Origin of the sequence: Streptomyces sp. NPDC015125 (assembly GCF_043080045.1) — a bacterium.
Taxonomy (GTDB): Bacteria; Actinomycetota; Actinomycetes; order Streptomycetales; family Streptomycetaceae; genus Streptomyces.
The window spans coordinates 1-110,360 of record NZ_JBIBVF010000017.1; the positions used below are offsets into that span (position 1 = coordinate 1).

The following is a 110,360-nucleotide window of genomic DNA, read 5'->3' on the forward strand; positions in this document are numbered from 1 at the left end:
GCCCGTCACGGCCCAGAGCGACGACGGCACCGCGGCCGCCACCGACCTGTCCGCCGCCGCGGAGGCCGCGCTCCAGAAGCAGATCGACGCCCTGGTGAAGGCCACCACCTCCGGCACCGCCGAACAGGTGAGCCCGGCCGTCAAGGACCTGATGACCGGCATCGTCAACGTCGTCGCCGCCACGATGCTCGGCAACGGGCTGCCCGCCGCGGACCTGGCCGGCCTGCCCGGCGTACCGACCGCGCCGGAGGCCACCATGTCTGAGGCCGCCACGCCGGAGGTCGCCGCGCCCGCGGACCCCTCCTGACACCGGGCCACCCCCACCCCGCGTGTTCCGGGCCGTGGGCCCCCCCCGCCGGGGGGGGGGCGCCACCACAGGACCGCCGGTCAGGAAACCGGCCGCGAATCCGCCCACATGCTCTCGAATTCCTCCCGGTAGGTCTCGAAGAGGCCGTGGTCACCGTCCCGGGCGTCCTGGCGGACGACCTCCCGGCCGCCGCCGCGGAGGACGAGGACGGGGGACTCCATGCCACGGCTCTTGCGGAGGTAGGGCTGGACGACGGCCACGCCGTCGGGGCCGTCCCCGTCGACGAGGTAGGCGGTGAAGCGCGGGGTCTCGTCGAAGACCTGGATCTCGAAGGCACCGGGGTCGCGCAGCCGGGCGCGTACCCGTCGCATATGGAGGATGTTCATCTCGATGGAGCGGCTCATCTCGCCCTTCTTCAGGCCGATTTCGCGCTCACGGCGGCGGACCGCGCTGCTGGCCGGGTTGAGGAAGAGCAGGCGGACCCGGCAGCCGGATTCGGCGAGCCGGACCAGTCGGCGGCCCGAATAGTTCTGGACCAGGAGGTTCAGTCCTATGCCGACGGCGTCGAGCCGGCGGGCATTGCCGAAGAGGTCCTCGACGGGGAGCTGGCGCTGCAGCCGCACCCGGTCGGAGTGCACCCCGATGACATCGGCGTAGCGGTCGCCGACCAGGTCCTCCACCGCGTCGATGGGCAGCCGTCCGGAGATCCGGGTGCCGACGCCGGAGCCGAGGATGTCCAGGAGGCGGGCGGAGGCGCGCTCGGCCTGGGCGAGGACCGTCTCGGACAGGGCGCGGTTGCGGGAGACGATGTTGCGGGCGACTTCCAGTTCGTCGAGGGCCAGCTCGACCTCGCGGCGGTCGTCGAAGTACGGCTCGAAGCAGGGCCAGTGCTGGACCATCAGTTCGCGCAGTTGCGGCAGCGTCAGAAAGCTGACGATGTTGTCGTCGGCGGGGTCGAGGAGGTAGCCCTTGCGGCGGCTGACCTCACGGACGGCGACCGCGCGCTGGACCCACTCCTGTCCGGCGGGTCCGGCCGCCGCGATGACCCATTCGTCGCCGTGCACCGGCTCGTAGATGGGCCGCAGCACGGCCGCGACGACGGCCCGCAGCCGTTGTTCGACGAGATTCAGCCAGATGTAGGCGCGGCCGGCCCGCCGGGCTCGCGTGCGCACCTCGCTCCAGGCGTCGGCGCCCCAGTCCAGCTCCGCCCCGATTTCCAGCGGGCGTGCCAGGGACACCGCGCCGGGCGGTGCGTCGACGGAGCCGCCCTCATGGCCCTCATGACTCTCGTCACCGGGGGGCAACTCCAGCCCGCCGCTCACCTGCCACCGCCTTCCGAACCCCCCGTGCCAACGATCAAGGCAGACTACTGCGGTGCGGGAGGCGGTGCAGCAGGATGGATGGAGTCGGTTACCAACTCCCCTTATCCATAGTGCCCGTTGTGCCCGGACAGTGCGGGTGGAGTGAGCGGATTCATAGCGGTGACGTCACGGGGAACCAGCTGGAAGCCCTGCCAGTGAACAGGCATGGGCTCCTGGTCCTCATCCCTGGCGATGTGGTGGAACCCGATGTTGACCCACGCGATGGGGTGTTTCAGCGGCTGACCGTTGACCCAGGTGTCGACGCTCTTGCCGGCCCGGGTGCCGCAGTTGGCCAGGTTGTTGCTGGCGAACTGCTCGCATTTGTTGTACTCGGTGAAGTAGATGTCGTGTGTGGTGTAACTGCGCCCGGTGTACTTGCTTGAGGGGCCCGGCACGATTTGGTACGAGCGCGGGTGGCCGTCCTGGTTCTTTCCGGTGGCGCTCACCACTCGCCACCAGCGCAGTGGGCCGGAGTCCCCGGCCAGCTCCTTGGTGATGGGGGTACGCGTGGTGCGGATGGTGGGGGTGCTGCCGCCGGGCCGGATCGTGGTGGCGGAGTCGAACTGCTCGACCTTGTTGGCGGCGCTGCCGTCCAGGCCGAAGTTCAGCCGCCAGAAGACATTGTGGCTATGGCTGGTGGCGTAGTCCTTGGCGCCCTTGCCGATCGGCGTGCCACGGCCGTCGCCGGCGTCGAAGTCGCTGGGTGAGAGGGTGCCGGTCGCACCGACCTGCAGGGTCATGGTGCCGTCGCCGGAGAACCGCCACTCGCTGATGTACTCGTACCAGCCGGTCTTGTTGACGGTGTAGAGCAGCAGGTCCTTGCCCTGGAGCTGGTAGGTCTTGGCGTGCTCGCCGGGGTAGGGGCCCACCCGGTAGGCGTGGCCGCGGGCACGGGTGGTGGCACACAGGCCGCTGACGTCGGGGTGCGCGGCGTCATAGGCGCCGGGCACCCTGACGGTCTTGATGGTGCCGCCGGGGCATTCGGCCGGGTCGAGCTTCATCAGGCCCTGGGCGAAGCCCTGACCGGTGAGGTCGTCGTATTCGTTGCCTCCGTCGTCGTAGGGGACGTGGATCTGGGCGAGTTTGGCGGTGGTGAGCACCTTGATCGGGGCGCGTTCGCCCTTGGGCTGGTAGGAGACGTCGTCCAGGACGAGGCCGGCATTGCCTTCGTAGTGCCAGCACATCCGCCAGACGGTGCCGCCCTCGAGCGTCTGGGTGATGCGGTAGGCGGCGCCGCAGCGGGGGGCGGGCGCGGCGGAGGCGGGGGCGGAAGCGGGGGCTTCGGGGGCGGCCTGGGCGGCAGGGCCGGTCAGCAGGGCGGTCGCCGTGAGCAGCACGGGGACTGCGGTGAGGGCCGCGGCACGGCGGCGCGGGCGGCGGGTACCGGCGGGGCGTCTTTGGGGCATACAAGGGCTCCCGGGAAAGGAGTGGTGGGGTCGGCGGTGCGCAGGGCGGTCAGCCGAGGCGGGCGACGGTGCGGGCACTGAGGTCGATCACCAAGCGGCGGGTGTCGATCCACGGGCCGTTCTGCACCTTGGTGAAGAGGCGGATGCAGCGGTGTTCCCCGCAGTCGCCCAGGGCGCCCGGCGCCTCGCCTTCCGCGCGGCCGCGGTAGACGAAGCCGGTCACGGCGAGCGGTTCAGGACCGGTGAGGTCGCGTCCGGTGGCCTCGCGATAGTCCTGGCGCAGCCCGGATCCCAGCGGGGCGGCGATCAGCAGCCGGGACGCCTCGACGGCCTCGGCGTGGCTGGGCGGCGGCTGGACGCCGTGCCGGGTGTCCGCCGACTCCACCTTCGAGGTCGTGAGGTTGACGGTCGTGGTGAGGTAGCTGTCGCTCTTGTAGTCGTAGAAGGAGACCAGTGCCCGGCGCGGCGGGTCGGCGAGCCCGGCCTCCGAGGGGGCGAGTTCGGCCAGGTCCGTGGTGAGGGGTTCGGGCCCGGGCCGTCCGGTGACATCGGCGGCGACGCCGCGCCGGGTGCGCGGCAGGGCCAGATCCCGGGCGCGCCTCAGTTCGTCGTCGGTGAGCGGATCCCGTCCCCGGCCGCGTTCCCCCTGCGGGCGGGTTCCCTCGACGACGCCGGGCGGCGGTGGCCCCGGATCCTGTCCCGGCGCGAACGGGCCGGCCGCACCGGACCGGCTCCGGCCGCCGGCTCCGTCGGCGGCGCCCGCGCCGGCGGGCAAGGTGATCGCGGCCATGACGGCGGTGCCCGTCAGCGCGAGGGCGGCCCCCGCGAGGACCTTGCCGAGATGGCGGTGCATCAGGTGGCGCACGGTTCCCCCCTGCTGTCACATTCCATGACATGCATGTCGGATCCCCCGTCCGTCCTCCAACAGGACGACCAGTAGGACGATCCGACATCGCGACAGGTTGCTCCACCATTGAGCGGAGATCCCGCGAAAAGCCCTCTGTGTGCGAGAAGTTGCGAAAAGTTGGGGAAGGATTTCGATCCGTTTCGCGGATGTGCGTCGTGGAGTCGCCGCTGCGCCCGAGAAGAAAGTGGAAGAGTCTACCCATGCAGGTCTGGCCGGGACAGATGTATCCGCTGGGTGCCACCTATGACGGGGCGGGCACCAACTTCGCGGTGTTCTCCGAAGCCGCGAAGCGCATCGAACTGTGTCTGCTGCACGACGACGGTTCGGAGACCGCCGTCGAGCTGCGCGAGAGCGACGCCAATGTGCGGCACGCGTATCTTCCGGGGGTGATGCCGGGGCAGCGTTACGGCTTCCGGGCCCACGGTCCGTACGAACCGGAACGGGGGCAGCGCTGCAACTCGGCAAAGCTGCTGCTCGATCCGTACGCACGGGCCATGAGCGGCCGGATCGACTGGGACGAGGCCGTCTACGGCTACCACTTCGGACGTCCCGAGGTGCGCAACGACCTGGACTCGGCGCCGCACACCATGGCGTCGGTGGTGGTCAACCCGTACTTCGACTGGGGCGACGACCGTCCGCCGCGCACCGCATATCACGAGACGGTGCTCTACGAGGCCCATGTGAAGGGTCTGACGATGCGCCATCCGGAGCTCCCCGAGGAGCTGCGCGGCACCTATGCGGCACTGGCGCATCCGGCGGTCATCGACCATCTGACCAAGCTCGGGGTGACCGCGCTGGAGCTGATGCCGGTGCACCAGTTCGTCCAGGACCACCGGCTGGTGGACGCGGGGCTGACGAACTACTGGGGCTACAACACCATCGGGTTCTTCGCCCCGCACAACGCCTATGCGTCCTGGGGCGACCGCGGGCAGCAGGTGCTGGAGTTCAAGACCGCGGTGCGGGCACTGCATCAGGCCGGTATCGAGGTGATCCTCGATGTCGTCTACAACCACACCGCCGAGGGCAGTCATCTGGGCCCGACGCTGTCGTTCCGGGGGCTGGACAACGCCTCGTACTACCGGCTGTCGGACGACAAGCAGTACTACATGGACACCACCGGCACCGGGAACTCGCTGCTGATGCGCAGCCCGCATGTGCTCCAGCTGGTGATGGACTCGCTGCGCTACTGGGTGCAGGAGATGCGGGTGGACGGCTTCCGCTTCGATCTGGCGGCGACGCTGGCCCGGCAGTTCCACGAGGTGGACCGGCTGTCGTCGTTCTTCGATCTGGTGCACCAGGACCCGGTCGTCAGCCAGGTGAAGCTGATCGCCGAGCCGTGGGACGTCGGCGAGGGCGGCTACCAGGTGGGGAACTTCCCGCCACTGTGGACCGAGTGGAACGGGAAGTACCGAGACACCGTGCGGGATCTGTGGCGGGGCGAACCGCGCACCCTGGCCGAGTTCGGGTCCCGGCTGACGGGTTCGTCGGACCTCTACCAGGAGGACGGGCGGCGTCCGCTGGCCTCGGTGAACTTCGTGACCTGCCACGACGGCTTCACGCTGCACGATCTGGTCGCGTACAACGAGAAGCACAACGAGGCCAACGGCGAGGACAACCGGGACGGTGAGCGCTTCAACCGGTCCTGGAACTGCGGCGCCGAGGGGCCGACCGACGATCCCGGGGTGCGCCGGCTGCGGGCGCGGCAGATGCGCAACTTCGTCGCCACGCTGATGCTGTCGCAGGGCGTGCCGATGCTCAGCCACGGGGACGAGTTCGGGCGCAGCCAGGACGGCAACAACAACGCGTACTGCCAGGACAACGAGCTGTCGTGGGTGCGCTGGCCGGAGCGGGGACCGGGCGGGGGCGCCGGCGCGCCGGAGAAGCCCGGGGCCACGGACGAGGTGTACCGGGCGGACGAGGCGTCGGGGGGAGACGGGGCGTCGGAGGGAGTCGAGGCGTCGGAGGAGGAGGCGGCGTCGGAGGGGGAGGCGGAGCAGTGGGCGATGCTGGAGTTCGTCCGGCAGCTGGTGGGGCTGCGGCGCGACCATCCGGTGTTCCGGCGCCGGCGGTTCTTCCAGGGACACCCGATGGAGGGCACCCACGACGAGCTGTCCGACATCGCGTGGTTCACGGCGGGCGGTGAGGAGATGGGGCCGCGCGACTGGCAGTCGGTGCATGCCAAGTCCCTGGCGGTGTTCCTCAACGGCAGCTCGATCTCCGAGCCGGGTCCGCGCGGCGAACCGGTCACCGACGACTCGTTCCTGCTGATGTTCAACGCCCATGACAGGGAGCAGGAGTTCATCGTCCCCGAGCACCTCGGCCGGCAGTGGCAGATCGTGGTGGACACCGACCGGCCGCAGGCGGTGGCGGACGGCGGCGGCGCCAAGGTCAAGGCCGGCGACCGGCTGACGCTCGTCGGCCGGAGCCTGCTGGTGCTGCAGCGGCCGGCGTAGTAGGAGCGGGGGGCGCCGGACCGGGGAGCCGGAGGCGAGGCCGCAGGCGAGGCCGCAGGCGAGGCCGAGGATCACTGCGGCGGCTCCGACGGCGACGGTGAAGGCTGCAAAAGCGGCAAAAAGGCGGCAAAGGGGCCGTGGGCCCGGCGAGACGGCCGACGCGTGGGGCATCCGGACGCGGGGCGTCCAGGCGCGGGCCGGGCGGACACCGCGTGCCCGGTCAGGCACCCCTCCGCCGCGCGGGGCGCGGCAGGCCCGCCCGAAGGGCCCGCGGCGCCCGCCTCGGCGCCTGCTCGGCGTCTGCCGCACCCCGGTCGGGACCCGCCTCGCCCTGCTCCGAAGATCTGAAGATCCATGGCCTTTCCACCCGCCCCGTTGGAGGAAGGGACGACACCAATGCCGGGCGGCGATGACACAACGGGCCGTCAGCGGGGTACGGGTGTTCCCATGACGCAGCCACCGAGTCCGTCGCCGACCGCCACCTACCGGCTGCAGCTCCAGCCGGACTTCCCGTTCGCCGCCGCCGAGCGGGCGGTCCCCCATCTGGCCGCGCTGGGCGTCTCCCATCTGCATCTCTCGCCGGTCCTGGAGGCGGTGCCGGGGTCCACGCACGGCTATGACGTGGTCGATCATGCGGCGGTACGGGCCGAGCTGGGCGGTGAGAGGGGGCTGCGGGCGCTGGCGGCGACGGCCCGGTCGCACGGCCTCGGACTGGTCGTGGATCTCGTGCCGAACCATATGGCCGTGCCCGGGCCGATGTCGCTGAACGGGCCGCTGTGGCAGGTGCTGCGCGACGGCCCGGCATCCCCGTACGCGCGGTGGTTCGACATCGACTGGGACGCCGGACACGGCGGCCGGCTGCTGCTGCCGGTGCTCGGCGGCCGGCTCGGCGAGGAGGCGCGGCACTTCCGCGTCGAGGGTGAGGTGCTGCGCTATCGGGAGCACGCCTTTCCGCTGCGCCCCGGTACGGAGGGCCTGGAACTGCCCCGCCTCCTTCAGGCCCAGTGGTACCGCCTCGCCTGGTGGCGGCTGGCCCGCAGCGAGCTCAACTACCGTCGCTTCTTCACCATTTCGGAGCTGATCGCGGTCCGCGCCGAGGACCCCGAGGTCTTCGAGGCGACCCATGGCACGGTACTGCGGCTGATCCGCGAGGGCGTCGTCGACGGGCTGCGCATCGACCATCCGGACGGCCTGGTGGACCCCGGCGGCTATCTGGCCCGCCTGCACGAGGGGACCGGCGGCCGCTGGACGGTGGTCGAGAAGATCCTCACCGGCGACGAACCGCTGCCGAAGAGCTGGGCCTGCGCGGGCACCACGGGCTATGACGCCCTGCGCCACATCGACGGTCTCTTCGTCTGCCCGCAGGGCGCCGGACGGCTCTTCTCCCACTACCGGGACTTCGTCACCCCGCTGGCCGACGAGGGCGGCGACTGGGAGGAGACGGTCCGCCGGGCCGCGTACGAGGTCATCACGCACGATCTGGCCGCGGAGGTCGAGCGGCTGGTGCGGACCGCGGGCCGGATCAGCGCACGCGTCCCCGGGCCGGGCGACCATGCGCCGTGGGCGCTGCGCCACGCCATCCGTGAGCTGATGGTGCGGCTGCCGGTCTACCGCCCGTACCCCGCGGATCAGGGGCAGGCCGAGCAGGATGCGGCGATGCTGGGCGCGGCCGCTGCGGGGGCGCGCACCGCCTTCCGGGTGCCCGAGGAGGCGCGGGCGGTGGATCTGATCCACGATCTGGCGCTCGGCCGGCTGATGGACCCCCCGGATCTCGGCCGGCTGACGGACCCCCCGGGCCACGACAGCAGGGACTGCGCCGACTTCGCCGCGCGGTTCGCCCAGACCGCGTCCGCGCTGCACGCCAAATCCGTGGAGGACACCGCCTTCTACCGCTATCCGGTGCTGCTGTCGGCCTGTGAGGTCGGCGGCACCCCCGGGGAACCGGCGCTCCCCCCGGAGGCGTTCCATGCGTACTGCGCACGGGTGCAGCGGGACCGGCCGGTGGCCGGCACGGTGCTCTCCACGCACGACACCAAGCGCAGCGCCGATGTCCGGGCCCGGATCGCGGTGCTGTCGGAGTGCCCGGACCGGTGGCGGGACGTCCTGGGCGCAATGGCCGAGGGGGCGGTGTGCGACGTCGGCGCCGGTGGACTGGACGGAGCCGGTCCGGCGGATCCGATGGTGTCGTGGCTGGCCTGGCAGACCGCGTTCGGCCTGGGTGCGCCCGGCGACGGAGCCGCGGCGGAGCGGGTGGCGCCCGCGGTCCTCAAGGCCGTACGGGAGGCCGGGCTGCGCACCTCGTGGACGGAGCCGGACACGGGCTACGAGGAGGCGGTCGAGGAGTTCGTACGCAACGGGCCCTGCGGTCCCACGGCCGCACCGCTCGCCGCGCTGGACGAGGAAGTCGCCCCCTTCATCCGCGCCAATGTGCTGGGCGCGACGCTGCTGCATCTCACCATGCCGGGCGTCCCCGACCTCTATCAGGGCACCGAACGCGCCTATGCCGCACTGGTCGACCCGGACAACCGGCGGCCGGCCCGCTTCTGTCCGGAGCTGCTCGCCGAGCTGGACGCCGGTGGCGCACCACGCGATCTGTCCGCCGAAAAGCTCCGGCTGACCACCACAGCGCTACGGCTGCGGCGTGCGTGTCCCCAGTGGTTCGGCGCCACGGCGTCGTATGAGCCGGTGTATGCGGAGGGCCCGGCGGCCGAGCACTGTGTGGCGTTCTGCCGCAGCGGCCGGGTGCTGACGGTGGTGACCCGTCTGTCGCTGCGCCTGGTGGAGACCGGGGGCTGGTGGGACACCCTGCTGCGGCTGCCACCGGGCGGCCCCTGGCGCGAGCTGCCGACCGGACGCGAGCTGCCGGGGGGCGCGGCGGTGGGGCTGAGCGAGCTGCTGGCGGTGTCACCGGTGGCGTTGTTCGTCGCCGAGTGAGGGGGCGTCGGGGCGTCGGTTCCCGGCGTCGCTCGTCGCCGAGCGAGGGGGTGTCGGCGATCAGTTCCCGGCGTCGCCGGTGTCTCCCGCCATGCGGAGGTACGCGGTGAACTCCGCTGCCGCGCCGGTCAGTTCGACCCGCGAGAAGACGGTGATGTCGCGGCGCCAGGGCGGGTCGGTGGGCACGAAGGCACAGTCCAGGCCGCGGAGTTCATGGGCCGCGGTCAGCAGCACGCCGACGCCCGCCGAGGCCATCCGGACGGCGGTCGAACTGTGCTGGGTGCGGACGGCGGTACGCGGCGTGAAGCCGGCCCGTTCGCACTCCAGGTCCAGCCAGCGCCGTCCGCCGACCACCGGCTCCAGGCTGCAGCGCACCCACGGGCGGTCCGCCAGCTCCGCGAGGCGTACCGACTCCCGGGCGGCGAGCGGGTCGCCGTGCGGGACGACCAGCACCATCCGTTCCTGTCCCACGGCCGTGACCGGGCCCGGCCAGTCCCGGGGAGGCGGGCCGAGCGCCATATCGGCGACGCCGCGGGCCATCTGCTCGGACAACTCCTCGGTGGTGGCGTACTCATGGAGCACCAGACGCACGCCCGGATGCTCGCGGGCCCAGCGGGCGCAGACCTCCGGAAGGACCCCGATCGCCTGTGCGTGCACCGTCGCGATATGCAGTTCGCCGCTCTGGGCGCCGCCCGCCGCGAGCGCGGCGCGGCGGGCCTGCCGGGCACTGCGGACGGCGAGTTCGGCGTGCGGGAAGTAGGCCCGCCCCATCGCGGTCAGCCGCACCCCGCGCGTCATCCGCTCCAGCAGCGCGCCGCCGACCTCCCGTTCCAGCGCCTTGATCTGATGCGAGAGCGCGGACTGGGTGACGTGCAGCGCCTCGGCGGCGCGGGTGAAGGACTCCCGCTCGACGACCTCGACGAGGTACTCCATCTGCCGCAGGCTCATGCCCGCCCCTCCCCGGTGCGCTCGGCCCGCCTCATGAAGCCGCACTCCCCCATGAAGCCTCTGCATCAACTCCATAGAAACATTGCCTTGGACTCATCGCCGCAGGTGGGCGGAGTCTGCTCACATGAGTCAGACAGACACGAACACGACGGACGTCCTTGTCATCGGCGGCGGCACCGGTGGCTACAGCACCGCGCTGCGCGCCGCGTCCCTGGGCCTGCGGGTGGTGCTGGCCGAGCGCGACCTGGTCGGCGGCACCTGTCTGCACCGTGGCTGCATCCCCAGCAAGGCCATGCTGCACGCCGCCGAGCTGGTGGACGGTATCGCGGAGGCCCGCGAGCGGTGGGGCGTCAAGGCCACCGTCGAGTCCCTGGACTGGCCGGCCCTGGTGGCCACCCGCGACACCCTCGTCAGCCGCAACCACCACGGTGTGGTGGGGAACCTGCGGACGGCGGGGGTGCGGGTCGTCCAGGGAACGGCGCGGCTGACCGGCCCCCGTACCGTCCACATCGAGGGCGCCGGGGAGTTCACCGCGCGGCGCGGCATCGTCCTTGCCACCGGCTCCCGGCCACGTCTGCTACCGGGCCTGGTGGCCGATGGCCGCCGCATCGTGACCAGCGACGACGCGCTCTTCGCCCCGGGACTCCCGGCGTCCGTAGTGGTCCTGGGCGGCGGCGCGATCGGGGTCGAGTACGCGTCCTTCCACCGCTCCATGGGGGCCGAGGTCACGCTCGTCGAGGCGGCGGAGCGGTTGCTTCCGCTGGAGGACGAGGACGTCGGCCGTCATCTCGTACGCGGGCTGAAGAAGCGCGGCATCGCGGTGCGTACCGGCTCGACGCTGACCGGCACCCAGCTGCTGCCGGACGGTGTACGGGCCACGGTGCGCACCCCTCGGGACGGGGAGTTGGTGATCGAGGCCGAGCGGCTGCTGGTGGCGGTGGGGCGGGTCCCGGTGACGGACGGGCTGGACCTGGCGGCCGCCGGGCTGTCGGCGGACGAGCGGGGGTTCGTGGCACCGGTGGACCGGTCGCGGCTGGAGACCGCCGTGCCGGGCATCCATGTGGTCGGTGATCTGCTGCCGCCGCCGTCCCTGGGCCTGGCCCATGCCTCGTTCGCGGAAGGCCTGTTGGTGGCCGAGACGCTGGCGGGCCTTCCTGGGCGTGCGGTGGACTACGCGACCGTGCCGCGGGTGACGTACTCCTCGCCGCAGACCGCCTCGGTCGGCCTGACCGAGGCCGAGGCGCGCGACCGCGGCCTGAAGGTCAGGGTCAACACCATGCCGCTGGCCGCCACCGCCAAGGGCATGGTGCACGGTCAGGGCGGCATGGTGAAGGTGATCGCCGCGGCGGGCGGGGCGGGCGGTGATCGGGGGCTCCCCTGCGCATGGGGGTCCCCCCGCTCGAACGAAGTGGAGAGTGGGGGAGAAGTGGAGAGCTCGGGGAGCACCGGCGCGGTGCTCGGCGTCCATCTCGTCGGGCCGCATGTCTCGGAGATGATCGCGGAGAGCCAGCTGATCGTGGCCTGGGACGCCGAGCCGGCCGATGTCGCCGCGCACCTCCATGCGCACCCGACGCTGTCGGAGGCGGTCGGCGAGGCGTTCTTGACGCTGGCGGGCCGGGGGCTGCACCAGCACGCCACGGCGGCCCGGGCCACCGCCCGTTAATTCGGTTGCGGCCCCGCGCACGGCTGGCACCATGATCCCGTACGCCCGTTTTTCCCCACACCAGGAGCACGGAATGCGCGGATTCCTCGGAACTACTCATCGCCCCGGCCGGACGACAGTTCTTGAGGAAACCCCTTTCCATGCTTGTTTCGCACACCCTGAACATCGGGATTCTCGCCCACGTCGACGCGGGTAAGACCAGCCTCACCGAGCGGCTGCTGTTCGACACCGGTGTCATCGACCGGCTCGGCAGCGTCGACGCGGGTGACACCGCTACGGACACCGGCGAGCTGGAGCGGCAGCGCGGCATCACCATCCGCTCGGCCGTCGCCTCCTTCACCGTCGGCGAGGTGCAGATCAATCTCATCGACACTCCCGGCCATGCCGACTTCATCGCCGAGGTCGAGCGCGCCGTGGGGGTGCTCGACGGTGCCGTGCTGCTGCTGTCGGCGGTGGAGGGCGTCCAGGCCAGGACGCGGGTGCTGATGAAGACGCTGCGGCGGCTGCGGCTGCCCACCCTGCTGTTCATCAACAAGATCGACCGGCCCGGCGCCCGGGACGAGGAGCTGCTCGCGGACATCCGCCGGCTGCTGACACCGGCCGCCGTCCCGATGACGTCCGTGACCGGCCTCGGCACCGCGCGGGCCGAGGCGGTGCCGTACTCCCTGGAGAACCCCCGAGTCCGCGAGCGGATCGCCGAACTGGTGGCCGAGGTGGACGAGCGTGTCCTGGCCCAGCTGGTGGGCCCTGGCCCCGAAGGGCCGGAAGGCGGCCAGGACGGCGCGCAGCCGAACGGGCCGGGGCCGACCGCGGACCGGCTCCGCGCGGCGCTCGCCGCCCGGACCGCCGACGGCTCACTGCACCCGGTGTACTTCGGCTCCGCGCTCGGCGGTCAGGGCGTCGGCGCGCTCATCGAGGGCATGGCCCGGCTGATTCCGCCGGCGCCCGCTGTCCCGGGCACCACTCCGCGGGGCACCGTCTTCGCCGTCCAGCAGCCGCCGAACGGCGAACGGACGGCCCATATCCGGCTCTACGGGGGCGAGTTGCGGCCTCGACAGCAGGTCGAGCTGCACCGGCCCGGGGCCGACGGCCCCGGCGGGCCCCTGACCGGACGGATCACCTCTCTCCAGGTCGTCGGCCGGCCGCCCGGTGACGGCGGGCCGCTCACCCCGGGCAATATCGGGGTGGTCCGGGGGCTGCCCGGCGTCCGGACCGGTGACCGTCTCGGGCCGGCCGCCGAGAGCCCCGCCGGCGGCGCCCTGTTCGCCTCCCCCACCCTCGAAACCCTGGTCCGCGCCCGGCGTCCGGCGCAGGCCGCGGCGCTGCGTGCCGCGCTGCTGGCGCTCGCCGACCAGGACCCGCTGCTGCGGGCCCGCCCCGCGCCGGACGGCGCGACCTCGGTGCTGCTGCACGGCGAGGTGCAGAAGGAGATCGTCGCCGCCACCTTGCGTCAGGAGCACGGCATCGAGGCGGAGTTCGCGCCCAGCCGGGTGGTGTGCGTCGAGCGGCCGTCCGGGGTCGGCGAGGCCTGCCATGAGATCGCCAAGCGCGGCCACACCGGTCCCTGGGCCACGGTCGGCCTCCGGGTCGAGCCGGGCGCCCGTGGATCCGGCCCGGTCTTCACCTACGAGACCGAACTGGGCGCCCTGCCGCACGGCTTCCACCAGGCCATCGAGGAGACCGCGCTGGCGTCCCTGCGATGCGGACCGCACGGCCTGGCGGTGACGGACTGCCGGGTGGTGCTGACGCGTTCCGGTTTCGTCGGCCCGCTCAGCACCGCGGGGGACTTTCGTGCGGTCACCGCCCCGGTGCTGGGGAAGGCGCTGCGGGCCGCCGGCACCCGGGTTCACGAGCCGTACCACGCCTTCGAGGCCGAGGTCCCGCTCACCGCGCTCGCCGCGGTGACCGCCCGTCTCGCGGCCCTGGGCGCCGAAATCACCGAGACCTCCGGCGGGCGGCATTCCTGGCTGGTCAGCGGTTCGCTCCCGGCCCGCCGGGTCCAGGAGTTCCAGGGGCTGTTGCCCGGCCTGACGCACGGTGAAGGGGTGTGGACGTCGTACCCGTCGGGCGACCGGCCGGTGCGGGGGGATGCGGCGCCGCGCGGTGCGTCCGGATGAGGCGGTGGCTGCTGCGCCCCCGGGGGGTGCGGCAGCGCGGCCCTCGGGGGGGGGCGGCGCGGCGCGGTCCGGCGCGGTCCGGCCGCGCCGCCCGTTCACCGCTGCGTCAGGACGTAATCCACCTGGCCGAAGGTGATGTGGTCACCGGGGCCGACCGGCACCTCGCCCACCACCCGGCGGCCGTTGACACAGGTCCCGTTGGTGGAGCCGAGGTCGCGCAGCAGCCACCCCTTGCCCACGCTGCGGAGTTCGGCGTGCGCACGGGAGACCGTGTCGTGGTTGAGGCGCAGGCCCACGCCCGGCGCCCGCCCTATGAGCAGCGGCAGCGGGCCCGGCTCGGGCAGCAGCAGCTTCGGCAGCCGCTCTCTGCGCCAGGCGCGGCGCACCCGGATGTGGAACGCCGAGGCCCGGCCCACCATCCGCAGGAGGGTGCCCTGGACCTTGCCCCGGTCGGCCAGGTCGGCAGTGACCAGTTCGATTTCGGACTGCTGCTGGGCGGTGAGGACGAGTTCCAGTCGTCGCAGGAAGGTGTCCTGGGACAACCGTCCCTGTGCCGCGCCGTCGCGCAGCAGGTCGAGAGCGCGTTCCCGGTCCGCATCCGACGGGCGCGCGGGGAACTCGAGCGAAGTCATAGCGTGATTCTCCGGCCACCGCGACCCGCTGTCCAGGCGGTGTTGGGCGCGGGGACGATGCAGGTGGGCGCGTCGGACGGTGCAGGTCGGCGCGGGCGACGGTGCAGGTCGGCCCGGGCGACGGTGCAGGTCGGCGCGGGGGACGGTGCCGCTGAGTGCGGGGGACGGTGCAGGTGGGCGCGGGCTCGCCGGCGGGGCGACCGGGCCGGATGACGCGAGGGCCCGTGTCGCCGCGAGGGGCTGCCGGGCGGCATGCGGGCATGCTTTCTCCGTCGGGACCGGAGCGAACGAAGGAGGACGGCCGTGCTGTTCGAGGTGTGGGCGCCGAAGGCCGGGCAGGTCGCTCTCCAGTGGGCGGGTGACCGGGCCGGTGAGCCGGACGTCCCGCTGGAGCGCGCTGCCGGACGTGCGGGCTGGTGGCGTACCGAGGCACCGGCCCGCGACGGGGACCGGTACGGCTTCCGGCTCGACGGCGGGCCGCCGCTGCCCGATCCGCGGGCCGCGCGGCTGCCGGACGGCCCCGGCGGGCCGGCCGCGGTCGTCGAGCACGACCGGTTCGGGTGGCGGCATCCGTGGCCCGGCCGCCCGCTGCCGGGCGCGGTCCTCTACGAGTTGCACATCGGGACGTACACCCCCGAGGGCACCTTCGACGCCGCAGCCGCGCGGCTGCGGCACCTCGCGGACCTGGGCATCACCCATGTCTCCCTGATGCCGGTCTGCCCGTTCCCCGGCAGCCGTGGATGGGGCTACGACGGGGTCGCGCCCTGGGCGGTGCACGAACCGTACGGCGGGCCCGACGGGCTCAAGCGGTTCGTGGACGCCGCGCACGGCCACGGGCTGGGGGTGGTGCTCGACGTGGTGCACAACCACCTCGGCCCGTCCGGCAACCATCTCCCGGAATTCGGGCCGTACTTCACCGACACCCATCACACGCCATGGGGCGCGGCGGTCAATCTCGACGCCCCCGGCAGCGACGAGGTGCGCGACTATCTCCTCGGCTGCGCGCTCTCCTGGCTGCGTGATTACCGGCTCGACGGGCTGCGGCTGGACGCCGTCCATGCGCTGCACGACGACGGCACCCCGCACTTCCTGGCCGCACTGTCCGCCGCCGTCGACGCGCTGGCCGGGCAGCTGCGGCGCCCGCTGTTCCTCGTCGCCGAATCCGATCTCAACGATCCGCGCACCACCGCACCACGGACGGACGGCGGGCACGGTCTGCACGCCCAGTGGAACGACGACTTCCATCACGCCCTGCACACCGCGCTCACCGGCGAATCCCAGGGCTATTACGCCGACTTCGCACATGCCCCGCTCGCCGCTCTCGCCAAGACGCTGACCGGCGGCTTCTTCCACGACGGGACATTCTCCAGCTTCCGCGGCAGGGCGCACGGCGCGCCCCTCGACCTACGGGTGACGCCCGCATACCGGCTGCTCGCCTACGCCCAGACGCACGATCAGATCGGCAACCGTGCGCTCGGCGACCGGCTCGCGGCCGGGCTCTCCCCGGGGCTGCTGGCCTGCGCCGCCACCCTGGTGCTGTGCGCGCCGTTCACGCCGATGCTGTTCATGGGCGAGGAGTGGGGCGCGAGTACCCCGTGGCAGTACTTCACCGCTCATACGGATCCGGAGCTGGCGGAGGCGGTACGCGCCGGGCGTCGTCGCGAGTTCGCCGCGTACGACTGGGCCGGTCACGCCGAGGACTGGCCGGATCCGCAGGACCCCGCGACCCGCGACCGCTGCGTCCTGGACTGGAGCGAACCCTCCGTGGAGCCGCACACCGCGCTGCTGGCCTGGCACCGTACGCTGCTGGCGCTGCGCCATGAGCTGCCGCCGTTGACCGACCCCGATCCACGCCACACCACCGTCCGCTATGACGAGCAGGCCCGCTGGCTCCTGCTGCGGCGCGGACCGCTCCGGGTGGCGGTCAATCTCGCGCGGGAGACCACGGCCGCCATTCCGCTCGGCGGCGAGGGCACGGACGGGGACGGTGCGGACGGGGACGGTGCGGACGGGGACGGTGCGGACGGGGGCCGTGCCGACGGGGGCGGGGACACGGACGGCCACGGCCCGGTCGGCACCACCGCGCTGCAGGCGCTGGCGGGCTGGCCCGGGGCACGGCTTCCCGGGGCGGACGGCGTACTCCGGCTGCCGCCGGAGTCGGCGGTGGTGCTCGGGCCGTAGGGAGCGGCCGCGGTGGGCCTCAGTGCGAGAACTCCGAGATGAACGCCGCGCAGAAGGCCTCCAGATCGGCCGGTTTCCGGCTGGTGATCAGGGTGTTCGGTCCACTGGTGCAGATCTGGAGCTGTTCGTCGACCCAGGTGGCACCCGCGTTGCGGAGGTCGGTGCGCAGGCTCGGCCAGGAGGTCAGCGTGCGGCCGCGCACCACATCGGCTTCGATGAGCGTCCACGGTGCATGGCAGATGGCGGCCACCGGCTTCCCGGCGTCGAAGAACGACTTGACGAGCGCCACGGCCCGCGCGTCGAGGCGCAGTGCGTCCGGGTTGGCCACCCCGCCGGGCAGCACCAGTCCGTCGAAGTCCGCCGCGGTCGCCTCGTCCACCGTCAGGTCGACGGGGAAGGTGTCCGCCTTGTCCAGGTGGTGGAACGCCTGCACCTTTCCCGCGCGGGTGGAGACCAGCGTCGGGCCGCCGCTCGCGTCGGTCACCGCCTGCCACGGCCGGGTCAGCTCGACCTGTTCGATGCCCTCGGTAGCCACCAGAAAAGCCGCCTGCATACTGCGCTCACGTCCCTCCGTCGATGGGGCCGGGAGGCGAGAGGAGCCCCGCTCGGAGCCCCGCTCCCCCCACCTCTCGACCATAACGGGCGAGAGCGCATGCACTCATCCGCAGAACCCGTCGGCCATCCGCAAGAACCCCTCGGCCATCCGCAGGGCCCTCCACCCACCCCGCTCGCCCGATCGTCCACTCTCCCGGCAGGTGATGGACACTGTGTCCATGCCCCTGCATCTCTCCGATCTGCTGGCCCGGCCCGATCTCCGCCTGTCGGTCACCTACGACGTGCCACCACGGCAGTTGGCCCGCACCATCGAAGCGGCGACGGTCTCGGATCTGCCGACGCCGGGGAAGTGGCTGCAGGGCGGCGAACTCCTCATGACCATCGGCCTGTTGCTGCCGATGGAGCCCGCTGCCTGCCGGGCGTACGTCCGGGACGCGGCCGAGGGCGGGGCGGCGTGTCTGGCGCTCGGGCTGGGGCAGGGACTGCCGTACCAGGAGGCGCCGGAGCCCTTGGTGCGGGCGGCCGAGGAGGCCGGTCTGCCGCTGCTGACGGTGCCCGACGAGGTGCCGTTCATCGCCGTCACCAAGGCGGTCTTCGACGCACGGGCCGACGAACAGCGCGAGCTGCTGCAACGGGCGTTCGCGACCCAGCGCCGGCTGACCGCCGCGGCGACCGGCGACGGGCTGCGGCCGATGCTGGCGGAGTGGACGGCCGCCACCGGCGTGGGCGCGGCGGTGCTCGACCCGCTCGGGCGGCTGCTCGCCACCAGCGAGCGCGAGCCGCGGACGCTGCCGGCGCAGGCGCCCGAGCTGCTGGACCGGGTCGCCGCGCGCGGACTGCGCGGCAGCGCGTCCAGCACGGCCGCGGGGCAGCAGCTGGAGGTGCAGCCGCTGGGCGCCCGGCGGCTGCGCGGACTGCTGCTGCTCACCGGCCGGCCGGACGACGCCGCCCGTTCGGTCGTACCGGGCCTGGTCTCGCTGCTCTCCCTGGAGCTGGAGCGCCGCCATCTCCGCGATGAGCCGGAGCGCCGCCGCCGGTCGGCGCTGCTGTCGGAGCTGCTGGCCGACGAGGATCCGTCCGCCGACCGGGCCCGGGACATGCTGCATTCCGTGGGGCTCACGGCCGAGCGGGTGCGGGGGGTCGTGGTGGCGGCGGAGGGCGCCCCGGACCATACGGCAGCGCGCGCCGCGGCGGCCGGAAACGGGTCGGCGACCGGAACCGGGTCGGCAGCCGGCACACCGTCCGTGGGCGGAACCGGGCCCGCGGACGGCGCCACGGACAGCGCCACGGACGGCGCCGCGCAGGAGATGGCCGCCGATCTGGCGCTGGCGGTGCCCGGCGGCCTGGTCAGGGTCGTGGACGGGGCAACGGGCGTGGTCATCGAGGCGGTGGTGGGTGAGGAGCTGGACATCCGCGAGGTGCTTGCCCGCTTCGCCCCGCGCTGCCCGGCCGGAATCGGGCCGGCCACCGCTCCCGAAGCGGTCCGGGTGTCGCTGCGCCAGGCTGCCGGACTGCTCGCCGTCAGCAGGGCGGGCAAGGAGCCCGCGGAGGCCCGGCAGAGCCAGACCAGCCGGCTGCTGCTCGACCTGGGCGACCGCAGTACGCTGCACGGCTACGCCGACACCGTGCTCGGCCCGCTCGACCTCGCGGACCACGGCGAGGAGCTGATCACCACCCTGGCGGCCTGGCTGGAAACCGGCGGCGCGTGGGACGCCACCAGCCGGCGGCTCGGCGTCCACCGGCACACCGTGCGCAACCGCCTCGACAAGGCCATGGACCTCACCGGCCGACGCCTCGACGACCCCGACGACCGCTTCGACCTCTGGCTGGCCACCCGCATCCGCCGCGGCGGCGCTCCGGCCGGCGGGTCCGGCGGGTCCGGCGGCTCCGGCGGCTCCGGCGGACGGCCCGCTCCCCCACCGCCAGGCCGGTGACGCGGAGCCCCGCCGCCCGGGCCGCCCTTCACTCTCTCCCCCGCACCGTCTTTACTTCAGGGGTGACCTACGAGACCCGTGCTCTCCCGCCCGGCGCCACCGGCCCCGCCCCCACGCCCGGCTCCCCACAAGTCGGCGGCCACCGCGGCACCCTGGTGGCCGTCAGCGATCTGCACGTCCGCTACCAGGAGAACCGCGACATCGTCGAGGGATTGAGACCGGAGTCCGACGACGACTGGCTGCTGGTCGCCGGCGACGTCGGCGAATACGTCTCCGACATCCGCTGGGCGCTCACCCTGCTCAGCAGCCGGTTCGCCAAGGTGATCTGGGTGCCCGGCAATCACGAGCTGTGGACGCCGGAGAACGACCCGGTGCAGCTGCGCGGTGTGGCCCGCTATGAGCATCTGGTGGAGATCTGCCGCGAGTTGGGCGTCCTCACCCCCGAGGACCCGTATCCGGTCTGGGAGGGCGCCGGCGGCCCGGCCGTCATCGCGCCGCTCTTCCTCCTCTACGACTACACCTTCCGGCAGCCCGGCACGGCGTCCAAGGAAGAGGCGCTCGCACAGGCGGAGAAGGCCGGAGTGATCTGCACCGACGAGCACTTTCTGCACCCCGACCCGTATCCGACGCGGGAGGCGTGGTGCCGGGCACGGGTGGCTGCCACCGAGGCCAGACTCGCCGCCCTCCCACCGGATGTGGCCACGGTGCTCGTCAACCACTGGCCGGTGGTGCGCGAGCCCACCGACCCGCTGTGGTACCCGGATTTCGCGCTGTGGTGCGGCACCGAGGCGACCGCCGACTGGCCGCGCCGGTTCCGTGCCGCCACGGTGGTCTACGGCCACCTCCACATCCCGCGGTTGCTGGTCTGCGACGGCGTACCCCATCAGGAGGTGTCGCTCGGCTATCCGCGGGAGTGGCAGCGCCGCTCCCGCGCACCGGGCCGGCCGGTCCGGATCCTGCCTGCGCCCGTCCCCGTAGCCGCCGGAACCACCGGGACCCCCGGCACCACCGGGACCCCCGGGACCACCACGTGATCGACAAACTGCTGCCGGCCCCGGTCGTGACCTCCGAGGCCTTTGACGACGCCCCGGTCTCCGCGATGTTTCCCGAGGAGTGGGCGCTGGTCTCCGGCGCCGTGCCCAAGCGGCAGAAGGAGTTCGGCACCGTACGCCGTTGCGCCCGCAGCGCGCTGTCCGAACTGGGCATCGCCCCCGCGCCGCTGCTCCCCGGCCCCGGCCGGGAGCCGCTGTGGCCGGCGGGCATCGTGGGCGCCATGACACATTGCGCCGGCTACCGCGCCGCCGCCGTGGCCCGCTCCGCGGACGTACGGACCCTCGGCCTGGACGCCGAGCCCCATCTGCCCGTGGACGATCCCGGCGTGATCGACCTCATCACCCTGCCCGAGGAACGCACCCAGCTGCGCCGGCTGGCCGGCGCACAGCCCGAAGTCTGCTGGGACCGCCTGGTGTTCAGCGCGAAGGAGTCCGTCTACAAGGCGTGGTATCCCCTCACCCACCGCTGGCTCGGCTTCGAGGACGCCCTCCTCACCCTCGACCCGTCGAACGCCACCTTCACCGCCCGCCTCCTCGTCCCGGGTCCCGTGGTCGACGGCAGGGAACTCACCGAATTCACCGGCCGGTGGCTCGTGGGGGCGGGGTTGGTGGTGACGGCGATCGTGGACACGGTGTGACGGGGCGGCCGCGGGGTGCGAGTCGCCCGCCGCCTCCGGTGCCGAACGACGCACCGGCCGCCGGATACCCGCCCTGCTTGCGGTATTTTTCATGGCCCGTCAGGACGTTGAAGGGTCATTAGCCCACTCATGCAAGAGCACTGCGACACCACCGGTGGGACAGCACCCTCCGATACCGAGCTGGTCCGGCGCATCCGTGCGGCAGCCCGGTCCGGCGGCCGGGCGGCGGACACTCCGTTCGGCACACCGGCTCCGGACGGCGCGGCCCGGACGGGCCAGGTAGCCCTCAACGAGTTCCACCAACGGCACTACGCGGCCGTGCTGGCCTACGCCCGTGACTGCTGCCGCTCGTCCCAGGCCGCGGCGGATCTGGCGAAGGAAGCCATCAACCACGTCCTGCACTCCCCCGGCCCGGAAGAGGGTGCCGATCCGCCCTGGCGGCCCGCCCTGCTCGCGGCGGTACGCCATACCGCCGCCGCCTGGCACCGCACTGCCCGGAACACCGAGCTGCGCGACGACTTCGCGTCCTGGCTGGCCGCCCAGACGGCGGAAGGCCCCGGCCCCGCTGACGGCGCGCAGCCGTCCGGCGCCGGCGGCGCGCCCACGGCCGGCATGAGCTTCTCGGGGACGGTCCTGCCCGACGCGCCGGACAAGCCCCGGCGGGCGCGGTTCTCACCGGCGCGGATCACCGTGCTCGCAGTCGCCGTGGCCGTCCTGGCCGGCGTCGCCATATCCGTCGGCCCACTGCTCGGCACGGAGCGCGACGATGCCGCGGCCGGGCACCGCGACCGGTCGGACCACTCTTCGGCCCCCACCACGGAGCAGCCGCCGTCTGACAGGAGCTCCGCGACCGCTTCCCGTTCGCCATCGGGCTCCCCGTCCCCCACGCACAGCAAGAAGCCGAAGCGCCCGAGCACCCGGCCCTCGTCGCCGGCGAAACCGTCGCACTCGCCCCGCCCCGGCCCCGGTCCCGCGGACAAACCGCCGGCCGGCCACACCACGCCACTGGGCAGCCGACCGTGGAGCTCCCAGAAGTACAGCTTCGCGCCGTTCAGGCAGGACAGCAGCATCGACGGGCACCCCCTCACCATCCAGGGAGCCACCTACTCCCAGGGGCTGGGCGCGCACGCCTACGACGAGGTCACCTACGACCTCGGTGGCAGCTGCTCCGCCCTCACCGTGGATGTCGGACTCGACGACGAGGTGGGCGCGAACGGCTCCGTGGTCTTCCAGATCTACCGGGACGGCACCAAGGTCGCCGACAGCGGGCTGATGACGGTCGACCAGCCCGCGAAACGCCTCACGGCAGATCTTTCCGGCGGCAGCCGGCTGCGGCTCGTGGTCACCGACGGCGGCAACGGGAACGACTCCGACCACGCCGACTGGGGCGGCCCCCAGATCACCTGCCGCTGATCAGGCCGCCCGGCAGCGGCCGGACCGGGACGGCCTGCCGCGGTCCGCCGGCTCAGCGCCCCGGGGCGGGTCCGCTACCTGCCGTCCGGCGCGCCGCTCACCGCTCGTCCGGGCTCAGCCGCAGCGAGATCGAGTTGATGCAGTACCGCTGGTCGGTGGGGGTCGGGTAGCCCTCGCCCTCGAAGACATGGCCCAGGTGGGAGCCGCAGCGGGCGCAGCGGACTTCCGTGCGGACCATGCCGTGGGTGCGGTCCTCGATGAGTTCGACGGCGTCGGTGTCCTTGGGGTCGTAGAAGGACGGCCAGCCGCAGTGGCTCGCGAATTTGGTGTCGGAGCGGAAGAGCTCGGCGCCGCAGGCGCGGCAGGAGTAGACGCCCTCGGTCTTGGTGTCGGTGTACTCACCGACGAAGGCGGGCTCGGTGCCGGCCTGGCGGAGTACCTGGTACTCGGCGGGGGTCAGCTCGGCGCGCCACTGCTCGTCGGGCTTGTCGATCTCGTACGGCATCTGGGTCCTCCTCAGCTCAGCTGCCCAGGCGGGACAGGATGGCGGGGCCGAGGTCGGTCACATCGCCCGCGCCCATGGTGAGAACAAGGTCACCGGGCTTCGCCATTCCTGCGATGACCTCCGGGACGGCGGCCTGGGCGCTCTCGGGGGTGACGTCGGCGCCGGCGGTGCGCGCGGCGTCGACGATCAGGGCGCTGGTGACGCCCGGGATCGGGTCCTCGCGGGCCGGGTAGATGTCCAGGACGACGGAGGCGTCGGCCAGGGCGAGCGCCTGGCCCATCTCGGTGCCCAGCTCCTGGGTGCGGGAGAAGAGGTGCGGCTGGAAGACGACCAGTACGCGGGCACCGTCGGCGGCGCCGCGGATGGCGTCCAGGTCGGCGGTCATCTCCGAGGGGTGGTGGGCGTAGGAGTCGATGACCTGGACGCCGCCCGCCTCGCCCTTGAGCTGGAGGCGGCGCTTGACGCCGGTGTACTTGCCGAGCGCGGAGGCGAGGTTGTGCGGCGGGAGATCCAGGGCGACGCCGGCGGCCAGGGCGGCGACGGCGTTGTGGGCGTAGTGCCGGCCGGGGACGGAGACGGTGAAGGTGAGGATCTTGCCGCTGGTGAGGGTGACGGTGACATCACTGGTCAGGCCGCGGGGGTTGACCTTGAGGACTCGGACGTCGGCATTCGGGGACTCGCCGTAGGTGACGACCTCGATGTCGTAGCGGCCGGAGATCCGGTCGGTCAGCTCGCGGGCGCCGGGGTGGTCGGCGGAGATGACCAGGGTGCCGCCGGGGCGGATGCGGCCGACGAAGGTCTCGAAGGACTCGTAGATCTCTTCCATCGAGGCGTAGTTGGCGTGGTGGTCGAGCTCCACGTTGAGGATGATCGCGACCTCGGGGGCGTACTTGTGGAAGCTGCGGTCGCTTTCGTCGGCCTCGGCGACGAAGATCCCGCCGGAGCCGTGCTCGGCGTTGGAGCCCGGGGCGTCGAGGTCGCCGCCGATGGCGTAGGACGGCTTGAGGCCGAGGGCGCCGAGGGAGACGGCGAGCATGGAGGTCGTGGTCGTCTTGCCGTGGGTGCCGGCGACGGCGATGGGGCGCAGGCCGTCCATGAGGGAGGCGAGCGCGTCGGAGCGGTGGACCACCGGGATGCCGCGCTCGTGGGCGGCGGCCAGCTCGGGGTTGTCCGGGCGGATCGCGGAGGAGACGACGACGCTGGTGGCGTCCGCGGCCAGATGCCCGGCGGCGTGGCCGATGTGGACGGTGGCGCCGAGGGAGCGCAGGGCCTGGGCGGTCGCGGAGTCCTTCGCGTCGCTGCCCGCCACCTGGGCGCCGCGCTGCGCGAGGATCTTGGCGATGCCCGACATGCCGGCTCCGCCGATGCCGATGAAGTGCGGCCGGTCCATCGAGGCTGGGATGGCGGGTGCCATGGGTGGGTCTCCCTGATCGTCGATCATCGCGAGCGGTGGTGCTGTCCATGATTCTCGCACCCGGCACCGACAGGCCCGGTCCGTGGACCCCGGCCGGGTGCCGGATCCCGACCCCGGCCGGGTGCCGGATGCCGCCCCTGCCCGGGTGCGGGATGCGGCCCGGCGCGCGGCGTTCAGCGGCGGATCAGGCCCTGTGCGGTGGCGGCGGCGACCGCGGAGGTGCGGGAGTCCACGCCCAGCTTGGCGTAGATGTGGACGAGATGGGACTTGACGGTCGCCTGGCTGAGGAAGAGCTGTTTGCTGATCGCCGCGTTCGACAGACCGTCGGCGACGAGCTGGAGGACCTCGGTCTCGCGTCGGGAGAGCGCGGTGGCGGGGGTCCGCATCCGGTCCATGAGGCGCAGCGCGACGGTGGGGGCGAGTGCGGACTTCCCGGCGGCGGCGGTGCGTACCGCGGCGGCCAGCTCCTCCGGAGGGGCGTCCTTGAGGAGGTAGCCGGTGGCGCCGGCCTCGATGGCGGCGAGGATGTCGACGTCGGTGTCGTACGTGGTCAGCACGAGGACGCGCGGGGCGCCGGGGCGGGCGGTGATCGCCGCGGTGGCCTGGGAGCCGAGCATCCGGCCGCCGAACTGGAGGTCCATGAGGACCACGTCGGCCGCGAGCCGCGCGGCGAGGTCGACGGCCTGCTCGGCGGTCGGGACGTCGGCGACGATCTCGAAGTCCTCCTCGGTCTCCAGGACGGCACGCAGCCCGGCGCGTACGACGGGGTGGTCGTCGGCGAGCAGCAGCCGGATGGGGGTGTCCGCCGCGGTCACGGGGCGGCCTCCACGGTGGCATCGGGCGCGGCGGCGGGACAGGGCAGGGTGACGGCGACCGCGGTGCCCTCTCCGGGGGCGGACTCGACGACCAGGGTGCCCTGGAGTGCGCGGGCCCGGGCGCGCATCGCGGCAAGGCCGAAGCCGGTGCCGTCCGCCGCCGCGGAGCCGGGGGCGGGCACCTCGGCGGGCACAAATCCCGCGCCGTCGTCGACGACGTCCAGCGCGACTTCGGTGCCCATGTAGCTGAGGGTCAGCTCGGCCCGTCCGGCACCGGCGTGCCGCACGGTGTTGGCGAGCGCGGACTGGGCGATGCGCAGCAGGGCGACCTCGTGCGTGGTGGGGAGCGCGGTGGGTACGCCGGAGACCTGGCAGTGCACGGTGAGCGCGGAGGTACGGGCCGTGCCGGCACAGAGCCGTTCCAGGGCGGCGGGCAGCGATCCGGCCTCCAGGTCGGGCGGGCTCAGCGCACGGACGAAGCGGCGCGCCTCGGCGAGGTCACCGGCGGCGGTGGTGCGGGCCTGCCGGACATGGCGGAGGGCGGTGCCGGGCTGCCGCGGCAGGGCGCGCTCGGCCGCCCGCAGCAGCAGTTGGATGCTGGACAGGCCTTGGGCGAGGGTGTCGTGGATCTCGCGGGCCAGCCGCTCGCGTTCGGCGAGCACCCCGGCGGCGTGTTCCGCGGCGGCCAGTTCACTGCGGGCCGCGGTGAGCTCCTCGATGAGACGGCGGCGCTGTTCGCTCTCCCGGTAGAGGGCCTGGTAGCCGAGGACGACGGCGATGGCGACGGCGGCGCCCAGGGCGGGGCCGAGCACCGTGCCGACGCTCAGGGTGTGGGTGTGCAGGGCGAATCCGGCGATGGCGGCGAGGGTGGTGGCCGCGACGGCGGACAGTGCCGCGCGCAGCGGCAGCAGGTGCAACTGGACGAAGAACAGCGGGAAGGCCAGCCAGACGCCGTCCTGGGTGAGGGCGAGCAGCGCGAGCCAGAGCAGGGACACGGCGGCGAGCCAGAGGGCGGCGGCGCCGGTGGAGCCGCGCAGCCGGGGCAGCCGGGGGCCGAGGGTGTACACGGCGCACAGCGCCGCCGCGGTGGCGGTCACGGCCGGGGCGTGCGGGGCGTGCCCGGCGAGGGCGCGTACGGCGGTGAGGGCGAGCAGCGCGGCCACCATCAGGTGCAGGCAGCTGCGCAGGACCCGCAGGACGGGGGTGAGGGAGTGGGCGGTCACGGCTTCTTCGGTCACGGCTCCCTCAGGCTAAGGGCCCTCGTGACCTGCGGCATCAACCAAAGGGTGGAGAGCGGGGCACGCCTTTCGATCCCCGCGGACCACTCCCCGGCGCGATGTCCGCGACCCGCCCGGGAGGCGACGGTGGGGGCCGGCGCCGGGCAGTGGAGTCCGGCGCCCGGATACGAGGAGGGCATCGCTGGTGTTCGTCGCCTGGAGGGACCTGACATTCGCCAAGGGCCGGTTCGCCCTGATGGGCTCCGTCATCGTGCTGATCACGGTGCTGGTGGGGCTGCTGTCGGGGCTGACGGCGGGTCTGGGCCGGGAGAACACCTCGGCGATCACCGCGTTGCCCGCCGACCACCTGGTGTTCTCTGCGCCCGCCGACGGCAGGGACGTCGCCTTCACCGATTCGCGGCTGACGGAGCGGACCGTACGGGCCTGGGCGCGGGTGCCGGGCGTACGCCACGCCGACCCGCTGGGGATCACGACGACGAAGGCCGAGTCGGGCCGCCGGACCGCCGCGGTGTCGGTGTTCGGGGTACGGCCGGGATCGGGGACGGCGCCCGCACGGGTGGGTGACGGTGCCGTGGTGCTGTCCTCGAAGGCCGCCGCCTCGCTGGGGGCGCGAACCGGGGACACGCTGACGCTCGGCGGCCGCACGGTCCGGGTGGCGGCGGTGTCGGGCGCGGCGATGTACAGCCATACGCCGGTGATCTGGACGTCGCTGGAGGACTGGCGGCGGCTGACGGGCGGTGCCGTGGCGGCCACCGGTGCCCGCCCCGCCTCCGGGGGGAACGGCGCATCCGGCGACGCCGTCGGAGCGACCGTCCTGGCCCTCTCCACCTCCGGCACGGCCGGTCTGCCCGCCGCCGACCGGGCGCTCGGCACGAGGACCGTCGCCGCCGGCGAAGCCCTGCAGGCCATCGGCTCGTTCGCCGCCGAGAACGGGTCGCTGCAACTGATGCGCGGCTTTCTGTTCGTCATCTCCGCGCTGGTCATCGGGGCGTTCTTCACGGTGTGGACGATCCAGCGCGGCGGCGATGTCGCCGTGCTGAAGGCGCTGGGCGCCTCGACCCGCTCGCTGCTGCGGGACGCGCTCGGCCAGGCCGTCGTGCTGCTGGTGGCCGGGACCGGCCTGGGCAGCGCGGTGGTGGCCGCGGTGGGCGCCGGCATCGGTGGCACGGTGCCCTTCGTGCTCGCCCCGGCCACCGTGCTGACGCCCGCCCTGATCATGATCGCGCTGGGTGCCGCAGGCGCCGCGCTGGCCATCCGCCGCATCACGTCCGTGGACCCGCTGACCGCCCTGGGAAGTGCCCGATGAGCCTCGAACTGACCGATGTCACCCTGACCTACCCCGACGGCGACGCCCGGCTGACCGCGCTGGACGAGGTCTCGCTGACCGTGCCCGCCGGGCGTCTGACCGCGGTGATCGGCCCGTCCGGATCCGGCAAGTCCAGCTTGCTCGCGGTCGCCGCCACACTGATCCGCCCGGACCGCGGACGGGTGGTGATCGACGGCACGGACACCGCGGGGCTCGGCCGGGCCGCGCTGACGACGCTGCGCCGCACCACCATCGGCACGGTCTTCCAGCAGCCCCATCTGCTGCCGTCGCTGACTGCCGCAGAACAGCTGCAGGTGGTGGCCCACCTGGACGGACGCTCGTCGCGTACGGCGCGGGCACGAACGCGGGCGCGGGCACGGGAGCTGCTGTCGGCGGTCGGCCTGGAGAGCCAGGCCGACCGGCGGCCGCACCAGCTGTCGGGCGGTCAGCGGCAGCGGATCAATATCGCCCGGGCGCTGATGAACGAGCCCGCGGTGCTGCTGGTGGACGAGCCGACCAGCGCCCTGGACCGCGAGCGGGGCGCCGCGGTGCTCGCGCTGCTGCGCACGCTCACCCGGCAGCGCGCCACCGCGACGGTGCTGGTCACCCACGACCCCGCCCATCTGGACGCGGCGGACACGGTCACCGAGGTACAGGACGGCCGGCTCCGGCCTCGGCACCTCGCCCGGCCGTGACGGGCCGGCAGGGCCCGGTGGACGGGGCCGGCGGGCAGGAGACCCAGCAGGGCCGCGCAGCCTCCGGAAGGAGCCGCTCAGCCGCCGGCGGTCCCCTGGGGCTGATCGTCCGCCGCATGGGAGAACAGCTTGAGGACCGGAACACCGACCTTGTGGCGGGCGCGGGAGGCCCAGTCTCGGTGGAAGAACTCCTCCACGAAGTGCGGGGTGGTCAGCACGATCACCTCGTCTGCGGCGGTCTCGTCGACGACGGACCGCAGCAGGTCCAGCGGATGGTCCTCGACCACCTGTCCGACGGCCTGGGCGCCGGTCTCGCGCAGTGCCTGCAGCGTGTGGGCCAGGGCGAGCTCGGCGGGGGCCTCCGCCCGGGCGCCGCCCGGTTCCTCGCCCTCCCGTACGGCGTCGTCGAACTCACCGAGGGCGACGTCGTCGATGGCCCGTAGCAGAACATCCTGCTTGCCGCGAGGCTGCATGAGCACGACGAACGAGATCCGGTCATCGCCGTGCAGGGTGGTCACAAACTCCACATCAGCGGGCGTCAGTGGCTTCTCGATCATCAATACGCTCGTGAACACGACGGACGCCCTTCTTCTCTTCGGGGCGCCGCATGGCACGGAGCCCGACAGACACCATCCTGCCCCGTCGCCGTGCGGGACTGTTGGCTTTTAGTGTGCCCAACGGAAGCTAAGCGGAACAGACAATTCCGACGATTGTCACGACCGACGGTAGCGAGTGAAGAGGAACCCGGCCTCCTCCAGTACGGACGCCAGGGCGAACCGCTCCGGTACCGGAACGGCGGGGCCGTTCATGATCCTCGGCGCGTCGCCCACGGCGACCACCGGAGCCAGCGACAGGCACAGCTCGTCCAGCGCGCCGGCCGCCGCGAACTGCCCCAGCAGCATCGGCCCGCCCTCCGTCAGCAGCCGGGTGTGGCCCCGTTCGGCCAGCACGCCGGTCACCCGGGCCGGATCGGCGCCCTGCCCCTCACCGGCGAACAGCACCTCGACGCCCGCGGCACGGGCCTTCGCCACCCGGTCCGCAGGCGCGCCCGCGCCGGTCAGCACCAGGGTGGGGGCCAGCGGCTCGGTGAACAGCGGCAGGGTGAAGTCCAGCCCGAGACCGGCGGTCACCACGGCGATGGCGGGGGCCGGGCCCTGACCGGCGGCGGCCCGGCGGGCGGCGAACGCCTCCCGGGCGCGGGCCGGCCGGTAGCCCTCCTGCCGCACCGTCTCCGCGCCCACCACCACCGCATCCGCCAGGCCCCGCAGCACCCCGAAGATCCGCATATCGGCATCACTGGAGAGCGGCTGCGAGCGGCCCTCGTGGTGGGCCGCGCCGTCCACGGAGGACACCATGTTCGCCCGCAGCCAGCCGGTGCGCCCCGAGCGCACCGGATCGTCCGCCGCCGGGTACGCATAGGCGTCGGCCAGCTCGTCCAACGTCCAGGCACGGTCCGCGGGGTCGATCGCCCCCACCTCGGTGTTCTCGGCGGCAGGGGCCGGTGCGGGAGGGGCGGGGAGAGGGAACAGGCGTCGCATGGCGGCAGTGTGACATGCCCCTCTCACCGGACCGGCGGCCACCGCACACGAGATAGGCTGGACGGCTGTGTCGCCTTCCCAGCACTCCTCCCCGCAGCCCGACCCGATAGCCGGACCGCCGGCCGACGGGGACGACGCGGCGCCCGCCGCGCTCACCGCCCGCGCCCCGCACGTCCCGGCCGACCACCTGGTGGCCGAGATGGTGCCGCCGCCGCGCTTCCAGGGCGCCCGCTTCGACACCTACATCCCGGACCCGAAGCAGCCCAGCCAGGCCGAGGCCGTCCAGGTCCTGAGCGACTTCGCCGAGACCATCGACGCCGGGCGGGCCGGCCCGGGCAAGCGGCGCTGGTTCGCCAAGAAGCCCGCGGCTCCCCGGGGCCCGCGCGGCGTCTATCTGGACGGCGGCTACGGCGTCGGCAAGACCCACCTGCTCGCCTCCCTGTGGCACGCCACCCCCGCCCCGGCCGAGCGCAAGGCCTTCGGCACCTTCGTCGAGCTGACCAACCTCGTCGGCGCGCTCGGCTTCCAGCAGACCGTACGCACCCTCGGCGAGCACAAACTGCTGTGCATCGACGAGTTCGAGCTGGACGATCCCGGTGACACGGTCCTGGTCTCCACCCTGCTCGGCAAGCTGGTCGACGCCGGGGTGGCGCTGGCCGCCACCTCCAACACGCTGCCCGGCAAGCTGGGCGAGGGCCGGTTCGCCGCGGTCGACTTCCTGCGGGAGATCCAGGGCCTGAGCGCTCACTTCCGTCCGCTGCGGATCGACGGCGAGGACTACCGCCACCGCGGCCTGCCCGAGGCGCCCGCCCCGTACGACGACGAGACGGTCACCCGTACGGCGTACCGCACGCCCGGTGCCTCCCTCGACGACTTCCCCTCCCTGCTGGAGCACCTGTCGAAGGTGCACCCCAGCCGCTACGGCGCGATGTGCGACGGCATCGAGGCGGTCTGCCTCACCGACGTCCAGGCGGTGCCCGACCAGTCCACGGCGCTGCGTCTGGTCGTCCTCGCGGACCGGCTCTACGACCGTGAGGTGCCGGTGCTGACCTCCGGCAAGGCCTTCGACGAGCTGTTCAGCGAGGAGATGCTGCGCGGCGGCTACCGCAAGAAGTACTTCCGGGCGATCTCCCGGCTGACGGCACTGGCGCGCGACGCGGGCACCCTGGTGGCCGACGGCTCCCGGTAGCCGCGGCCACGGCAACACCCGGGCCGCCGCCTGGTTCCCGGCGGCCCGGCCCCGTGGTACACACGAGCGGGTCACGTCACCTGTCCGCCAACAGGGAGTTGCCCATGTCCGCGACACGACGTCAGATCCTGGCGAGAACCGGAGCGCTGGGGGCGGGAATCGCCTTCTCCGGAAGCCTCACGGAGCTCTTCACGGGGACCGCGACCGCACAGAGCATGGGGCGGCGCGGCTACGGCCCGCTGGTCCCCGACCCGCACGGCCTGCTCGATCTCCCCCGGGGCTTCCGCTACCGGGTCCTGTCCCGGGAAGGCGACCCGCTGCTCTCCGGGGAGGGCAAGGTCCCCGGCAACTGCGACGGTATGGCGGCCTTTCCCGGTTCTCCCGGGCGCCGCGGCGGCACGGTCCTCGTCCGCAACCACGAGAACCGTACGGGCTCGCGCCGAGCCGTCCCCACGGTCCGTGATCTGACGTACGACCCCGGTGGTGAAGGCGGCTGTACGGCCCTGGAACTCGGCCGGGACCACACGGTCCGCTCGGAACGGGTCGCCATCGCCGGTACGTCCACCAACTGCGCGGGTGGCCCCACCCCTTGGAACACCTGGCTGACCTGCGAGGAGACCGAGCTCCGGGCCGGTGAGGAGAACTACACCAAGGACCACGGCTTCATCTTCGAGGTCGATCCGTACGACCCGCGGCGCACCGGCGCGGTCCCGCTGACCGCGATGGGCCGCTTCCAGCACGAGGCGATCGCCGTGGACCCCGGCACCGGCACCGTCTACGAGACCGAGGACGCCTTCGAGAAGCCGTTCGGCCTGTTCTACCGCTTCCTGCCCGAGAAGCCGAGGGGCGGCCGCGGTTCGCTCCGGGCCGGCGGCCGCCTCCAGGCACTGCGGGTCCCGGGTGTGCCGGACCTCTCCACCGTCCAACAACCGGGCACCACCTTCGACCGCGTCACCTGGGTGGATGTGCCCGACCCGCTCGCCCGGGAGACCCCGATCCGCTTCCAGGACTTCGGCCCCGGCGGCATCACCCACGCCCAGAAGCTGGAAGGCTGCTACTGGGGCGGCTCCTGCGTCTACTTCGTCTCCAGCTTTGCGCACCGCGAGGCCGGCTCGGCGGCCGACCACTACGGCCAGGTGTGGAAGTACGACCCGAAGAAGCGGCGGCTGACCCAGGTTGTCGTCTTCGGCCCGGACAGCGACCTCCAACTGCCCGGCGAGTCCCCCGACAACATCTGTCTGGCGCCCAGCGGCGGCCTGATGGTCTGTGAGGACGGCGAGGGCGCCCAGCACGTCTTCGGCCTCACCCGGCGCGGCGAGGTCTATGCGATGGCGCGCGGCCGGCAGAACATCGGCACCCCGGAGAAGCCGGAGTGGGGTGAGTTCGCGGGGGTGACGTTCTCGCCCGACCACCGGACGATGTACGTCAATTGCTATACGCCGGGGACCACGTTCGCGGTGACCGGGCCCTGGCACCACTGACGCTGCCGGTGCTGCGCTGACGCTGCTGATGCCATTGACCGGCAGGGGCTCCGCTGCCGCTCCTGACCGGCGGGGTGCCGCTGCCGCCACTGACCCGCGGGGCGCCGGTCAGCCGGAGCAGGCGGACCGCTGGGCCTCCTGCCCCCCCCCACCCCCGAACCCACCCCCGCCCCCTCCCCCGAAGGGGGAGAGGGGGGAGGGGGCGGGGGAGCAACCCGGGCCCGGTCCCAGCGCCGCGGCGCAACGCCCGGCGTCTCAGCCCAACCCGGCCCCGGTCGTTCGCTCCGGCGCTTCAGCCCATGCCGTTCACCCCGACGTGTTCACGCCCGGCCGTTTCGCCCCCGCGCTTCAACTCCGGCGGGAGCTGAGGGCGCAGGCGACGGCGGTGGCGGCGGCCGCGATCAGGGCGGTGGCGGCGAGCGGCAGCCATGGTGTGGCGATCGTGCCGTGGAGGGAGCCGGTGACCAGGGCCGAGACGGCGGCATTGGCGGGCGAGGCGTCCAGCACGAGCAGCAGCAGGGCGGCGAGCGTACCCACCGGGATGCTCCAGCCGGTGCTGCGCAGCACCGGCCGGTTGCTCAGCGCGCCGATCGCGGTACCCGTCAACAGGCACGCCAGTGCGGCGAGGAGCCCGGCGGCCGCCGCGGGTAGGACCGGGACGGCGACTTGGCGGTAGGTGGAGTGCGGGTCGGACAGCAGCACGACCAGTGCCGTACCGAGGAGCGCGAGCAGCACCGCGGTGCAGACCGCGGTCAGCACACCGGCGAGGTGGGCCCGGCCGGGCCCGGCGGCCGCCACGGTGCAATTGCGGGCAGCCGACGGCTCGTTGGTGACACAGACCCGGGTCAGCCATACAGCGGCCGGCAGCAGACCGCCGGCTGCCCAGCCGAACCCGTCGAGGATCGGGCCGCCGCTCTGGACGCCGATGGCCAGCCAGGCGGCGTAGAGGATCACCGGCGGCAGCCAGCGGTGCGAGCGGACGAGTAGCGCCGCCTGATAGCGGAGGAGAGCGATCACTGGAGGGGGGCCTCGTCGGGTGAGGGAGCGGTTTCGGGCGCGGATGCGGATGCGGGGGTGGACGCGGGGGTGGATGCGTGGGCGTCGCCGCCGGGACCGTCCCCCGGCCCCGCCCCGGCGCTGGTGACCGACCGGATGTGCCACGGCGGCCGTGCGGTGAGCAGGGCGCGCAGCAAGGCGTCGGAGTGGACGGCGGGGACCGTCAGCCGCGTCGTACCGTCCGGCCGCGGAACGATCTCCGGACCGCCGGGCAGCCGTGGCGCTCCGGCGGGCGTGCGCTCCGGCCCGCCGGGCAGCGGCGCTCCCGGTGCGCCCTCGGCCTCGATGACCACTCTGGGGCCGGCGGGCACGGGCGCCGCGCCGCCCGCCGGGCCGCTCTGCTCGTGGGCCAGCAGCCGACCGTCCGCGACGCGGTAGCGGGCGTCGGCCGCGCCCGCCAGCCGCTGCGGGTCATGGTCGACGAAGACGACGGTGCCGCCGTCCGCGACCCGCTCGGCGACCGCGCGGTTGAGCATCTCCCGGGCGCCCTGGTCCAGACCGGTCCAGGCCTCGTCCAGGACCAGGAGTTCGGGTTCGGCGAGCAGCGCCTGGGCGACCGCGACCTTCTGGCTCGTCCCCTTGGACAGCTCGGCCAGCCGGGTGCGTGCGTGCGCGGCCGCCCCGAACCGGGCGAGCCACTCGGTGGCGCGGCGACCGGCTTCGGGGCCGCGCAGACCGTGGATACGGCCGAGGTGGGTGAGGTAGCCGACTGCAGTGAAGGGCAGTGCGGGCGGGAACCGTTCGGGCACATAGGCGCTGCGCGGGCGGCCGGTGATACGTCCGGCGTTGGGCCGGTCGATCCCGGCCAACAGCCGCAGCAAGGTGGATTTCCCGCTGCCGTTGGTCCCCTCGATGCGCAGCAGCGCGCCTGCGGGCACGTCGAGCTGCACGTCCCGCAGCACCCACGGGCCCCGCACCCCGTAGCGCCGCCCTACCCCGTCCAGCTTCATGCGTTTGGGCACCTCCACCGCCGCCCGGCACTGCCACCCGGCGGCCGTGTCCGCTCCGCCGTTCCCGACAGTAGCCGGATCGACTTCCCGGTGCCCGCCCCACGGCGTGGTGCGCCGCGTCCGGCGGCAACGCGGTGCCGGGCAGGCGGCGTTGGCCTCCCCGCTTCTCTGCCCGCCGGCCGGCCGGCGGGCAGAGAAGCGGGGAGCAGGGAGAGCGCCGACGGCGACGGGGCACTGTCGGTGGCGGCTGGCAGACTGGACGGGTGACCAGCACAGAGAGCGCCGGCCGGCCCGGCAACGACTCCGGCAGCCTCGTGCGCCGCGAGGAACGCGAAGAACCCGAAGAGCCCGAAGAGCCCGACCGGGACGCGGCACCGCAGTTCGTGCTGCCGCTCGTCGCGCGGATCGAGCGGGCCGAGCCGCCGGCGCGTACGGACGCGCTGGAGACCGCGGCGAGGGCAGTGCTGGTGCTGCTGGCGGACGAGCGGTCGGCCGGGGACGGCGAGTGGGCGGCGGCGGTGCGGGACTGGCAGGACGCCCGGATCCGGAAGGTGGTGCGGCGGGCGCGCGGCGCGGAGTGGCGGCGGGCCGCGGCACTGCCAGGCATCACGGTCACCGGCCGGCGCGCCGAAGTACGGGTCTTCCCGCCGGTGCCGCTGGACGGCTGGCCGAAGGATCTGGCGCGGCTACAGGTCTCGGGCACGGAGCTGGACGACCCCCGGCCGCCCGGGGCACCCGCCGCCGGCGCCCCGGTGCTCTGGCTCAACTCCGAGTTGGAGATGTCGGCGGGCAAGGAGATGGCGCAGGCCGGGCACGGTGCCCAGCTGGCGTGGTGGGAGCTGTCCGGGGAAGAGCGGGCGGCCTGGCGCGCGGCGGGGTTCCCGCTGTCCGTACGGTCCGCCCGGGGCGAGGACTGGCAGGAGCTGACCCGCAGCGGTCTGCCCGTGGTGACCGATGCCGGGTTCACGGAGATCGCCCCCGGGAAAACCGTGGTGGTCGAAGGGGGCGATCGCTACTGCCCTCTCCCGCGCCTGCGCCAGCCGTAGCCGGCCGCACTCGCCGGACTGCGGAAAGACTTGCTGGTCGGCTCCTGATCCATAGGGGATGCTGCACGCGTGATGGAGCGAGAGGCCGCGGTTCGCATCGTTCGGGAAGAGCTGGATCGCGAGGACCGCAAGCGGTCGGCCTCGGGTGTGGACTCGGTGCGCACGACAGTGCTGCGTGTAGCGGAACACGAGCTGGTATGGAAGGTCTACTGGCAGTCCGAGGAGTACGCGCGTACGCGGAACCCCGCTGCCCTGCTGATCGGCCACGGGCCGTACCTGGTGGACCGCATCGACGGAGGGCTGCACCGGATCGGGATCGTCTCCGAGAGGAGCGGGGAGTGGGAGGCGGATTACCGCGCCCGTATCCGGGGGACGCGGGTCCGTACCGCGGTGGACGATCTGCACGAGGAGCTGTGCGAGATCGCCGCCACACGAGGGCGCATGCGGGCCGTGCGCGCCCTGCGACAGCGGCTGGCGATGCTCTCTCCCGGCCAAGCGCTCGACTACGTGAACGCCTTGCTGGGCGGCGAAGCCCCGCCCCGGCTCGTAGCCCTTGCGGTCGGGCAACTCGTCGAACCCATCGACCCGGTACTCGCCGTGCAGACCCTCCGCCGGGGAGGACTGCACCGAACTGCCCGACTCCCGAACTCGGCTTCTCCATCGGGAAGTTGATGAAGCGCGCCCTGCGCCGGTACCCTCCGGCCCCATGGAGGCGGAGGGCACCGGCAACGCGGGCCGGGCGGTGTATCGGAGGGTGTGTCGGGCGGTGTATCAGGTGCTGATGGTGGCGACGGGGTCGAGGCCGTACGTACGGGCGTAGCCGTTCTCGGCACCGACGAGGAGGTCGACGACCTCGAAGTAGCGGTCCCAGAACGGGGTTTCGCGCAGCGCGTCGATGAGGAGCTGGTAGGCGTGGTGGTCGTCGGCTTCCCAGACCCAGACGTCGGTGACGCGGGTGGAGTAGAACTCCGTGTCGTAGAAGCGTGACCGGACGCCGGTGGTCTTGGCCCGGATTGCGGGGACGACCTGGGTGGCGAAAGCGTTCACCCGTTCCTGGGGGGTCATGGCGAGCCACTCGGGTGTGGTCTTGACGAGCATGAACGCGGTGACCGGCGGTGCGGTTTCCTCGGCGGGCATGGCGGGCGCCTCCGGAGTGGCGGATCGGTTGGGTGCGGTGGGCATCTTGGGTGCGGTGGGCATCCTGGGTCCGGTGAGGGGTGGTGCCGGCTTCAGGAGAGGACGGCGGGCTTGAGGGTCCGGGCACACCACTGTTCGAAGGTGGTGCGGGAGGCGGTGTCCGCCGTGCGGGCGATGCCTGCGTCGAGGCCCTCGTCCTTGGCCCGCTTCATGTCGACGACGCCCTGGGCGAACGCCTCGTTGAGGCCGTAACCGACGAGGGTGGTGTACAGCTCGTCGAGCGGCTGGCGTTCGTAGCGGACGGGGCGGCCGAGCTGCTCGGTCATGATGCGGGCCAGATCGTCGGGGGAAAGGTCCTGCGGCCCGAGGACCGGGACGCTGTCGCTGCCGGTCCACGAGCGCTCCAGGAGCAGGCCGGCGGCGACGGCCGCGATGTCGGCGACGGCGACGAGGGGGGCGCCGCGGTCGGCGGCGACGGCGTCGGCGAAGACGCCCTTCTCGCGGATCGAGTCGGCCTCCTCCAGGAGGTTCTCGAAGAAGGAGGGGTTGGCCAGGGCCCGGTACGCGACGCCGGTGCCGGCGATGAGGTCGTCCATGGCGAGGGAAGCGGTGACGAGTCCCGCGCGGTCGGCGACCGGGGTGCCGCGGCCGAGCGCGGAGACGCCGACGACGTGGCCGACGCCGTGCGCGGCGAGGGCCTTCGCGGCGGGGCGGGTGAAGGCGCTGTAGGCGTCCTTGGGGGTCAGGGAGGCGTCCGGGGGGACGAGCCAGAACACGGCGTCCGCACCCTCGAAGGCCCGGTCGACGACCTCGGCGTCGCCGTGCGAGCCGGTGATCACCTCGACGCGTTCGCGCACCGCGGCGGGAAGCCGGGCGGGGTCGCGCACGACCACGCGCAACTCCTCGTCGTGGGCGGGGGCGGACTCCAGGAGCAGGGGCAGCAGGTGGCGGCCGATGTTCCCGGTGGGAGCAGTGATGACGATCATGAAAACCTCAGGGGTCGTGCCGGATCGGTACGTCCCTCATCCTGCGGAGGACCACCGTGTTGCCACAATGGGAACTTCAGCACGGGATCATTGCCTGAAATGGAATTATGCCAATGAGCAGCAGTTCAGAGCCTGTTATCGACGCCAATCTCGCCGTGGCGTTGGACGCCCTGCTGGCCGAGCAGAGCGTCACCCGCGCCGCCGCCCGCCTGCACACGTCCCCCGCCGCCATGAGCCGCACTCTCGCCCGCCTCCGGCGCATCCTCCAGGACCCCCTCCTGGTCCGGGCCGGCCAGACCATGGTCCCCACCCCCCGCGCCCATGCACTGCGCGATGAGGCCGCCGTGGTGGTGCGCCGCCTCGGAGCACTGCTCACTCCCGGCACCGGCGTCGACCCCGCCGCCCTGCGCAGCACCTTCACCCTCCAAGCGGCCGACCTGGTCTGCGCTGCACTGGCCCCCGGGCTGCGGCAGCTGACCCAGCAGGAGGCGCCCGGGGTTTCGCTGCGGTTCCGGGCCGAGGAGTGGGAGGCCGGGCCCGCCCTGCGCGAGGGCCGGATCGACCTGGAGATCGGATCCATCGACCACGTCGACCCCGAGACCCAGGTCGAAGAACTGGTCACCCTCCGGATGGCGGTGGCCGTCCGGCCCGGCCACCCCCTCACCGAAGGGACCCTGACCCCGGACCGGCTCGCGGCCGCCGAACACGTCGTGGTGAGCCGCCGCGGCCGGTTCACCGGACCCCTGGACACCGCCCTGGCCGAGCGGAACCTCCACCGGCGGGTCGCGGTCGTCCTGCCCAGCCACCTGGCCGCGATGACCCTCGCTGCCCGCAGCGATGTCGTCTGCCTCAGCCCCACCGCACCCCCCGGCGCCGCCTCCGCCCCCCTCACCGATGCCGCCACCACCCTCGGCCTGCGCCTCCTCGACATCCCCCTGCCCTTGCCACCGGTGACCATCGGCATGGCCTGGCACCCCCGCCACGCAGCCGACGGAGGCCACCACTGGCTCCGCAACGCCGTCCGCCGGACTCTTCACGTACCCGGGAGCTCGACGACGTGAGGCGGCAGGGGCTGCGTCGGCTGCGGGACGGCTGCGGGACCTGCGACCGGATGGCGGCGAAGGCCCCGGTGACCGCAGGGAACCATGCAGGGGGAGTACCCGCCCGGGGCCGGCTCCGGCCGGAACAAGCCACCGGGGGGGCACTTCAAGCCCCGGGTACAGCGGGCCCACGACCCACGCCGTACCCGGGCCGCACCCCGCGCCGCACCCCGGCCACGACCCGCGCCGTACCCGTCCCACGACCCGCGCCGTACCCGGCCCGCGACCCCGCTGCGCCAGGGCCACGACCGGCCCTGCACCCTCGTGGAGGAAGCTCAAATCAACCTCTGAACTCGTCCGCGGCAGGGTTCGCTCCGTCCTGCCGCGGCCATGAGTACCCACACCACGGAGCAAGAGGGGGAGCCATGGAGCGCCTGGGTACCGGAATCGGCTGGCGGCCGGAAATCGCCGCGGAGATCGCGGAGCTGCCCGGGGTGGACTGGGTCGAGGTGGTGGCGGAGAACCTCTGCCCGGGCCATCTGCCGTACGCCCTGGAGGAGTTGCGCGAGCGCGGCACCACCGTCATCCCGCACGGTGTCTCACTCGGCCTCGGCGGCGCCGACCGCCCGGACAACGGCCGGCTGACCGCGCTCGCCGAACGCGCCGAGGCGCTGGGCGCACCGATGGTCACCGAGCACATCGCCTTTGTGCGGGCCGGCGGTCCGCTCACCGCCTCCCCGCGTATGGAGGCCGGGCATCTGCTGCCCGTACCGCGCACCCGTGACGCGCTGGACGTGCTGTGCGAGAACGTACGCATCGCCCAGGACGCCCTGCCGGTGCCGCTGGCGCTGGAGAACATCGCCGCCCTCGTCAACTGGCCGGGCGAGGAGCTGACCGAGGGGCAGTTCCTGACCGGACTCGTCGAGCGGACCGGGGTGCGGCTGCTGATCGATGTCGCCAATCTCCACACGAACCACGTCAACCGGGGCGAGGACCCGGCGGTCGCCCTGGACGAGCTGCCGCTCGATGCCCTCGCCTACGTCCATGTCGCGGGTGGTGTGGAGCGGGACGGGGTGTGGCACGACAGCCATGCCCACCCGGTGACCCGTCCCGTGCTGGACGTCCTTGCCGAGCTGTGTGCCCGCACCACCCCGCCCGGTGTGCTGCTGGAGCGGGACGAGGACTTCCCCGAGGGCGCGGAACTGGCCGGTGAACTCGATGCGATACGCACCGTGCTGAAGGAGGCCCGCCATGCCCGGGCGGTTTGAGCCGGTACCGGAGACCGCGCCGGGCGGCGCCCGCACCCGGCCGGACGCGACGGCCGGCGCCGGCGCGGTGCCCGCCACGGGAGCGGGCGGCGGCGCGGGAGGCGGCACAGGCGGCGGCAGGGACAGCGACCGCGGCACGGGTACCGAAGCGGCGCGGCAGCGGCTGGCGCTGGCGCAGACCGCGCTGCTGTCCGCACTGGTCGCCGGGACGCCGGCCCCCGAGGGCTTCGACCGTGTGCGGCTGCAGGTGCAGAGCCGGGCGCTGACGGCCAAGCGGGCCGCGGTGGTCGCCAAGGTCGCGCCCGAGCTGCCGGAGATCCTCGGCGCGGACTACCGGGCCGCGTTCCTGGGCTATGCGCGGCACCGCCCCATGAGCGGCGGCTACCGCCAGGATGCCCTGGACTTCGCGGCGCATCTGCTGGCCCGGGAGCGTCCCGAAGACGGGGCCGCACGGCAGCAGTTGACGCGCTGGTGGCGGGACCGCGCGGGCCCGAAGCCGCCGTCCGCCCGGCCCGTGGCCCGGCTGGTGCGGGCCGTGCGGCGCGCCCTGGACCGGAGGGGACCGTGATGCCGTCCGCCTCTCGGGGCTTCCCGGAGATCGGTGCCGGGTCGCTGGTGGCGGGGGCACTCGGCGGTACGGCGCCGATCGCGGACGCGCTGCTGCGGCGGCAGCCCGAGGAGGCGCACCGCGGTGGCTCGTCGTGCGGGGGCGGCTATCTGGCCGCGGAGGCGGATCCAACTGCTGGGGCGGCTGCTGCGGCGGCAGTTGAGGGCCCCGGGACCTGCTGACGCCGCCCGCATGGTGAGAAATTTTGTGGCGGTATTTGTACTCATCACGTAGAACCTTCGGCCATGTGGCTCTTCTTCTTCCTTCTCGCCTCGGCCGCGGCGGCGCTGTCCTGTGCGCTGCTGTGCCGTGCCGCGGTCGCCGCCGCGCGCACCACCCGGCCGTCGCCCAAGACCGCCCCGGGGCCCTCGACAGCGGGCGACCGCGCCGGGCTGACCCTCTATGAGGTGGCCTACCTCTCCGGCGGCCCGCACCGGCTCGCCGACCTCGTCCTGGTGCTGATGGCCCAGCAGCGGCGGCTGCTGCTCACCGACACCGGCTGGGCCACCGTCGTCGACCCGGTCGGCAAGGACGCCGTCGAGCGCGCCACCCTGACCGCCATCGGCCCCGAAGGGCAGCGCCGCATACCGCAGATACGGGACAGTCTCGCCGGGGATGCCGCGGTGCGGGAGGTGGCCGACCGGCTGGTGACCGAGGGGCTGGCGCTGTCCGCCGCGGTCCGCCCGGGCATCGCCACCGCCGTCCGCCTGGTGCAGGGCGCCGCTCTCCTGGTGCCGCTGTTCGCCGGCGCCGCCACCTGGATGGCGCCGGCCGATGCGGACAACGGGCTGCTCCTGGGCTGGTTCGCGCTCCCGCTGATCCTCACCCTCGGCACCTGGGCCGTGGCCCGCTTCGAGCTCCACCCGTACAGCGACTGGGCCACCGAGGCGGGGGAACAGAAACTGCCCCGTACTTCCGGCTCCCCCGCCCCCCTTCCCCCTCTCACCTCGTTCGCCCTCCGAGGCCCCACCGCCCTCACCGACCCCACCTTGCGCGCCGCGCTCCACTCTTCCGGGGCATAGCTTCCGACACCGGTGCCAGGTGCTTTACATCGACAATCGCCGCCCCAACTATCCCTTTTGTATGCACACACGAAGGGACGGCCAGTGAGAGCACTTGCGTTGTACGGCACCATCGGGTCGCTGTTGGTGACCGCCCTCGCCACTGCCCCGGCAGGCGGCGCCACGGGGGCCACCGCCACGCCACCCGCGCCCGTTGCCCACCGCATCGGCTTCGGCCGCTGCGCACCGGTGGAGCACCTGCCGTCATCCGTCGAGTGCGGCACCCTCACCGTTCCCCTCGACTACGCGCGCCCCGACGGCAAGAAGATCCACCTCACCGTCAGCCGGGTCCGGGCCACCGCACACCGCGAACGGCAGGGCTCCATGGTCTTCAACCCCGGCGGCCCGGGCGCGTCCAGCATGGAGTTCCCGCTCTACGGCGGGCTCCCCAAGTGGAACAAGCTGGCCCGCGTCTACGACTTCGTGGGCTATGCGCCGCGGGGTGTGGGCCGCTCGGCGCCGCTGTCGTGCCAGGACCCCAAGGAGTTCGCCAAGGCGCCCACCGACAGCCGCCCGCACCCCGACGCGGCCTTCAAGCGCCGGAAGCTGGCCCAGGCCAGGGAGTACGCCCGTGGCTGCGTCCGCCGGGCCGGCGCCGACCTGCCGTACTACAACTCCGTCAACAACGCCCGCGACCTGGACATGCTGCGGGCCGCGCTCGGCGAGAAGAAGCTGAACTTCATGGGCGCCTCGTACGGGACGTACTTCGCGGCCGTCTACGCGACGCTCTTCCCCGGCCACGTCCGGCGGATGCTCTTCGACAGTGTCGTCAATCCCGCGCCCCGGCAGATCTGGTACCGCAACAACCTCGACCAGGACATCGCCTTCCAGCGCCGCTGGAGCGACTGGCTGCGCTGGACCGCCAAGCACCATGGCCGCTACCACCTCGGCACGACCCAGAGGGCGGTGCAGCACGCCTACGACTCGGCCGCGCACAAGCTGCGCAAGCATCCGCTGGGCGGGAAGATCGGCGCCGGCCAGTTGCAGTCGGCGTTCCTCAAGACCGGCTACAACGACGCCTTCTGGCCGCGGAGCGCCGAGGCGCTCTCGGGGTATCTGCACGGCGACTCCAAGCCGCTGATCGCCCAGGCCATGCCGCGGTCCGGCGACGTCAAGGCCGAGGAGAACGGCAACGCCGTCTACACCGCCGTGGAGTGCAATGACGCGCGCTGGCCGCACGACTGGCAGACCTGGGACCGGGACAACACCGAGGTCGCCCGGACCGCGCCGTTCGAGACCTGGGACAACGCCTGGATGAACCTGCCCTGCGCCTTCTGGCCCGACCGGTGGCGGACGGCCACCGCCGAGCTCGACGCCGCCGCGGAGCAGGCCGGGCACCACGCCGGCGGGCGGGACCTGGCCGACGCCGCCCGCCATGCGACCTCGACCGCGCTCGACGATGTGCTCCACGGGCAGCGCGGTCCGCTCGACGTCCACACGGAGCCCGGCGCGCTGCCGCCGGTGCTGCTGCTGGCGGCCGAGCGGGACGCGGCGACGCCGTACAAGGGTGCGCTGGAGCTGCAGCGGCGGCTGCCCGGCTCCTCGCTGGTCACCGAGAACGGGGCGGGCACCCACGGCATCGCGTTCGGTGAGAACGCCTGTGTGAACAAGTACGTCGAGGCCTATCTGCTGCACGGGAAGATCCCGGCGCGCAAGGTGTACTGCGCGATGCGCTCCGAGCCGGTGCCGGGCCAGCAGGTGACCCGGGCGCAGCAGCACGCCGTGCCGGGCAAGTAGCGGACCGCATACGCCAACGGGCCGTCCCCGAGGGGGGCGGCCCGTGGTGCTGTGTGCGGCCGCGTCGGCCCGGGCCACCGGCCCGGACGCGCCGCGTGCCCGGTTACGCCAGACCCGCGACCAGCTCGGAGACCGGCTTACGGCGCCCGGTGTAGAAGGGGATCTCCTCGCGGACGTGCATCCGCGCCTCGGAGCCGCGCAGATGGCGCATCAGGTCGACGATGCGGTAGAGCTCATCGGCCTCGAACGCGAGCACCCACTCGTAGTCGCCGAGCGAGAACGACGGCACGGTGTTGGCGCGCACGTCCGGGAAGCCCCGGGCCATCTTGCCGTGGTCGGCCAGCATCCGGCGGCGGTCCTCGTCGGGCAGGAGGTACCACTCGTAGGAGCGGACGAAGGGGTAGACGCTCACATAGGCGCGCGGCTGCTCGTCGGCCAGGAAGGCCGGGATGTGCGACTTGTTGAACTCGGCGGGGCGGTGCAGCGCCATGTTCGACCACACCGGCTCCAGCACCCGGCCCAGCCGCGTACGGCGGAAGAGGTTGTACGCCTCCTGGAGGGCGTCCGAGCTCTCCGAGTGCCACCAGATCATGACGTCGGCATCGGCACGCAGGCCGGACACGTCATAGGTACCGCGTACCACCACGTCCTTGGCCGCGAGCTGCGCGAACAGCTCCTCGACCTCTTCGGCGTAGCCGCTGCGGTCCTCCGGGAGGACCTCGCGCAGTTTGAACACCGACCAGAGGGTGTAGCGGATGATCTCGTTGAGGTCCTTGGCCTTCTTGCCGGCGTGCGGAACCTTCTCGGGCGCCGCGGGTGCCTGCGGCGCGGAAGCGGGAGTGGAAGCGTCTGTCATGCCGTCCATTCTCACTCGGCCGGGACGGAGTCCGGGCGCAGGGTGGTGAGGATGTCGTCGGCTGCCGTGCGGCCCGAGGCGATACAGGCCGGGATGCCGACGCCCCCGTAGAGCGCGCCGCACACCCGCAGGCCCGGCAGCTGCGCCACGGCGTCCTGGATGCGGGCCACCCGCTCCAGGTGGCCGACCGGGTACTGGGGCAGTCCGCCGTCCCAGCGGGTGACCCGCGAGGCGACCGGCGCGGCGGTCAGCCCGACCGCCTCGCGCAGGTCCGCCCGCGAGAAGCCGACCAGTTCGGAGTCGTCACGCGCCAGATCCTCCTCGTCGCCGTAGCGGCCGATCGAGGTGCGCAGCACGAAGAGGTCCGGGTCGAAGCTGCCGGACCAGCCCCACTTGTTGCCGGAGAAGGTGGACGCCTTGATCTTGCGGCCGTCCACGGGCGGGACGAGGAAGCCGCTGCCGGTCAGCCGCCCTTCGACGTCGGCGCGGCGGAAGGCCATGGTCACCAGGGCCATGGAGGCGTACTCGACGGAGCCCAGCTCGGCGGCGGCGGGCCGGCAGACGGGGGCCAGGAGGCGGGCCGTGGCCTGCGCGGGGGTGGCGAGGACGACGGCGTCGGCGGTGAGCGCGGCGCCGTCGAGGTCGAGCTGCCAGCCGTCAACGGTCCGCCGCAGCGCGGTGACGGGCGTGCCCGTACGGATCTCACCGCCCTTGGCCCGTACGGCATCGGCCACCGCGCCCGGCAGCGTCCCGATGCCGCCCTCGATGCCCATGAAGACGGGGCCGGCCGCGGCGGCCCCGGTCTGGTGGACGGTGGCGGCGGACCGCGCCTGGATGCCCCGCACGCCGTCGAGCAGCGAACGGTGCGTCCGCGCGGCCTCGAACAGCGGGGGTACGGCGGCGCGCATCGAGATCCGGTACGCATCACCCGCGTACACCCCGCCGAGGAGGGGCTCCACGAGCCGGTCGACGACCTCGCGGCCCAGGCGCCGGGCGACATAGGTGCCGACGGCGACGTCCTCGCCGACCTCGGTGCGCGGGAGCCGGGCATCCTCGTCGATACGGGCGAGCCCCTCCGGGGAGAGCACACCGGAGGCGGCGAGCGGACCGGGGTCCCCGGGGACGCCCATGACATGGCCCGTGGGCATCGGGCGCAGCGCGCCGCGCGTCCACAGGGACGCACCGGCCGTGGCGGGCGGCTGCAGCCGGTCGCCGATTCCGACGGCGCGCGCGAGATCCACCGCCTCCGGCCGCCTGGCCAGCATCGATTCGGCGCCCAGATCGACCGGGACGCCCGCGACCTCTCCTGCCTGCAGCTTGCCGCCGAGCCGGGCCGTCGCTTCCAGGACGGTCACCCGGGCGCCGCCTTCGAGCAGACGGTGCGCCGCCGCCAGCCCGGAGATGCCTCCGCCGATGACGACCACATGACCGGTGCCGGCGGGCCCCCGGCCCGTACGGGTGTGCGCTGCGCTCATGCCCCCACTCTCTCAGAGCGCGCCGACGGGGCCGGGGCAGGATCACGCGCCCGACAGCGTCCAAGGCGGCCGGGCACGGTGTCCTGGAGCCCCCGTTGACAGCGGGCAGCGGCGGGCAAAGACTCGTGGTCGGCGGCCGGCGATCTTCGTACCGTCCGCCGACCGTCGAGCCGGGACAGCGAGGACAGCGCCTGATGACCGACCCACGCGTACGGGATGTGTACATCGTCGATGCCGTACGGACCCCTGTCGGCAAGTACGGCGGCGCGCTGGCCGAGGTCCGGCCGGACGATCTCGCCGCCCATGTGGTCAAGGCCCTGGTGGACCGCACACCGGACCTCGACCCGGCGCGGATCGACGACGTCTGTTTCGGCGATGCGAACGGCGCGGGCGAGGACAACCGCAATGTGGCGCGGATGGCGGTGCTGCTGGCCGGGCTGCCGGTGACCGTCCCCGGGGTGACCGTGAACCGGCTGTGCGGGTCCGGTCTGGAGGCGGTCATCCAGGCGGCGCGGGCCATTGCGCACGGCGATGCGCATATCGCGGTGGCGGGTGGTGTGGAGTCGATGAGCCGTGCGCCCTATGTGCTGCGCAAGCCCGAACGCGCCTTCCCGGCGGGCCATCAGGAGATGTTCTCCTCGACCCTGGGCTGGCGGATGGTCAATCCGCGGATGGCCCCGGAGTGGACGGTGGCGCTGGGCGAGGGCGCCGAGCTGATCGCCGACCGGCACGGCATCACCCGCGAGCAGCAGGACGTCTTTGCGCTGGCCAGCCACCAAAAGGCGGTGCGGGCCTGGCGGGAGGGCGCCTACGACGGGGAGGTCGTGCCGCTGCCGGAGGTGGACCTGCTGCGGGACGAGACGATCCGGGAGGCGTCCTCCCTGGAGTCGCTGTCCAAGCTGAAGCCGGTGTTCCGTACGGCCGGGGGCACGGTCACCGCCGGGAATTCCTCGCCGCTCAACGACGGTGCGGCGGCCCTGCTGCTGGTGGACGAGGAGGGCCTGCGGGCCACCGGACGCGAACCGCTGGCCCGTATCCGTGCGAGCGCGGTGACCGGCATCGAGCCGCAGCTGTTCGGCCTGGGGCCGGTGGAGGCGGTACGGCGGGCGCTGGAGCGGTCCGGGCGCGGCTTCGCCGAGGTGGCGACGTTCGAGCTCAACGAGGCGTTCGCGGCCCAGGCGTTGGGCTGCATCGGGCAGTGGCCGGAACTGGACCCCGCCGTGGTCAATCCGCGCGGCGGCGCCATTGCCATCGGCCACCCGCTGGGTGCCTCCGGTGCCCGTCTCGCGGGGTCGGTGGCCCACCAACTCGCCGCTCTGGGGTCGGGTACGGGGCTCGCCGCGCTGTGCATCGGCGTGGGGCAGGGGCTCGCGCTGGTCCTGGAGCGCTGAGGACCGCGGCGCGGGCCGGCCCTTACCTGGCCGGCGGAAGCGGGCAGCACCGCGCGCAAGCGGCGCAGCGGTGCCGGCACTCGACGAAGGGGCACACGGCATGGCAGCGGAGCACCTGGTCATCGTCGGGGGCGATGCGGCGGGGATGGCCGCCGCATCGCAGGCACGCCGGCTGCGGAAGCCGGCCGAGCTGGCGATCACCGCGTTCGAGCGCAGCCATTTCACCTCGTACTCCGCCTGCGGTATCCCGTACTGGGTGGGCGGCGAGGTCGACGGCCCGGATGCGCTGATCGCCCGGACGGCCGAGGAGCACCGCGCCCGGGACATCGATCTGCGGATGCGCTGCGAGGTCACCGAACTCGACCTGGACCGCGGCCGGGTGCGTACCCGGGAGCTGGACCACGGCGGCCGGGAATCATGGACCGGCTTCGACAAGCTGGTGCTGGCGACCGGCGCGCGCCCGCGCCGGCCCGCTCTGCCGGGCATCGACGCGCCCGGCGTGCACGGCGTGCAGACACTGGACGACGGCAGGGCCCTGCTGGACACCCTGGACGCCTCCCCGGGCCGGCGGGCGGTCGTCGTCGGCGCCGGTTACATCGGTGTGGAGATGGCCGAGGCACTGATCCACCGCGGCTACCAGGTCACCGTCCTGGAGCAGAGCGCACAGCCGATGTCCACCCTCGACCCGGACATGGGCGCACTCGTCCATGAGGCGATGTGTGCGAGGGGCATCGAGACGGTGCGCGGGGCGACCGTCACCGGTGTGCTGACCGACGAGGGCGGTCCCTCCGGGCCAGGCCGGGGAGGCCCGGGAGGCCGGGCCCGCGCGGTCACCACCGAGGACGCCGAGTACCCGGCGGATGTGGTCGTGCTGGGCCTGGGCGTACGCCCCGAGACCACGCTCGCCGCCGCGGCCGATCTGCCGCTGGGCGCGTCCGGCGGACTGCTCACCGACCTCGCCATGCGGGTGCGGGGCCACGACCACATCTGGGCGGGCGGCGACTGCGTCGAGGTCCGGGACCTGGTCTCCGGGCAGCTGCGCCATATCGCGCTGGGCACCCACGCCAACAAGCACGGGCAGGTCATCGGCACCAATGCGGGCGGCGGCTATGCGACCTTCCCCGGTGTCGTCGGCACGGCCGTCAGCAAGGTCTGCGATCTGGAGATCGCCCGGACGGGGCTGCTGGAGCGCGAGGCGCGCGCCGCCGGTCTGCGCTTCGTCACGGTGACCGTCGAGGCCACCAACCGCGCCGGCTACTACCCCGGCGCCCGCCCGATGCACGTCAAGATGCTCGCCGAGCGCCGTACGGGCCGGCTGCTGGGGGTGCAGATCGTCGGCCGCGAAGGCGCCGGCAAGCGGGTGGACATCGCGGCGGTCGCGCTGACGGCCGGCATGACGGTGGAGCAGGTGACCGCGCTCGACCTCGGCTATGCCCCGCCGTTCTCCCCGGTCTGGGACCCCGTCCTGGTAGCGGCCCGCAAGGCCGTCGGTGCCGTACGGGACGCCGGGGCCTGACACCGCGGGCACCGACCCGCCGGCCCCGGCTCCGTCGCCGTCCTTCCGCGGTCCGCTCAGCGCGCCGTCTGCGTGTGGACGTACTCGACGAGGCGGGTCAGCGCGTCCGGGTCGGTGGAGGGCAGGACACCGTGGCCGAGGTTGAAGATGTGGCCGTCCAGGTCGGCGGCCGCGTCGAGGACCTCGCGGGCCTTGGTCTCGACGGCCTCACGGGGCGCGAAGAGCACGGCCGGATCGATATTGCCCTGCAGCGCCTTGCCGGTACCGACGCGGCGGGCCGCCTCGTCCATCGGGACCCGCCAGTCGACGCCGACGACATCCGCGCCCGCCTCGCCCATCAGCCCGAGGAGTTCGCCGGTGCCGACGCCGAAGTGGATACGCGGCACGCCGAGGCCCTCGACCGCCCGGAAGACCTTGGCGGAGGCGGGCATCACCGAGCGGCGGTAGTCGGCCGGCGAGAGCGCCCCGACCCAGGAGTCGAAGAGCTGGACGGCGCTCGCCCCGGCCTCGATCTGGACCTTGAGGAAGGCGGCGGTGATGTCGGCGAGCCGGTCCAGCAGGTCGGCCCACAGCTGCGGGTCGCCGTACATGAGGGCCTTGGTGCGCTCGTGGTTACGGGACGGACCGCCCTCGACGAGGTAGCTGGCGAGCGTGAAGGGCGCACCGGCGAAGCCGATCAGGGGCGTTGCGCCCAGCTCGCGGACGAGCATGCCGATGGCCTCGGTGACGTACGAGACGTCGCCGGGCTCCAGGGCGCGCAGCTGCGCCAGGTCGGCGCGGGTGCGGATCGGGTTCTCGACGACCGGGCCCACGCCGGGCTTGATGTCGAGGTCGATGCCGAGGGCCTTGAGGGGGACGACGATGTCGCTGAAGTAGATGGCGGCGTCGACGTTGTGGCGGCGCACGGGCTGCAGCGTGATCTCGGTGACGAGATCGGGCCGCATGCAGGAGTCCAGCATCGCGATGCCCTCGCGGACCTTGCGGTACTCGGGCAGTGAGCGCCCGGCCTGGCGCATGAACCACACCGGGGTGTGCGGCACCGGCTCACGCCGGCACGCCTTGAGGAAAGCCGAGTCGTGTGTACCGGTCTGCTGCTGGCCCGTGGGGCAATCGTTGGCGCTCACGCCCCAAATCTTCGCACGACCGGCGGCACGCCGAAGGGGCCAGGTGGCCGATATCTCCGCATGCGCCCGGGGGCGCCTCCGAATGGGCGACGCGCGCACCGGGTGTCCTCCCCGTATGCGGGCCCGGTTCCGCCTAATCTTCCGGGCATGGCTGCGGCTCACGAACACCTCGCGGACGGCGCGGACGAGGCCCCGATCCCCTTCCGTCAGGCGGTCGAAGCGCTCCGCGCGGCACGACTGCGGCCGGAGATCGAGATCGATCCGACGCCCGCTCCCAAACGGCTCGCCCCGTATGCGTATGCACTGGAGGCGGCGGTCGTCGAACGCGGCTCGGGTCCGGACGGCGAGGACAAGGATCTGGCGGACGGCCGGCTGGTGGTACTGCACAACCCGGCCGGGGACGACACCTGGCAGGGCACCTTCCGGGTGGTGACGCTGGCGCGTGCGGAGCTGGAGCCGGAGATGGGCGCCGATCCGCTGCTGCCGGAGGTGTCCTGGTCCTGGCTCACCGGTGCGCTGGATGCGCGCGGGGTGCGCTACGGCGCACCGAGCGGCACGGTGACCCGAGCCGGCTCGCACTACTTCGGCGGGCTCGCGGCGCGCGAGCCCGCCACGCAGATCGAGATCCGGGCGTCGTGGACACCGGCCGAGGGCCCCGGCGGGGTGCCGGAGCTGGCGGTGCATCTGTCGGCGTGGTGCGATCTGCTCTGCCAGGTGGCGGGCCTGCCGCCGGCCACGCCCGATATGGCGCCGCGCGGCGGGATCGTCCCGCTGCCGCAGCGCCGCGGCGCAAAGCCCCGCTGAGCTGCCCTTTTCCACTGTTTCCCGGCCTCGGTGAGCACGTATGCGCAGAGCCGGTCCCGGGGTGCGCCCCGCGCGCTGCCGGCGCCGTGATCACCGTGCCGCCCCGGGGTGCGCCCGCGCGCGGCCGGCGCCGTGATCACCGTGCCGCCGCCTCCTGCGGGAATCCGGGTGGCATTGCGTACGGCTTTGATCATCTCGATGCACACCCGGTGCCCACCTCTGATCGATCACCCATCCGATTTGCCCGAATTGCCCCTAACTAAATCGTGATCAAAGTCTAAAGTCCCGCCGGATTGCTGCCGAAGAGGTCAGTGACCCTTCAAACACGGATTATTCCGGCTTCCCCCAGCCGGCTTCCGTCCCCCGCCACTCCCCCCAGGAGGCCCGGTGTCTGTTCTCCTCGAGCAACCTTCGAGCCTGGTCGCCTACCGCCCGAACAAGCCGACGGCCATGGTCGTCGTGGCCGACCCTCGCGTCCGCTCCACCGTCACCCGCCATCTGTGGGCCCTCGGAGTACGTGACGTGATCGAGGCGTCGTCCATCGCGGAGGCCCGTCCCCGCGTCGGCAACCCGCGCGACATCTGCGTTGCCGACGTCCACCTTCCCGACGGCTCCGGCCTCACCCTGCTGTCCGAGACCCGGGCGGCGGGCTGGCCCAACGGCCTCGCGCTGTCCGCGGCCGACGACATCGGCGCCGTGCGCAACGCCCTGGCCGGCGGCGTCAAGGGCTATGTCGTCACCGGCACCCGCACCAACCTGGGCCTTCCCGGCCGTCCGGGCACCTCGCCCATCGGCGCCACCGCGGCCCGAATGCAGCGCCGCCCTCCGGGCGCCCCCGGCCACCCCGGCGGCTACCGCGAACTGTCGGGCCGCGAGGTCGAGGTGTTGCGGCTGGTGGCGGAGGGCCAGTCCAACAAGGCCATCGGCGTCTCGATGGGGCTGTCGGCGCTGACCGTGAAGAGCCACCTGGCCCGTATCGCCCGCAAGCTCGGTACCGGTGACCGGGCCGGAATGGTGGCGGTCGCACTGCGCACCGGCATCATTCACTGACCGTTCATCCGACCTGCTCGCCCGTCGAGGGAACGTTCCCTCGACGGGCGACGTGCATACACAGATACCCTTGACTGGTGACCGACGCCCAAAAGACCGCAGCAGACATGACACTGCGAGCACCCGGAGACTCGCCTCCGGATTCCCGACCGGCGCCGGTCCCTCTCCTGGAGCCCCGAGAGGGCATCCCCCCGGTGACCGCCACCGACGAGGCGCTCTCCGAGATCGTGGCAGCCTTCGCGGCCGGCACGGGCCCGGTGGCCGTCGACGCCGAGCGAGCCTCGGGCTACCGCTACGGCCAGCGCGCCTACCTCGTACAGCTGCGCCGCGAAGGCGCCGGCAGTGCGCTGATCGATCCGGTCGGCTGCCCCGACCTGTCGGCGCTGGGGGAGGCGATCGGCGACGCCGAGTGGGTGCTGCACGCAGCCACCCAGGACCTGCCGTGCCTGCGGGACATAGGGATGATCCCCACCCGGCTGTTCGACACCGAGCTGGCCGGACGGCTGGCCGGCTTCGCCCGGGTCGGCCTGGGGGCCATGGTCGAGAACGTTCTCGGCTTCGCTCTGGAGAAGGGGCATTCCGCCGTCGACTGGTCCACCCGCCCGCTGCCCGAGCCGTGGCTGCGCTATGCCGCGCTCGATGTCGAGCTGCTGGTGGATCTGCGCGACGCGCTGGAGGAAGAGCTGGAGCAGCAGGGGAAACTGGAGTGGGCCCGGCAGGAATTCGCGGCGATCGCCGCCGCTCCCCCGCCGCCGCCCCGCAAGGACCCCTGGCGCCGCACCTCCGGCATGCACAAGGTCCGGCGACGCCGTCAGATGGCGGTCGTACGGGAGCTGTGGACGGCCCGTGACCAGGTGGCCCAGCGCCGCGACGTCTCCCCCGGCAAGGTGCTCGGGGACGCCGCGATCGTGGAGGCGGCACTGAATCTGCCGCCGAACAGCCAGGCCCTGGCCGCGCTGCCCGGCTTCGGCCACCGTATGGGCCGCCGACAGCTGGAGCAGTGGCAGGCCGCCGTCGACCGCGCCCGCACCCTGGCCGAGAACGAGCTGCCGCAGCCCGGCCAGCCGCTCAACGGGCCGCCGCCGCCCCGCTCCTGGGCCGACAAGGACCCGGCCGCCGCGGCCCGGCTGTCGGCCGCCCGCGCGGCGGTCACCGCGCTCGCCGAGAACCTGAATCTCCCGCAGGAGAACCTGATCACGCCGGACACGGTGCGCCGGCTGTGCTGGGAGCCGCCGGGCGAGCCGAGCCAGGAGTCGGTCGCCGAGGTGCTGAAGGGCCATGGCGCCCGCCCCTGGCAGATCGAGCAGGTCGCACCGATCCTCACCGAGGCGCTGGCGACGGACGCCGACTGACCGCAGGCGGCACGGGCCTGGTGTGCGCCGCGCCGCCTGCCGTCATCCGTTCCGTGCGCCTCGTGCGCCGGAAGGGAGTGTGCCGGCATCCCCGAGGGGTGTCGGCACACTCCCGGGTCCCGCTAGTCGTTATTGGTGTGCGTCCACAGGACCTTGCGGTTGGTCGCGTCGATCCCGTAGGTCGTCTGGTTCCAGTCGGCGGGGGTCACGACGCCCACGGTCCAGGCCACCGCGTCGCTCCCGTTCTCGGCGTTGCCGAGTTCGATGGTGGTGACGGCTCCCTTCGTCTTTTCGGTGGCCGTCTGCGCAGCCTGCTGGGCCGTGACCTTGGCCTTGGACAGCTGGCCGGCGAGATGCTGTTTGTCGCCGGAGTCGTCCGACTCGGTGCGCGACTGCGTCAGCTTTCCGGAGACCGCATCGACGCGGCCGTCGTGCACCGTTCCGTCGGCGGTCGCGACCGCGGTGTTCCAGTAGGGGCTGGTGGGTGAGCCCTTGAGCTCCGCGGCGATCGGCTTCGAGGAGGGGACGGCCGCGACCGCCGCCTTCAGGGCCTGCTCGTACCCCACCTTGGCCTTGGGAATCAGGGCCTTTCGCTGGGCCTGGTCCGAGTTGAGCGAGCTGCTCGGGGAGGCGGGGGCGGAGGCGGGCACCGCCCGCGGGGGGCCGGCGTCCTTCTGGGGGGCCTTGTCGCTGTTCCCGCAGCCCGACAGCAGCGCGCCCGCGGCGGCGACGGCGCAGACCAGACCGATCGCGCGCGGCCCCGCCGGGCGCCCGCACCGGGTCACGACACCACTCATATTCGTCTCCATATGGGCACTTTAGGTGTGTGATGGGATGAATTGCGCCAAGACCCGACCGCATTCGGCCGTTTTCGATCATCCTGTTCCGCCACTTGCCATGCCGTCACCCGGCGAGCGCCCCCTCCGCCCGGTGTGACGTTCACCGCTCCGGGCGGTGGGGGTGTGCAGTCTGGTTACCCGTAAGTAGCATGTCGGTGTGAAGCGTCCCCCGGGGCGCCCCGCAGCAGTGCCATCCCGCACCTGGAGGAGAGCCAACGTGCCTCGTACCGCTAGGGACGTCGTCTTCGTCGACGGCGTCCGCACCCCGTTCGGCAAGGCGGGCCCGAAGGGCATCTACCACGAGACCCGCGCCGACGATCTCGTCGTGAAGGCCATCCGGGAGCTGCTGCGCCGCAACCCGGACCTGGACCCCGCGAAGATCGACGAGGTCGCCATCGCCGCCACCACCCAGATCGGTGACCAGGGGCTGACCCTCGGCCGGACCGCCGGCATCCTCGCCGGGCTCCCGCAGTCCGTGCCCGGTTACTCCATCGACCGCATGTGTGCCGGTGCGCTGACCGCCGTGACCGCCACCGCGGGTTCCATCGCCTTCGGTGCCTACGACGCCGTCATCGCCGGCGGTGTCGAGCACATGGGGCGCCACCCCATGGGCGAGGCCGTCGACCCCAACCCGCGGTTCGTGAGCGAGAAGCTCGTCGACCAGTCCGCGCTGTTCATGGGCATGACCGCGGAGAACCTCCACGACCGCTACCCGCACATCACCAAGCAGCGCGCCGACGAATACGCCGTGCGCTCGCAGGAGAAGGCGGCGAAGGCGTACGCGAACGGCAAGATCCAGCAGGACCTGGTGCCGGTCTCGGTGCGCAACACCAACGCGGAGATCGGCGAGACCGGCTGGGGCCTGGTGACCGCCGACGAGCCGATGCGCCCGGGGACGACCCTGGAGAACCTCGCCGGCCTGAAGACGCCGTTCCGTACGCACGGCCGCGTCACCGCCGGTAACGCCGCGGGGCTCAACGACGGCGCCACCGCCTCGATCCTCGCCTCCGAGGACTTCGCGCGGGAGCACGACCTCCCGGTCAAGATGCGCCTGGTCTCCTACGCCTTCGCGGGCGTCGAGCCCGAGGTCATGGGCTACGGCCCGATCCCGGCCACCGAGAAGGCGCTTGCCAAGGCGGGCCTGGGCATCGGTGACATCGGCCTGTTCGAGGTCAACGAGGCGTTCGCCGTGCAGGTGCTCGCCTTCCTCGACCACTACGGCATCGCCGACGACGACGCGCGCGTCAACCAGTACGGCGGCGCCATCGCCTTCGGCCACCCGCTGGCCTCCTCCGGCGTCCGGCTGATGACCCAGCTGGCCCGGCAGTTCGAGGAGCAGCCGGAGGTCCGCTACGGCCTGACCACCATGTGCGTCGGCTTCGGCATGGGCGCCACGGTCATCTGGGAGAACCCGAACCACAAGGACGCCGGAGGCAGCAAGTGAGCATCACCACCACCGAGCTTCTGAAGGGTGCGGCCGAGCTGTTCCCGGACGAGGTCGTCACGTCGGCGCACGTCCGCCACCTCGACCTGCCGTACGGCGCGGGCAAGTTCGCGCTGATCACGCTGGACAACGGCTTCGACCACACCAAGCCGACCACCTTCGGTCCCGGCTCGCTGGCGAACCTCAACGCCGCGATCGACCAGGTCGAGAAGGAGGCCGCGGACGGCGACATCGTCGGCGTCGGCGTCACCGGCAAGCCGTTCATCTTCGCCGTCGGCGCCGACCTCAAGGGCGTCGAGCTGCTGGGGCGGCACGAGGACGCGCTGGCCATCGGCAAGGGCGGCCACGAGGTCTTCAAGCGGCTCTCGAAGCTCGCCGTACCGACCTTCGCGTACTACAACGGTGCCGCGATGGGCGGTGGCGTCGAGGTCGGTCTGCACTGCTCCTACCGCACCGTCTCCAAGGCCCTGCCCGCCTTCTCGCTGCCCGAGGTCTTCCTCGGTCTCGTCCCGGGCTGGGGCGGCTGTGCGCTGCTGCCGAACCTCATCGGCGCCGACAAGGCCGTCTCGGTCATCATCGAGAACTCGCTCAACCAGAACAAGCAGCTCAAGGGCCAGCAGGTCTTCGACCTCGGCATCGCGGACGCGATCTTCGAGGGCGCGGACTTCCTGGAGCAGTCGCTGATCTGGACCGCGAACGTCCTCAAGGGCGACGTGGCCGTCGAGCGTGCCGAGGTCGACCGCGGTGAGGCCTGGGACCAGGCCGTCGCCAAGGGCAAGTTCATCGCCGACGGCAAGGTGCACGGCGCCGCCCCGGCCGCCTACCGCGCGCTGGACATCATCGCCGCCGCCAAGAGCGGTGACCTGCAGGCCGGTTTCGACGCCGAGGACCAGGCCCTGGCGGACCTGATCATGGGTGGCGAACTCCGCGCCGGCATCTACTCGTTCAACCTGGTGCAAAAGCGTGCCAAGCGGCCCGCCGGTGCACCGGACAAGAACCTGGCGCGTCCGGTCGGCAAGGTCGGTGTCGTCGGCGCCGGTCTGATGGCCTCGCAGCTGGCCCTGCTGTTCCTGCGCCGTCTGGAGGTGCCGGTCGTGCTGACCGACATCGACCAGGAGCGCGTCGACAAGGGTGTGGGCTACGTCCACGCCGAGATCGACAAGCTGCTCGGCAAGGGCCGGATCAACCAGGACAAGGCCAACCGCCTCAAGGCCCTGGTCTCCGGTGTCCTCGACAAGGCCGAGGGCTTCTCCGACGCCGACTTCATCATCGAGGCCGTCTTCGAGGAGATCGGCGTCAAGCAGCAGGTGTTCGCGGAGGTGGAGGCCGTCGCCCCGGCGCACGCCATCCTCGCCACCAACACCTCCTCGCTGTCCGTCTCCGAGATGGCGTCGAAGCTGAAGCACCCCGAGCGGGTCGTCGGCTTCCACTTCTTCAACCCGGTCGCGATCCTGCCGCTGCTGGAGATCGTCCGCGGCGAGAAGACCGATGACGCCTCGCTGGCCACGGCCTTCGGTGTCGCCAAGAAGCTGAAGAAGACCGCGGTGCTGGTGAAGGACGCCCCGGCGTTCGTCGTCAACCGCATCCTGACCCGCTTCATGGGTGAGATCCAGAACGTCATCGACGAGGGCACCCCGGTCGAGACGGCGGAGAAGGCGATCGAGCCGCTCGGTCTGCCGATGTCGCCGCTGGTGCTGCTGGAGCTGGTCGGCCCGGCGATCGGTCTGCACGTCTCCGAGACGCTCAACCGCTCCTTCCCGGAGCGCTTCACGGTCTCCCCCAACCTGAAGGCCGTCGTCGCGGCCGGCAAGCGCGGCTTCTACGTCTACGACTCCGGCAAGCCGGAGCTGGACCCCGAGGTCGCCGCGCTCCTCAAGCAGGGCGACTCGGTGCTGACGGAGGACCAGGTCCGCGACCGGGTCCTGGACGCGGTGGCACAGGAGATCGGCCTGATGCTGGACGAGGGCGTCGTCGCCGAGGCGCAGGACATCGACCTGTGCCTGATCACCGGTGCCGGCTGGCCCTTCCACCTGGGCGGCATCACGCCGTACCTGGACCGCGCGGGCGTCTCCGAGCGGGTGCGGGGCAAGAAGTTCCTGGCCCCCGGCATCGCGAGCGTTCCCGCGTAGGGACGCACTGATCACCAAGGCGCGGGCCGGCTCGGTGGAGCCGGCCCGCGCTTTCGTGTGCGGGGAGAGTCCGGCGCCGTCCGCCCGGACGGTCCGGACGGCCCGGACGGTCCGGACGGTCCGGACGGTCCGGGCAGTCCTTGCGGTCCGGGCGGCGGCACCGTGACGTGGGAGGGTGGCGGCATGGATTCCATGCTCATCGTCGATGCCGCCAATGTGGTCGGCTCGGTGCCGGACGGCTGGTGGCGGGACCGGCGCGGCGCGGCGGAGCGGCTGCGCGACGCGCTGTCCGAGTACGCCGGCAAGGGGCTGCCGGGGCTGGTTGCGCCCCCCGTGGAACTGGTCCTCGTCGTGGAGGGCGCGGCGCGCGGGGTCGAGTCCGCCGAGGGCGTACGGGTGGTGCCGGCGAGCGGCAGCGGCGATGACCGGATCGTGCAGCTGGTGGCGGAGGAGTGCGGCGACCGGGACTGTCTGGTGGTCACCGCGGACCGCGAGCTGCGCGCACGCGTCCAGGCGCTGGGGGCCCGGGTGACGGGCCCGCGGGCGGTGCGGGGCCGGGGGCGCGGCGAGGCATAGCCCCCGGCCCCCGGGGACAAGGACAGGCCCCGTACACCGCGACGAGCGGCATACGGGGCTGCCGGGGCCGGAGCTGCGGCCGGGCGCCGGCCCTTGGTGTGCGGTCGGCGTCAGCCCTTGAGGTACAGCCGGGTGACATCCCTTGGTCCGCGGCCGGGTGTCAGCCCTTGCCGGTCTGCCGGCTGCGGATGCCGAGGCGGCTGTGCGAGCGCCCGTACAGGAAGTAGACGCCGAACCCGACGACCATCCAGAGTGCGAACCGGACCCAGGTCTCCGCGGGCAGATTGAGCATCAGCCACAGCGACGCGACCACCGACAGCATCGGCACCACCGGCACCCACGGGGTACGGAAGGAGCGGTGCAGATCGGGCCGGGAACGGCGGAGCAGGACGACGCCGAGGGCGACCACGACGAAGGCGAAGAGGGTGCCGATGTTGACCAGTTCGGCGAGCTCGTCGATCGAGGTGAAGCCGGCGACGATGGCGACGATGACGCCCAGCGCGATGGTGGACCGGTAGGGCGTCCCGTAGCGGGGATGGGACCGGGAGAAGACCCGCGGCAGCAGCCCGTCCCGGCTCATCGCGAAGAACACCCGGCTCTGGCCGAGCAGCAGGATCATGCAGACCGAGGTCAGGCCGACGGCGGCGCCAAAACTGATCACGCCGGCGAAGAAGGGGTGCCCGAGGTCCTTGAAGGCGTCGGCGAGCGGGGCGTCGGTGGAGAGCTTGCTGTACTTCTCCATGCCGGTGACGACGACCGACACGGCCACGTAGAGGACCGTGCAGATGGCCAGTGAGCCGAGGATGCCGCGTGGTACGTCGCGCTGCGGGTTGCGGGTCTCCTCGGCGGCGGTGGCCACGATGTCGAAGCCGATGAAGGCGAAGAAGACCACGGCCGCCGCCGCGAAGATGCCCATGACCCCGAAGGTGGACGGGGTGAAGCCGAAGATCAGCTCTGCCAGCGGTGCGGCCAGTCCGCCGCCGGCCTCGCTGGGCTTGCTGGGCGGGATGAACGGCTCGTAGTGGGCACCGTCGATGAGGAAGGCTCCGGCGATGACGACCAGCAGGACCACGGTGACCTTGATCCCGACGACCACCGCCGTCACCCGTGAGGACAGCTTCATCCCCAGCACCAGGATGCCGGTCAGCACCAGCACGAGGATGGTGGCGAGCAGATCGAAGCCGAAGTGCCCCTCATGGGTGCCGGAGAGCCCGGCGGGCAGCTGCAGCCCGGCGGAATCCAGCAGTGAGCGCACATAGCCGGACCAGCCGACGGCGACCACCGCACAGCCCAGGGCGAGTTCCAGGATCAGGTCCCAGCCGATGATCCAGGCCGGCAGCTCGCCGAGCGAGGCGTACGAGAAGGTGTAGGCCGAGCCGGCGACCGGCACGGTGGAGGCGAACTCCGCGTAACACAGCGCCGCCAGCGCACAGACCACGCCCGCGACGACGAAGGACACGGCCACGGCAGGCCCGGCCTGCTCCTTGGCGATCTTTCCGGTGAGGACGAAGATGCCGGTGCCGATGACGACGCCGACGCCGAAGACGGTCAGATCGAGCGCCGACAGGGACTTTTTGAGCGAGTGCTCCGGCTCCTCGGTGTCCAGGATCGACTGCTCCACAGTCTTCGTCCGGAACATGCCGTGATTGCGGCGTGATTCATGTGGTGTGCCGTGCTGTGTGCTCATGGGCGAACCTCCGCCTGGACGACCCTCGCAACTCTCCTGAACTGCCCGAGTCTCCGCAATGTCCGGAAACAGTCAGGTTCGGCGGGCCTCCGGACGACGGGGATTCACCCGATGGGGTGTGGCCGCGTCCATGCCGATGGGCCGGGCGGAACATCCGTACGGATGACCGGCCGGCCCATCGGTGCCGTCTGGGGAATCAGTCGCGGGCGACCTCGGCCGGCTCGGCCGCGCCCTCGGGGCGGGCGGACTCGGTGTCGGCGGACTCGGTGTCCGCGGACTCGGTGTCGTAGCGACCGTCGATCTTGGAGACCAGACCGGTCACCTGGCGGGCGATGTCCGGTGCGGTGAGCCCGATCTCCGCCATGACCTCCTTGCGGGAGGCATGGTCGAGGAACCGCTCGGGGATGCCGAAGTCGCGCAGCGGCAGGTCGACACCGGCGTCCCGCAGGGACTGTGCGACAGCCGAACCGACGCCGCCGGAACGGACGTTGTCCTCGACGGTGACCACGACGCGGTGCTGCGCGGCGAGGCCCGGCAGCGCCTCGTCGACCGGCTTGACCCAGCGCGGGTCGACGACGGTGGTGGAGATGCCCTGCTTGTCGAGGAGGTCGGCGATCTCCAGGCACATCGGGGCGAGCGCGCCCACGGAGACCAGCAGGACGTCCGGGCGCTTGACGGCCTCGGCAGGCCTGCGCAGCACGTCCATGCCGCCCACCCGGCCGATCGCCTCGACGGCCGGGCCGACCGCGCCCTTGGAGTACCGCACCACGGTGGGCGCGTCATCGACCTCGACGGCCTCGCGCAGCTGGGCGCGGACCTGGTCGGCGTCGCGCGGCGCGGCGATCCGCAGACCGGGGACGACCTGCAGGATCGACATGTCCCACATGCCGTTGTGCGAGGCGCCGTCGGTGCCGGTGACACCGGCCCGGTCCAGCACGAAGGTGACCCCGCACTTGTGCAGCGCCACATCCATCAGCACCTGGTCGAAGGCGCGGTTGAGGAAGGTGGCGTAGACGGCGAAGACCGGGTGCAGGCCGCCGGTGGCCATGCCCGCCGCCGAGACCGCACCGTGCTGCTCGGCGATGCCGACGTCGTAGACGCGGTCGGGGAACGCCTTGGCGAACTTGTCCAGTCCGACGGGCTGGAGCATGGCCGCCGTGATGGCGACGATGTCCTTGCGTTCCTTGCCGAGCTCGACCATCTCGTCGCCGAAGACGGACGTCCAGTCCTTGCCGCCCGAAGAGATGGGCAGGCCGGTGTCGGGGTGGATCTTGCCGACGGCGTGGAAGCGGTCCGCCTCGTCCTGGAGGGCGGGCTGGTAGCCACGGCCCTTCTCGGTGAGGCAATGGACGATGACCGGACCGCCGAAGCGCTTGGCGCGCGTCAGGGCGGATTCCAGCGCCTCGATGTCATGGCCGTCGATCGGGCCGACGTACTTCAGGCCCAGGTCCTCGAACATGCCCTGCGGGGCGATGAAGTCCTTCAGGCCCTTCTTGGCGCCGTGCAGGGTCTCGTAGAGCGGCTTGCCGACGACCGGCGTGCGCTCCAGCAGGTCCTTGCCGCGGGCCAGGAAACGCTCGTAGCCGTCCGTGGTGCGCAGCGTCGCCAGGTGGTTGGCGAGGCCGCCGATGGTCGGGGCGTAGGAGCGCTCGTTGTCGTTGACGACGATGACGAGCGGGCGGTCCTTGGCGGCGGCGATGTTGTTGAGCGCCTCCCAGGCCATGCCACCGGTCAGCGCGCCGTCACCGATGACGGCGGCGACCCGGTCGTCCGACCCGAGTACCTCGTTGGCCTTCGCGATGCCCTCGGCCCAGCCCAGGACCGTGGAGGCGTGGCTGTTCTCGATGACGTCGTGCGCGGACTCCGCGCGGGAGGGGTAGCCGGACAGGCCGCCCTTCGCCTTGAGTTTGGAGAAGTCCTGACGGCCGGTGAGCAGCTTGTGGACGTAGGACTGGTGCCCGGTGTCGAAGAGCACCTTGTCCTTCGGCGAGTCGAAGACACGGTGCAGGGCGATGGTCAGCTCGACCACGCCGAGGTTCGGCCCGAGGTGTCCGCCGGTCTTGGACACCGCGTCGACAAGGAAGGTACGGATCTCCCCCGCCAGCTGCTCGAGCTGCTCCGGGCCCAGTCGGTCCAGATCGCGCGGTCCCCTGATACGGGAAAGCAACGCCACCCCTGCCTCCTTGCTGCTTGCTGCCGTGGATCGAGCTTGCCGATCAGATGAGTCTAATGTCGCGCCCGCCGCGCCGACGCCCGGGCCTTGCGATGTATGTCACTCGGGTGAAACACGCCGTGGCGCGCCGCACCGGGTACGCCGCCGCGCGCGAAGCGGCCCCCACCGGATCATGCCCGGTGGGGGCCGGTGCCGTAGGGCGACAGGCGCGGTCAGGTGCGTCCGGCTGTCTTCTGCGTCCGGCGGGAGACCGAGTCGATCACCACGGCGGCGAGCAGCACCGCACCGGTGATCATGTACTGGATCTCGCTCGCCATGCCGAGCAGGTTCAGGCCCTGCTGGATCGACTGGATGACCAGCATGCCCAGCAGCGCGGACCAGATCTTGCCCCGGCCGCCGAAGAGGCTGGTACCGCCGATGACGGCCGCGGCGATCACGTTCATCAGGGTGTTGCCGGAGCCCAGGTTCTTGGTCGCGCCACCGGAGAGGCTGGCGATGAACAGTCCGCCGAAGGCGGCGAGCATGCCGGAGATGGCGAAGACGCTGATCCGGATCTTGTTCACATTGATGCCGGCCCGGCGCGCCGCCTCGGCGTTGCCGCCGACCGCGAAGATCTGCCGTCCGTAGGCGGTGCGGCGCACCACGAAGTCGGCGAGGACCAGGACCGCGAGGAACAGCACCAGGGCCAGCGGCAGACCGCGGGCGCCGGCCGGCTCGTTCAGGACATAGGCGACGACGAAGGCGATCACGGCGACCACGCCGGTGCGCAGCAGGATTTCGCTGAGCGGCCGGGAGGGCAGCGCGGCGGCCTTGCGGCGCTTGCTGTCCAGCAGCAGCGATCCGGCGTAGGCGAGGACGGCTATCAGCGCCAGGCCGTAGCCGGCCGCCTTGTCCTCGAAGTAGTAGCCGGTGAGGCTCTCCACCACGCTGCCGCTCGGCGTGTTGATGGAGCCCTCGTTGCCCATCATCCAGATCTGCAGACCGCTCCAGCCGAGGAATCCGGCCAGGGTGACGACGAAGGCCGGCACACCGATCTTGGCGAAAAAGAAACCGTGCAGAGCGCCGATGACCACTCCGGCCACGATGGCGATCAGGACGGCGAGCCAGTCGTTGACGCCATGGGTGACGCTGAGCACGGCCCACACGGCCGCGCCGACGCCCGCCACCGAGCCGACGGACAGATCAATCTCGCCGAGCAGCAGCACGAAGACGATGCCGACGGCCATGATGCCGAGGCCGGAGGTGTAGACACCGATGTTCGCGAGGCTGTCGGCGGACAGGAAGCTGCTGTTCTTGAGCTGGAAGACGACCGCAATGACGAGCAGGCCGATGACGACCGGCAGCGAGCCCAGCTCACCACCGCGCACCCGGCGCTTGAAGTCGTTGAGGTAGCCGGCGAAGCCCTGTTCCCGGACGAGCAGGCGGGGGTCGACGGCGGCCGGCTGGGGGGTGTCGGCAACCGGGGCGGCCACGGCCGCCCCGTCCTCGTCCGCGGCGGGCTGCTTGGTGAGATCACTCATGCGCCGGCCTCCTTCTTCACCTGGTCCGTACGCGCCTTACGGCGGGTCACGGCGTTGTCCGAGGCGCCGGTGATGGCGGCGATGACCTCTTCGTGGGAGGTGCCCTCGACATCGAAGACACCGTTGTTGCGACCCAACCGCAGCACCGCGACCCGGTCCGCGACGGCCTGCACATCGGCCATGTTGTGGCTGATCAGGATGACGCCGAGCTCGCGCTCGCGCAGCCGCTCGACGAGGTCGAGGACCTGGGCGGTCTGCTCGACGCCGAGGGCGGCGGTGGGCTCGTCGAGGATGACGACCTTGGGGTCGCCGATCAGTGCGCGGGCGATCGCGACGACCTGGCGCTGACCGCCGGAGAGCGCGGCGACGGGGATACGGACGCTCGGGATGCGGATGGACAGGGTGTCCAGCAGCTCCTTGGCGCGCTTCTCCATCGCGATCTCGTCGAGGACACCCGCGGTGCGGATCTCGTTGCCGAGGTAGAGGTTGGCGACGACATCGAGGTTGTCGCAGAGCGCGAGGTCCTGGTAGACGGTGGCGACGCCGAGTTCCTGGGCGTCGTGCGGCTTGTTGATGCGTACCGCCTCGCCCTCCCATTCGATGGCGCCGTCGTCGACCGGGTGGACGCCCGAGATGGTCTTGACGAGGGTGGACTTGCCGGCGCCGTTGTCGCCGACAAGGGCGACCACCTCACCGGGGTGGATCTCCAGGGTGACGTCCGTGAGTGCTTGGACGGCGCCGAACCGCTTGGAGACTCCGCGCAACGCCAGCACAGGCGTAGCGGACACGTGAATCATCTCCTTCGCCGCCGTCACTACGGCGGGGATGGTGGTGCGTGGAGCTGGGGGGCTTGCAAGGAACGGTCCGGCTCGGGGAGGGGAGAGGGAAGGGGTACGGAGCGGGACCGGGAGGGTGCGGAGCGGGACCGGGACGAGGCCGGGTGGGGTAGGGCCGGGGTAGGGCCGGGTGCGTGGCCGGGGTGGGGCCGGGTGCGTGGCCGGGGTGGGGCCGGGGCGCGACCGGGGTGGGGCCGGGGCGCGACCGGTCGACCGGGGTAGGGGCCGCGGGAGGGGCCGCGCGGCCCCTCCCGACCGGGGCCCGGAGCCCGGGTCCCCCGGGAGCCCGGGGAAGAGACGTGTTGCCGGTGTGCCGGTGTGACCGTGGCCGGGAAACATGGCCGACGGGATCGGGGGCGGGGGCCGGGGGCCGACGGCCGGGGGCCGACGGCCGGGGGCCGACGGCCGGGGGCCGACGGGCCGAGGTCCTACTTGATGCCGGCCGCCGCGCAGGCCTTCTTGACGTCGCCGGTGCAGATCTGGCTCGCCTTGTAGACCTTGTCCTTGATGATCGTGGAGGCGATGTTGTCCTTGGTCACGATCTGCGCGTCGTACAGCTTGGCCGGGATGCCCTTGACCTCGCCGCTGAGGCTGTCGACCTTGGTGTCCGTCAGGGAGTCGATCTTCTCGCCCTTGAGCAGCTTGACGGCGATCTCGGCGGTGGAGTCGGCCTGCGGCTTGATCTGCTTGTAGATCGTGAAGGCCTGCTCGCCCTTGAGGATCCGCTGCAGACCCGCGAGTTCGGCGTCCTGGCCGCCGACCGGGACCTTGACGCCCTTCTGCTTGAGCGCGGTGATGATGCCGCCGGCCATGCCGTCGTTGCCGGAGTAGACGCCCTGGAAGCCGTCCTTGCCGAGCGAGTCGAGGGCGGCGCCCATCTTCCTGTTGGCCTCGTCGGGCGACCAGTCGGGGATGTCCTGCTCGTACGCGATCTTCTTGACCTGCTTGTCGAGGACGCTGTGGGCGCCCTTCTTGAAGAACGGCATGTTCGGGTCGGTCGGCGAGCCGTTGATCATGACGACATTGCTGTCCTTGGCCTTGTCGCCGAGCGCCTTGACCAGCGCCTGGCCCTGCAGGCGGCCGATCTTCTCGTTGTCGTAGGACACGTAGGCGGAGAGCTTGCCCTCGGCCAGCCGGTCGTAGGCGACGACCTTGACGCCCTTCTTGGCGGCCTGGTTCACCCAGGACTTGGTCGCCTTGTAGTCGACGGAGTCCAGAATGATCACCTTCACGCCCTGGGTGATCAGCGCATCGAACTGCTTCTTCTGGGTCTCGGTCTCCTGCGCCGCGTTGTTGTACTTGACCGTGCAGTCGCTGCACAGCTCCTTGATCTTCGCCTCCATCAGCGGACGGTCGAAGGTCTCGTAGCGCGTGGTCTTGTTCTCCGGCAGGAGCAGACCGATGGTCTTGTTGTCGCCACCGCCGCCCTTGGCGTTGTCACCGGCCTTACCACACGCGGCCACGGAGAGCGCCATCGAGACGGCGGCGGTGCCTATGACGACGCGACGCGTCCAAACGTTCATTGGGGTTGCCTCCCTGACGAGGCCGCGTCGTTGCGGCCGAGGTGGCTGGAAGTCAACTCGGCCGCCAGCCGACCGTCAAGGAGTAAATCCTTAACGAGATGACAACGGTGCCATGCGTTAGCTGCGTGAACTCAGAGCTTTCACGCCAGTGCCGGAGCGTCCGCGGGCTGCGCACCGTCGAGCAGGGTCGAATCGCCCATCTCGCTCAGCACCAGCGCCAGCGCGCCCAGTACCTCCGCACGGCCCCCGAGCGTGCCCGGGACGATCCCCAACTGCCGTGCCGCACTGGGGATCGCATACCGCGACACCGATTCCCGGATCGGCGCCAGGACCAGCTCACCGGCCTCGGCGAGATCACCGCCGAGCACCACCCTGCTGGGATTGAGCAGATTGCACAGGTTCGCCACACCGCTACCGATATGGCGGCCCACGTCCGCAATCACCCGCCGGCAGCCCGGGTCGCCCTCGCGGGCCAGCTGCACCACCCGCGCCATGGTCAGATCGGGCCCGTGGCTCGGCTGCAGCAGCGGGAGCACATAGCGGGCCGCGGTGAAGGTCTCCAGGCAGCCGCGGTTGCCGCAGCGGCACACCGGGCCGGACTCGTCCAGCGTGATGTGCCCGATCTCGCCCGCCGTGCCGCCCGGCCCCCGGTAGATCTGCCCGCTGATCACCAGGCCCGCGCCGACACCGCTGGCGACCTTGATGTACGCCAGATCGGCGGCCCCCCGGCCCCCGCCCCACACCAGCTCGCCCAGCGCGCCGAGGTTGGCGTCGTTGTCGACATGGACGGGCACTCCGAGGCGCCCGGACAGCTCCTGGCCGGGGTTGGTCCCCGACCAGCCCGGCAGGATCGCCGTCGAGCCCAGCGTCCCGGACTCGACGTCGATGGGTCCCGGTACGCCCAGACCGACGCCGATGACCTTGCCCGCGTCGAGTCCGGTGGCCGTGATCAGCCGGTTGACCAGCTCTTCCGCCCGGTCGAAGCCTTCGGCGGCGGAGGCGTCCACATCGATCGGCTCGGCCTCCTCCGCGAGCACCTGGTGGGCGAGGTTGCCGACCGCCACCCGCAGGTGGGAATGCCCGAAATCGACCCCTACGACGATGCCCGCATCGCCGGAGAGGGAGACACTGCGCGCCCGCCGCCCGCCGGCCGAGGTCGGGGTCACCTCAACGGTCCCGCCGTCCTTCAACTCACGAACGATGTTGGAAACGGTGGCCGCGGACAGCCCCGTGCTCCGGGCGATCTCCGCCTGCGTGAGGGAGCCCGCCATACGCACCGCACGTACGACCCGCTCCAGATTGGCCCGGTGCAGCGAGGACTGCGACCCCGGAGTCTCCATCGACTCATCCACTCCCGTCTGGGGCCGGGGGTGCCTCCCAGTGGTGACTGGGGGAGGCACAACGACCGCCCGCCGGCCGCACCCACACCCTTGTAGGACGGCCCTCGATTCAACATGTGAACTCTAAGCAGAACTCCAGCCGGGAAGTCTCGTCAAGGCGTTGAGCCCACACATGATCAGGAGAGGTCCCGCCGGGACGCCCGCGGGGGCGGCCCCGCCGCAGCGGAGCCGCCCCCGGGCACGCACCTGGCGCTCCCCAAAGCCGGCGCAAATACATCGCCCGCCGACGGCCGACAGCCGGCGTCGGCTTCCCGGCCCGCCCCCCTCTACGGCGCCCCGTCCCGCTCCCTTATTTGAGTGCGCCGGCGGTCAGACCGGCCACCACCTGCCGCTGGAAGATGATGTACGCGGCGAGCACCGGCAGCATCGCGATCGTCAGCCCCGCGAACAGACCGGACCAGTCCCCCTTGTAGCCCTGGCTCACCGCCAGCGCCACCAGCCCCTGGGTCAGCATCTTCTTGTCCGGGTCCCCGACGTTGAGCACCGTCGGCAGCAGGTACTGGTTCCACTGCCCGAGGAAGTTGAAGATCCCGACACTGATCAGGCCGGGCTTGGCCATCGGCAGCATCACCTGGAAGAAGGTGCGGGTGTGCGAGGCGCCGTCGATGAGCGCCGCCTCGGCCACCGACGTGGGCAGCGTCCTGAAGAACCCGCTGAGGAAGAAGACCGTGAACGGCAGCGAGTAGGCGATATAGACCAGGATCAGGCCGTGGTAGGTGTCCAGCAGCGCCATGTTCTTCATGACGAAGAACAGCGGGACGAGCGCCAGGATGACCGGGAAGCCCATCCCGCCCACGAACAGGAAGTACAGGAAGCGGTTGCCCGGGAAGTCGAAGCGGGCCAGCACATACGCCGCCATCGCGCCCAGCAGCATCGTGCCGATCAGTGAACCGCCCACGACGATCAGCGAGTTGAAGAAGTACTGGCCCATGTTCGCCTTGTCCCAGGCGCGTGACCAGTTGTCGAAGTGCAGGACCGAGGGCAGCCCCCAGGGCGAGCCGAAGATCTCGGTGTCGTCCTTGAAGGAGCTCACCACCGCCCACAGCAGCGGCATGGTGACCAAGAGGCCCCAGATCACCAGGACTCCGTGCGAGAAGACGTTGAGGACCTTGCCCTCGCTGCTTCCGCCATGGGAGCGGGCGCCGTCCTTACCGCCCTGTCCGCGGCGCTGCCCCGGCACGCGCGAGGCAGCCGGAGACGGCCCCTGCTCCTTCGTCACACCCGGGAGGTCCGCGGGATCCGTCTGCGCACTCATCAGAACTCCAGTCGCTCGCGTCGTCCCAGCCGCATCACGATGGCCGAGAAGACGAGGGTCACGATCAGCAGGGAAACGCCGATGGCCGTCGCGTATCCGGCCTGACCGTCGCGGAAGGTCTTCTGGTACACGTACAGCGGAAGGACCTCGGTCGAATAGTCGGGCCCGCCCGGGCCGACACTCATGATCTGCACGAATGCGAAGGCCGATACGTCCAGGGCGAGGATGCCCATATAGATCCAGCCGGTCTGGACGGTGTCCCACAGCAGCGGAAGGGTGATCCGGAAGAACGTGTTGAGCCGGTTCGCGCCGTCCAGCAGCGCGGCTTCGTAGAAGTCCTTGGGAATGGAGCTCATTCCGGCGGAGAAGAGCACGACATAGAAGCCGACATTGGCCCACACCATCGCGGCCATGACGCACCACAGCGCGATCTGCGGATCGCCCAGCCAGTCGGGCTGCACATTGTCGAGCCCGATCGCCGTGAAGAAGGCGTTGAGCGCACCGCTCTCCGGGTTGTAGGCGAACTGGAACAGCAGCGCGACGATCGGGACCGACAGCACCTGCGGGAAGAAGTAGAGAATTTTGTAGGTGCCCGAGCCGCGCACCCCGCCGATGACCGCCTTCTTCCGGCGGCGGCCACCGACGTTGAGCATAAAGGCGAAGAAGAGCCCGAGCGAGAGCGTCACCACCGGCAGGAGCAGCAACAACGTCACGCTGTTGCCCACGGCGGACCAGAAGACATCGTCCTTGAAGAGGCGCGCATAGTTGTCGAAGCCGACCATCTTCATGTCCGGACTCAGTCCGGTCCAGTCCGTGAAGGAGTAGTAAATGGCCTGCACGAACGGCGAGATCACGAAGATCGCGTAAATCGCCAGCGGGAGGACCAAGAACCCCGCAATGAAACGGTACTTACCGTGTTTCATGACTACCGATCCCGTTCTCTCCCTGCGTGTGCCACAGCCGGTGACGCTTCTCCAGCCGGCGCTGAGCGGTGTCTCACGAACTCGTCGGTCAGCGCTTGTACTTCTTGACGCTGGAGTCGTCGCGGGTGTCGTCCGCGTATTTCTGGATCTTCTTGATGGCCTCGTCGGGAGTCATCCGGCCGGCCATCATCTCGCCCAGCGCACCGACACCGATCCGCTCCTTCTGGAGCGCCACATACCAGTCCTGCAACCGCGGATTGACGATGTTCTGACCGGCCTTCTGCAGCGCCACCTGCGCCGATGCCAGACCGGGCGGGAGCGTCAGTCCCTCGGTTCCGCCGTTGAGCGAGGTGAGCGAGGAAACCTGCTTGATGAAGTTCTGCGAGGACTTCCTGCCGAGCATGATGCGCAGCAGTTCCATACCGCCCTCGGCGTTGTGGGCCTTCCTCGGCACGATGAACGGCTCGCCGCCCGAGGCCCAGAGGGTGCCGAACGGCATCTTGTCGGAGGTGGACAGGCTGGACGGGGCACCGACGGCGAGATCGAAGTGCGGGTTCTTCGCAATCTGCTTGGCCGACTCGTTCTCCACCCAGGAACCGTTGGGGATGAACAGCGCCTTGCCCTCGGCCCACGCCTTCTGCGACTGCAGGTGGTCCAGACCGGGCGAGCCCTTGAGGACATAGCCCTTCTTGTAGAGCTCGTAATAGGCCTCGAAGGCCGCCTTGACAGCCGGGTCCTTCCAGGCGCCAGGCTCCAGATTGTCGATCTTCCGCAGGACCTCTTCACCGCCGATCTTGGCAATGAACGGGTACAGGCTGAAGGGAAGGTAGTACGGGTACTTGCCCGGGTACGTCCAGCCGGCGACGCCCTTCTTCTTGGCCTTCGCGCACAGGGCCAGCATGTCGTCCCAGGTCTCCGGATATTCCGCGTCCAGCTTCTGCAGATTGCTCTTGGAGTACCAGACGCCGTAGACCGTGTATGCGTAGTAGAGGATCCAGGTTTCCTTGCCGCCGAACTGCCCCATCTCGACCACACCGGGGCGCAGCGTGTCGCGCACCTTCTTGTGCGGATCGTCGATGGAGGGGGCATCGAGGAGCGCGGTGAGGTCGGTCAGCTGCTCCTTGGCCACCAGCGTGCCGAAATCCATCTGTTCCGCACCGGAGTTGTCGACGAGGTCCGGAGGGTTTCCGCCGTTGAAGCGCGGCTGCAGCGTCGACTGGATCTTCTGGGTCGAAGAGAGCTTGACCTTGCCGTCGGCCTTCGGGAAGGACTTGCGGTACTCGCCCTGCGCGTCCTTGGCGTACTTGTCGCCGAATCCGCCGTCGAAGATGACCACATCGAGGCCGGCCGACTCATTGACCGCAAGCGGATTCTTGGCCGATTTCTTGCCTTTTTCGACCTTGTTGTCGCCGCTGTCGCCGCCGCCGGCACACGCCGACAGCACGCCCATGGCCGGTACGGCGACGATTCCCAGGGCCGCGGCTCGCTTGACCAGGTCGCGACGGTTGAATTCAGAGGTGGATCCCATGCTCAAGTCCTCGCCTTCTTCAGGACTCAGGCGGTGTACCGGAGCCACCCCGGCACCGCGGGTCAGATGAAGCTGAGTTGTACGGGATGTGCACCGGGCACGCTAGAGAAATGCGGGGCAATCATCCGTTCCCCGCCTTCCCCCCGGCTCCGCGGCCGTGGTCGTACGGCCGGTCGGACGCCGACAGGTATAGTCCACTTCCGACCCCAGGGGCAAGATCGAATGCAGGTTTGGGCGGCAGTCTTTCCCTAGTTGAGACCTCCCCGACATGCAGGAGATTGTCCGGGAGTCACCCTGAGATTGTCCGGACGTCACCCTGCCGGACCGCCCGGCGACGCCGCGGCCCACCGATCTCAGCGACACCCTTGACACCAAAGACCCCACGCACCTTACTTATCTCTGTTTATCTTGGCGTCATGTAACTGACAACGATGTCAATCTCCTTGAGAGGGCTCGCGTGCGGATCGGATACCAGCACCGTCCACTGCGGGGGATCGCCCGCCCCGCCGCCCTCCTGGCGGCCGCGCTACTCGTCATCACCGTGCCCGGCCCGGCACAGGCCGCGCCGCCCCTAAAGCCCCAGGGGGCAACGGAGTTCCGCTCCTCCTTCGAACCCGGCGAACCGCCGCCGGACTGGACCGACGGCGTCGACACCGGCCCCGACGGCACACCCCGGGCCTCGGGTGTCAGCCCGCAGACCACCCCCGCGGCGCCCGGTATGAACACCGGGACCGACACCGGACCGGGCGACTCCCCCACCGCCAAGGCGCACGCCGGCTTCAGCGGCACCCATGCGCTGCGCTACTCCGGCACCCACACCGCCGACGGCCGCGGCTACTCGTACAACAAGATCTTCGACGTCAACCTCCCCGTCACCGCGGCCACTTCGCTCTCGTACAAGATCTTCCCCGAGATGGCGAAGAGCGATCCGGACTATCCGGCGACCCACACCGCCGTGGACCTCGCCTTCACCGACGGCACCTACCTCAGCGAGCTGTCCGCCGTCGACCAGCACGGCGCGCCGCTGACACCGCAGGGCCAGGCCGCCTCCAAGACGCTCTACGCCAACCAGTGGAACAACCGGGAGTCGCGGATCGGCGCGGTCGCCGCCGGCAAGACCGTCGACCGGATCCTGGTCGCCTACGACGCGCCCCGGGCGCCGCGGACCGCACCGGCCTTCCGCGGCTGGGTCGACGACATCGTCCTCGGCCCCAAGGCCCCGGAGAAGCCGCTCGCGCACCTCTCCGACTACGCCGTCACCACCCGCGGCACGCTCTCCAGCGGCAGCTTCTCGCGCGGCAACACCTTCCCCGCCACCGCCGTCCCCAACGGATTCAACTTCTGGACCCCGGTCACCAACGCGGGCTCCGCCGACTGGCTCTACGAGTACGCGCGGAAGAACAACGCCGACAACCTCCCCACCCTCCAGGCCTTCAGCGCCAGCCATGAGCCGAGCCCGTGGATGGGAGACCGGCAGACGTTCCAGGTCATGCCGTCCGCCGTGGCCGGTACCCCGGACGCCTCGCGCACCGGCCGTGCGCTGCCGTTCCACCACGCCAACGAGACCGCGAAGCCGCACTACTACGGCGTGACCTTCGACAACGGCCTCAAGACAGAGATCACCCCGACCGACCACGCCGCGCTGATGCGCTTCACCTTCCCCGGCGACCAGGCGAGCCTGATCTTCGACAACGTCAACAACAAAGGCGGGCTGAGCCTGGACACCGAGCACGGGATCGTCACCGGCTTCTCGGACGTCAGGAGCGGACTGTCCGTCGGCGCCACCCGGCTCTTCGTCTACGGCTCCTTCGACGCCCCGGTCACCGGCGGCGGCAGGCTCGACGGCGGGGGTGGCAAGGACGTCACCGGCTATCTCCGCTTCAAGCCCGGGGCGGACCGCACCGTGACCATGCGGATCGCCACCTCCCTGATCAGCGTGGATCAGGCCAGGGCGAATCTGGCCCGGGAGATCCCGGCCGGCGCGAGCTTCGCCGGCGTCAGGGACCGGGCCCAGTCGCAGTGGGACGACCTCCTGGGCCGGATCGAGGTCCAGGGTGCGAGCCGCGACCGGCTCACCACCCTCTACTCCAACCTCTACCGCCTCTACCTCTACCCCAACTCCGGCTTCGAGAAGGTCGGTTCGCGCAGCCGCTATGCGTCCCCGTTCTCGCCGCAGACCGGGCAGGACACCCCGACCCGCACCGGCTCGAAGATCGTCGACGGTGAGGTGTACGTCAACAACGGGTTCTGGGACACCTACCGGACCACCTGGCCCGCCTATTCCCTGCTCACCCCGAAACGGGCCGGGAAAATGGTCGACGGCTTCGTCCAGCAGTACAAGGACGGCGGCTGGATCTCCCGCTGGTCCTCGCCCGGCTATGCGGATCTGATGACCGGGACGAGTTCCGATGTGGCGTTCGCCGACGCATACGCCAAGGGCGTGGAATTCGACGCCGAGGCGGCCTATGCCGCGGCCGTGAAGAACGCCACCGTCGCCCCGCCGAACCCCGGCGTCGGCCGTAAGGGCATGAACACCGCGCCCTTCCTCGGCTATACGAGCACCGATACCCGTGAGGGCATGTCCTGGGCGCTGGAGGGCTATCTCAACGACTTCGGCATCGCCCGTATGGGCAAGGCCCTGTACGAGAAGACCAAAAAGCCCCGCTACAAGGAAGAATCCGCCTATTTCCTGGGCCGTGCCCAGAACTACGTCAAGCTCTTCGACGACAAGGTCGGCTTCTTCCAGGGCAAGGACGCCCAGGGCCGCTGGCGGCTGCCCCCGGGCACCTTCGACCCCCGGGTCTGGGGCAACGACTACACCGAGACCAACGCCTGGACCTTCGCCTTCACCGCGCCGCAGGACACCCGGGGGCTGGCCAACCTCTACGGCGGCCGCTCCGGCCTGGCCAGGAAACTCGACGCCTACTTCACCACCCCGGAGACCGCGTCCAAGGAATTCGCCGGCTCCTACGGCGAGGTGATCCATGAAATGACCGAGGCCCGCGACACCCGCATGGGCATGTACGGACACGGCAATCAGCCCTCGCACCACATCAGCTATCTGTATGACGCGGCCGGCCAGCCCTGGAAGACCCAGGAAAAGGTCCGCGACGCGATGTCCCGGCTCTACCTCGGCAGTGAGATCGGCCAGGGATATCCGGGCGACGAGGACAACGGCGAGATGTCCGCGTGGTACGTCTTCAGCTCGCTCGGCTTCTATCCGCTGGTGATGGGCCAGGGCGAATACGCGGTGGGCTCCCCGCTGTTCACCAAAGCCACGGTCCACCTGGAAAACGGCCGCGATCTCACCATCAAGGCCCCGCGCAACAATGCGCGCAACGTCTATGTCCAAAGCCTCCGGGTGAACGGCAAGCCCTGGAATTCCACTGCTCTGCCGCACCGGCTCCTGGCCCGGGGCGGCACCCTGGACTTCACCATGGGCGACCGGCCCTCCGCCTGGGGCACCGCAGCGGACGCCGCCCCGACGTCGATCACCCAGGACGACACGGTGCCCTCCCCGCCCGCCGACCGCTCGGACCCCACGGCCGGTCCGCTGTTCGACAACACTTCGGAAACCGCCGCCACCTTCAGCACCGCCTCGGCCACGCTGACCGCGCCCGCCCGGATCACGTCGTACACCCTGACCTCGGCGGAGCGCGCCGCGGCGCCGTCGGGCTGGCGGCTGGAGGGCTCCACCGACGGCCAACACTGGCAGGTGGTCGACCACCGCGCCGGCGAGCACTTCACCTGGGACCGCCAGACGCGGGTGTTCGCCATCGAACGGCCCGGCGACTTCCGGCACTACCGGCTCCGCGCCGACGGTGCGGCCACCCTGGCGGAGGTGGAACTGCTGGGCTGAGGACCGGCGCCGGCGGCCCGGCCGGAGCCCGCCTCTGCGGAGCCGCGGGTCCGGCCGGCCCCGGGTACGCGGACGGGCCGCACTCCCCCGGCGAGGGAGTGCGGCCCGTCCCGTGCCGCCGGTCAGCTGCCGGCGGCCCTGCTCACTTGCGGATCAGCGAGCGCAGCACGTACTGCATGATGCCGCCGTTGCGGTAGTAGTCCGCCTCGCCGGGAGTGTCGATGCGGACGACCGCGTCGAACTCGACACCGGTGTCGGTGGTCACCTTGACCGTGCGCGGCGTGGTGCCGTCGTTCAGCTCGGTCACGCCGGAGAACGAGAAGGTCTCCTCGCCGGTCAGGCCGAGCGACTCGGCCGACGCGCCCTCCGGGAACTGCAGCGGCAGGACGCCCATGCCGATGAGGTTCGAGCGGTGGATGCGCTCGTAGGACTCGGCGATGACGGCCTTGACGCCGAGCAGCGCGGTGCCCTTGGCGGCCCAGTCGCGGGACGAGCCGGAGCCGTACTCCTTGCCGGCCAGGATGACCAGCGGGGTGCCGGCCGCCTGGTAGTTCTGCGAGGCGTCGTAGATGAAGGAGACCGGAGCGCCGTCCTGGGTGAAGTCGCGGGTGAACCCGCCCTCCGTGCCCGGCGCGATCTGGTTGCGCAGGCGGATGTTGGCGAAGGTGCCGCGGATCATGACCTCGTGGTTACCACGGCGCGAGCCGTAGGAGTTGAAGTCACGACGCTCGACGCCGTGCTCGGTGAGGTACTGGCCGGCGGGGGTGTCCGCCTTGATCGCACCGGCCGGGGAGATGTGGTCGGTGGTGACCGAGTCGCCCAGCTTCGCCAGCACCCGGGCGCCGGAGATGTCCGAGACCGGGGTGGTCTCCATCGTCATGCCCTCGAAGTACGGGGGCTTGCGCACGTAGGTGGACTGCGGGTCCCACTCGAAGGTGTTGCCGGTCGGGATCGGCAGCGCCTGCCACTGGGCGTCACCCGCGAAGACGTCCTGGTAGGACTTGTTGAACATGTCCTCGCCGATGGCGTTGGCCACCACGTCGTTGACCTCAGCCTCGGTCGGCCAGATGTCGGCCAGGTGGACCGGCTTGCCGTCCTGGTCCACGCCGAGCGCGTCCTTGGTGATGTCCACCTTCATGGAGCCCGCGAGGGCGTAGGCGACGACCAGCGGCGGGGAGGCCAGGTAGTTCATCTTGACGTCGGGGTTGATCCGGCCCTCGAAGTTGCGGTTGCCGGAGAGCACCGAGGTGACGGCCAGGTCGTGGTCGTTGACGGCCTTGGAGACCTCCTCCGGCAGCGGGCCGGAGTTGCCGATGCAGGTGGTGCAGCCGTAGCCGACGAGGTTGAAGCCGACCTTGTCGAGGTACGGGGTGAGCCCGGCCTTGTCGAAGTAGTCGGTGACGACCTTCGAGCCCGGCGCCAGGGTGGTCTTGACCCACGGCTTGCGGGTCAGGCCCTTCTCCACGGCCTTCTTCGCGACCAGCGCGGCGGCGACCATGACGTACGGGTTCGAGGTGTTGGTGCAGGAGGTGATGGCCGCGACCGTCACCGCACCGTGGTCGATCTCGTAGGTCGAGCCGTCGGGGGCGGTGACCGTGGTGGGACGGGTCGGCACGCCGTTGGTGGCGGCCGGGGCGTCGGAGGCCGGGAAGGACTCCTTGCCCGCCTCGTCGTCGTCCTCGACGTAGTTGCGCACGTCCTGCGCGAACTGCTGGGAGGCGTTGGCCAGGACGATGCGGTCCTGCGGGCGCTTCGGACCGGCGATCGACGGGACGACCGTCGACAGGTCCAGCTCCAGCTTCTCGGAGAAGTCGGGCTCGGCGGCCGGGTCGAGCCAGAGGCCCTGCTCCTTGGCGTACGCCTCGACGAGCGCGACCTGCTGCTCGTCGCGACCCGTCAGCTTCAGGTACTTCAGCGTCTCGTCGTCGATCGGGAAGATCGCGGCGGTCGAACCGAACTCCGGCGACATGTTGCCGATGGTGGCGCGGTTGGCCAGCGAGGTGGCGGCGACGCCCTCACCGTAGAACTCGACGAACTTGCCGACGACACCGTGCTTGCGCAGCATCTCGGTGATGGTCAGCACGAGGTCGGTGGCGGTCGTGCCGGCCGGCAGCTCGCCGGTCAGCTTGAAGCCGACGACGCGCGGGATGAGCATGGAGACCGGCTGGCCGAGCATCGCGGCCTCGGCCTCGATGCCGCCGACGCCCCAGCCCAGGACGCCCAGGCCGTTGACCATCGTGGTGTGCGAGTCGGTGCCGACGAGGGTGTCGGGGTAGGCCTGGCCGCCGCGGACCATGACCGTACGGGCCAGCTTCTCGATGTTGACCTGGTGGACGATGCCGGTGCCCGGGGGGACGACCTTGAACTCGTCGAAGGCGGTCTGGCCCCAGCGCAGGAACTGGTAGCGCTCCTTGTTGCGGCCGTACTCCAGCTCGACGTTCTGGCCGAAGGCGTCGGCGGTGCCGAACTTGTCGGCGATGACGGAGTGGTCGATGACCAGCTCGGCCGGCGCCAGCGGGTTGATCTTGTCGGCGTCGCCGCCGAGCTCCTTGACGGCCTCACGCATGGTGGCGAGGTCCACGACACAGGGCACGCCGGTGAAGTCCTGCATGATCACGCGGGCCGGCGTGAACTGGATTTCCTGGCTGGGCTGGGCCTGCGAGTCCCAGCCGCCGAGCGCCCGGATGTGGTCGGCGGTGATGTTCGCGCCGTCCTCGGTACGGAGCAGGTTCTCCAGCAGCACCTTCAGGCTGTAGGGAAGACGCGCGGCGCCTTCGACCTTGTCCAGCCGGAAGATCTCGTACGACTCGTCGCCCACCTGCAGCGTGCTGCGGGCGTCGAAGCTGTTCGCCGACACGACAGTCTCCTTCATGCATGAATTCGCGCGTACCACCGCAATGCTGCCGTCACAGCTCCTTGACCATCCGCTAAGGTATGCCTAAGTTAGGCACGCCTTACTGGCGCGGCAGCGGTACGCCTCTCGGCAGATATCTCGATGTCGAGATAACTCTAGTACATCGTCGCGGCCTGGTCATGCCCTGACCGGTGCCGACCGCTCGCATCCCATCGAGGCGCCTACTCAGCGCCCCCGTCGCTCGGCCTTCCGTCTCAGTGAACCCAGTCGTGAGCGTGGTCGCACTGTGGGTGCCGGGTGGCTGTACCGGCTGGGGTGGATCCTGCAGGGCCATACGTAGAGCTGTCGTACGTGGAGGCCGTACGCCACCAACGGCGCCGCCCGCTGCTGGACCGTATGACGGACCGCTTCGAGGACGTCGCGCCGGTACGACCGTTTCGGTGGTCGCGTGGTGAGCGTCACTTCCCGGGCCGGTACTGGGCGGCCACGACAGGGCAGCACGTCGGGAGTCGCGGCGGGAACGGGACCGGCTCCCGCTGAATGACCGACGCTGAACGTCCCGGGCAAGCGGCAGCCAGGCCCTACGCGCGGGCCCCTTCGACTGCCTCGTAGCAGGCTTCGATCAGGGCACGCAGCGCGGCCCGGGGTGGACCGTTCCGCACCGCAAGGTAGGTCTGCATGGCCGGCGCCGGCCCGGTCAGGGGACGGAACACCACACCGGGAACGGAAAGCTGATCGGCAAGTGGGGCGTAGAAGACCGTCCAGGACGGTTTGCCGTAGCCGATGGCGGCGAGGGTGTCCTGGTCGTTGGTGAACTCCGGGCCCAGGACGGGCGTGTAGCCGGCCACCCGGCAGGAGCGCATCACCAGGTCGTGAAGCGCGGGGTTGCGGGAGCGCGGGGAGAGCCGCAGGGGCAGATCCGCGAGCCGGGCCAGTTCGACGGTCTCCCGCGTGGCCAGCTCGTGGCCCGCGGGCAGCGCCGCCCTGAGCGCGTCCTGCCACAGCGGCAGGAACTCCAGCCCGGGGTCGGTCCGTTCACCGCGCAGCAGGGCGGCATCAAGGTCACCGGACCGCACCTGCGCCAGACGTTCCTCGGTACTGCTGGTGACGAGTTCCAACTGGGCGTGGCCGGTAGCAGAGGTGAACGCGGTGAGAACGGCGTCCAGCCGGACACCCAGCCCCGAGCTGGTGCCGAGGCGCACCGTCGCGGCCTGGTCGGCGCGCAGTTCGTCGATGGCCTCCCGGGCGCGTGCCCGGAGGGCGAGCATCTCCCTGGCGTAGGGGAGGAGCCGGTTGCCGGCCTCGGTGAGGCGGACGACGCGGGTGGAGCGAGCGAACAGTTCGGTACCCAGCTCGCGTTCGAGCCGCCGGAGCTGCTGGCTGACCGCGGACTGCACGATGTGCAACCGCTCGGCGGCACGGCCGAAGTGTAGTTCCTCCGCCACGGTGAGGAAGTAGCGCAGCTGACGCAGCTCCATGCCCCCGGCCCCTGTCCCCCGTGACCAGAATTGATCACCGTTCGCGATCAGTGTAGGCGGGGATCGCTCATTGGCCCGCGGAGCTGATCGCGGTTGGCTGGGGACCTCACGAACCGCGCGGCCCGCCAGGGCCCACGAGGCAGAGGAGAGCCATGCCCGGCCTGGACGTCAACGACACCACGCTCCACTACGAGGACGAAGGGACCGGCCCGGCACTGCTGTTCCTGCACGGCTGGGGCACCAGCGGCCGGACCTGGGGCGCCCAGCTGCCCGACTTCACCCGGGACCACCGGGTCGTCACCGTCGACTGGCGGGGCTGCGGACGGTCGGCCCGCCCCGCCCGCGGCAACACCACCGCCGGGGTGGTCAGCGACCTGGTGGCGCTGATCGGCGCGCTGCGACTGGACCGTCCGGTGGTCGTCGGCTCATCGATCGGCGGGTCCTTCGCCACTGAACTGGGAGTGCGGCGACCTGAGTTGATCGCAGGCGTGGTCCCGGTGGGCGCACCCGGGTACTGGCCGTCGACGCAGGCGCAGGCTCAGGCGGAGCTCGTGGCCGCCCTGCGCCGCGACCGGGCCGGTACGGTCGCCGGCTGGGTGCCGGGGTGGTACGCGCCGGGCACCGCGCCCGCGCTCATCGACTGGACGGTCCGCCAGATCCTGGACTCCGGCGTCTACATCGACGCGCACCAGGCCACCGCCGACGGCTACGACCCCCGCCCGACACTGCCCGGACTGCAGGTGCCGATCCACTACATCCACGGTGAGCTGGACACCGCGATCCCCCTGGAGGTGGCCCGGACCTGCGCCGCCCTCACCCCCACAGCCGCGGTCAGCGTGATCACCGGCGCCGCCCACATGCCACACCAGGAGCTCCCCGACCGGTTCAACACCGCACTGCGCGCCGTGCTTGCCCGGATGGCCCAGCTCGCCGGCGCCACCTCGTGACCCGCCCGGACGAGCCCACGCAGGCTGTCCCGGTCGGTCGGCGACCGCGACCGGATGCCGCATCACGGCGCGACCGGCCGCTCCCTCGACGACTTCCCTCGCTTCGCCGCCGACGGCCCGGAAGGGAGAGGTCAGGCCGCTCGCCCCGAAGCCACCTCACTCGAAAAGTCGCACGTACCCGACAGCTGAAGTGCTCGGCCCCGCCGACGCCAGCGCTCATCCGCCCACTGAAGCACTCGGTCACCTGATCTGGTCTCAGGGCGGAGCTGTGACCTGCGTCGACCAGTTCGGCCGAGACGACGGGCTGCCGGAACTCTCAGAGCAGGCGCTCACTTTCTCCCGGTTGGCCGCATTCGCCCGGCCGGTACTGATCAACGGTGCGCCGGGACTCGTCACGGCACGGGGCGGGCGGCCGTGCTCCGTCATGGGCTTCACGGTCGCGCACGGGAAGATCGTCGAGACCAATATCCTTGCCGACCCCGCACGGTTGAGCCGGCTGGAGCTGACGATCCTCGACGACTGCCGACTGCCGACTGCCGACTGGCGACTGGCGACTGGCGACTGGCGACTGGCGACTGGCGATGCGGCCACGTCATCGAGCTTGAGCCCGGCCCTCTTCTGAACCTTCCCCGGCCTTCCCCGGGCCGCCTCAGGACCCCGACAGCCCCGTACGGACCACCGTCACGATCTCCTCATCGGAGAGTCCCAGGTTGCGGGCCTCGGCGATCAGTCGCTGGGCGGCCTCGCCGAGGCGGGCGCGGGCCGGCGATGCGGCGCCGGTGACCACGGCACCGCGGCCGCGCCGGAGTTCAATCAGCCCCTCTTCCTTGAGGCGCTGATAGCCGCGCAGCACGGTATGGACGTTCACGCCGAGCGACGCGGCGAGGGCACGGGCGGCCGGCAGCCGCTCCCCGGCGTCCACCGTGCCGTCGGCGATGGCGCCGCGGACCGAGGCCGCGATCTGGTCGCCGAGCGGGACGGGCGAGCCGGGGTCGACCCGGAAGAGCATCTCAGCCCCCTTCCTTCCGCGAGCGTGCGCGGTCCAGGTACGTATTGAGCAGGGCAACGGCGGTCGCGGCATCGTCGACCGTCACCACGAACTCCTTGCCATTGGTCAGGCACACCACGATGCCCTCGCCCGAGCGCAGTACGAGGCCGCTACGACCGGCCCGGATGCGATAGCCCCAGCCGCCGAACTCCTGGAAGGCGCCTATCGGGCGGCTGGTGGCCTCCGTGATGCGGGCCAGGGGGAGGTGCCGGATGCGGAGGGGCGGCGGCAGCAGAGCCGACGAGACGGTCAGACCGCGGCGGTCGACGGTGACCCGCACGGCGGCACAGGGCAGGATCGCGATCGCGCCGGTCAGCAGGCTGATGCCCGTCAGCCAGTCGGCGAGCGCGAGGAAGAAGAGCCCGGCGCCGAGCAGCAGGGCGCCGAGCACGACTATCGGTGGCGAGCTGATGGTGCGTGACCAGCCCGCCGACATACCCGCCGGGAGGTCGAGCCGGGGCGCCTCACCCGCTGCCCGGTCGGACGGGAGGGGTGCCGGGCCGGCCAACAGACGTCCCAGCGCCCCGGCGAGCAGAGCGACGCCGAGTGCCACGGCCAGCTCCCACAGCGGCAGCTGGACCGCCGAGGGGGCGGTGGCGTCGGCGTTGCCGAACAGGGTCACGCAGGTGAGATAACCGATGGCGGCCGCGGTGGCATAGCCGCCGGCGATCAGCCAGGGCGTCTGCTCCGAGGGCTTCGGCAGCCGCACGAGGAGGCCGAAGACGGTACCGAAGACCAGCAACAGCGTGAGCGTGAGCGTCAGGAAGCCACGGGTGGAGGAGAAACCGTCGGCCCGGGCGCCGACGTCACTGAAATGGGTGGCGAGCGGCTCGGGCAATCGGGCGGAGATCGAGAAGTAGACGACGGCGACGGCCGCGGCGGCAGCGACGAACGGCAGCACGGCGATCAGGGGCCACGGACGGCCTGTTGAGGGCAAGGAAGAACGCGGGACACTCTTCATGGGCGTGGCAACCACCTCTCAGTTGTTCGCATAGTAGTAGAACAACTCACCCATCGACAATTGCATGCCCATCTCATATCTGAGATACGGTCCCCCCATGGCAGACGACTACCTCGAACGCATCGGCAGGCTCATCCGTGACGCCCGGCAGCACCGTGGCTGGACACAGACGCAGCTCGCCGAAGCTCTCGGCACCAGCCAGAGTGCGGTCAACCGCATCGAGCGCGGGAATCAGAACATCAGCCTTGAGATGATCGCCCGTATCGGCGAGGCACTCGACAGTGAAATCGTCTCGCTCGGCTATGCCGGGCCGATGCATCTGCGGGTGGTCGGCGGCCGCCGGCTGTCCGGCAGCATCGATGTGAAGACGAGCAAGAACGCCTGCGTTGCGCTGCTGTGCGCCACGCTGCTGAATGCGGGCCGTACAACTCTGCGCCGGGTGGCCCGTATTGAGGAGGTCTACCGCATCCTCGAAGTGCTGGGCAGCATCGGCGTACGCACCCGGTGGATCAACGACGGCAACGACCTGGAGATCATCCCGCCCGCGGAGCTCGACCTCGACTCGATGGACACCGAGGCCGCCCGCCGCACCCGCAGCGTCATCATGTTCCTCGGCCCGCTGCTGCACCGGATGGACCACTTCAAGCTGCCGTACGCGGGCGGTTGCGACCTCGGCACCCGGACCGTGACCCCGCACATGACGGCGCTGCGCCACTTCGGCCTGGAGATCACCGCCACCGACGGCACCTACATCGCCGAGGTGGACCGCAGCGTCGCCCCCAAGCGCGCGATCGTACTGACCGAGCGCGGCGACACCGTCACGGAGAACGCGCTGCTGGCCGCCGCCCGGCACGACGGCGTCACCGTCATCCGCAACGCCTCGTCCAACTACATGGTCCAGGATCTCTGCTTCTTCCTGGAGGAGCTGGGCGTCCGGGTCGACGGCATCGGCACCACCACACTGACCGTCCACGGCGCCGCGCACATCGAACGCGATGTGGACTTCGCACCGTCGGAGGACCCGGTCGAGGCAATGAGCCTGCTGGCGGCGGCAGTGGTCACCGAGTCGGAGCTGACCATCCGCCGGGTCCCGGTCGAGTTCCTGGAGATCGAACTGGCGGTCCTGGAGGAGATGGGCCTGGACCACGAGCGCAGCGCGGAGTACGCGGCCGACAACGGCCGTACCCGGCTGATCGATCTGACGGTCCGCCCCTCCAAGCTCCAGGCCCCGCTGGACAAGATCCACCCGATGCCCTTCCCGGGCCTCAACATCGACAACGTCCCCTTCTTCGCGGCCATCGCGGCCAGCGCCCAGGGCCAGACCCTCATCCACGACTGGGTCTACGACAACCGCGCCATCTACCTCACGGACCTCAACCGCCTCGGCGCCCAGGTCAAACTGCTCGACCCGCACCGGGTCCTGGTGGACGGCCCGACCCGCTGGCGCTCCTCGGAAATGATGTGCCCCCCGGCCCTGCGCCCGGCCGTCGTCGTCCTGCTGGCCATGATGGCCGCCGAGGGAACCTCCGTCCTGCGCAACGTCTATGTCATCAACCGGGGTTACGAAGACCTGGCCGAGCGGCTCAACTCGATCGGGGCGCAGATCGAGATCTTCCGGGATATCTGAGAACTCTGCGAAAAAGTGCCGCCGCCCCCTGTCTGACCTGCACGAATGTGAGGCAGGACGGGGTGCGGCAGCATCTGTGGGATTTCTCTGGGACTTTACGACTGGGGGCTTCCACCGTGATCGTGGACACGGTTGTCATACAGCGATGGGCAGCGTAGTTGATCTCTACTCGAAGGCGGCGGGCGCGAGGTAGCCAAGCGCCGAGCGCCTCCGCTTGTGGTTGTAGAAGCCGAGCCAGCGGAACACCGCTAGCTGAGTGGCCCGTTCGGTGTGCCAGCCGCGCGGACCGGACAGGATCTTCCGCTTGAGGGAGGCGAAGAACGACTCGGCGGCAGCATTTTCCGCGCTCGATCCGGCAGCCCCCATAGACCGGCGGACCCCAGCGGTGCGGCAGGCCTCGACGAACGCCTTCGAGCTGTACTGGGCTCCGTGATCACGCCCCCGGCTGCCGCACCGGTGCTGAGGGCTGCAACGCCGGATCCCGGGGGTCGCCGAGGTCGAGGTCATTGCCGATGATGACCTTGCCGAACAGCCACATCAACCGCACCGCGCGCGCCACCCCGAGGGCTGCCGCGCCCTCGGCCAGCCAGTGCGCTCCGACCGCATCGTGCTCCGTGTTGTCGAGGACCACAGCGAGCAGGCACAGTCCGGAGACCACCAGTGTCGCGCTGAGAATGCTCATCCAATTCCGCCGGAATTCCGGCCCCTTTTGAGGGTGTGTGCGCAAGACCCGCATACGGGGTCCTGTGGCCGCGGCGTACAGAGTCACGGCCGCAGTGATGAAGCTGCCGATGATCGCGACGACGGTCGCCGTCGTCGTATAGACCGCGATCCTCTGCTCCCTGTCGGGCCATCCCAGCACGTCGCCCGCGCCCGTGATCCGTACAGCCGCCATGTGCAGACCGACCGCTGCACCTGCGATCACCAGGTCCACCACTGGTCGACCCACCCAGCGCCGCCACAGCCAATTGAGCACGTCGCCCCCAACCTCAGCCCTGAACGCTGCTCAGGCTAGCGGCCGCTACTGACACGCTTCCTGTAGCGCCTGCTCATACGTACGGGCCGCCGCAAAGATCTCGTCGACGGCATAGCGCAGATCGACAGACCGTCCGTCGGTAAAAGCAAGCGGGACATCGCACTGGGCCGTGATGCGATGGGCGAGGAAGTCGAGCGGCTCGTACTCAAGGGACTGACGGTGCGGGTCCCGGACTGCGACCCTGCCGGTCACGGACCGGATCACTCCGGACTCGTCCACCCATTCGTCCAGATCCGGCATGAACTGGAGTACGTCAGTACGCAGTTCGGTCGCGGCCCGATTCCTGCGCATCACGGAGAGCCTGCTGCCACGCTGGGGAACCTTCAGCGAGAGCGTGACGGAGGTGTCGGGATGCCGTTGCCCGAAACTCCGGAGTGAATCAGCAAGGCCGCCGTGGGCGCTCAAGGCACTGACAGTATCCGCCGGAGCCCCCTCCAATTGCACGGTGAACTCGGTGACCGCCTCGATGCGGTTGAGCTTCTCTCGAGCCCGCGCGTGGATGACCGGCTTGAGCACCACCTCCCCCCAGGGCAGGCCAACGCCGTTCAGCCACTTGGTGATGGCACTCACCCGCGGCGCCGAGAAGCCGCCGGGCAGAACCCCAATGATGTTGGCGTACGGAAGGAAACAGATCGTCGTCACATGGACGACATCCTTGCCTGCCGCGACCTGAAGTGCCTCGATCGTTCCGTTGCTCCGGTCAAGCTGATGCGGCACCTCACCAGTGATCTTGGCGAGTTGCAAATGATCAACATGGACAGCTGAGTCGATCACCCCGACCAGCTGATCGTCCGCGCTGCGAACCACGCGCTCGTACGACTCTGAAGCCGCGACCCGGTCGAGGAAGCTCCGCCAGTCCTGGTGATCCATGCGCGACTGACCGCGCTTGGCCTCAACGACCTCGAAGAAGAGGACCGTTCGCTTGCGTACTGTCCGGGCCACGCCCGCCTCCCCCGCCCTCAGCTCCCGCGTTCCTACATGATCGTAAGTGGATTCGCCATGGCATGCGGTACAGCATTCACGGAATGGCTTGATAGCGACAGCCGCAATGCCAACTCCCCACACCCGTCGCCGGATTCTCCCAGCCTCCTGCAACACCACCTCCCACCTGGCAAGATGATCAGATCAGCGGTCTGACGATTTCAACATGCCGCGATTCGCCCCATACCGTTGCCGCCGACCACGCCGGCAACCAGGCGAGTCCGGTAGCGGAAAGGTGTGGTGAACGGCGGTGGCGGCAGCAGGAGGTCAGGCGCCCCCCAAGCCCGGCCAGCACCAGCCGAAGCGCTGGTACCAGACCCGGCCATCCCCCTTTCCCTGGGAGCAGACGGCCCTCGACTACATCAAGCAGCGGATGCCGGTGACGGCTCCGCACTATGCCTGGGCAACGTTCTCCTTCACCGCCATGAGCGGCCGCATCAACGAGTGCGACCTGTTCATCGCCACACCCCGTGGCCTCTATCTGGTCGAGTTGAAGGGGCATCCCGGCCGCGTCGTCAACAGCGGGGACACCTGGAGCTTCCACGCCCCCGACCGCCGGGTCCGTACGATCCGCAACCCCCTGCACCTCACCGATCTCAAGTCCAAAGAGCTGAAAGCCCGCCTCCAGGAGGCGGCCCGCGAGCTCTACCCGAGCGTGCGCGTTCCCCGGATCGACCCGCTCGTGTTCCTGTCCGACCCGCTGCTCCAGAGCGAGTTGGACACGGTGCAGCGCACTCATTTGTACGGGCGTGACGGCGCCCAGAGCGGCCTCCCGGGCATCTGGGACGACTTTCTCAACCTGCCGCCCGAGCGAGAGAGCTGGCGGATCAAGGAAGACGCCTTCGCACGGCACCTGCCCGAGCTGATGAAGAAGATCGGGGTACGGGCATCGACCGCCCACCTCGACTTCGGTGACGGCTGGCGGCTCTCCTCCCGCCCGTTGGACGCGGGACCCACCTGGGAGGACCGGCTCGCCAAGCGCAAGGAGGTGATCCACGAGGAGGGCCGGGTCCGGGTCTATCTCGTGGAGCAGCAGGCGAGCGAAGAGAGGCGTCGCTCCGCCACCCGCGCCGCCGAGCGCGAGTACCAGGTGCTCCAGGGCATCGCCCACCGCGGCATCTCCCAGGCCGTCGCCTTCCGCCAGCACCAGGGCGGCCCCGCGATCCTCTTCCGCCACCGGGAGAGCGACCTGCGGCTGGACAACTACCTTGCTGTACACGGCCGGAAACTGTCCGAAGCCGTACGCCGCGACATGGTGCGCCAGCTCGCCGAGGCCGTCCGCTACGCCCACCGCCGCTCGCTCTACCACCGCGCACTCGCGGCCCGTTCGGTGTATGTCAGCGCCCGCGAGAACGGCAACGACCCCGTCCTGCGGATCATCGACTGGCAGGCATCGGCCCGCGATTTCGACACCACCTCACTGCGCTCGCTCGGCGAGAGCTCCTTCACCGGAGAGCACATCGAGGACGCCGCACAGTGCTACCTCGCTCCCGAGACCGACGCCGACTATCCGGACCCCGTGGATCTCGATGTCTTCGGTCTGGGAGCCGTGGCGCACCACATCCTGACCGGGATGCCGCCTGCCGAGACCCGTACCGCCCTCAAGGCGCGACTCGCAGCCGACGGCGGACTGCACCTGTACGCGGTCAGCGACGCCATGGATGCCGGTCTCGACGAGCTGGTGTACGCCGCGACCCGCGCGTCCGTCGACGATCGCCTCGACTCTGCCGACGCCTTTCTCAGGCAGCTCGACGATGCCGAGCAGGCCAGCGCCGCACAGGCGGTCGCGGTGGAGGCCGACCCGCTCACCGCCACCCCCGGCCAGGCTGTCGACGGGGACTGGACCGTCGAGCGAGTGCTCGGCTCAGGTGCGACAGCGCGGGCTCTGTACGTGACGCGCGTCACCGAGGACGAGCGCGGTCGCCGCGTGGAGGAGGAGCGGGTCCTCAAAGTCGCGCTGGACGCGGAGAAGAACGAGCGCCTGGCCTCGGAGGCGGCGGCCCTCCAGCAGATCAGCAGCGGCCGCATCGTCAAGCTGCACGAAGGCCCACGCACGATCGGTGGCCGGACCGTCCTCGCCTTGGAGTACGCCGGTCCTGAAACCCTCGGCCAACGGCTGGCCGGCTACGGGCAGCTGGGCTACGAGGAATTGGCATCCTTCGGCGAGGACCTGCTCACCGCCCTCGACGACCTTGCGGCCAAGGGCCTGCGTCACCGCGACCTCAAGCCCGACAACCTCGGCATCAAGGTCCGGGACGACGGTGAGCAGCAGTTGATGCTCTTCGACTTCTCCCTGGCCAATGTCTCCGACCGTGACATCAAGGCCGGCACGCGCGGCTATCTCGATCCTTTCCTCGGAGATGCCCGGCGCCCCATCTACGACGACTACGCAGAGCGGTATGCCGCCGCGGTCGTTCTGCATGAGATGGCCGCCGCCGAGCGCCCCATGTGGGGCAACGGTACGGACGACCCCCAGACGGCCCTCAAGGACGACCTCCCCGTCCTCGCCACGGACGCCTTCGTGGCCATCCTGGGGCCAGGACTCGACAAGTTCTTCGAGCGGGCGCTGCACCGTGAAGCGAGCCGCCGGTTCGAGTCACTGCGGCAGATGCGGGACGCTTGGCGATCCATCTTCGTGGAGGCCGACCGCACCCAGCCGCCGCCCGCATCGGACCCGGTCTCGCTGCTGAGCGGCACGGGCCGGCAGGAGGGCCTCTCCGACGACGATATCCGGGACCTGTACGCGGAGAAGGCGAAGCTCGGCACGACGCTGCGGGACGCAGGGCTGACTGAGCGGGCGGCCGCGGTTGCCGAGGAACTCGGCGCGGTGACGGTTGGCGAGCTGCTGGACGTCCCATCGCATCGCTTCCGCGGGAAGCGCGGTATCGGCGCGGTGGTCAAGAAGGAGCTCAACCGGCGACACCGTCAGTGGACAGCCGCACTGCGGCCCAAGAAGCCCAAGGCCGCCGCTGTTCCAGTCCGGCCCGTGGTGCCTGTGGCGGCGGACGACAAGCTCGGTGCCGAGCACGAGGCCAGGCAGGACGTGGAGCGCTTGGCCGCGCTCCTCAACCCGGTGCCACCGGGCCGCAAAGACAACACGCGGCCGCACGTCGTCGCGGCCTGGCTTGGGCTCGACAGCAAGGCCGAGTTGGGTTCCTGGCCCACCAACCGCCAGGTCGCGGAAACGGTGAAGGTTTCCGAGTTCACCGTCTCGAAGCACCTCAGCGCGGCGATCACGGAGTGGGCCGATGCGGGTTGGATGAACGTCCTGCGGGGTGAATTAGTAGACGCCGTCCGGGACGCGGGCCGCGTGATGACCGCCAGGGAACTGTCCCGGGTGCTGGCCGCGAGCCACGGTTCCGAGAGCGAGTCCACGGAGGGCAAGGAGGCCGCCGCGCTCGCGGTCGTACGAGCCGCTGTTGCCGCCGAGACACTCCTCACCGGACGCGACGAGGACCATGAACCGCGGCTCGCGCAGATGCGGCGGCGGGGCCGGGTGATCGTGGCCCTGGAGTCGCTGGACGGCTCCGATGACCCGACGTCCGATGAACTCGCTGCCTACGCGATAGAGCTGGGCGAAGCGGCGGAGAAGATCGCCACCGCTGATCCCCTGCCGGACCGGTCCGGTGCACTCCGCGACCTACGGGCGGTGCGCACACCTGACGGCATGGACCCGCTACCGGACGCCCGGCTGGTCACGCTGGCTGCGGCAACTTCGTTGGGTGCCGCAGCCTCCCCTCGGCTTGAGCTGTACCCACGCACACTGGAGCTGTGGCGTGCCCTGCAGATCTCTCAAGCCGCGGCTGGTGTGCGGCGCGAGGTGGGCATCAGCCTGGAGGGGCTGCTCTCTCGTTTGCGCTCACGTTTCCCCGAGATGGCGATGGGCAGGCCCACGTACGTCGAGGTCGAGGACGCGCTGAAGAAGGCTGGGTTCCCGCTGACATACGAGACGGCGGAGGCGCGCTTCAAGCCCCCGGTGCCGGTGTCAGCGGTGGGCGGCAGCAGCTGGCCCACCTCGACGGGCACGGTGACCAGGGCCTCTCGCGCCCTGGTGGCGGGAGCCGCTGGGGGGCGCGAGCCGTCGGCGCTGCTCGCCGCGAAGTTCAACTCCGCGATACGGGAGGGCGGTTTCCTTGCACTGAACGTGCACGTCAAGCGGTTGCGGGGCGAGGCCGGCTCGGTTGCGGAAGCGCTTGCGGAGGCGTTCCCGGTGATTCCGGTGAACTTGGCGAGGGTCTTCCTGGAGGAGTTCCGCGCGCTGGCGGCCGAACACGGCACGGACTGGTCGAAGGTGCTGGGTGCGGACACCCGGTACACAAGGAGCAGTGAACTTCCGGGTGGGCTGCGGTCGTTCGTGGTCCGGGTGTGGCCGAGGGTCGCGGCGCGGCTGGAGGGAGCAGCCTCTCGGGAGCCCGGGGCGGTGTTGTTCGTTCACACCGCGGGCCTGCTCTCCCACTACTACGAGGCAGGCGGGCACGACCTGCTGGTGGAGCTGCAACGCGAGGCCCGCAAGCCTGGTGGGCGACCGCACGGGCTGTGGCTGCTCACGCCGTCGCACAACCCGCAGGGGGGACCGCAGTTGGACGGGCGCACGGTGGAGGTAACCGGTGGCGACGCGGAACGCGTGGTACTGACCGAGGACTTCCTCAAGAACTTGGCTGCACATCGAGAGGGTTTGGCACTGTGAGCGCGCGCAATGGTGGGCAGGACAGCTTACTGAAGGACCTCCGCAAGCAGGTCACGCTCCTGGAGGACGACCTGCGGGCGCGGAGCGAGTCGGTGGAGGAGTACCGGGGCCGGCTCACGGACGAGTACACGCGGGCGTATGCGGCGGAACGTACGGCGGCGACGTACGAGTCGTGGCGCGATGAGCGGGTCACGCAGGTCGCGGCGGCGTGGGTGCTCGGTTGCGTCTTCGTACGGTTCTGCGAGGACAACGGGCTGATCGAGCGTGCGTGGTTAGCGGGTGTTGGTGAGCGTCTGAAGGACGCGGAGGACCACGATGCGGCGTTCTTCGCGGCGAACCCGGAGAAGAACGACCGCGACTGGATCGTTGCGGCGTTCAACCACTTAGCGGGGACCAACCCGACGGTGGCGGGGCTTTTCGACCGCGCGCACAACCCCTTGTGGGAGATAGCTCCTTCGTATGAGGCGGCGACGGCGCTTCTGAAGTTCTGGCGGCGGGTTGATTCCGACGGCGAGCTCATCCACTCGTTCGTGGACGGCAACTTGGACACGCGCTTCCTAGGCGACCTGTACCAGGACCTGAGCGAGCACGCCCGGAAGACGTATGCACTGCTCCAGACCCCGAAGTTCGTGGAGGAGTTCATCCTTGACCTGACGCTGGAGCCGGCGGTTGAGGAGTTTGGGCTGGAGCCGGTCGCCAAGATCCGCGATGGGCACAATGTCGTACGGGAACTCCGGCCGGGCTTGCGGGCAATCGATCCGGCGTGCGGGTCGGGTCACTTCCTGCTAGGGATGTTCGAACGGCTATTGACGAAGTGGCGCGCGGTGGACAAGAGCGCGGACGACTGGATGCTGATCCGGCGGGCGCTGGATGCGGTGCATGGCTGCGACAAGAATCCGTTCGCGGTGGCAATCGCTCGGTTCCGGCTATTGGTGGCCGTACTGAAGGCGACAGAGCAGCGACGCCTGGCCACGCTAGGGGCCTTCCCAATTAATATCGCGGTGGGTGACTCGCTGCTGCACGGACGAGGGGCGCCGAGGCGGGAGAGCGAGGACTTGTTCTCCTCGCAGGAGATCTTCCATTACCGAACCGAGGACATCGAAGACTACGCGGAGCGGTGCGACCTGCTGACTCGAGACTCTTACCACGTGGTGGTGGGAAACCCCCCATACATCACGGTTAAGGACAACCAAGAAAAGCTAAACTACCGAGTTTACGATTCCTGCTCGCATCAATACGCACTTTCGATTCCTTTCGCAGAGCGGCTCTTCCAACTGGCAGTACGGACAGCGGGATCCGAGCGGGACGCCGGTTATGTCGGACAGATTACGGCGAACTCTTTCATGAAGCGAGAGTTCGGTGCGAAATTGATCGAAGGATTCTTTAACTCGAAAATCCACCTCACGCATGTAATCGATACATCAGGCGCACACATTCCTGGCCACGGCACACCTACGGTGATTCTGGTCGGGCGAAACCACTTCCCACGCCAGGCGGAAACGGTGCGGGCTGTGCTAGGAATTCGCGGTGAACCATCTCAACCACTCATCGCAGAGAATGGCTTAGTATGGGGCGCGATCACCGACCAAGTCAACAAACCTGGTAGCGAATCCGAATGGGTCTCTGTCACCGACGCCCAACGCAGACAGTTTGCAAAGCATCCGTGGTCCCTTAGCGGCGGTGGCGCATCCGACCTCACGACTCAAATCAGCTCTTCTGCTCGTAGCAAGCTAATGACAGAGACGGCGAACATTGGGTTCTGCGCCGTAACCCGCGAAGATGACGCCTACATGATCGGGCTTCCTGTAGCCACTCGAAAGGGAATCCCCGACACCGACATTCGCCCTATGGTCGGCGGTAGTTCAGTTCGCGACTGGTCGTTTGATACAGAAACTTACGCCGTCTTCCCGTATACAGGCGACGGTCAGACCGCCGCCATCAGTGCGAGTACAGAACGATTCCTCTGGCCGAATCGCCTCCTCCTCAAGCTGCGCCGCGCCCTGTCAGGTACACAGGAAGAGCAGGGTCTCACGTGGTTTGAGTACTCCAGCTTTTCTCCGACTCGCTATTCGGCAACGCACCTACTGTCCTTCGCCTTCGTGTCGACACACACACATTTCACACTACGTCGGGGCAATGAGGCGTTCATTCGATCCGCGCCAGTGATCAAGCTGCCGGAGGGAGCGAGTGCGGACGAGCACCTGGCGCTGCTGGGGCTGCTCAACTCGTCGACAGCCTGCTTCTGGCTCAAGCAGGTCAGTCAAGGAAAGGGCGGCAGCGGCCTCGGTCGTGGGCACCAGGACGAGGAGTGGGAAGAGCGTTACGAGTTCACTGGCACCAAGCTTCAGGAATTCCCTCTCCCCGCCCAACTTCCTCTCCCTCTCAGCCGATCCCTCGACAACCTCGCCCACGAGCTCGCCACCCACGAGCCGTACGCCATCTGCGACGCAGACGAAGCGCCCACCCGCACCCGCCTCGACGCCGCCCACGAAGACTGGGCGCGTACCCGCCAGCGCATGATCGCGCTTCAAGAGGAACTGGACTGGGAGGTCTACCACTCCTACGGGCTGCTCACCGACGCCGAGAAGACCCGCCTCACCACCTCCTCCCCCACACCCGACACCATCCCCCAAGTGAAGCTCGGGGAGCGCGCGTTCGAGATCGTGCTCGCCCGAAAGCGAGCCGCCGGGGAGATCGAGACCGCCTGGTTCGACCGCCACGGCTCCACCCCCATCACGGAGGTCCCCGCCCACTGGCCCGAGTGGTACCGGGACATCGTCCAGGCCCGCATCGACACCATCACCTCCCGCCGCGACATCGCCCTCATCGAGCGTCCCGAGTGCAAGCGGCGCTGGGCCACCGACCCTTGGGAGAAGCGGGAGAAGACCGCACTTCGTACCTGGTTGCTCGACAAGTGCGAGGACAAGTCGCTCTGGTTCCACGTGCTCAACGACTTCGAGCAGCCCCGCGCCCTCACCGTCGGCCAGCTCGCCGACGAGCTCGAGAATCGACCAGACGCCGAGGCGATCCTCAACACCGCGTCCCTCTACGCCGCCCACCTCGGCAAGCCGAACCTCTCCCTCGCCCAGGTCTTTCAGGACGTGGTCGACGCCGAGCACGTCCCCTACCTCGCCGCGTACCGCTACAAGGACACCGGCCTGCGCAAGCGTGCGCAGTGGGAGAGCGTCTGGGAGCAGCAGCGCGAGGAGGACCGGACCGGCGAGCGCCTCGACATCCCCGTACCGCCGAAGTACACCTCCGCGGACTTCCTGAAGCAGTCCTACTGGTCTAACCGCGGGAAGCTGGACGTGCCCAAGGAGCGGTTCGTCTCCTACCCGGACGCGAGTCCCGGCTCCGATCCGACCCTGCTCCTCGGCTGGGCCGGCTGGGACCAGCGTGATCAGGCCACCGCTCTGCTGAACATCGTCACCGAACGCCGCAAACAGCAGGACTGGTCCGGCGAACGGCTCGTACCGCTGCTCGCCGGGATCCACGAACTGATGCCGTGGCTGCGGCAGTGGTTCGGCGAGGTGGACGACGAGTGGGGCGAGGAGTCCGCCGCCGAGGAGTTCCAAAGCTTCCTGGACGGCGAGTTGGCGCGCGAGCAGCTCACCCCGGCGGCACACGCCGAATGGCGTCCGGCGAAGAGGACCCGGGCACGCAAGGCAACAGCAACGACAAAGACAGCCAAGAAGAAGGCGGCGGAAGACGATGAGTAGCGGCAACGGCGACCTCTACCTCCGGGACGTCCTCGACCTGCCCGAGTCCGTACTCGCCGGGTCGTTCAAGGTCGAGCTGTCCGGCGGGTTCGACGCGACCGCCGATCGCGTACGTGAGTACGTGGTCACCCCGCAGCTGGAGCAGTCCCTTCGCAGGGCGCTCAAGATCGTTGAGGCGTCCGTACGGGCGGGGTCGTCCGACGCCGCTTATCTGCACGGATCGTTCGGCTCCGGTAAGAGCCACTTCATGACCGTGCTGCACGCGATCCTGTCCAACGACCCAGCCGCTCGCACCAAGCCGACGCTCCAGCCGATCATCGCGGACCATGACGCGTGGCTGCGGGACCGGAAGTTCCTGATGGTCCCGTTCCACCTGGTCGGTGCGACCGACCTCGATTCGGCGATCCTCGGTGGGTACGTCCGCACGGTGCAACGCTTGCACCCGGACGCACCCGTCCCGCCGGTCTACCGAGCGGACGCGATGTTTGAAGACGCCCGCCGCCAGCGGGAGTTCTTCTCCGATGACAGGGAATTCGTCCGCTGGCTCGGCAACCCCTCGCTGCCGAAGGAGACGAGCACCGCCCCGCAGGCGGCCGCCGATGACGAGGACGATCTGGTGAACCTCGACGTCAAGGAGGCTCCTGAGGTCTGGACGCCGGAGCTCCTCGACGCGGCATTCGCCGCCGCCCCCGGCGAGAAGGTCCGCAACTCGCTGGCGTCCGCGCTGATTTCCGGCCCGTACTCCTCGTACTCGCTGAGTGCGATCGGCGCGAAGAACGCCTTCCTGCCGCTCGAGAACGGTCTCGACATCATCAGCCAGCATGCCAAGTCCCTTGGCTACAACGGACTGATCCTTTTCCTCGACGAGCTGATCCTCTGGCTCCAGGCGCACCTGCGTGAGCGGACCTTCGTCAATGACGAGGTGAACAAGCTCGTCAAGCTGATCGAGTCAGGTACGGGTGGCCGCGCCCTGCCGGTCATCTCGTTCATCTCCCGTCAGCGCGATCTCTCCGAGCTGATCGGCTCGGACGCGGTCGGCGCTGACGCCAAGAACCTGGAACAGCAGGTCAAGTACCTGGCGGGCCGCATCGACCCGATCAGCCTGGAGGACCGCAACCTCCCGGAGATCATCAAAGAGCGGGTCCTCAAGCCGAAGGACGACGCCGCCAAGGCCGCGCTCGAAGCCGCCTTCGCCCGGGTCGAGACGTCCAACCAGTCGGTGCGGGACGTGCTGCTCGACGCCAACGGCGCCACCCACGCGGACTGGGCCGACTTCAAGGCGCTGTACCCGGTTTCCCCTGTCCTCCTCAACGTCCTGGTCGCGCTCTCCGGTGCGCTCCAGCGCGAGCGCACCGGTCTCAAGCTGCTCCAGCAGATGCTCTACAAGCGGCGCGAGGACATGAAGGTCGGTGAGCTGATACCGCTGGGTGACCTGTGGGACGTGCTGGCCGAGGGAATGGGCGAGGCGTTCACCGACCGGCTGCGCAGCGAGGCCGATGCGGCAACTCGTTTCCACGGCAAGGTCAAGGACCACCTCCTCCAGAAGTACGGTTCGGCGGACGACGCCAAGTACAAGGCCGACGACCGTTTCATCAAGACGATGCTGCTCGCCTACCTCGCGCCCGAGGTGCCTGCTCTCACTCGCCTCACCGGGCCACGCCTCGCCGCTCTGAACCACGGATCGATCCGCTCCCGCACCGGACAGGAGGACCGGATCGTGGTCAAGCGGATGCAGGAGCTCCAGGCGGAGTTCCCCGGCGAGCTGCGCAGTGACGGCAACGACGCGGACCCGGTCTTCACGCTGCATCTGTCCGATCTGGACGTGGAGCCGATACTGGACAGTGTCGGCGAGAAGGACACGCACGGTGCCCGCAAGCGGTGGGTGCAGGAATGGCTGTGGCTAGAGCTGGGCGTCGTCGACACCGGTGGATTCGTCGCCGATCGCGAGATCGTCTGGCACGGCACACGGCGCATGGCCGAGTTCGTCTTCGAGAACGTGAGCGATCCCCAAATCCTGCCCGACGCGCAGTTCGAGCCGTCCTCGCCGGACCGGATCCGGTTCATCATCGACTACCCCTTCGACGAAAACGAAGACGGCCAGCCCAGTGCCGACGAGAACCGGGTCTTCCGTCTTCAGCGGGAGAAGCCCGATGCGGCGACCATCGTCTGGCTGCCGTCCTTCCTCTCCGCCCAGCGAGGTACCCAGCTCGGCCGGCTCCTGAAGATCAACTACCTGCTCGGCAGGGACCGGTTGAAGGACTTCGCGACCCACCTGTCATCCGACGACCAGGTCAGGGTCAGGCATCAGTTGGAGGCGCAGCACGAGACGCTCGTCTCGCAGCTGGGCCAGGTGCTGCACCAAGCATATGGAATCGCCAAGGCCAACGAGACCGACCTCGGCGCCCAGGTGACCGAGGGCAAGCATGTTCACTCGTTGTACGCCGGGCACACTCCACAGCTCCAGGGCGGCGGCCTCTTCGAGTACAACCTGTTGAAGCTCTCCGACGGCTTGCTGGACACGCTGTATCCCAAGCACCCGAACTTCGATCGTCAGGAGAGCCGCAAGCCGGTCACTGCCGCGAAGTTCAAGAAGGCATACGGCTGGATCGCCAAGGCCATGGATGACGGCTCACGCCGGGCCGTGGTCGACAGCGGTGACATCACGGACGTGGCGCGGATCGTGCATGCGTTGGAGTTGGGTGAGGTGCATGACGGACCGCTGAACGTCTCCACGGACTGGCGCCGCCACATCGACCAGCAGGCGGGCAAGCGCGGGGCCAAGGGCGACTTCTCGGTCGAGGACATCCGCGTCTGGATCGCCGAGCTCGGCTGGACGGGCCTCGACAAGCTGGTCTCCAACCTGGTGATCGCCACGTATGCATTGCTGTCGGACCGCTCCTGGATCTACAACGGGCAGGCGGAAGAGGCCCCCGCGCTGGACCAGATCGGCCCCGGCTGGGCGCTGCGGGCCCAGGAGCGACCCACCGAGGACGAGTTCACAGCGGCACACACCCGGGCCGCGGCACTGTTCGGCACGAGTGTCCCGCAGATGCTGTTCGCCCGGAACATCAACGCACTTGCCACGGATGTGCACGCGAAAGCGGCGGAGCGAGAGGCCGCTGTCAGCGGGGTGCGGCGGGCACTGACCCAGTTCAGAACCGCACTCGGTATCAGTGGCAAGGCCCTCAGCGCACGCGAACAGTCGGTGCGCGACGCGGCCGACCTGCTGGCTCGGATCAAGCAGACCCCGCAGCCGACCCCGCTGACCCGTGACCTTGCCGCGGCAACGTATGCGAGCACTGATGTCGTGCTGGCCAAGACCATGTCCTCGGCGCAGCGCGTGCTGGATGCTCTGGAGAGCACCGACTGGGACCTCATCGAGAGTCTTCGGCAGTACACCGAGCGCGGAGATGATCTCGCTGACCGGTCCAGGCTGTTGCTCGACGAAATCGCGAAGACAGCGGCAGCCGACGAGTTCGAAACCGAGCTCGCCCCGGTGCTGCGCAGTGCGCGCAGTCAGGCCGTGTCGGTGATCAACGAGGCGGCACGCCGCAGCGTCGTGGCGCCCGTCGCGCCCACGCCACCCCCGCCCGTGGAGCCGGTGGTCTTTCCCTCTGACGAGACGGACGACGAGGGCGACGAGCTGGTCGAGCAACCGGAGCCGGTGCCCCTTACCCCGGTCGCTCCGGTTGCCCCTCGCTGTACACGTCGGGTCTCGGCGGGGTCCACGAGTGCGCTGGAGACCGCGCTCAGTCAGGCCCTCAACGCGATACAGCACGAGATCCGCGACTACGCGGCCGCACACCCCGGCGCCGAGATCGAAATCCAGTGGCGGGTACCCCACGCCGGCCAGGGCGATGACGTGCCGGCGCACGGCGGCGAGGACTGATGGGAGCCACGGTGCCCGAACTCGACCAGAGGGTCATCACCGGACTTCTGACCACACGACTGGCCCATACCAAGGGTCGACGGCTGGTGCTGGTCCACGGTAGGTACATGGTGGGCGGGCCGCAGGAGTTCACCGTGCCGGTCGGCGAAGGTGAACGCCGCAAGGTCCGGGTGGCGCATACCACTTCGGTGCTTGGCATCACCGACGCCTGGCAGGCTCATCTGAGTACCGAGGCTTCGGACCTGCTGGTGGTCACCACCGATGTGTCCGGTGATCGGATCAGTCTCGACCTGGTGGGCGAAATGGTGCGCTCGCAGATCATCGCCGTCGACGAGGCAGACATCGTCAAGCAGCTCTTCGGCGCCGCTGACCTCGACCCTCGCATGCGGCGTGACCCATGGCTCTGGCTGCCAGGTGCGCTGATCACCGCCGAACCGGACGACGGCTGGCCCCAGCGTGGGGCCGTGCTCACCCTGGACGCAGCGATGCGTGCCCTCGTCGGAGTGCGGCTCGGGCTCGAGGGCGTCTTCGAGGGCGAGGCGTCGGTGGATGTCGATGCGCTGCTGGCTTGGTCGCGCACACCCGGCGGGCCACAGCGTTTCGCGGCGTTGCCGGAAGCCGAACAGCAGGGCATCGCCGAGTGGCTGGAGCAGAACGCGGGCGAGGCTGCCCCCGTGCTGCTGCGACTTGCGCTCAGCGGCCGCGGCCCCGAGGCCACTGCGCTCGGTGTGCTGGCCTCCGTCATGAACGGAGACGCCGCGTCGGCCGATGCGGCCGTTGCTTTGGGCTCCGTCTTCGGCATGGGTTCACGCCCGTCCGAACTGCGCGCCTACGCAAGGGCAGTGGAGGGCACACTCACCCGATGGATCGGTGAGGCGACGGGGCGGGGGGCCCAGAGCGAGGAGGCACGGCAGCGGGTTCTCGACGTACTGCGCCAGGCCGATCAGCTGGCCGCAGGGGCCCATCTCTCTGGCGCGCTCGCCGACAATCCTTTTCTCCCCTCAGGGTTCCAGGCGCGGCTGCGGCGGCTGGCCGAGGCTCTGGCCGGAGAGCCCCAAGCAGCGCAGACGGCCTGGGAACACGTACAAGAGCATCACCTTGCCGCTGTTCTCTATGCGCGGCGGATCGAGCTGGCGCGTATGGCCGTACGGCTGAAGCACTGGCTGGACGCGCCGGAGCCGGTGGTGTCCTCGGTCGACCAGGCTGTGCACGCGCATGTCGCCGACTGGGGGTGGGTGGACCGAGCACTGGCACAGCTGTGGGTGGGAGACGCCGACGCCGAGCCCGTTCTGGTTCATGCGTACCGCACCGTGCACGATGCGGCGCGGCGGCGACGGGCAACGCTCGACGAAGCCTTCGCGGCCGAGCTCGGGCCGTGGGCACAGCATGCCAGTACGACGCAGTCTGGTGGGACGCTGCTCATCGAAGACGTGCTGGAGAAGATCGCCGTGAAGCTGGCGACGAAGCGACCGCCGCTGCTCCTCGTACTGGACGGGATGAGCAGCGCGGTCGCGACGCAGCTCGGCGAAGAGTTGACCGGTGCGGGCCGGTGGAGCGAACTGTCCGGCGACGGGCGGCGGGCGGCTGCGGTCGCCATGATCCCGTCGGTGACTCTCGTCAGCCGGGCCGCCTTGCTCTGCGGACGCCCGGTATCGGGCGGGCAGGGTGTGGAGGAGGAGGGATTCGTCGATTTCTGGAAACAGCACCGGCGTGCGGCTGCTCTCTTCCACGAGAGCGAGATCGCCGGCCCTGCGGGACAGTTGCTCGACCAGCGGCTGGTCGAGGCCATCGCATCGGATGCCGTGGTCGGTGTCGTGCTGAACACCATCGACGACAGCCTCGACCACGGACAGCAGGACTCGCTGGCCGACTGGTCGGTGAGCCGAGTGAAGTACCTCACCGAATTGCTCAACTCCGCTCGGGGCCAAGGGCGTCCAGTGGTATTGGTATCCGGTCACGGACACGTACTGGATCGAACGAGGTCCGACGCAGGACCAGTGACCGCTGAGGGGGTGGAGGCGGCCCGCTGGCGTACGGGAACGGCTGCCGGTGAGGGAGAGATCGCGCTGGCAGGCCCCCGCGTGCTGGAAGACAGCGGTGGGGTCATAGCCCCCTGGTCGGAGGAGATCCGCTACACCCCGCGTAAGGCCGGCTACCACGGCGGCGCCGCACTCGCCGAGATGACGGTACCGGTACTGGTCCTGACTCCGTCGATCGACCTCGCGCCCGATGGATGGGCCGAGCTACCGCGAGAGTCAGTCCAGCCGCCATGGTGGGAAGCGCAAGTCTCCCTTGCACCGCTGAAGCCCCAAAGCACCACGAAGCCCGCGCGGAAGGCAGCACCCGCAAAGCCGAAGGCACGGCCCCAGGAGGGCGAGCTCTTCGCCGACGACGCAGTCGAAGCGCCTCCGACCAGGCCCGCACCCATCGAGCCGCCGACCCCGGTCACCCTCGGCCGGCAGGTCGTGGACACCAAGCTGTACGAGCATCAGGGGAAGTTCGTGCGCAGGGTCCCGGACCGCAAGGTGGTGGCCGCTGTCATCGACGCACTCGACGCATCGGGCGGCACACTCTCACTCGCAGCAGTCGCTGGTGCCGCCGTCGCTTCGGGGGGCCGCACCAACACCCGCCCGGAAGGTTTCGTCACCGTGCTGACCCGGCTTCTGAACATCGAAGGCTACGAAGTCATCAGCCTGATCGACTCCCGGACCCGGGTCCGGCTCAACCGCGACACACTGCGCGAGCAGTTCGAACTGCCCAGGGAGAACGCATGAGCGGCGCATCCGTCAGCGCGGCCCGCCGCCGCGAGGTCATCGACGCGCTGCGGCGCGGGACCGTGCCACAGTCAGGTCTCGATCTCTTCGCTGTCGGGCTGGACCGTTTCACGCCCGCGCTGGACGAGCGGATCGCCACGATCGCGACGGGCAGTGCGGCCTTCCATGCCATTCGCGGCGAGTACGGGTCCGGCAAGACCTTCTTTGCCCGCTGGCTCGCCGAACGGGCGAAACGGGCGGGGCTCGCCACCGCCGAGATTCAGATCTCGGAGACAGAGACACCACTGCACAAGCTGGAAACCGTCTACCGACGGCTCACCGAGCGGCTGACCACAGCGACCGAGCCTGCCAGCGCCCTGCGCTCGGTGATCGATGGTTGGTTCTACACCCTCGAAGAGGAGGTGACCGAGGCGCAACCCGAACTCGCTGAAGACAGTGAGGTGTTGGAGTCTGCGGTCGAAGCGCTGCTGGAGGAGCGGCTCCGTGGCGTCGCCCAGACTACTCCCGCCTTCTCCGCCGCCCTGCGCGGCTATCGCAAAGCCACGCTGGACGGGGACGCGGCCACCGCCGAAGCCGTCATCGCCTGGCTAGGCGGCCAGAAGTCGGTCGCCGCCTCCGCGCGCCGTACTGCAGGGGTGCGCGGAGATCTCGACCACTTCGCGGCACTGGGCTTCCTTCAGGGGTTGCTCACCGTCCTGAAGGACTGCGGGCATCCCGGACTCCTGCTGGTCCTCGATGAGATCGAGACCTTGCAACGGGTGCGGGGAGACGTGCGCGAGAAGGGGCTCAACGCCCTACGACAGCTCCTTGATGAAATCGACGCGGGCCGCTTTCCCGGGCTCTTCCTGGTCATCACCGGCACACCTGCCTTCTACGACGGACAGCAGGGGGTTCAACGCCTGCCTCCGCTGGCCCAGCGGCTGGCAACCGACTTCTCCACCGATCCGCGCTTCGACTCACCGCGGGCGGTCCAGCTGCGACTTACCGGTTTCGATCTCCAGCGGTTGGGCGAACTGGGCCGTGCCGTACGCGACTTGTATGCGGGATCGGCCCGGAATCCTGAGCGTATTGCTGCCCTTGTCGACGATACGTACGTGGCGGAGTTAGCCACTGCCATGACGGGAAGGCTCGGCGGGCGGGCCGGCATCGCACCGAGGCTCTTCCTGCGCAAACTCGTAGCAGACGTATTGGACCGGGTGGACGAGTTTGACGACTTCGACCCGCGTAAGCACTACGCGCTGACCGTCAGCAGCGACGAGCTGAGCGAAGTCGAGCGCAACGCCGCGGCTCACAGCGCCGACGAGATCGAGCTGGAGCTGCCGTGACAGGCGCACCCGAACCGCTGGACCGGCTGCACCCCGGGGTCGTACACCACGTCGTCAACACCCTGGGGTGGCCTGGCCTTCGCCCGCTCCAAGAAGAGGCAATCGAACCGCTGCTGGACGGTGCCGATGCAGTACTGCTCGCACCGACGGCGGGCGGCAAAACCGAAGCGGCGTCCTTCCCTCTGCTGTCCAGGATGGCAGCGGAGAACTGGACAGGGACCTCAGTCCTCTACGTATGCCCGCTCAAGGCACTGCTCAACAACCTCCTGCCCCGTCTGGAGACCTACACCTCATGGCTGGGCCGGACCGCGGCGCTGTGGCACGGGGACGTCTCGCAGCCGCGACGCAAACGGATCCTGCGGGATCGGCCGGACATCCTGCTGACTACGCCAGAATCGCTGGAGGCGATGCTGGTCAGCGCCAATGTCGACCATCGGGCCTTCTTCTCCGGGCTGCGGACCATCGTCGTCGATGAAGTGCATGCCTTCGCCGGTGACGACCGGGGCTGGCACCTGCTGGCCGTGCTCGAGCGGCTCGAGCGAGTCGTCGGTCGGTCAGTACAGCGGGTCGGGCTCTCCGCGACGGTGGGCAATCCTGAACAGCTGCTCACCTGGTTGCAGGGCTCGGGGCGCGACAAACGCGCGGCTCACGTTGTTGCTCCACATCTGCACGACGAGAATCCAGCCCTGCCGCCCCCCGGCGATATTCAGCTCGACTATGTGGGGTCCCTGGAGAATGCAGCGACGGTGATCACCTCCCTGCATCGCGGGGAGAAGCGGCTGGTGTTCTGTGAATCGCGTCGGCAGGTCGAGATGCTCGGCGAGAGCCTGCGGGCCAAGGGTGTGATTACATTCCTCTCGCATGCGTCTCTCTCAATGGCTGAGCGGAGGCGGGCGGAAGAGGCATTCGCCGATGCGCGAGACTGTGTGATCGTCTCCACCAGCACGCTGGAACTCGGCATCGATGTGGGCGACTTGGATCGCGTCATCCAGATTGACGCACCCCGCACCGTGGCCTCCTTGCTCCAGCGGCTGGGTCGTACCGGCCGGCGCTCGGGTTCCACTCGCAATTGCCTGTTCCTTGCCACCGACGAGAACGGTCTGCTCGGCGCAGCAGCCCTGCTCCTTCTGTGGTCCCGTGGCTGGGTCGAGCCGGTAGTGGCCCCACCAGAACCCCGGCACATCGTCGCCCAGCAGGTGCTGGCTCTCTGCCTGCAAGAACACCGGGTCGGAGACCGGCTCTGGCAGGAGTGGTGGGGCGGGCTCGGCCCCTTCGGTCCCTCCGCCGAACCCATCGTGCGCCATCTGATCGACGAGGGGTTCCTGGAGCGGGACGGCGGAATGCTGTTCATCGGCCCTGAGGCCGAACGTCGCTTCGGCTACCGGCACTTCATGGATCTCACAGCGGTCTTCACTGCCGCACCGGAGTTCACTGTGCTGGCGGGCCGCAACGAGATCGGCACCACCAACCCGGCGCTGCTGACGGAGGAAGTTGCCGGACCTAGGCGGCTGCTCCTCGCCGGACGGAGCTGGCAGGTGACGTACATCGACTGGTCCCGGCGGCGGTGCTTCGTCGAGCCGGTCGAGGGCGGCGGAAAGGCGCGGTGGGGCGGGGTCGGTTCCGGCCGTTCCGCCTCGTACGAGCTGACCCGCTCCGCCCGGGAGGTCCTGCTCGGCACCGATCCGCCAGTCGCTTTGACCCGTCGGGCTGAAACCGCCCTCGCTCAGGCTCGCGACAGCGGTGCGGAGTCGGTGCACCCTGCCGGAACAGTTGTTATCCGCGGTGGTCGGGACACGAACGTGCGCTGGTGGACCTGGGCCGGCTATCGGGCCAACGTCACCCTGGCTGCCACGCTCTCGGGCATTGCCGACCCTCTCCAGCGCCCTACAGACACATACATCCGGCTCCGCGAAGACTTGACTCTGGACGAGTGGAATCGGGCCAAGGCCTCGGCAATCGGTCAGCTCTGCCTCCCCGCCGTGGACACTCGCGCTATCCATGGGCTCAAGTTCAGCGCCGCGCTCCCTCAGCGGCTTGCAGAGGCCACACTCGCCGCGCGTCTCGCGGATCTCGATGGCGCATCGGCTGCACTCAAGGAAACCTCAAGGTTCGTGGCTGCGGGCGATTGAGCGACCCCGAAGGGCAGCACCGGTGAGTGGAACATCCTTCAAGTCGCGGGGCGGCGTGGGACGTGGCTTCTCCCCCTGGCTCAACCGGCCGCACTACACCCTGCGCGAGATCGGGGCGCGGATCGCGCCCCTGAACGCGTATCTGGACCTTCACGACGGTCCCCGCCTGCACGAGTACAACGCCGGAAGGCGGCTGACCTCGAACGTCGTGCTCGAATACGGCAGCGAAGCCAGCGCCTTCGGTGCGCTCAACTACCGGCTTGAGGCGGTCGACGGCCGGTCGCCGCGAATACCGCGAGCGTCAGGAGGAAGTCAGGCCCATCGTCCAGCGCCGGCTCCGCGAGGGTCTTCACGACCTCCCGCGACCGGTCCTGGGCACACCGCTTGACGGACACCCCGCGCTTCACCCTCACTCCGGTGGCCCTCGAAGCCACCACACCCGAGACCTACCTGGCGGTGGACGCCGACGGTCTGTTCCCACGTTGACCAACGCCGAGAACCACGCAGTACTGAGGAAGGGCGCACGTGAGCGCACACCATGCAGGCTCACGCTGCATGGGCCGCCACCGCTGGGAACGCCCTGGGACTTCTCTGGGACTTCCAGCTGCATCAACAGGCACGTGCGTGAAACAGCCGAAAGGCCGTTCATGCTGGTCAGCGCCCCACGACTGCCCATCGCCGCAGGTCACGGGCCTCTTCGGTCTCTTCCGGGACATCTGACGAGCCTGCACGAGAACGCCGCCGCACCCGGTACGACCTGCACGAATGCGGGTCTGGAAGGGGGGTGCGGCGGCATCTCCGGGAAGCGCAGCACAGCTTCGTCCGCAGCATCTTGACCTGGGGCCGGACGTGCACGACCTCCTCGTCGAAGTCGCTGTCCTCCATGACAGGCCAAGCGCCTCCCCCTGTCGGAGGCCGAGGCCCGCGCCGATCTCGACGAGGACGCGAGAGCGCTCCGAGAGAGCTGCTCGTACGGCCGCGGCACGTGTTCCGGCGGCCTTGCCTCGCCCCGGCCCGGTGCGGCTGCCGACGGGCGGACCGTAAGCGTTCCGGCGACGCGGCGTGGGGCGCCTCCCGGAGTGAGCCGGGGGGAGTGCCGTAGCGGTCGTCGTACGCCCGCCAGGGATTACGGGACAGCCCTTAGCGGAATTCGTCCGCATGCTCTTCCGCCCATGAGCGGAAGGTGCGCGCCGGGATTCCGGTGATCTCTTCCACCGTGGAGGTGATCAGGTTCGACTCGGGCCGCGTTTCAGCGCCGGCCAGCAGCGCCTCAACGAGAGCAGGCGGCCTGCCGTCGGCGAGCATCTGCCGGCGTGCGGCTTGTAGGGGGACCCTTTCGAAGGTCACCAGGCGGCCGATCGCTTCCCCGATCGTCTGTACCTGCTCGGCTCTGCTCAGTACCTGCGGACCGGTCAGGACGTGCTTCGCGCCCACATGCCCGTCCTCGGTCAGCACATGTACCGCCACAGCCGCGATATCGCGCTCATGGATCACCGCTGTAGCGGCGATGTCGGGGCCTCGAACGGCGCGCGTGGTGCGGATCTGCTGGGCCCACCCGCGCCCGTTGGAGGCGATCGTGTTCGACCGCAGGATGGTCCACTCCAGGCCGGATTCTTCGATCAGGCGCTCCATATCGGCGTGGAGCTGGGTGATCGGATCGGTCTGCCGTACGGCGTTCTCGTTCACACCTGACGAGGAGAGGTAGACGATGCGGCGGGTATGTCGTGCGATCGCCTCCAGCACGGCGGGCGCGCCCTTGGTCGTAAGGAATGGCCAGATCAGGAACACTGTGCCGGTCCCCGTCAGTGCCCCCTCCAGCGTGTCCGGCTCGGACAGGTCCCCGCCTGCGACCTTGACTCCATCCGGTAGCCCGGCTGTTGCGGGCTCACGCGCCAATGCACGCACAGCGGTGCCCGTGGCCAGGAGCTGAACCACAACTTGTCGGCCGACATTGCCGGTCGCGCCCGTTACCAGAATCTCACTCATGATCACGTCAGCCTCGGCCGTGCTCGGAGTATTCCGCCTGCCGGCCCCGGTGCACCGAGGCCGAGGCCGCCCGCACATCCGGCGCATGCCTGGGAAAGAGACCATCCCGTGGGCTGCCCACGACCCACCTGGCCGGCACCAGCAGCGTGATCAGAGGACGGCGCAGGCGTCGCCGATCGCCGTATCCAACATCGTCAAGCCGAGCGAGAGCTCGTCTTCGGTGGCGGTCAGCGGCGGCGCGATCCGGAAGACTCCGCCCATGCCGGGGAGCTGGACGATGTTCATGTGCAGGCCGAGTTCCAAGCAGCGCCGGGTGACGCGCGCGCCCAGTTCGTCCGAGGTCTGCTTCGTCTCGCGGTCGACGACGAGTTCGAGCCCGGCCAGCAGGCCCCGGCCGCGGATGTCGGCGACGACTTCGTGGCGCCTGGCGATGTCCGCCAGGCCGTGGCGGAGGAACGCGCCGAGCGAGTGCGCGCGCTCGTCGAGTTTGCCGTCGATCAGCACGTCGAGGACGGTGTTGCCGACCGCTGCCACCAGCGGGTCGGCGACATGTGTGGTGAAGAACAGGAACCCGCGCTCGTGCGCCTCCTGCTCGATCTCGGCGCTGGTCACCACGGCCGCGAGGGGCAGTCCGGCACCGAGCGTCTTGGACAGGGTGAGGATGTCGGGGACAACCCCGTCGCGTTCGAACGCGTACCAGGTCCCGGTGCGGCAGAGGCCGGTCTGGGCCTCGTCGAGGATCAACAGCATGCCGCGTTCCCGGCATTTGGCCTGCAGGGCCGCGAAATACCCGGCCGGTGGCTCGATGATTCCGCCCGAGCTGAGGATCGGTTCGACGAGGCACGCGGCCAGGCTGCCGGTCGACTGGGCGTCGATCAGGTCGAAGGCGAAGTCCAGCTGGCGTTGCCAGTCCAGCGAGCCATCGGCGGTGGTGAAGTCGGGCCGGTACGCGTTCGGCACCGGGATGGCGAAGTTGCCGGGCGCGCCCGGGCCGTAGCCCTTGCGCCCCGCGCTGTAGGTGGCGGACGCGGCGGCCTGCGTCATGCCGTGCCAGGACCGTGCGAACGAGACGATCTCGTGCCTGCCGGTGACGAGCTTGGCCATCCGGATTGCGGCTTCGTTCGACTCGGCGCCGGTCGTCAGCAGCAGCGCCTTCTCCAGCGGCGCGGGCAGTGTGTCGGCCAGCCGGCGGGCGAGGTCGACCACCGGGCGGCTGAGCATGCCGCTGTAGAGGTGGTCGAGGGTCGCGACCTGCCGCTGGACGGTCGCGACGATCTCCGGGTGCGAGTGGCCGAGGATCGCGCTCATCTGCCCGGAGGTGAAGTCGAGGATCTTCCGGCCGTCCGCGGTGTACAGGAAACTCCCGGCCGCGTGGTCGATGATCTCGCGGGTGAACTCGCCGCCGTAGCGTACGAGATGCCTCTCGGCATCGGCCCAGAAGGTTGCGGTGGACGGCGGGGTGGTGGTCGAAGCAGCCATGCCTCCGACGGTAGGTCGCCCCCGAGTGACACGTCCATCTCACCATTCCGGCTGTCCTGTTCGGCAAATCCGCACAACAATGAGGGCGTGATGAACCCCTGGAGGCTGCGGCTGCTGAGCCAGCTGGACACGCTGGGCACCGTCCGGGCAGTGGCCCAAGCTGCCAACCTGAGCCCGTCGAGCGTGTCTCAGCAGCTCGCCGTGCTCGAGGCCGAGACGCGCACTCAGCTCCTTGAACGGACGGGACGCCGGGTGCGGCTGACCTCGGCCGGGCTGATCCTCGCGCGGCGGGCGCGGGCGATCCTCGATCACATGGACACTGTCGAGGCGGAGCTGCGCGGGTTCGGCCAGGAACCGGCCGGGCTGGTGCGGCTGGGGGCATTCCAGAGCGCGATCCACACCATGGCCGTGCCGGCGGTGACCCGGCTGGCGCGCGAGCATCCACACCTGGACGTCGAGCTGCTTGAGCTGGAGCCGCACGCGAGCATGCCCGCGCTGCGGGTCGGTGACGCGGACGTCATCATCACCACCACGGACTTCGACGAACTGCCGTTGGGGCCGGACCTCGACCTCGTACCGCTGGCCACGGACTCGATCGTGCTGGTGGTCCCGGCCGAGCATCCCGCGGCCGGGCGCGGCGCCGTGGAGCTCGCGGCCTACGCGGACGAGCCGTGGGCATTCGACATGCCACAGTCGTACATGGCGAATCTCGCGCTACGGCTGTGCCGTCATTCGGGGTTCGAGCCGCGGGTGGTGTGCCGGTTCAGCAACTACATGATGACCCTGCAGCACGTCGAGGCCGGGCTGTCGATCGCGCTGCTGCCCGGCCTGGCGGTCGACCACCGCTATCGCGTCGCCACCCGGGAGCTCGCCGCCCCCGTGACGCGCACGATCACGGCGGCGATCCGCCGCGGCTCACCACCTCGCGCGGCGGTGCGCGTCGTGCTGGACGCGCTGCGGCACAATCCCGGCCTGCCGCTGCTGGGTCGTCGTGAGTGACAGATCGAGTCAGAACACTGATGTTCCCTGGCATGACGATGAGCACGGTGGCGCACCCGTCTCGGAGAGCGGCTCGCCCGCCGCCCGGCTCCCGGTGCCGCGGGCGGGATGGGCACCGGCCGCACGGGCCCGGGTCGTCTCCCAACTCGGCCGACCTGTAAGGCCCTTGTCGGGTCAGCCGCCAAGTATCTCCGTGTTCTGGCAGGCGACCAGGCGCCATTTCCCGTCTTCTTTCGCCATGACGTAGAGCGGAGTGCCCGGGTTCCCGATGGGCTGACCACCGAGCGTCAAGTACTGGGCGTGCACCTTGACGGCAGCCACGTCCGGGCGGATGAACAGCACATCCACCACCTCGTACGTGGCCGTCGATTCCTTCATCGCACCGGGGAGCACCTTGTGCGTGAAATCCGATATCTCATCGCGGCCTGTGAGGCGCTTGCCGTGGCCCGTCGTCCAGATCGCATCGTGCCGGAACAGACCGATGAACTCGCCGGGGAGCTCGTTCTGCTGGGAGTGCTCAAGGGTGGCGATCACCTGCTTGATCGCCTCGCTCTCGGCCTCCTGCACCTGGCCATCGCTCGCAGTCGTCTTCATGCGGATCAGCATGCAACCTCAACTGCACTTGAGATCAAGCACCTCTCTGGTAGTCGATTCCCACGTCGTTACGTCGCAGAGCAAGTCGCTGTCCGTGCTTGAGCTTGGGAGCCACATCACCCGGCACCGGCTCTGTCCGCAAGGAGGAGCAGCACTGCGACGCCGGTTCGGGAGGCTTGGCTCCAGCAAAGGCCCGTCGCACTCCACAGTGCGGCCCCGAGCCGGCAGGCCGGGATACGGGCCGCCTGTGTTTCGCGGTGGGCCAGCGAGCAAAGCGCAGCTGAGGTCGGCGACGGTATGTGCCTGCCCGCGCCCGGCGGGCCTTCTTGCACCACAACGCCGGTGCCGCTCTGCAGACGCCGTAGTACGCCACGCTGGGCCTCGTTGGCCGGTGGAGGGGAGAGCGGATCAGGCGCCCCAGAGCCGGCCGGATCTCGGTGCCTCCCGCTGCCCCAGGATTTTCGTTCGGAGGCAGGGGACTGGCTAGGCTGATCGAGAAGCGCCACGGAAGCTGTGCAGCCGGTAGGAGGTGACAGGTGGGGCCATCCGATCCCCCGGTCATACGTGTGCCGGTCGGGGAGGGCTCCGAGCGTTGGGTCAGTCGGGCGACCTGTCGCCGGGTTCTGTTCGTCGTGCACAACGTCACCTCGGCCGGACGCCTGCTCGACGTAGTACCGCTGTTCCGTGACGACTTCCGGGTCCAGCTACTGGTCACGTCAACAGGGTCATCCGCGTTCCAAGGCGGCATACGTGAGCTGTTCTCCGAGTGGGGTCTGCCCGTCCTGCCCTGGGAACAGGCGTTGGCGACGCCCGTGGACCTGGCTGTTTCTGCGAGCTTCGGCGGTCAACTTCAGCTACTTCATGGGAAGTTGAGCATTCTGTCGCATGGAGTTGGCTATACTAAGAGGCTGTCCGAGCCGGGAGCCGGGAGCCGGGAGCCGGGAGCCGGGAGCCGGGAGCCGGGAGCCGGGAGCCGGGAGCCGGGAGCCGGGAGCCGGGAGCCGGGAGCCGGGAGCC

The 110,360-nt window shown here is 70.6% G+C and carries 77 protein-coding genes and 2 pseudogenes; 40 read left to right on the top strand and 39 right to left on the bottom strand.

Going from position 1 to position 110,360, the window contains the following annotated elements; all coding sequences use genetic code 11:
• Positions 1–307 (top strand): annotated as a pseudogene (locus tag ACF088_RS28280) (hypothetical protein); the annotation flags it as partial.
• An 80-nt stretch (positions 308–387) separates the two neighbouring features.
• Here the strand turns inward: ACF088_RS28280 and ACF088_RS28285 are convergent.
• The 3 genes from ACF088_RS28285 to ACF088_RS28295 form a co-directional block, all read right to left on the bottom strand.
• Positions 388–1,629 carry an SAV2148 family HEPN domain-containing protein gene (locus ACF088_RS28285; protein ID WP_392378678.1) on the bottom strand — a complete coding sequence of 414 codons (1,242 nt, stop codon included), beginning with the start codon at positions 1,627–1,629 and terminating at the stop codon, positions 388–390.
• Between the two features lie 101 nt (positions 1,630–1,730).
• Entirely contained in the window at positions 1,731–3,074 is a 1,344-nt protein-coding gene (locus ACF088_RS28290) for a copper amine oxidase (RefSeq protein ID WP_392378679.1), read from the bottom strand.
• 49 nt (positions 3,075–3,123) lie between these two features.
• Positions 3,124–3,939: a Tat pathway signal sequence domain protein gene (locus ACF088_RS28295; protein ID WP_392378680.1), complete on the bottom strand. Its 816-nt coding sequence runs from the start codon at positions 3,937–3,939 to the stop codon at positions 3,124–3,126.
• Positions 3,940–4,181: 242 nt separating this feature from the next.
• On the opposite strand from ACF088_RS28295, the gene glgX reads away from it, so the two are divergent.
• Together glgX and treY are read left to right on the top strand one after the other, a co-directional pair.
• Positions 4,182–6,434 (top strand): glycogen debranching protein GlgX, encoded by a 2,253-nt coding sequence (glgX, locus tag ACF088_RS28300; protein ID WP_392378681.1) that lies wholly within the window; start codon positions 4,182–4,184, stop codon positions 6,432–6,434.
• A 447-nt stretch (positions 6,435–6,881) separates the two neighbouring features.
• Positions 6,882–9,368: a malto-oligosyltrehalose synthase gene (treY, locus tag ACF088_RS28305; RefSeq protein ID WP_392378682.1), complete on the top strand. Its 2,487-nt coding sequence runs from the start codon at positions 6,882–6,884 to the stop codon at positions 9,366–9,368.
• A gap of 60 nt (positions 9,369–9,428) precedes the next feature.
• Here the strand turns inward: treY and ACF088_RS28310 are convergent, their stop codons facing one another.
• On the bottom strand, positions 9,429–10,316 hold the full coding sequence (locus ACF088_RS28310) for a LysR family transcriptional regulator (RefSeq protein ID WP_392378683.1): 888 nt from the start codon (positions 10,314–10,316) through the stop codon (positions 9,429–9,431).
• Positions 10,317–10,440: 124 nt separating this feature from the next.
• On the opposite strand from ACF088_RS28310, the gene ACF088_RS28315 reads away from it, so the two are divergent.
• Positions 10,441–11,979 carry a dihydrolipoyl dehydrogenase family protein gene (locus ACF088_RS28315; protein WP_392378684.1) on the top strand — a complete coding sequence of 513 codons (1,539 nt, stop codon included), beginning with the start codon at positions 10,441–10,443 and terminating at the stop codon, positions 11,977–11,979.
• A 140-nt stretch (positions 11,980–12,119) separates the two neighbouring features.
• The gene (gene otr(A) / locus ACF088_RS28320; protein ID WP_392378685.1) at positions 12,120–14,096 is read left to right on the top strand and encodes a tetracycline resistance ribosomal protection protein Otr(A); all 1,977 of its coding nucleotides are present in this window, start codon (positions 12,120–12,122) and stop codon (positions 14,094–14,096) included.
• Between the two features lie 95 nt (positions 14,097–14,191).
• On the opposite strand, the gene ACF088_RS28325 is transcribed toward otr(A), so the two are convergent.
• A complete protein-coding gene (locus ACF088_RS28325; protein WP_392378817.1) occupies positions 14,192–14,668 on the bottom strand; it encodes an FHA domain-containing protein in 477 nt (158 codons plus the stop codon).
• A gap of 363 nt (positions 14,669–15,031) precedes the next feature.
• Here ACF088_RS28325 and treZ point away from each other — a divergent pair, with 363 nt between their 5' ends.
• A complete protein-coding gene (gene treZ, locus ACF088_RS28330) occupies positions 15,032–16,909 on the top strand; it encodes a malto-oligosyltrehalose trehalohydrolase (RefSeq protein ID WP_392378686.1) in 1,878 nt (625 codons plus the stop codon).
• A 19-nt stretch (positions 16,910–16,928) separates the two neighbouring features.
• On the opposite strand, the gene ACF088_RS28335 is transcribed toward treZ, so the two are convergent.
• Positions 16,929–17,462, bottom strand: a complete 534-nt coding sequence (locus ACF088_RS28335) for a type 1 glutamine amidotransferase domain-containing protein (RefSeq protein ID WP_392378687.1) — start codon at positions 17,460–17,462, stop codon at positions 16,929–16,931.
• 220 nt (positions 17,463–17,682) lie between these two features.
• On the opposite strand from ACF088_RS28335, the gene ACF088_RS28340 reads away from it, so the two are divergent.
• The 4 genes from ACF088_RS28340 (at position 17,683) to ACF088_RS28355 (ending at position 22,501) form a co-directional block, all read left to right on the top strand.
• Complete coding sequence (locus ACF088_RS28340) at positions 17,683–19,398, top strand: PucR family transcriptional regulator (RefSeq protein WP_392378688.1); 1,716 nt, start codon at positions 17,683–17,685, stop codon at positions 19,396–19,398.
• Between the two features lie 62 nt (positions 19,399–19,460).
• The gene (locus tag ACF088_RS28345; protein WP_392378689.1) at positions 19,461–20,432 is read left to right on the top strand and encodes a metallophosphoesterase family protein; all 972 of its coding nucleotides are present in this window, start codon (positions 19,461–19,463) and stop codon (positions 20,430–20,432) included.
• On the top strand, positions 20,429–21,088 hold the full coding sequence (locus ACF088_RS28350; protein WP_392378690.1) for a 4'-phosphopantetheinyl transferase: 660 nt from the start codon (positions 20,429–20,431) through the stop codon (positions 21,086–21,088). Before ACF088_RS28345 ends, ACF088_RS28350 begins: the two co-directional genes overlap by 4 nt.
• A gap of 129 nt (positions 21,089–21,217) precedes the next feature.
• Positions 21,218–22,501 (top strand): NPCBM/NEW2 domain-containing protein, encoded by a 1,284-nt coding sequence (locus ACF088_RS28355; protein WP_392378691.1) that lies wholly within the window; start codon positions 21,218–21,220, stop codon positions 22,499–22,501.
• A gap of 97 nt (positions 22,502–22,598) precedes the next feature.
• Here ACF088_RS28355 and msrB read toward each other — a convergent pair whose 3' ends face one another.
• The 4 genes from msrB to ACF088_RS28375 form a co-directional block, all read right to left on the bottom strand.
• Positions 22,599–23,006: a peptide-methionine (R)-S-oxide reductase MsrB gene (gene msrB / locus ACF088_RS28360; RefSeq protein WP_392378692.1), complete on the bottom strand. Its 408-nt coding sequence runs from the start codon at positions 23,004–23,006 to the stop codon at positions 22,599–22,601.
• A 16-nt stretch (positions 23,007–23,022) separates the two neighbouring features.
• On the bottom strand, positions 23,023–24,420 hold the full coding sequence (gene murC, locus ACF088_RS28365) for a UDP-N-acetylmuramate--L-alanine ligase (protein ID WP_392378693.1): 1,398 nt from the start codon (positions 24,418–24,420) through the stop codon (positions 23,023–23,025).
• Positions 24,421–24,593: 173 nt separating this feature from the next.
• The gene (locus tag ACF088_RS28370) at positions 24,594–25,235 is read right to left on the bottom strand and encodes a response regulator (RefSeq protein ID WP_392378694.1); all 642 of its coding nucleotides are present in this window, start codon (positions 25,233–25,235) and stop codon (positions 24,594–24,596) included.
• Entirely contained in the window at positions 25,232–26,473 is a 1,242-nt protein-coding gene (locus tag ACF088_RS28375) for a sensor histidine kinase (protein ID WP_392378695.1), read from the bottom strand. The genes ACF088_RS28370 and ACF088_RS28375 overlap by 4 nt, the downstream gene beginning before the upstream one ends.
• A gap of 184 nt (positions 26,474–26,657) precedes the next feature.
• On the opposite strand from ACF088_RS28375, the gene ACF088_RS28380 reads away from it, so the two are divergent.
• Positions 26,658–27,779: an ABC transporter permease gene (locus ACF088_RS28380; RefSeq protein ID WP_392378696.1), complete on the top strand. Its 1,122-nt coding sequence runs from the start codon at positions 26,658–26,660 to the stop codon at positions 27,777–27,779.
• A complete protein-coding gene (locus tag ACF088_RS28385) occupies positions 27,776–28,474 on the top strand; it encodes an ABC transporter ATP-binding protein (RefSeq protein ID WP_392378697.1) in 699 nt (232 codons plus the stop codon). Before ACF088_RS28380 ends, ACF088_RS28385 begins: the two co-directional genes overlap by 4 nt.
• Positions 28,475–28,551: 77 nt before the next feature.
• Here ACF088_RS28385 and ACF088_RS28390 read toward each other — a convergent pair whose 3' ends face one another.
• A complete protein-coding gene (locus tag ACF088_RS28390) occupies positions 28,552–29,049 on the bottom strand; it encodes an indole-3-glycerol phosphate synthase (RefSeq protein ID WP_392378698.1) in 498 nt (165 codons plus the stop codon).
• 138 nt (positions 29,050–29,187) lie between these two features.
• Entirely contained in the window at positions 29,188–30,012 is an 825-nt protein-coding gene (locus ACF088_RS28395) for a dihydrofolate reductase family protein (protein WP_392378699.1), read from the bottom strand.
• Positions 30,013–30,079: 67 nt separating this feature from the next.
• On the opposite strand from ACF088_RS28395, the gene zapE reads away from it, so the two are divergent.
• Together zapE and ACF088_RS28405 are read left to right on the top strand one after the other, a co-directional pair.
• Positions 30,080–31,201 (top strand): cell division protein ZapE, encoded by a 1,122-nt coding sequence (zapE, locus tag ACF088_RS28400; protein ID WP_392378700.1) that lies wholly within the window; start codon positions 30,080–30,082, stop codon positions 31,199–31,201.
• Between the two features lie 104 nt (positions 31,202–31,305).
• Positions 31,306–32,682: an alkaline phosphatase PhoX gene (locus ACF088_RS28405; RefSeq protein ID WP_392378701.1), complete on the top strand. Its 1,377-nt coding sequence runs from the start codon at positions 31,306–31,308 to the stop codon at positions 32,680–32,682.
• A 348-nt stretch (positions 32,683–33,030) separates the two neighbouring features.
• Here ACF088_RS28405 and ACF088_RS28410 read toward each other — a convergent pair whose 3' ends face one another.
• Complete coding sequence (locus ACF088_RS28410) at positions 33,031–33,699, bottom strand: ABC transporter (RefSeq protein WP_392378702.1); 669 nt, start codon at positions 33,697–33,699, stop codon at positions 33,031–33,033.
• Complete coding sequence (locus ACF088_RS28415; RefSeq protein WP_392378703.1) at positions 33,696–34,688, bottom strand: ATP-binding cassette domain-containing protein; 993 nt, start codon at positions 34,686–34,688, stop codon at positions 33,696–33,698. Before ACF088_RS28415 ends, ACF088_RS28410 begins: the two co-directional genes overlap by 4 nt.
• 314 nt (positions 34,689–35,002) lie before the next feature.
• Here ACF088_RS28415 and ACF088_RS28420 point away from each other — a divergent pair, with 314 nt between their 5' ends.
• Together ACF088_RS28420 and ACF088_RS28425 are read left to right on the top strand one after the other, a co-directional pair.
• Entirely contained in the window at positions 35,003–35,734 is a 732-nt protein-coding gene (locus ACF088_RS28420; protein ID WP_392378818.1) for a peptidyl-tRNA hydrolase, read from the top strand.
• A 72-nt stretch (positions 35,735–35,806) separates the two neighbouring features.
• Positions 35,807–36,406, top strand: a complete 600-nt coding sequence (locus tag ACF088_RS28425; protein ID WP_392378819.1) for a YrhB domain-containing protein — start codon at positions 35,807–35,809, stop codon at positions 36,404–36,406.
• 99 nt (positions 36,407–36,505) lie between these two features.
• On the opposite strand, the gene ACF088_RS28430 is transcribed toward ACF088_RS28425, so the two are convergent.
• Together ACF088_RS28430 and ACF088_RS28435 are read right to left on the bottom strand one after the other, a co-directional pair.
• The gene (locus ACF088_RS28430) at positions 36,506–36,871 is read right to left on the bottom strand and encodes a darcynin family protein (RefSeq protein ID WP_392378704.1); all 366 of its coding nucleotides are present in this window, start codon (positions 36,869–36,871) and stop codon (positions 36,506–36,508) included.
• A 92-nt stretch (positions 36,872–36,963) separates the two neighbouring features.
• The gene (locus tag ACF088_RS28435) at positions 36,964–37,857 is read right to left on the bottom strand and encodes an NAD(P)H-binding protein (RefSeq protein ID WP_392378705.1); all 894 of its coding nucleotides are present in this window, start codon (positions 37,855–37,857) and stop codon (positions 36,964–36,966) included.
• Between the two features lie 113 nt (positions 37,858–37,970).
• On the opposite strand from ACF088_RS28435, the gene ACF088_RS28440 reads away from it, so the two are divergent.
• The 5 genes and pseudogenes from ACF088_RS28440 to ACF088_RS28460 all read left to right on the top strand — a co-directional run bounded on the left by ACF088_RS28440 (position 37,971) and on the right by ACF088_RS28460 (position 43,570).
• The gene (locus ACF088_RS28440; protein ID WP_392378706.1) at positions 37,971–38,918 is read left to right on the top strand and encodes a LysR family transcriptional regulator; all 948 of its coding nucleotides are present in this window, start codon (positions 37,971–37,973) and stop codon (positions 38,916–38,918) included.
• 404 nt (positions 38,919–39,322) lie between these two features.
• Positions 39,323–40,733: pseudogene (locus ACF088_RS28445) on the top strand (DUF692 domain-containing protein).
• Entirely contained in the window at positions 40,733–40,954 is a 222-nt protein-coding gene (locus ACF088_RS28450; protein WP_392378707.1) for a hypothetical protein, read from the top strand. Before ACF088_RS28445 ends, ACF088_RS28450 begins: the two are co-directional and overlap by 1 nt.
• A gap of 63 nt (positions 40,955–41,017) precedes the next feature.
• Entirely contained in the window at positions 41,018–41,794 is a 777-nt protein-coding gene (locus ACF088_RS28455; RefSeq protein ID WP_392378708.1) for a TIGR04222 domain-containing membrane protein, read from the top strand.
• 84 nt (positions 41,795–41,878) lie between these two features.
• Positions 41,879–43,570 (top strand): alpha/beta hydrolase, encoded by a 1,692-nt coding sequence (locus ACF088_RS28460; protein ID WP_392378709.1) that lies wholly within the window; start codon positions 41,879–41,881, stop codon positions 43,568–43,570.
• A gap of 103 nt (positions 43,571–43,673) precedes the next feature.
• Here ACF088_RS28460 and hemQ read toward each other — a convergent pair whose 3' ends face one another.
• Together hemQ and hemG are read right to left on the bottom strand one after the other, a co-directional pair.
• Positions 43,674–44,426, bottom strand: a complete 753-nt coding sequence (hemQ, locus tag ACF088_RS28465) for a hydrogen peroxide-dependent heme synthase (protein ID WP_392378710.1) — start codon at positions 44,424–44,426, stop codon at positions 43,674–43,676.
• A gap of 11 nt (positions 44,427–44,437) precedes the next feature.
• On the bottom strand, positions 44,438–45,901 hold the full coding sequence (gene hemG, locus ACF088_RS28470) for a protoporphyrinogen oxidase (protein ID WP_392378711.1): 1,464 nt from the start codon (positions 45,899–45,901) through the stop codon (positions 44,438–44,440).
• Positions 45,902–46,095: 194 nt separating this feature from the next.
• Between hemG and ACF088_RS28475 the strand changes: the two genes are divergently transcribed.
• Positions 46,096–47,292, top strand: coding sequence for a thiolase family protein (locus ACF088_RS28475; RefSeq protein WP_392378712.1), 1,197 nt, complete (start codon positions 46,096–46,098; stop codon positions 47,290–47,292).
• A gap of 100 nt (positions 47,293–47,392) precedes the next feature.
• Positions 47,393–48,808 carry an FAD-dependent oxidoreductase gene (locus ACF088_RS28480; protein ID WP_392378713.1) on the top strand — a complete coding sequence of 472 codons (1,416 nt, stop codon included), beginning with the start codon at positions 47,393–47,395 and terminating at the stop codon, positions 48,806–48,808.
• 56 nt (positions 48,809–48,864) lie between these two features.
• On the opposite strand, the gene hemE is transcribed toward ACF088_RS28480, so the two are convergent.
• Complete coding sequence (hemE, locus tag ACF088_RS28485; RefSeq protein ID WP_392378714.1) at positions 48,865–49,932, bottom strand: uroporphyrinogen decarboxylase; 1,068 nt, start codon at positions 49,930–49,932, stop codon at positions 48,865–48,867.
• 147 nt (positions 49,933–50,079) lie between these two features.
• Between hemE and ACF088_RS28490 the strand changes: the two genes are divergently transcribed.
• The 3 genes from ACF088_RS28490 to ACF088_RS28500 all read left to right on the top strand — a co-directional run bounded on the left by ACF088_RS28490 (position 50,080) and on the right by ACF088_RS28500 (position 53,138).
• Positions 50,080–50,736 carry a DUF3000 domain-containing protein gene (locus ACF088_RS28490; RefSeq protein WP_392378715.1) on the top strand — a complete coding sequence of 219 codons (657 nt, stop codon included), beginning with the start codon at positions 50,080–50,082 and terminating at the stop codon, positions 50,734–50,736.
• A gap of 387 nt (positions 50,737–51,123) precedes the next feature.
• Positions 51,124–51,786, top strand: coding sequence for a response regulator transcription factor (locus ACF088_RS28495; RefSeq protein WP_088800537.1), 663 nt, complete (start codon positions 51,124–51,126; stop codon positions 51,784–51,786).
• Between the two features lie 77 nt (positions 51,787–51,863).
• Positions 51,864–53,138 (top strand): HRDC domain-containing protein, encoded by a 1,275-nt coding sequence (locus tag ACF088_RS28500; RefSeq protein ID WP_392378716.1) that lies wholly within the window; start codon positions 51,864–51,866, stop codon positions 53,136–53,138.
• A gap of 122 nt (positions 53,139–53,260) precedes the next feature.
• Here ACF088_RS28500 and ACF088_RS28505 read toward each other — a convergent pair whose 3' ends face one another.
• On the bottom strand, positions 53,261–53,947 hold the full coding sequence (locus tag ACF088_RS28505; protein WP_392378717.1) for a PepSY domain-containing protein: 687 nt from the start codon (positions 53,945–53,947) through the stop codon (positions 53,261–53,263).
• A 247-nt stretch (positions 53,948–54,194) separates the two neighbouring features.
• Here ACF088_RS28505 and ACF088_RS28510 point away from each other — a divergent pair, with 247 nt between their 5' ends.
• From ACF088_RS28510 to ACF088_RS28520, 3 genes are all read left to right on the top strand, one after another.
• On the top strand, positions 54,195–55,421 hold the full coding sequence (locus tag ACF088_RS28510) for a thiolase family protein (RefSeq protein WP_392378718.1): 1,227 nt from the start codon (positions 54,195–54,197) through the stop codon (positions 55,419–55,421).
• A gap of 2 nt (positions 55,422–55,423) precedes the next feature.
• Positions 55,424–57,550 (top strand): 3-hydroxyacyl-CoA dehydrogenase NAD-binding domain-containing protein, encoded by a 2,127-nt coding sequence (locus ACF088_RS28515; protein ID WP_392378820.1) that lies wholly within the window; start codon positions 55,424–55,426, stop codon positions 57,548–57,550.
• A 183-nt stretch (positions 57,551–57,733) separates the two neighbouring features.
• A complete protein-coding gene (locus ACF088_RS28520) occupies positions 57,734–58,126 on the top strand; it encodes an NTP pyrophosphohydrolase (protein ID WP_392378719.1) in 393 nt (130 codons plus the stop codon).
• Between the two features lie 160 nt (positions 58,127–58,286).
• On the opposite strand, the gene ACF088_RS28525 is transcribed toward ACF088_RS28520, so the two are convergent.
• The 9 genes from ACF088_RS28525 to ngcE all read right to left on the bottom strand — a co-directional run bounded on the left by ACF088_RS28525 (position 58,287) and on the right by ngcE (position 70,971).
• Complete coding sequence (locus ACF088_RS28525) at positions 58,287–59,813, bottom strand: amino acid permease (protein ID WP_392378720.1); 1,527 nt, start codon at positions 59,811–59,813, stop codon at positions 58,287–58,289.
• Positions 59,814–60,009: 196 nt separating this feature from the next.
• Positions 60,010–61,986, bottom strand: a complete 1,977-nt coding sequence (dxs, locus tag ACF088_RS28530) for a 1-deoxy-D-xylulose-5-phosphate synthase (protein WP_392378721.1) — start codon at positions 61,984–61,986, stop codon at positions 60,010–60,012.
• Positions 61,987–62,198: 212 nt separating this feature from the next.
• Positions 62,199–63,506: a sugar ABC transporter permease gene (locus ACF088_RS28535; protein ID WP_392378722.1), complete on the bottom strand. Its 1,308-nt coding sequence runs from the start codon at positions 63,504–63,506 to the stop codon at positions 62,199–62,201.
• Positions 63,503–64,303: an ATP-binding cassette domain-containing protein gene (locus tag ACF088_RS28540; protein ID WP_392378723.1), complete on the bottom strand. Its 801-nt coding sequence runs from the start codon at positions 64,301–64,303 to the stop codon at positions 63,503–63,505. Before ACF088_RS28540 ends, ACF088_RS28535 begins: the two co-directional genes overlap by 4 nt.
• A 467-nt stretch (positions 64,304–64,770) precedes the next feature.
• A complete protein-coding gene (locus ACF088_RS28545; RefSeq protein ID WP_392378724.1) occupies positions 64,771–65,865 on the bottom strand; it encodes a sugar ABC transporter substrate-binding protein in 1,095 nt (364 codons plus the stop codon).
• 140 nt (positions 65,866–66,005) lie between these two features.
• A complete protein-coding gene (locus ACF088_RS28550; protein ID WP_392378725.1) occupies positions 66,006–67,205 on the bottom strand; it encodes an ROK family protein in 1,200 nt (399 codons plus the stop codon).
• Positions 67,206–67,554: 349 nt separating this feature from the next.
• Positions 67,555–68,520: a carbohydrate ABC transporter permease gene (locus ACF088_RS28555; protein ID WP_392378726.1), complete on the bottom strand. Its 966-nt coding sequence runs from the start codon at positions 68,518–68,520 to the stop codon at positions 67,555–67,557.
• The gene (locus tag ACF088_RS28560; protein WP_392378727.1) at positions 68,520–69,443 is read right to left on the bottom strand and encodes a carbohydrate ABC transporter permease; all 924 of its coding nucleotides are present in this window, start codon (positions 69,441–69,443) and stop codon (positions 68,520–68,522) included. Before ACF088_RS28560 ends, ACF088_RS28555 begins: the two co-directional genes overlap by 1 nt.
• A gap of 88 nt (positions 69,444–69,531) precedes the next feature.
• A complete protein-coding gene (gene ngcE / locus ACF088_RS28565; RefSeq protein ID WP_392378728.1) occupies positions 69,532–70,971 on the bottom strand; it encodes an N-acetylglucosamine/diacetylchitobiose ABC transporter substrate-binding protein in 1,440 nt (479 codons plus the stop codon).
• Between the two features lie 457 nt (positions 70,972–71,428).
• Between ngcE and ACF088_RS28570 the strand changes: the two genes are divergently transcribed.
• A complete protein-coding gene (locus ACF088_RS28570) occupies positions 71,429–74,830 on the top strand; it encodes a GH92 family glycosyl hydrolase (RefSeq protein ID WP_392378729.1) in 3,402 nt (1,133 codons plus the stop codon).
• Between the two features lie 142 nt (positions 74,831–74,972).
• Here ACF088_RS28570 and acnA read toward each other — a convergent pair whose 3' ends face one another.
• Both acnA and ACF088_RS28580 read right to left on the bottom strand, forming a co-directional pair.
• Positions 74,973–77,687: an aconitate hydratase AcnA gene (gene acnA / locus ACF088_RS28575; RefSeq protein WP_392378730.1), complete on the bottom strand. Its 2,715-nt coding sequence runs from the start codon at positions 77,685–77,687 to the stop codon at positions 74,973–74,975.
• A gap of 578 nt (positions 77,688–78,265) precedes the next feature.
• Positions 78,266–79,162 carry a LysR family transcriptional regulator gene (locus ACF088_RS28580; RefSeq protein WP_392378731.1) on the bottom strand — a complete coding sequence of 299 codons (897 nt, stop codon included), beginning with the start codon at positions 79,160–79,162 and terminating at the stop codon, positions 78,266–78,268.
• Positions 79,163–79,314: 152 nt separating this feature from the next.
• Here ACF088_RS28580 and ACF088_RS28585 point away from each other — a divergent pair, with 152 nt between their 5' ends.
• A complete protein-coding gene (locus ACF088_RS28585) occupies positions 79,315–80,109 on the top strand; it encodes an alpha/beta fold hydrolase (protein WP_392378732.1) in 795 nt (264 codons plus the stop codon).
• Between the two features lie 268 nt (positions 80,110–80,377).
• A complete protein-coding gene (locus ACF088_RS28590; protein WP_392378733.1) occupies positions 80,378–80,731 on the top strand; it encodes a hypothetical protein in 354 nt (117 codons plus the stop codon).
• Positions 80,732–80,758: 27 nt separating this feature from the next.
• Here ACF088_RS28590 and ACF088_RS28595 read toward each other — a convergent pair whose 3' ends face one another.
• Together ACF088_RS28595 and ACF088_RS28600 are read right to left on the bottom strand one after the other, a co-directional pair.
• The gene (locus ACF088_RS28595) at positions 80,759–81,118 is read right to left on the bottom strand and encodes a GntR family transcriptional regulator (RefSeq protein WP_392378734.1); all 360 of its coding nucleotides are present in this window, start codon (positions 81,116–81,118) and stop codon (positions 80,759–80,761) included.
• Position 81,119: 1 nt separating this feature from the next.
• Entirely contained in the window at positions 81,120–82,118 is a 999-nt protein-coding gene (locus ACF088_RS28600; protein WP_392378735.1) for a DUF1648 domain-containing protein, read from the bottom strand.
• A gap of 97 nt (positions 82,119–82,215) precedes the next feature.
• On the opposite strand from ACF088_RS28600, the gene ACF088_RS28605 reads away from it, so the two are divergent.
• A complete protein-coding gene (locus tag ACF088_RS28605; protein WP_392378736.1) occupies positions 82,216–83,745 on the top strand; it encodes a helix-turn-helix domain-containing protein in 1,530 nt (509 codons plus the stop codon).
• A 165-nt stretch (positions 83,746–83,910) separates the two neighbouring features.
• Here the strand turns inward: ACF088_RS28605 and ACF088_RS28610 are convergent, their stop codons facing one another.
• The 3 genes from ACF088_RS28610 to ACF088_RS28620 all read right to left on the bottom strand — a co-directional run bounded on the left by ACF088_RS28610 (position 83,911) and on the right by ACF088_RS28620 (position 85,723).
• Complete coding sequence (locus ACF088_RS28610; RefSeq protein ID WP_392378737.1) at positions 83,911–84,252, bottom strand: integrase core domain-containing protein; 342 nt, start codon at positions 84,250–84,252, stop codon at positions 83,911–83,913.
• Positions 84,179–84,670 (bottom strand): hypothetical protein, encoded by a 492-nt coding sequence (locus ACF088_RS28615; RefSeq protein WP_392378738.1) that lies wholly within the window; start codon positions 84,668–84,670, stop codon positions 84,179–84,181. The genes ACF088_RS28610 and ACF088_RS28615 overlap by 74 nt, the downstream gene beginning before the upstream one ends.
• Before the next feature lie 96 nt (positions 84,671–84,766).
• On the bottom strand, positions 84,767–85,723 hold the full coding sequence (locus tag ACF088_RS28620) for a hypothetical protein (RefSeq protein WP_392378739.1): 957 nt from the start codon (positions 85,721–85,723) through the stop codon (positions 84,767–84,769).
• Between the two features lie 289 nt (positions 85,724–86,012).
• On the opposite strand from ACF088_RS28620, the gene pglW reads away from it, so the two are divergent.
• The 6 genes from pglW to ACF088_RS28650 are packed head-to-tail and all read left to right on the top strand — an operon-like array spanning position 86,013 to position 104,285.
• Positions 86,013–90,449: a BREX system serine/threonine kinase PglW gene (gene pglW, locus ACF088_RS28625; protein ID WP_392378740.1), complete on the top strand. Its 4,437-nt coding sequence runs from the start codon at positions 86,013–86,015 to the stop codon at positions 90,447–90,449.
• Entirely contained in the window at positions 90,446–94,168 is a 3,723-nt protein-coding gene (gene pglX / locus ACF088_RS28630; RefSeq protein WP_392378741.1) for a BREX-2 system adenine-specific DNA-methyltransferase PglX, read from the top strand. Before pglW ends, pglX begins: the two co-directional genes overlap by 4 nt.
• The gene (locus ACF088_RS28635) at positions 94,161–98,057 is read left to right on the top strand and encodes a PglY protein (RefSeq protein WP_392378742.1); all 3,897 of its coding nucleotides are present in this window, start codon (positions 94,161–94,163) and stop codon (positions 98,055–98,057) included. Before pglX ends, ACF088_RS28635 begins: the two co-directional genes overlap by 8 nt.
• A complete protein-coding gene (pglZ, locus tag ACF088_RS28640; RefSeq protein ID WP_392378743.1) occupies positions 98,057–100,831 on the top strand; it encodes a BREX-2 system phosphatase PglZ in 2,775 nt (924 codons plus the stop codon). Before ACF088_RS28635 ends, pglZ begins: the two co-directional genes overlap by 1 nt.
• A complete protein-coding gene (brxD, locus tag ACF088_RS28645) occupies positions 100,828–102,156 on the top strand; it encodes a BREX system ATP-binding protein BrxD (RefSeq protein ID WP_392378744.1) in 1,329 nt (442 codons plus the stop codon). The genes pglZ and brxD overlap by 4 nt, the downstream gene beginning before the upstream one ends.
• A complete protein-coding gene (locus ACF088_RS28650; protein WP_392378745.1) occupies positions 102,153–104,285 on the top strand; it encodes a DEAD/DEAH box helicase in 2,133 nt (710 codons plus the stop codon). Before brxD ends, ACF088_RS28650 begins: the two co-directional genes overlap by 4 nt.
• 1,140 nt (positions 104,286–105,425) lie before the next feature.
• Here ACF088_RS28650 and ACF088_RS28655 read toward each other — a convergent pair.
• Positions 105,426–106,271, bottom strand: coding sequence for an NAD(P)H-binding protein (locus tag ACF088_RS28655; protein WP_392378746.1), 846 nt, complete (start codon positions 106,269–106,271; stop codon positions 105,426–105,428).
• A gap of 150 nt (positions 106,272–106,421) precedes the next feature.
• Positions 106,422–107,750 (bottom strand): aspartate aminotransferase family protein, encoded by a 1,329-nt coding sequence (locus ACF088_RS28660; RefSeq protein ID WP_392378747.1) that lies wholly within the window; start codon positions 107,748–107,750, stop codon positions 106,422–106,424.
• A gap of 87 nt (positions 107,751–107,837) precedes the next feature.
• On the opposite strand from ACF088_RS28660, the gene ACF088_RS28665 reads away from it, so the two are divergent.
• Positions 107,838–108,749, top strand: coding sequence for a LysR substrate-binding domain-containing protein (locus ACF088_RS28665; RefSeq protein WP_392378748.1), 912 nt, complete (start codon positions 107,838–107,840; stop codon positions 108,747–108,749).
• 174 nt (positions 108,750–108,923) lie between these two features.
• Here the strand turns inward: ACF088_RS28665 and ACF088_RS28670 are convergent, their stop codons facing one another.
• Complete coding sequence (locus tag ACF088_RS28670) at positions 108,924–109,355, bottom strand: SgcJ/EcaC family oxidoreductase (protein ID WP_392378749.1); 432 nt, start codon at positions 109,353–109,355, stop codon at positions 108,924–108,926.
• Positions 109,356–110,360: the final 1,005 nt, after the last annotated feature.

Bases quoted from the DNA above. Each gene is read 5' to 3' on its own strand.
- ACF088_RS28340 (WP_392378688.1), top strand. From the start codon at position 17,683: ATGCCCCTGCATCTCTCCGATCTGCTGGCCCGGCCCGATCTCCGCCTG.
- ACF088_RS28520 (WP_392378719.1), top strand. From the start codon at position 57,734: ATGGATTCCATGCTCATCGTCGATGCCGCCAATGTGGTCGGCTCGGTG.
- ACF088_RS28405 (WP_392378701.1), top strand. From the start codon at position 31,306: ATGTCCGCGACACGACGTCAGATCCTGGCGAGAACCGGAGCGCTGGGG.
- glgX (WP_392378681.1), top strand. From the start codon at position 4,182: ATGCAGGTCTGGCCGGGACAGATGTATCCGCTGGGTGCCACCTATGAC.
- ACF088_RS28600 (WP_392378735.1), bottom strand. From the start codon at position 82,118: ATGAAGAGTGTCCCGCGTTCTTCCTTGCCCTCAACAGGCCGTCCGTGG.
- ACF088_RS28545 (WP_392378724.1), bottom strand. From the start codon at position 65,865: ATGAACGTTTGGACGCGTCGCGTCGTCATAGGCACCGCCGCCGTCTCG.
- ACF088_RS28505 (WP_392378717.1), bottom strand. From the start codon at position 53,947: ATGGAGACGAATATGAGTGGTGTCGTGACCCGGTGCGGGCGCCCGGCG.
- hemG (WP_392378711.1), bottom strand. From the start codon at position 45,901: ATGAGCGCAGCGCACACCCGTACGGGCCGGGGGCCCGCCGGCACCGGT.
- ACF088_RS28430 (WP_392378704.1), bottom strand. From the start codon at position 36,871: ATGCCCGCCGAGGAAACCGCACCGCCGGTCACCGCGTTCATGCTCGTC.
- ACF088_RS28595 (WP_392378734.1), bottom strand. From the start codon at position 81,118: ATGCTCTTCCGGGTCGACCCCGGCTCGCCCGTCCCGCTCGGCGACCAG.
- pglZ (WP_392378743.1), top strand. From the start codon at position 98,057: ATGGGAGCCACGGTGCCCGAACTCGACCAGAGGGTCATCACCGGACTT.
- ACF088_RS28670 (WP_392378749.1), bottom strand. From the start codon at position 109,355: ATGCTGATCCGCATGAAGACGACTGCGAGCGATGGCCAGGTGCAGGAG.
- ACF088_RS28635 (WP_392378742.1), top strand. From the start codon at position 94,161: ATGAGTAGCGGCAACGGCGACCTCTACCTCCGGGACGTCCTCGACCTG.
- ACF088_RS28660 (WP_392378747.1), bottom strand. From the start codon at position 107,750: ATGGCTGCTTCGACCACCACCCCGCCGTCCACCGCAACCTTCTGGGCC.
- ACF088_RS28440 (WP_392378706.1), top strand. From the start codon at position 37,971: ATGAGCAGCAGTTCAGAGCCTGTTATCGACGCCAATCTCGCCGTGGCG.
- ACF088_RS28415 (WP_392378703.1), bottom strand. From the start codon at position 34,688: ATGAAGCTGGACGGGGTAGGGCGGCGCTACGGGGTGCGGGGCCCGTGG.
- ACF088_RS28355 (WP_392378691.1), top strand. From the start codon at position 21,218: ATGCAAGAGCACTGCGACACCACCGGTGGGACAGCACCCTCCGATACC.
- ACF088_RS28550 (WP_392378725.1), bottom strand. From the start codon at position 67,205: ATGGAGACTCCGGGGTCGCAGTCCTCGCTGCACCGGGCCAATCTGGAG.
- ACF088_RS28560 (WP_392378727.1), bottom strand. From the start codon at position 69,443: ATGAAACACGGTAAGTACCGTTTCATTGCGGGGTTCTTGGTCCTCCCG.
- ACF088_RS28395 (WP_392378699.1), bottom strand. From the start codon at position 30,012: ATGCGACGCCTGTTCCCTCTCCCCGCCCCTCCCGCACCGGCCCCTGCC.
- ACF088_RS28555 (WP_392378726.1), bottom strand. From the start codon at position 68,520: ATGAGTGCGCAGACGGATCCCGCGGACCTCCCGGGTGTGACGAAGGAG.
- ACF088_RS28540 (WP_392378723.1), bottom strand. From the start codon at position 64,303: ATGATTCACGTGTCCGCTACGCCTGTGCTGGCGTTGCGCGGAGTCTCC.
- ACF088_RS28315 (WP_392378684.1), top strand. From the start codon at position 10,441: ATGAGTCAGACAGACACGAACACGACGGACGTCCTTGTCATCGGCGGC.
- ACF088_RS28525 (WP_392378720.1), bottom strand. From the start codon at position 59,813: ATGAGCACACAGCACGGCACACCACATGAATCACGCCGCAATCACGGC.
- ACF088_RS28455 (WP_392378708.1), top strand. From the start codon at position 41,018: ATGTGGCTCTTCTTCTTCCTTCTCGCCTCGGCCGCGGCGGCGCTGTCC.
- ACF088_RS28385 (WP_392378697.1), top strand. From the start codon at position 27,776: ATGAGCCTCGAACTGACCGATGTCACCCTGACCTACCCCGACGGCGAC.
- ACF088_RS28585 (WP_392378732.1), top strand. From the start codon at position 79,315: ATGCCCGGCCTGGACGTCAACGACACCACGCTCCACTACGAGGACGAA.
- ACF088_RS28290 (WP_392378679.1), bottom strand. From the start codon at position 3,074: ATGCCCCAAAGACGCCCCGCCGGTACCCGCCGCCCGCGCCGCCGTGCC.
- ACF088_RS28490 (WP_392378715.1), top strand. From the start codon at position 50,080: ATGGCTGCGGCTCACGAACACCTCGCGGACGGCGCGGACGAGGCCCCG.
- ACF088_RS28425 (WP_392378819.1), top strand. From the start codon at position 35,807: ATGGAGCGAGAGGCCGCGGTTCGCATCGTTCGGGAAGAGCTGGATCGC.
- msrB (WP_392378692.1), bottom strand. From the start codon at position 23,006: ATGCCGTACGAGATCGACAAGCCCGACGAGCAGTGGCGCGCCGAGCTG.
- ACF088_RS28535 (WP_392378722.1), bottom strand. From the start codon at position 63,506: ATGAGTGATCTCACCAAGCAGCCCGCCGCGGACGAGGACGGGGCGGCC.
- ACF088_RS28605 (WP_392378736.1), top strand. From the start codon at position 82,216: ATGGCAGACGACTACCTCGAACGCATCGGCAGGCTCATCCGTGACGCC.
- ACF088_RS28610 (WP_392378737.1), bottom strand. From the start codon at position 84,252: ATGACCTCGACCTCGGCGACCCCCGGGATCCGGCGTTGCAGCCCTCAG.
- ACF088_RS28580 (WP_392378731.1), bottom strand. From the start codon at position 79,162: ATGGAGCTGCGTCAGCTGCGCTACTTCCTCACCGTGGCGGAGGAACTA.
- ACF088_RS28655 (WP_392378746.1), bottom strand. From the start codon at position 106,271: ATGAGTGAGATTCTGGTAACGGGCGCGACCGGCAATGTCGGCCGACAA.
- brxD (WP_392378744.1), top strand. From the start codon at position 100,828: ATGAGCGGCGCATCCGTCAGCGCGGCCCGCCGCCGCGAGGTCATCGAC.
- ACF088_RS28475 (WP_392378712.1), top strand. From the start codon at position 46,096: ATGACCGACCCACGCGTACGGGATGTGTACATCGTCGATGCCGTACGG.
- murC (WP_392378693.1), bottom strand. From the start codon at position 24,420: ATGGCACCCGCCATCCCAGCCTCGATGGACCGGCCGCACTTCATCGGC.
- ACF088_RS28480 (WP_392378713.1), top strand. From the start codon at position 47,393: ATGGCAGCGGAGCACCTGGTCATCGTCGGGGGCGATGCGGCGGGGATG.
- ACF088_RS28335 (WP_392378687.1), bottom strand. From the start codon at position 17,462: ATGCAGGCGGCTTTTCTGGTGGCTACCGAGGGCATCGAACAGGTCGAG.
- hemQ (WP_392378710.1), bottom strand. From the start codon at position 44,426: ATGACAGACGCTTCCACTCCCGCTTCCGCGCCGCAGGCACCCGCGGCG.
- ACF088_RS28435 (WP_392378705.1), bottom strand. From the start codon at position 37,857: ATGATCGTCATCACTGCTCCCACCGGGAACATCGGCCGCCACCTGCTG.
- ACF088_RS28450 (WP_392378707.1), top strand. From the start codon at position 40,733: ATGCCGTCCGCCTCTCGGGGCTTCCCGGAGATCGGTGCCGGGTCGCTG.
- treY (WP_392378682.1), top strand. From the start codon at position 6,882: ATGACGCAGCCACCGAGTCCGTCGCCGACCGCCACCTACCGGCTGCAG.
- ACF088_RS28310 (WP_392378683.1), bottom strand. From the start codon at position 10,316: ATGAGCCTGCGGCAGATGGAGTACCTCGTCGAGGTCGTCGAGCGGGAG.
- ngcE (WP_392378728.1), bottom strand. From the start codon at position 70,971: ATGGGATCCACCTCTGAATTCAACCGTCGCGACCTGGTCAAGCGAGCC.